103 protein-coding genes, 1 tRNA gene, 6 rRNA genes and 1 riboswitch (2 of these 111 cut by a window edge) are annotated in these 115343 nt (G+C 51.7%); of the genes, 32 read left to right on the forward strand and 78 right to left on the reverse strand.

The annotated features are described in order from the left end of the window. The 41 genes from guaB to pth form a co-directional block, all read right to left on the reverse strand. A protein-coding gene (gene guaB / locus MKX42_RS00595; RefSeq protein WP_076162086.1) for an IMP dehydrogenase crosses the window boundary here: on the reverse strand, nucleotides 1–1214 show its 5' portion. Its footprint begins 244 nt before the window's first position; the window shows 1214 of its 1458 coding nt (coding positions 1–1214); its start codon is at nucleotides 1212–1214; the stop codon falls past the left edge of the window. Between the two features lie 359 nt (nucleotides 1215–1573). Next, nucleotides 1574–1690: ribosomal RNA gene (gene rrf, locus MKX42_RS00600) — 5S ribosomal RNA — on the reverse strand. Nucleotides 1691–1766: 76 nt separating this feature from the next. Further along, nucleotides 1767–4693 (reverse strand): 23S ribosomal RNA (locus MKX42_RS00605). Between the two features lie 297 nt (nucleotides 4694–4990). Continuing rightward, nucleotides 4991–6551: ribosomal RNA gene (locus tag MKX42_RS00610) — 16S ribosomal RNA — on the reverse strand. Together the 16S, 23S and 5S rRNA genes form the textbook arrangement of a ribosomal RNA operon. A 379-nt stretch (nucleotides 6552–6930) precedes the next feature. Next, nucleotides 6931–8445 (reverse strand): lysine--tRNA ligase, encoded by a 1515-nt coding sequence (gene lysS / locus MKX42_RS00615; RefSeq protein WP_340750430.1) that lies wholly within the window; start codon nucleotides 8443–8445, stop codon nucleotides 6931–6933. Nucleotides 8446–8609: 164 nt separating this feature from the next. After that, nucleotides 8610–9089 carry a transcription elongation factor GreA gene (gene greA, locus MKX42_RS00620; RefSeq protein WP_036696487.1) on the reverse strand — a complete coding sequence of 160 codons (480 nt, stop codon included), beginning with the start codon at nucleotides 9087–9089 and terminating at the stop codon, nucleotides 8610–8612. A 224-nt stretch (nucleotides 9090–9313) separates the two neighbouring features. Next, on the reverse strand, nucleotides 9314–10330 hold the full coding sequence (dusB, locus tag MKX42_RS00625) for a tRNA dihydrouridine synthase DusB (protein ID WP_340750432.1): 1017 nt from the start codon (nucleotides 10328–10330) through the stop codon (nucleotides 9314–9316). Nucleotides 10331–10375: 45 nt separating this feature from the next. Continuing rightward, nucleotides 10376–10585, reverse strand: coding sequence for a helix-turn-helix domain-containing protein (locus tag MKX42_RS00630; protein WP_036696484.1), 210 nt, complete (start codon nucleotides 10583–10585; stop codon nucleotides 10376–10378). After that, entirely contained in the window at nucleotides 10537–11088 is a 552-nt protein-coding gene (gene folK, locus MKX42_RS00635; protein ID WP_340750434.1) for a 2-amino-4-hydroxy-6-hydroxymethyldihydropteridine diphosphokinase, read from the reverse strand. The genes MKX42_RS00630 and folK overlap by 49 nt, the downstream gene beginning before the upstream one ends. A gap of 9 nt (nucleotides 11089–11097) precedes the next feature. Further along, complete coding sequence (gene folB, locus MKX42_RS00640; protein ID WP_036696480.1) at nucleotides 11098–11460, reverse strand: dihydroneopterin aldolase; 363 nt, start codon at nucleotides 11458–11460, stop codon at nucleotides 11098–11100. 33 nt (nucleotides 11461–11493) lie between these two features. Further along, complete coding sequence (gene folP / locus MKX42_RS00645; protein ID WP_340750437.1) at nucleotides 11494–12351, reverse strand: dihydropteroate synthase; 858 nt, start codon at nucleotides 12349–12351, stop codon at nucleotides 11494–11496. After that, the gene (locus tag MKX42_RS00650) at nucleotides 12348–13226 is read right to left on the reverse strand and encodes an aminotransferase class IV (RefSeq protein WP_340750438.1); all 879 of its coding nucleotides are present in this window, start codon (nucleotides 13224–13226) and stop codon (nucleotides 12348–12350) included. The genes folP and MKX42_RS00650 overlap by 4 nt, the downstream gene beginning before the upstream one ends. Continuing rightward, a complete protein-coding gene (pabA, locus tag MKX42_RS00655; RefSeq protein ID WP_076082822.1) occupies nucleotides 13223–13804 on the reverse strand; it encodes an aminodeoxychorismate/anthranilate synthase component II in 582 nt (193 codons plus the stop codon). Before pabA ends, MKX42_RS00650 begins: the two co-directional genes overlap by 4 nt. After that, entirely contained in the window at nucleotides 13801–15423 is a 1623-nt protein-coding gene (locus MKX42_RS00660; RefSeq protein ID WP_340750440.1) for an anthranilate synthase component I family protein, read from the reverse strand. The genes pabA and MKX42_RS00660 overlap by 4 nt, the downstream gene beginning before the upstream one ends. 273 nt (nucleotides 15424–15696) lie before the next feature. Beyond that, entirely contained in the window at nucleotides 15697–16635 is a 939-nt protein-coding gene (gene cysK, locus MKX42_RS00665; protein ID WP_209879227.1) for a cysteine synthase A, read from the reverse strand. A 174-nt stretch (nucleotides 16636–16809) separates the two neighbouring features. Beyond that, nucleotides 16810–17754, reverse strand: a complete 945-nt coding sequence (locus MKX42_RS00670; protein ID WP_340750443.1) for a peptidylprolyl isomerase — start codon at nucleotides 17752–17754, stop codon at nucleotides 16810–16812. A gap of 9 nt (nucleotides 17755–17763) precedes the next feature. Continuing rightward, on the reverse strand, nucleotides 17764–18648 hold the full coding sequence (gene hslO, locus MKX42_RS00675) for an Hsp33 family molecular chaperone HslO (RefSeq protein WP_340750445.1): 885 nt from the start codon (nucleotides 18646–18648) through the stop codon (nucleotides 17764–17766). A gap of 51 nt (nucleotides 18649–18699) precedes the next feature. Continuing rightward, nucleotides 18700–19467 carry a type III pantothenate kinase gene (locus tag MKX42_RS00680; protein WP_036723925.1) on the reverse strand — a complete coding sequence of 256 codons (768 nt, stop codon included), beginning with the start codon at nucleotides 19465–19467 and terminating at the stop codon, nucleotides 18700–18702. After that, nucleotides 19467–20339 carry a carboxylating nicotinate-nucleotide diphosphorylase gene (gene nadC, locus MKX42_RS00685; RefSeq protein WP_340750447.1) on the reverse strand — a complete coding sequence of 291 codons (873 nt, stop codon included), beginning with the start codon at nucleotides 20337–20339 and terminating at the stop codon, nucleotides 19467–19469. The genes MKX42_RS00680 and nadC overlap by 1 nt, the downstream gene beginning before the upstream one ends. Next, on the reverse strand, nucleotides 20329–21945 hold the full coding sequence (gene nadB / locus MKX42_RS00690) for an L-aspartate oxidase (RefSeq protein ID WP_340750449.1): 1617 nt from the start codon (nucleotides 21943–21945) through the stop codon (nucleotides 20329–20331). The genes nadC and nadB overlap by 11 nt, the downstream gene beginning before the upstream one ends. 39 nt (nucleotides 21946–21984) lie before the next feature. Continuing rightward, entirely contained in the window at nucleotides 21985–22923 is a 939-nt protein-coding gene (gene nadA / locus MKX42_RS00695; RefSeq protein ID WP_340750451.1) for a quinolinate synthase NadA, read from the reverse strand. A gap of 245 nt (nucleotides 22924–23168) precedes the next feature. Continuing rightward, entirely contained in the window at nucleotides 23169–25214 is a 2046-nt protein-coding gene (gene ftsH / locus MKX42_RS00700) for an ATP-dependent zinc metalloprotease FtsH (RefSeq protein WP_340750454.1), read from the reverse strand. A gap of 111 nt (nucleotides 25215–25325) precedes the next feature. Next, nucleotides 25326–25865: a hypoxanthine phosphoribosyltransferase gene (hpt, locus tag MKX42_RS00705; protein ID WP_036696450.1), complete on the reverse strand. Its 540-nt coding sequence runs from the start codon at nucleotides 25863–25865 to the stop codon at nucleotides 25326–25328. Nucleotides 25866–25911: 46 nt separating this feature from the next. Then, entirely contained in the window at nucleotides 25912–27375 is a 1464-nt protein-coding gene (tilS, locus tag MKX42_RS00710) for a tRNA lysidine(34) synthetase TilS (RefSeq protein WP_445669288.1), read from the reverse strand. Nucleotides 27376–27444: 69 nt separating this feature from the next. Further along, nucleotides 27445–28383: a serine/threonine protein kinase gene (locus MKX42_RS00715; protein WP_442792623.1), complete on the reverse strand. Its 939-nt coding sequence runs from the start codon at nucleotides 28381–28383 to the stop codon at nucleotides 27445–27447. Beyond that, entirely contained in the window at nucleotides 28373–29119 is a 747-nt protein-coding gene (locus MKX42_RS00720) for a hypothetical protein (protein ID WP_340750456.1), read from the reverse strand. Before MKX42_RS00720 ends, MKX42_RS00715 begins: the two co-directional genes overlap by 11 nt. A 588-nt stretch (nucleotides 29120–29707) precedes the next feature. Next, nucleotides 29708–32215 (reverse strand): stage II sporulation protein E, encoded by a 2508-nt coding sequence (gene spoIIE / locus MKX42_RS00725; protein ID WP_340750458.1) that lies wholly within the window; start codon nucleotides 32213–32215, stop codon nucleotides 29708–29710. A 510-nt stretch (nucleotides 32216–32725) separates the two neighbouring features. Further along, nucleotides 32726–33226, reverse strand: coding sequence for a S1 domain-containing RNA-binding protein (locus MKX42_RS00730; RefSeq protein WP_036696437.1), 501 nt, complete (start codon nucleotides 33224–33226; stop codon nucleotides 32726–32728). A 125-nt stretch (nucleotides 33227–33351) separates the two neighbouring features. Then, nucleotides 33352–33687: an FtsB family cell division protein gene (locus tag MKX42_RS00735; RefSeq protein ID WP_340750460.1), complete on the reverse strand. Its 336-nt coding sequence runs from the start codon at nucleotides 33685–33687 to the stop codon at nucleotides 33352–33354. 30 nt (nucleotides 33688–33717) lie between these two features. Further along, the gene (gene yabQ / locus MKX42_RS00740) at nucleotides 33718–34281 is read right to left on the reverse strand and encodes a spore cortex biosynthesis protein YabQ (protein ID WP_340750462.1); all 564 of its coding nucleotides are present in this window, start codon (nucleotides 34279–34281) and stop codon (nucleotides 33718–33720) included. Then, complete coding sequence (gene yabP, locus MKX42_RS00745) at nucleotides 34278–34562, reverse strand: sporulation protein YabP (RefSeq protein WP_036723950.1); 285 nt, start codon at nucleotides 34560–34562, stop codon at nucleotides 34278–34280. Before yabP ends, yabQ begins: the two co-directional genes overlap by 4 nt. Before the next feature lie 222 nt (nucleotides 34563–34784). Beyond that, on the reverse strand, nucleotides 34785–35063 hold the full coding sequence (locus MKX42_RS00750) for an RNA-binding S4 domain-containing protein (protein WP_036723951.1): 279 nt from the start codon (nucleotides 35061–35063) through the stop codon (nucleotides 34785–34787). Beyond that, complete coding sequence (locus tag MKX42_RS00755) at nucleotides 35063–35335, reverse strand: HU family DNA-binding protein (protein ID WP_036723954.1); 273 nt, start codon at nucleotides 35333–35335, stop codon at nucleotides 35063–35065. Before MKX42_RS00755 ends, MKX42_RS00750 begins: the two co-directional genes overlap by 1 nt. 286 nt (nucleotides 35336–35621) lie before the next feature. After that, nucleotides 35622–37121 carry a nucleoside triphosphate pyrophosphohydrolase gene (gene mazG, locus MKX42_RS00760; RefSeq protein ID WP_340750464.1) on the reverse strand — a complete coding sequence of 500 codons (1500 nt, stop codon included), beginning with the start codon at nucleotides 37119–37121 and terminating at the stop codon, nucleotides 35622–35624. Between the two features lie 77 nt (nucleotides 37122–37198). After that, on the reverse strand, nucleotides 37199–38851 hold the full coding sequence (locus tag MKX42_RS00765) for a putative polysaccharide biosynthesis protein (RefSeq protein WP_340750466.1): 1653 nt from the start codon (nucleotides 38849–38851) through the stop codon (nucleotides 37199–37201). Between the two features lie 212 nt (nucleotides 38852–39063). Next, the gene (spoVT, locus tag MKX42_RS00770) at nucleotides 39064–39606 is read right to left on the reverse strand and encodes a stage V sporulation protein T (protein ID WP_036723994.1); all 543 of its coding nucleotides are present in this window, start codon (nucleotides 39604–39606) and stop codon (nucleotides 39064–39066) included. A gap of 322 nt (nucleotides 39607–39928) precedes the next feature. Next, a protein-coding gene (locus tag MKX42_RS00775) for an IS3 family transposase (RefSeq protein WP_445669354.1) occupies nucleotides 39929–41262 on the reverse strand; the annotation gives its coding sequence in 2 pieces (ribosomal slippage) (nucleotides 39929–40881 and nucleotides 40881–41262; 1335 coding nt in all). A 217-nt stretch (nucleotides 41263–41479) separates the two neighbouring features. Beyond that, the gene (locus tag MKX42_RS00785) at nucleotides 41480–42529 is read right to left on the reverse strand and encodes a peptidylprolyl isomerase (RefSeq protein ID WP_340750467.1); all 1050 of its coding nucleotides are present in this window, start codon (nucleotides 42527–42529) and stop codon (nucleotides 41480–41482) included. Further along, nucleotides 42516–46043: a transcription-repair coupling factor gene (mfd, locus tag MKX42_RS00790; protein WP_340750469.1), complete on the reverse strand. Its 3528-nt coding sequence runs from the start codon at nucleotides 46041–46043 to the stop codon at nucleotides 42516–42518. Before mfd ends, MKX42_RS00785 begins: the two co-directional genes overlap by 14 nt. A gap of 132 nt (nucleotides 46044–46175) precedes the next feature. After that, nucleotides 46176–46406, reverse strand: coding sequence for an anti-sigma-F factor Fin family protein (locus MKX42_RS00795; protein ID WP_340750471.1), 231 nt, complete (start codon nucleotides 46404–46406; stop codon nucleotides 46176–46178). A 90-nt stretch (nucleotides 46407–46496) separates the two neighbouring features. Continuing rightward, nucleotides 46497–47057, reverse strand: a complete 561-nt coding sequence (pth, locus tag MKX42_RS00800) for an aminoacyl-tRNA hydrolase (RefSeq protein ID WP_340750472.1) — start codon at nucleotides 47055–47057, stop codon at nucleotides 46497–46499. Nucleotides 47058–47142: 85 nt separating this feature from the next. Between pth and MKX42_RS00805 the strand changes: the two genes are divergently transcribed. Then, nucleotides 47143–47349: a hypothetical protein gene (locus tag MKX42_RS00805; protein WP_379254216.1), complete on the forward strand. Its 207-nt coding sequence runs from the start codon at nucleotides 47143–47145 to the stop codon at nucleotides 47347–47349. Between the two features lie 105 nt (nucleotides 47350–47454). Here MKX42_RS00805 and MKX42_RS00810 read toward each other — a convergent pair whose 3' ends face one another. The 13 genes from MKX42_RS00810 to MKX42_RS00870 all read right to left on the reverse strand — a co-directional run bounded on the left by MKX42_RS00810 (nucleotide 47455) and on the right by MKX42_RS00870 (nucleotide 60277). Further along, nucleotides 47455–48408 carry a ribose-phosphate diphosphokinase gene (locus tag MKX42_RS00810; RefSeq protein WP_019914487.1) on the reverse strand — a complete coding sequence of 318 codons (954 nt, stop codon included), beginning with the start codon at nucleotides 48406–48408 and terminating at the stop codon, nucleotides 47455–47457. A 108-nt stretch (nucleotides 48409–48516) separates the two neighbouring features. Next, complete coding sequence (gene glmU, locus MKX42_RS00815; protein ID WP_340750474.1) at nucleotides 48517–49917, reverse strand: bifunctional UDP-N-acetylglucosamine diphosphorylase/glucosamine-1-phosphate N-acetyltransferase GlmU; 1401 nt, start codon at nucleotides 49915–49917, stop codon at nucleotides 48517–48519. A gap of 244 nt (nucleotides 49918–50161) precedes the next feature. Beyond that, the gene (gene spoVG / locus MKX42_RS00820) at nucleotides 50162–50449 is read right to left on the reverse strand and encodes a septation regulator SpoVG (protein WP_036696395.1); all 288 of its coding nucleotides are present in this window, start codon (nucleotides 50447–50449) and stop codon (nucleotides 50162–50164) included. Nucleotides 50450–50658: 209 nt separating this feature from the next. After that, entirely contained in the window at nucleotides 50659–51486 is an 828-nt protein-coding gene (gene purR / locus MKX42_RS00825) for a pur operon repressor (RefSeq protein WP_036723965.1), read from the reverse strand. 165 nt (nucleotides 51487–51651) lie between these two features. Further along, complete coding sequence (gene ispE, locus MKX42_RS00830) at nucleotides 51652–52506, reverse strand: 4-(cytidine 5'-diphospho)-2-C-methyl-D-erythritol kinase (protein ID WP_340750476.1); 855 nt, start codon at nucleotides 52504–52506, stop codon at nucleotides 51652–51654. Nucleotides 52507–52663: 157 nt separating this feature from the next. Further along, nucleotides 52664–52843, reverse strand: coding sequence for a small, acid-soluble spore protein, alpha/beta type (locus MKX42_RS00835; protein ID WP_036696389.1), 180 nt, complete (start codon nucleotides 52841–52843; stop codon nucleotides 52664–52666). 325 nt (nucleotides 52844–53168) lie between these two features. After that, nucleotides 53169–53444, reverse strand: a complete 276-nt coding sequence (veg, locus tag MKX42_RS00840; RefSeq protein ID WP_036696386.1) for a biofilm formation stimulator Veg — start codon at nucleotides 53442–53444, stop codon at nucleotides 53169–53171. A gap of 270 nt (nucleotides 53445–53714) precedes the next feature. Then, nucleotides 53715–54623, reverse strand: coding sequence for a sporulation peptidase YabG (yabG, locus tag MKX42_RS00845; RefSeq protein ID WP_340757588.1), 909 nt, complete (start codon nucleotides 54621–54623; stop codon nucleotides 53715–53717). Between the two features lie 74 nt (nucleotides 54624–54697). Further along, entirely contained in the window at nucleotides 54698–55582 is an 885-nt protein-coding gene (rsmA, locus tag MKX42_RS00850) for a 16S rRNA (adenine(1518)-N(6)/adenine(1519)-N(6))-dimethyltransferase RsmA (protein WP_340750478.1), read from the reverse strand. Beyond that, nucleotides 55579–56130 (reverse strand): ribonuclease M5, encoded by a 552-nt coding sequence (rnmV, locus tag MKX42_RS00855; RefSeq protein WP_340750480.1) that lies wholly within the window; start codon nucleotides 56128–56130, stop codon nucleotides 55579–55581. The genes rsmA and rnmV overlap by 4 nt, the downstream gene beginning before the upstream one ends. A 161-nt stretch (nucleotides 56131–56291) precedes the next feature. Further along, the gene (locus tag MKX42_RS00860; RefSeq protein WP_340750482.1) at nucleotides 56292–57452 is read right to left on the reverse strand and encodes a 3D domain-containing protein; all 1161 of its coding nucleotides are present in this window, start codon (nucleotides 57450–57452) and stop codon (nucleotides 56292–56294) included. Between the two features lie 288 nt (nucleotides 57453–57740). Next, nucleotides 57741–57970: riboswitch (cyclic di-AMP (ydaO/yuaA leader) on the reverse strand. Between the two features lie 199 nt (nucleotides 57971–58169). Further along, nucleotides 58170–58940 (reverse strand): TatD family hydrolase, encoded by a 771-nt coding sequence (locus MKX42_RS00865; protein WP_340750484.1) that lies wholly within the window; start codon nucleotides 58938–58940, stop codon nucleotides 58170–58172. A gap of 53 nt (nucleotides 58941–58993) precedes the next feature. After that, nucleotides 58994–60277, reverse strand: coding sequence for an HD domain-containing protein (locus tag MKX42_RS00870; RefSeq protein ID WP_340750486.1), 1284 nt, complete (start codon nucleotides 60275–60277; stop codon nucleotides 58994–58996). Nucleotides 60278–60552: 275 nt separating this feature from the next. Between MKX42_RS00870 and MKX42_RS00875 the strand changes: the two genes are divergently transcribed. Next, nucleotides 60553–60807 (forward strand): AbrB/MazE/SpoVT family DNA-binding domain-containing protein, encoded by a 255-nt coding sequence (locus tag MKX42_RS00875; protein ID WP_019914502.1) that lies wholly within the window; start codon nucleotides 60553–60555, stop codon nucleotides 60805–60807. 935 nt (nucleotides 60808–61742) lie between these two features. On the opposite strand, the gene rsmI is transcribed toward MKX42_RS00875, so the two are convergent. The 10 genes from rsmI to MKX42_RS00925 all read right to left on the reverse strand — a co-directional run bounded on the left by rsmI (nucleotide 61743) and on the right by MKX42_RS00925 (nucleotide 69704). Then, nucleotides 61743–62648 (reverse strand): 16S rRNA (cytidine(1402)-2'-O)-methyltransferase, encoded by a 906-nt coding sequence (rsmI, locus tag MKX42_RS00880; RefSeq protein WP_340750488.1) that lies wholly within the window; start codon nucleotides 62646–62648, stop codon nucleotides 61743–61745. Then, a complete protein-coding gene (locus MKX42_RS00885) occupies nucleotides 62645–63421 on the reverse strand; it encodes a tRNA1(Val) (adenine(37)-N6)-methyltransferase (RefSeq protein ID WP_340750490.1) in 777 nt (258 codons plus the stop codon). Before MKX42_RS00885 ends, rsmI begins: the two co-directional genes overlap by 4 nt. A gap of 135 nt (nucleotides 63422–63556) precedes the next feature. Further along, complete coding sequence (gene yabA, locus MKX42_RS00890) at nucleotides 63557–63919, reverse strand: DNA replication initiation control protein YabA (protein ID WP_036723981.1); 363 nt, start codon at nucleotides 63917–63919, stop codon at nucleotides 63557–63559. 31 nt (nucleotides 63920–63950) lie between these two features. Beyond that, complete coding sequence (locus tag MKX42_RS00895) at nucleotides 63951–64751, reverse strand: PSP1 domain-containing protein (protein WP_036696365.1); 801 nt, start codon at nucleotides 64749–64751, stop codon at nucleotides 63951–63953. 150 nt (nucleotides 64752–64901) lie between these two features. Then, the gene (gene holB / locus MKX42_RS00900) at nucleotides 64902–65876 is read right to left on the reverse strand and encodes a DNA polymerase III subunit delta' (RefSeq protein WP_340750492.1); all 975 of its coding nucleotides are present in this window, start codon (nucleotides 65874–65876) and stop codon (nucleotides 64902–64904) included. 16 nt (nucleotides 65877–65892) lie between these two features. Continuing rightward, nucleotides 65893–66336, reverse strand: a complete 444-nt coding sequence (locus MKX42_RS00905) for a YaaR family protein (protein WP_036723982.1) — start codon at nucleotides 66334–66336, stop codon at nucleotides 65893–65895. A gap of 5 nt (nucleotides 66337–66341) precedes the next feature. After that, entirely contained in the window at nucleotides 66342–66671 is a 330-nt protein-coding gene (locus tag MKX42_RS00910; RefSeq protein ID WP_036723983.1) for a cyclic-di-AMP receptor, read from the reverse strand. Nucleotides 66672–66784: 113 nt separating this feature from the next. Then, nucleotides 66785–67426 carry a dTMP kinase gene (gene tmk / locus MKX42_RS00915; RefSeq protein ID WP_340750494.1) on the reverse strand — a complete coding sequence of 214 codons (642 nt, stop codon included), beginning with the start codon at nucleotides 67424–67426 and terminating at the stop codon, nucleotides 66785–66787. Then, on the reverse strand, nucleotides 67427–69301 hold the full coding sequence (locus MKX42_RS00920) for an aminotransferase class I/II-fold pyridoxal phosphate-dependent enzyme (RefSeq protein WP_340750496.1): 1875 nt from the start codon (nucleotides 69299–69301) through the stop codon (nucleotides 67427–67429). A 217-nt stretch (nucleotides 69302–69518) separates the two neighbouring features. Further along, a complete protein-coding gene (locus MKX42_RS00925) occupies nucleotides 69519–69704 on the reverse strand; it encodes a sigma factor G inhibitor Gin (RefSeq protein WP_036696352.1) in 186 nt (61 codons plus the stop codon). A 210-nt stretch (nucleotides 69705–69914) separates the two neighbouring features. Here MKX42_RS00925 and MKX42_RS00930 point away from each other — a divergent pair, with 210 nt between their 5' ends. Then, complete coding sequence (locus tag MKX42_RS00930; protein ID WP_340750498.1) at nucleotides 69915–70439, forward strand: hypothetical protein; 525 nt, start codon at nucleotides 69915–69917, stop codon at nucleotides 70437–70439. A 172-nt stretch (nucleotides 70440–70611) separates the two neighbouring features. On the opposite strand, the gene MKX42_RS00935 is transcribed toward MKX42_RS00930, so the two are convergent. The 6 genes from MKX42_RS00935 to gyrA form a co-directional block, all read right to left on the reverse strand. Beyond that, nucleotides 70612–71031, reverse strand: a complete 420-nt coding sequence (locus MKX42_RS00935) for a hypothetical protein (protein WP_340750500.1) — start codon at nucleotides 71029–71031, stop codon at nucleotides 70612–70614. A 263-nt stretch (nucleotides 71032–71294) separates the two neighbouring features. After that, nucleotides 71295–71411: ribosomal RNA gene (rrf, locus tag MKX42_RS00940) — 5S ribosomal RNA — on the reverse strand. Between the two features lie 76 nt (nucleotides 71412–71487). Continuing rightward, nucleotides 71488–74414, reverse strand: a 23S ribosomal RNA gene (locus MKX42_RS00945). Nucleotides 74415–74711: 297 nt separating this feature from the next. Beyond that, nucleotides 74712–76272, reverse strand: a 16S ribosomal RNA gene (locus MKX42_RS00950). Between the two features lie 445 nt (nucleotides 76273–76717). Beyond that, nucleotides 76718–77818: an HD-GYP domain-containing protein gene (locus tag MKX42_RS00955; protein WP_340750502.1), complete on the reverse strand. Its 1101-nt coding sequence runs from the start codon at nucleotides 77816–77818 to the stop codon at nucleotides 76718–76720. Between the two features lie 158 nt (nucleotides 77819–77976). After that, nucleotides 77977–80523: a DNA gyrase subunit A gene (gyrA, locus tag MKX42_RS00960; RefSeq protein WP_340750504.1), complete on the reverse strand. Its 2547-nt coding sequence runs from the start codon at nucleotides 80521–80523 to the stop codon at nucleotides 77977–77979. A gap of 295 nt (nucleotides 80524–80818) precedes the next feature. Here gyrA and MKX42_RS00965 point away from each other — a divergent pair, with 295 nt between their 5' ends. Continuing rightward, nucleotides 80819–81706, forward strand: a complete 888-nt coding sequence (locus MKX42_RS00965) for a YheC/YheD family protein (RefSeq protein WP_340750506.1) — start codon at nucleotides 80819–80821, stop codon at nucleotides 81704–81706. A gap of 98 nt (nucleotides 81707–81804) precedes the next feature. Here MKX42_RS00965 and gyrB read toward each other — a convergent pair whose 3' ends face one another. The 6 genes from gyrB to dnaA form a co-directional block, all read right to left on the reverse strand. Then, complete coding sequence (gene gyrB / locus MKX42_RS00970; protein WP_209879303.1) at nucleotides 81805–83715, reverse strand: DNA topoisomerase (ATP-hydrolyzing) subunit B; 1911 nt, start codon at nucleotides 83713–83715, stop codon at nucleotides 81805–81807. Between the two features lie 45 nt (nucleotides 83716–83760). Continuing rightward, the gene (gene remB, locus MKX42_RS00975) at nucleotides 83761–84009 is read right to left on the reverse strand and encodes an extracellular matrix regulator RemB (protein WP_036728071.1); all 249 of its coding nucleotides are present in this window, start codon (nucleotides 84007–84009) and stop codon (nucleotides 83761–83763) included. A gap of 16 nt (nucleotides 84010–84025) precedes the next feature. Further along, a complete protein-coding gene (gene recF / locus MKX42_RS00980) occupies nucleotides 84026–85144 on the reverse strand; it encodes a DNA replication/repair protein RecF (RefSeq protein WP_036728069.1) in 1119 nt (372 codons plus the stop codon). A gap of 20 nt (nucleotides 85145–85164) precedes the next feature. After that, nucleotides 85165–85395 (reverse strand): S4 domain-containing protein YaaA, encoded by a 231-nt coding sequence (gene yaaA, locus MKX42_RS00985; protein ID WP_036699885.1) that lies wholly within the window; start codon nucleotides 85393–85395, stop codon nucleotides 85165–85167. A 48-nt stretch (nucleotides 85396–85443) separates the two neighbouring features. Continuing rightward, a complete protein-coding gene (gene dnaN, locus MKX42_RS00990; RefSeq protein ID WP_036728067.1) occupies nucleotides 85444–86586 on the reverse strand; it encodes a DNA polymerase III subunit beta in 1143 nt (380 codons plus the stop codon). Nucleotides 86587–86782: 196 nt separating this feature from the next. After that, nucleotides 86783–88129 (reverse strand): chromosomal replication initiator protein DnaA, encoded by a 1347-nt coding sequence (dnaA, locus tag MKX42_RS00995; RefSeq protein WP_340750508.1) that lies wholly within the window; start codon nucleotides 88127–88129, stop codon nucleotides 86783–86785. A 750-nt stretch (nucleotides 88130–88879) separates the two neighbouring features. Between dnaA and rpmH the strand changes: the two genes are divergently transcribed. The 12 genes from rpmH (at nucleotide 88880) to MKX42_RS01055 (ending at nucleotide 100573) form a co-directional block, all read left to right on the forward strand. Continuing rightward, a complete protein-coding gene (rpmH, locus tag MKX42_RS01000; protein ID WP_039295761.1) occupies nucleotides 88880–89014 on the forward strand; it encodes a 50S ribosomal protein L34 in 135 nt (44 codons plus the stop codon). 382 nt (nucleotides 89015–89396) lie between these two features. Next, nucleotides 89397–89747 (forward strand): ribonuclease P protein component, encoded by a 351-nt coding sequence (gene rnpA / locus MKX42_RS01005; RefSeq protein ID WP_036699878.1) that lies wholly within the window; start codon nucleotides 89397–89399, stop codon nucleotides 89745–89747. An 87-nt stretch (nucleotides 89748–89834) separates the two neighbouring features. Next, nucleotides 89835–90773 (forward strand): YidC/Oxa1 family membrane protein insertase, encoded by a 939-nt coding sequence (locus tag MKX42_RS01010; protein ID WP_340750510.1) that lies wholly within the window; start codon nucleotides 89835–89837, stop codon nucleotides 90771–90773. Next, entirely contained in the window at nucleotides 90770–91504 is a 735-nt protein-coding gene (gene jag / locus MKX42_RS01015; RefSeq protein WP_036699874.1) for an RNA-binding cell elongation regulator Jag/EloR, read from the forward strand. Before MKX42_RS01010 ends, jag begins: the two co-directional genes overlap by 4 nt. Nucleotides 91505–91584: 80 nt before the next feature. After that, nucleotides 91585–92961, forward strand: a complete 1377-nt coding sequence (gene mnmE, locus MKX42_RS01020) for a tRNA uridine-5-carboxymethylaminomethyl(34) synthesis GTPase MnmE (RefSeq protein WP_340757589.1) — start codon at nucleotides 91585–91587, stop codon at nucleotides 92959–92961. Nucleotides 92962–92976: 15 nt separating this feature from the next. After that, nucleotides 92977–94863: a tRNA uridine-5-carboxymethylaminomethyl(34) synthesis enzyme MnmG gene (mnmG, locus tag MKX42_RS01025; protein WP_340750512.1), complete on the forward strand. Its 1887-nt coding sequence runs from the start codon at nucleotides 92977–92979 to the stop codon at nucleotides 94861–94863. 3 nt (nucleotides 94864–94866) lie between these two features. Continuing rightward, the gene (gene rsmG / locus MKX42_RS01030) at nucleotides 94867–95589 is read left to right on the forward strand and encodes a 16S rRNA (guanine(527)-N(7))-methyltransferase RsmG (RefSeq protein ID WP_340750514.1); all 723 of its coding nucleotides are present in this window, start codon (nucleotides 94867–94869) and stop codon (nucleotides 95587–95589) included. A 420-nt stretch (nucleotides 95590–96009) separates the two neighbouring features. Further along, nucleotides 96010–96825: a nucleoid occlusion protein gene (gene noc, locus MKX42_RS01035; protein ID WP_340750516.1), complete on the forward strand. Its 816-nt coding sequence runs from the start codon at nucleotides 96010–96012 to the stop codon at nucleotides 96823–96825. Nucleotides 96826–97132: 307 nt separating this feature from the next. Beyond that, entirely contained in the window at nucleotides 97133–97894 is a 762-nt protein-coding gene (locus tag MKX42_RS01040) for a ParA family protein (RefSeq protein WP_340750518.1), read from the forward strand. After that, the gene (locus MKX42_RS01045) at nucleotides 97887–98729 is read left to right on the forward strand and encodes a ParB/RepB/Spo0J family partition protein (RefSeq protein WP_036699863.1); all 843 of its coding nucleotides are present in this window, start codon (nucleotides 97887–97889) and stop codon (nucleotides 98727–98729) included. The genes MKX42_RS01040 and MKX42_RS01045 overlap by 8 nt, the downstream gene beginning before the upstream one ends. Nucleotides 98730–98822: 93 nt before the next feature. Further along, entirely contained in the window at nucleotides 98823–99980 is a 1158-nt protein-coding gene (locus tag MKX42_RS01050) for an aminotransferase class V-fold PLP-dependent enzyme (RefSeq protein ID WP_340750520.1), read from the forward strand. 92 nt (nucleotides 99981–100072) lie between these two features. Then, nucleotides 100073–100573, forward strand: coding sequence for a DUF4446 family protein (locus tag MKX42_RS01055; protein ID WP_340750522.1), 501 nt, complete (start codon nucleotides 100073–100075; stop codon nucleotides 100571–100573). Here the strand turns inward: MKX42_RS01055 and yyaC are convergent. Next, nucleotides 100545–101153: a spore protease YyaC gene (gene yyaC, locus MKX42_RS01060; protein WP_340750524.1), complete on the reverse strand. Its 609-nt coding sequence runs from the start codon at nucleotides 101151–101153 to the stop codon at nucleotides 100545–100547. The two genes, MKX42_RS01055 and yyaC, sit on opposite strands and share 29 nt — an antisense overlap. Nucleotides 101154–101341: 188 nt before the next feature. Here yyaC and MKX42_RS01065 point away from each other — a divergent pair, with 188 nt between their 5' ends. The 4 genes from MKX42_RS01065 (at nucleotide 101342) to MKX42_RS01080 (ending at nucleotide 103024) form a co-directional block, all read left to right on the forward strand. Continuing rightward, complete coding sequence (locus MKX42_RS01065; RefSeq protein ID WP_340750526.1) at nucleotides 101342–101614, forward strand: DUF3343 domain-containing protein; 273 nt, start codon at nucleotides 101342–101344, stop codon at nucleotides 101612–101614. Further along, on the forward strand, nucleotides 101611–102645 hold the full coding sequence (locus tag MKX42_RS01070) for a mechanosensitive ion channel family protein (protein ID WP_340750528.1): 1035 nt from the start codon (nucleotides 101611–101613) through the stop codon (nucleotides 102643–102645). The genes MKX42_RS01065 and MKX42_RS01070 overlap by 4 nt, the downstream gene beginning before the upstream one ends. Next, nucleotides 102645–102857 carry a DUF951 domain-containing protein gene (locus MKX42_RS01075; RefSeq protein WP_340750530.1) on the forward strand — a complete coding sequence of 71 codons (213 nt, stop codon included), beginning with the start codon at nucleotides 102645–102647 and terminating at the stop codon, nucleotides 102855–102857. The genes MKX42_RS01070 and MKX42_RS01075 overlap by 1 nt, the downstream gene beginning before the upstream one ends. Nucleotides 102858–102933: 76 nt before the next feature. Continuing rightward, a tRNA-Ser gene (locus tag MKX42_RS01080) sits at nucleotides 102934–103024 on the forward strand. A 374-nt stretch (nucleotides 103025–103398) separates the two neighbouring features. On the opposite strand, the gene MKX42_RS01085 is transcribed toward MKX42_RS01080, so the two are convergent. Next, nucleotides 103399–103596, reverse strand: a complete 198-nt coding sequence (locus tag MKX42_RS01085; protein ID WP_036728044.1) for a YjzC family protein — start codon at nucleotides 103594–103596, stop codon at nucleotides 103399–103401. Between the two features lie 247 nt (nucleotides 103597–103843). Between MKX42_RS01085 and rpsF the strand changes: the two genes are divergently transcribed. From rpsF to rplI, 12 genes are all read left to right on the forward strand, one after another. Beyond that, the gene (rpsF, locus tag MKX42_RS01090; RefSeq protein ID WP_036699842.1) at nucleotides 103844–104128 is read left to right on the forward strand and encodes a 30S ribosomal protein S6; all 285 of its coding nucleotides are present in this window, start codon (nucleotides 103844–103846) and stop codon (nucleotides 104126–104128) included. A gap of 49 nt (nucleotides 104129–104177) precedes the next feature. Next, nucleotides 104178–104693, forward strand: a complete 516-nt coding sequence (gene ssb / locus MKX42_RS01095) for a single-stranded DNA-binding protein (protein ID WP_036699840.1) — start codon at nucleotides 104178–104180, stop codon at nucleotides 104691–104693. 21 nt (nucleotides 104694–104714) lie between these two features. Further along, on the forward strand, nucleotides 104715–104987 hold the full coding sequence (rpsR, locus tag MKX42_RS01100; RefSeq protein WP_036699837.1) for a 30S ribosomal protein S18: 273 nt from the start codon (nucleotides 104715–104717) through the stop codon (nucleotides 104985–104987). A gap of 109 nt (nucleotides 104988–105096) precedes the next feature. Then, on the forward strand, nucleotides 105097–105342 hold the full coding sequence (locus MKX42_RS01105) for a VOC family protein (RefSeq protein ID WP_340750532.1): 246 nt from the start codon (nucleotides 105097–105099) through the stop codon (nucleotides 105340–105342). Between the two features lie 448 nt (nucleotides 105343–105790). After that, nucleotides 105791–107752: an endonuclease MutS2 gene (locus tag MKX42_RS01110; protein WP_340750534.1), complete on the forward strand. Its 1962-nt coding sequence runs from the start codon at nucleotides 105791–105793 to the stop codon at nucleotides 107750–107752. Between the two features lie 230 nt (nucleotides 107753–107982). Beyond that, entirely contained in the window at nucleotides 107983–109704 is a 1722-nt protein-coding gene (gene opp4A / locus MKX42_RS01115) for an oligopeptide ABC transporter substrate-binding protein (protein ID WP_340750536.1), read from the forward strand. 397 nt (nucleotides 109705–110101) lie between these two features. Next, the gene (locus tag MKX42_RS01120; RefSeq protein ID WP_340750538.1) at nucleotides 110102–111154 is read left to right on the forward strand and encodes an LCP family protein; all 1053 of its coding nucleotides are present in this window, start codon (nucleotides 110102–110104) and stop codon (nucleotides 111152–111154) included. A 193-nt stretch (nucleotides 111155–111347) separates the two neighbouring features. Further along, nucleotides 111348–111773, forward strand: a complete 426-nt coding sequence (locus tag MKX42_RS01125) for a CBS domain-containing protein (protein WP_036728036.1) — start codon at nucleotides 111348–111350, stop codon at nucleotides 111771–111773. Between the two features lie 158 nt (nucleotides 111774–111931). Then, nucleotides 111932–112234 (forward strand): MazG-like family protein, encoded by a 303-nt coding sequence (locus tag MKX42_RS01130; protein ID WP_179090524.1) that lies wholly within the window; start codon nucleotides 111932–111934, stop codon nucleotides 112232–112234. Nucleotides 112235–112240: 6 nt separating this feature from the next. Beyond that, nucleotides 112241–113158 (forward strand): DUF2232 domain-containing protein, encoded by a 918-nt coding sequence (locus MKX42_RS01135; RefSeq protein ID WP_340750540.1) that lies wholly within the window; start codon nucleotides 112241–112243, stop codon nucleotides 113156–113158. Between the two features lie 11 nt (nucleotides 113159–113169). Then, nucleotides 113170–115173, forward strand: a complete 2004-nt coding sequence (locus MKX42_RS01140; protein ID WP_340750542.1) for a DHH family phosphoesterase — start codon at nucleotides 113170–113172, stop codon at nucleotides 115171–115173. After that, a protein-coding gene (gene rplI, locus MKX42_RS01145; protein ID WP_340750544.1) for a 50S ribosomal protein L9 crosses the window boundary here: on the forward strand, nucleotides 115170–115343 show its start. 273 nt of this gene lie beyond the right edge of the window; only the first 174 of its 447 coding nucleotides appear in the window; it begins with the start codon at nucleotides 115170–115172; its stop codon lies off the right edge, out of view. The genes MKX42_RS01140 and rplI overlap by 4 nt, the downstream gene beginning before the upstream one ends.

A 115343-nucleotide genomic window follows, 5' to 3' on the forward strand; every position in this document is an offset into this window, starting at 1 on the left:
TGGAAGTAACGGTCTTTACTGCCTTGCTTCATAGCGCTCATGCTGCCCATGCCGCGGTATACCTTGTATTTACGTCCCTGATAGATTTCCGACTCTCCGGGGCTTTCTTCCGTACCAGCGAACAGGCTTCCCATCATGACTGCAGCAGCACCAGCGGCGATGGCCTTGGTAATCTCACCGGAGTACTTAATTCCTCCATCTGCAATCACCGGAATGCCATATTCACGGGCAACGGTTGCACAATCGTAGATCGCGGTAACCTGCGGAACGCCGATCCCGGCAATAACGCGGGTAGTACAGATAGATCCCGGGCCAATACCCACCTTGATTACGGAGGCTCCTGCTTCAATCAATTCGCGGGTAGCTTCGCCTGTAGCTACATTACCTGCTACAATGGTTAGATCAGGATAAGTCTCGCGCAGTTTGCGCACTGCATCGATAATGTTAATGTGATGGCCATGTGCGGAATCCACGGTAATCAGATCCACACCGGCTTTTACTAATGCTTCTGTCCGTTCAAACGTGTCCTTGGAGATCCCGATTGCCGCTCCAACCAGCAGACGTCCGTGGGCATCCTTGGCACCGTTAGGGAACTGGATAGCTTTCTCTATATCTTTAATAGTAATGAGACCTTTGAGTATATTATGTTCGTCTACCAGCGGCAGCTTCTCAATCTTGTGACGCTGCAGAATGCCCTTCGCCTCCTGAAGAGTGGTTCCTACAGCAGCTGTAACGAGATTCTCATGAGTCATCACTTCTTTGATCTGAATATTGAAATCATGGATGAAACGCAGGTCGCGGTTCGTCAGAATACCGACAAGCTTGCCCTCTTCATCTACGATAGGCACACCCGAGATACGGTATTTCCCCATCAGGACTTCAGCATCGGATACCCAGTGGTCCGGCGTAAGTGAGAATGGATTGGTAATAACCCCGCTCTCCGAGCGCTTCACACGGTCTACCTCTTCTGCCTGCTGCTCCACGGACATATTCTTATGAATGATGCCGATCCCGCCCTCACGGGCGATAGCAATCGCCATAGCGGCTTCTGTGACTGTGTCCATACCTGCACTCATCAAAGGGATATTCAGCTTCACATTCTTGCTGAGTACAGTGGTTAAGTCCACTTCCTTAGGCAATACCTCGGATTTACGCGGAACCAGCAGCACATCATCGAAAGTGAATCCCTCTTTACCAAACTTATCTTCCCACACCTGGGTCATTCCTCCTCTAAATTCTTTTCTCTACCCGCCCGCCAACTTATGAATAAAGAAACTCCTGCGTCAAGTCCATACCCGATAGACAGCAGTAGAGACCTGGGAGTTATACATAATTGTGTCTTCTGTTAAGGTTTGAGAGGCTTGTCCAAAAATATATTATTGTCCATCTTAGCAAAGGGCATTTGGCCTGTCAAGAATATTACACCGCTCTGTGAAGGGATTAGGCAATCCGCCCTCCGGTAAGCGAATTCTTGGACTAAAGTCCGTCTCCAGTGGACAGTAGAACAAATTTCGGCGGCATCACCGGATATACAAAAAAGCCATTGTCGATGATTCGACAATGGCTCATGTGTGCTTGGCAACGTCCTACTCTCCCAGGACCCTTCGGTCCAAGTACCATCGGCGCTGGAGGGCTTAACGGTCGTGTTCGGGATGGGTACGTGTGGAACCCCTCCGCTATCGCCACCAAACGGGCATTTACAGCGTAAATGCTTCAGGAAATTGATTCCTGAAAACTGAATCCGAAACGAATCTGCGTTGTAGATTTTGGATAAGCCCTCGACCGATTAGTATTGGTCAGCTCCATGCATTGCTGCACTTCCACCTCCAACCTATCTACCTCGTCGTCTTCAAGGGGTCTTACATACTGGGAAATCTCATCTTGAGGGGGGCTTCACGCTTAGATGCTTTCAGCGCTTATCCCGTCCGTACGTAGCTACTCAGCCATGCTCCTGGCGGAACAACTGATGCACCAGCGGTACGTCCATCCCGGTCCTCTCGTACTAAGGACAGCTCCTCTCAAATTTCCTGCGCCCACGACAGATAGGGACCGAACTGTCTCACGACGTTCTGAACCCAGCTCGCGTACCGCTTTAATGGGCGAACAGCCCAACCCTTGGGACCTACTTCAGCCCCAGGATGCGATGAGCCGACATCGAGGTGCCAAACCTCCCCGTCGATGTGGACTCTTGGGGGAGATAAGCCTGTTATCCCCAGGGTAGCTTTTATCCGTTGAGCGATGGCCCTTCCATGCGGTACCACCGGATCACTAAGTCCGACTTTCGTCCCTGCTCGACTTGTAGGTCTCGCAGTCAAGCTCCCTTATGCCTTTGCACTCTGCGAATGATTTCCAACCATTCTGAGGGAACCTTTGAACGCCTCCGTTACTCTTTAGGAGGCGACCGCCCCAGTCAAACTGCCCGCCTGACACGGTCCCCGTACCCGATGAGGGCACTAGGTTAGAACCTAGATACGATCAGGGTGGTATCCCAACGGCGCCTCCGCAGAAGCTTGCGCTCCTGCCTCTACGGCTCCCACCTATCCTGTACAGATCGTACCCAAATTCAATATCAAGCTGCAGTAAAGCTCCATGGGGTCTTTCCGTCTTGTCGCGGGTAACCTGCATCTTCACAGGTATTAAAATTTCACCGGATCTCTCGTTGAGACAGCGCCCAAGTCGTTACGCCATTCGTGCGGGTCAGAATTTACCTGACAAGGAATTTCGCTACCTTAGGACCGTTATAGTTACGGCCGCCGTTTACTGGGGCTTCGGTTCACAGCTTCGGATTGCTCCTAACCGCTCCCCTTAACCTTCCAGCACCGGGCAGGCGTCAGCCCGTATACTTCGCCTTGCGGCTTCGCACAGACCTGTGTTTTTGCTAAACAGTCGCTTGGGCCTTTTCACTGCGGCCCCCTCGGGCTATTCACCCTACCGAGGCACCCCTTCTCCCGAAGTTACGGGGTCATTTTGCCGAGTTCCTTAACGAGAGTTCTTCCGCGCGCCTTAGAATTCTCTTCTCGCCTACCTGTGTCGGTTTGCGGTACGGGCACCTTCTCCTGACTAGAGGCTTTTCTTGGCAGTGTGAGATCATGACCTTCGCTACTATAATTTTCGCTCCCCATCACAGCCCAGCCTGTGCGGTGTGCGGATTTGCCTACACACCAGCCTCACTGCTTAGACGGACATCCATCAGTCCGCGTCACTACCCTCCTGCGTCACCCCATCGCTCATAGCGGATTACGGTGGTACAGTAATTTCAAACTGTTGTCCTTCGACTACGCCTTTCGGCCTCGCCTTAGGTCCCGACTTACCCTGAGCGGACGAGCCTTCCTCAGGAAACCTTGGGCTTTCGGCGGATCAGATTCTCACTGATCTTTTCGTTACTCATACCGGCATTCTCACTTGTATACTCTCCAGCGCTCCTTACGGTACACCTTCAACGTATATACAACGCTCCCCTACCCCAGATGCAACGCATCTAGCCATAGCTTCGGTGGTGTGTTTAGCCCCGTTACATTTTCGGCGCAGAGTCACTCGACCAGTGAGCTATTACGCACTCTTTCAATGGTGGCTGCTTCTAAGCCAACATCCTGGTTGTCTGTGCAACTCCACATCCTTTCCCACTTAACACACACTTGGGGACCTTAGCTGATGGTCTGGGCTGTTTCCCTTTTGACAATGGATCTTAGCACTCACTGTCTGACTCCCGGCAAGAAGTTAATGGCATTCGGAGTTTGACTGAGCTTGGTAACCCTTGCGGGCCCCGCACCCAATCAGTGCTCTACCTCCACCACTCCATTCACCGAGGCTAGCCCTAAAGCTATTTCGGGGAGAACCAGCTATCTCCGAGTTCGATTGGAATTTCTCCGCTACCCCCACCTCATCCCCGCATTTTTCAACATGCGTGGGTTCGGGCCTCCAGTGCGTGTTACCGCACCTTCACCCTGGACAGGGGTAGATCACACGGTTTCGGGTCTACGTCCACATACTTAGTCGCCCTATTCAGACTCGCTTTCGCTGCGGCTCCGGCTTCTCACCTTAACCTTGCATGTTAAACGTAACTCGCCGGTTCATTCTACAAAAGGCACGCCATCACCCATAGAAAGGGCTCTGACTTTTTGTAAGCACACGGTTTCAGGTTCTATTTCACTCCCCTTCCGGGGTGCTTTTCACCTTTCCCTCACGGTACTGTTTCACTATCGGTCGCCAGGTAGTATTTAGCCTTAGCAGATGGTCCTGCTGGATTCATACGGGGTTTCACGTGCCCCGCACTACTCGGGATCCGTCTCGGAGAGAACACAGTTTAGGCTACAGGGCTTTTACCTCTATCGCGGGCCTTTCCAGACCTCTTCGCCTACCATATTCCTTTGTAACTCCATGTGAGACGTCCCACAACCCCAAGAGGCAAGCCCCTTGGTTTAGGCTGTTCCGCGTTCGCTCGCCGCTACTGACGGAATCACTATTGTTTTCTCTTCCTCAGGGTACTTAGATGTTTCAGTTCCCCTGGTCTGCCTCTGCGTATCCTATGTATTCAGATACGAGTAACTGCGAATTACCACAGCTGGGTTTCCCCATTCGGACACCCCCGGATCAAAGCTTGCTTACAGCTCCCCGAGGCAGTTTCGTTGTTCGCCACGTCCTTCGTCGGCTCCTGGCGCCTAGGCATCCTCCGTGTGCTCTTAATAGCTTAACCAACGTTCCGGTGTTTTGCTTGTTTGCACAATCAAAAACCTTCACTTAGCATCACTAAAATATTGAAACTTGTTTACACAAGTTCAGCTTAAAGGAATGTTCTAAAACGCAAATTCGTTTCGGTATCCAGTTTTCAAGGATCAAGTTGCTGTAAGTTCGGGTCGATCACAACAGTGACGATCGAAGTTACAGCCGGTTGAGAGTTTGAGCTCTCAAAACTGACCAACGAGTGAGTAACTAGCCGACCGGCTAGATTTAAGATTTGAATGTCTTCATTGCAGAAGACGATTCTCCATAGAAAGGAGGTGATCCAGCCGCACCTTCCGATACGGCTACCTTGTTACGACTTCACCCCAATCATCTACCCCACCTTCGGCGGCTGGCTCCCTTGCGGGTTACCCCACCGACTTCGGGTGTTGTAAACTCTCGTGGTGTGACGGGCGGTGTGTACAAGACCCGGGAACGTATTCACCGCGGCATGCTGATCCGCGATTACTAGCAATTCCGACTTCATGCAGGCGAGTTGCAGCCTGCAATCCGAACTGAGACCGGCTTTGCTGGGATTGGCTCCACCTCGCGGCTTCGCTTCCCGTTGTACCGGCCATTGTAGTACGTGTGTAGCCCAGGTCATAAGGGGCATGATGATTTGACGTCATCCCCACCTTCCTCCGGTTTGTCACCGGCAGTCACTCTAGAGTGCCCAGCTTCACCTGCTGGCAACTAAAGTCAAGGGTTGCGCTCGTTGCGGGACTTAACCCAACATCTCACGACACGAGCTGACGACAACCATGCACCACCTGTCTCAACTTTCCCCGAAGGGCACCTGATGCATCTCTGCTTCGTTAGTTGGATGTCAAGACCTGGTAAGGTTCTTCGCGTTGCTTCGAATTAAACCACATACTCCACTGCTTGTGCGGGTCCCCGTCAATTCCTTTGAGTTTCAGTCTTGCGACCGTACTCCCCAGGCGGAGTGCTTACTGTGTTAACTTCGGCACCAAGGGTATCGAAACCCCTAACACCTAGCACTCATCGTTTACGGCGTGGACTACCAGGGTATCTAATCCTGTTTGCTCCCCACGCTTTCGCGCCTCAGCGTCAGTTACAGCCCAGAAAGTCGCCTTCGCCACTGGTGTTCCTCCACATATCTACGCATTTCACCGCTACACGTGGAATTCCACTTTCCTCTTCTGTACTCAAGTCACCCAGTTTCCAGTGCGACCTCAGGTTGAGCCCAAGGTTTAAACACCAGACTTAAATAACCGCCTGCGCGCGCTTTACGCCCAATAATTCCGGACAACGCTTGCCCCCTACGTATTACCGCGGCTGCTGGCACGTAGTTAGCCGGGGCTTTCTTCTCAGGTACCGTCACTCCGGCAGCAGTTACTCTACCGGACGTTCTTCCCTGGCAACAGAGCTTTACGATCCGAAAACCTTCATCACTCACGCGGCATTGCTCCGTCAGGCTTGCGCCCATTGCGGAAGATTCCCTACTGCTGCCTCCCGTAGGAGTCTGGGCCGTGTCTCAGTCCCAGTGTGGCCGTTCACCCTCTCAGGTCGGCTACGCATCGTCGCCTTGGTGGGCCGTTACCCCACCAACTAGCTAATGCGCCGCAGGCCCATCCCCAAGCAGCAGATTGCTCCGCCTTTCATTCTCTCCTCAGGAGAAAAAAGAAATTATCCGGTATTAGCTACCGTTTCCGGTAGTTATCCCAGGCTTGAGGGCAGGTTGCCTACGTGTTACTCACCCGTCCGCCGCTAAATCTGAAAGGAAGCAAGCTTCCTCTCAGACTCCGCTCGACTTGCATGTATTAGGCATGCCGCCAGCGTTCGTCCTGAGCCAGGATCAAACTCTCCAAATTGGTATTTAGAAAGAGCGATTGCTCATTTTGAAACATCTGACGAGAATTGTTATATTCTCTAATTTGGATCTCACCGAAGTGATTTCCCACTCACTCGTTGTTCAGTTTTCAAAGATCAAGCTCGTCGTCAGCGCCGCTCACCGCGTCACCAGCAACTCTTATAATATAACACATCCAACCGATCAATGCAAGCTCTTTTTTCAACTTCTTTTTCGAGCCAGCCGTTGATGTTTCGCGGCCAGAAATAGAATATATCACGGATAGAGATTCATTGCAAGCATTATTTCCAAATCATTTGACTAGAGCATTCAATCCCTTATCCCAAGAGAACTCCCAGAGCAGCTCCCTTGGTTATCCGGGTGTGGACTATGAGAAATCCTCAGTCTTTATTACGCATATGCGGGAACAGCAGTACGTCACGGATAGACGCTGAATTGGTCAGCAGCATGATCAGACGGTCTACACCGATACCCAGTCCGCCTGTTGGCGGCATGCCGTATTCCAGAGCACGGATGAAATCATCATCCATCTCATGGGCTTCATCATTACCCTGCTCTTTCTCGTGAATCTGTGCTTCGAAGCGCTGGCGCTGGTCAATCGGATCATTTAGCTCGCTGAACGCATTGGCATGCTCGCGGGCTACAATGAACAGCTCGAACCGGTCGGTGAAGCGCGGATCTTCATCGTTCTTTTTGGCGAGCGGTGAGATCTCTACAGGATGTCCCATTACGAATGTCGGCTGAATCAGCGTCTCTTCCACAAACTGCTCGAAGAATGCGTTCAGGATATGACCAAAGGTCATATGCTTCTCCACCGGTACACGGTGTTCCTTAGCCAGAGCCTGTGCTTCTTCATCCGTCATCTGAACACCGAAGTCCACTCCGGTTACTTCCTTAACGGCATCCACCATAGTAACGCGGCGCCAGCCTGGAGACAGATCCACTTCCTGTCCTTGATAATTAATTACCTGGGAGCCCAGCACCTCGCTGGCAATATGAGCAATCAGGCTCTCTGTCAGATGCATAATGTCCTTGTAATCCGCATACGCTTCATACAACTCGATCATTGTGAATTCCGGATTATGGCGTGTTGAAATACCTTCATTACGGTATACACGGCCAATCTCATAGACTTTCTCCAGACCGCCGACGATTAGACGCTTCAGGTGCAGTTCAATGGCAATCCGCATATACAGCTGCATATCCAGCGTATTGTGGTGGGTAATAAACGGACGGGCCGCTGCTCCGCCAGCGATGGCATGCAGAGTCGGAGTCTCCACCTCTAAATAGCCCAGCGAGTCCAGATAACGGCGCATCGACTGGATAATCCGTGAACGCATGATGAAGGTCTGCTGTACCTCAGGGTTAATGATCAGATCCACATAACGCTGACGGTAGCGCAGTTCTACATCCTTCAGGCCGTGATACTTCTCAGGAAGCGGAAGCAGGGACTTGGACAGCACCTCAAGGTTATCCACTTTAATAGAGGTTTCGCCGGTCTTTGTCTTGAACAGGGTTCCCCGGATACCGATGATATCGCCCAGATCAAGAATAGTGAAGGCTGCGTATTGTGACTCAGGGATACTGTCCTGGCGCACATAGATCTGGATTTTGCCGCTAAGATCCTGGATGTGAGAAAAGCTTGCCTTGCCCATGACCCGTTTCGCCATGATGCGCCCGGCCACACTAACCTCCAGTGCCAGCTCGTCCAGCTCTTCCTTGGTTAGCCCGTCGTATTTGGCCAGAAGATCGCCAGCAGCAGCGGTACGCTCATATTTCTTGCCAAACGGATCGATCCCGAGTGCGCGGAGCTCGTCCAGCTTGCCCCGGCGGATCTGCAGCAATTCACTTAATTCATTCTCTGTAGCTTCGACGTTGTTGATTTCTTCCGTCATGTTCTTCATCCTCTCTTACTCACTATACAAAAGAAGAAACGGCTCCGCCCCGATCTTGCGGACAGTCCGTTCCGTTACAAAATATAAGCTGTATGTGTTCACCCATATTTTACGGCTGGCTGTAACTTTGAAAAAAGCTTCCCTAAGGAAGCTTCGGAACCGTCTTACTTCATTTTGATATCAAGAATTTTATATTGAATGACGCCTGCAGGGACACTAACATCTACAATCGTACCAATCTTCTTGCCGATGATCGCTCTGCCTACAGGGCTCTCATTAGAAATTTTGTTGTTCAGCGGATCGGATTCGGCAGTACCCACGATGGTGTACTCCATAATGTCACCATACTCCATATCCTCAACGTTCACCGTTACCCCGATGCTTACCACATCTGTCACGATCTCATCGCTATTAATGATACGGGCATTGCGGAGCATCTTCTCCAAAGTAAGAACCCGTCCTTCAATAAAAGCCTGTTCATTCTTCGCGTCTTCATACTCCGAGTTCTCACTGATATCTCCGTAGCCGATGGCCACTTTGATACGTTCCGCTACCTCGCGGCGTTTCACGGATTTGAGGAACTCCAGTTCTTCTTCCAGACGCTTAAGTCCGTCCGGTGTAAGGATGACTTCTTTATCGCTCATCTCAACCGATTCTCCTGTCGTATACATTTATTGAAAACACCATACTATATGCGAATCCGGAGGGATCAGAACCCTCCTTCACCATTGCTCCTGCTGTAACGGCGATTTTATACTGTGAAATTATATTGGAACCGCTACAAAATGTCAATGACACCCCATATAATGTTTAGCAATACTCAATAAAGCACACAGGAACGGGGCTTAGTCCCAGGATTATATGAGGCTCATACGGCGAAAAGCGCACTATCCGCGTTACTCTGCTCCTCATCCTGTTTAAGCTGACCGACAAAATCATTCAAAATCCGCACCATCTCGTCACGTTTCGTTTCTTCCATAATAACGTCCTTCACGCGGGCCGCCGCCTTAAAGCCCTTCAAATACCAGGCCAGGTGCTTGCGCATCTCGCGGACAGCCACCGCTTCACCCTTAAGAGCAATCAGGCGGTCCATATGAAGAATGGCCACCTTAATCTTCTCTTCTGCGCCAGGCTCCGGCATCAGCACACCGCTATCCAAATATTGAATCGTCCGGTACAGCATCCACGGATTGCCCAGTGCGCCACGCCCGATCATTACACCGTCACAGCCGGTCTGATCCAGCATCGCCCGCGCATCCTCCGGCGTATTCACATCGCCATTGCCGATCACCGGAATCGATACTGCCTCTTTGGCCATACGGATATAATTCCAGTCGGCACGTCCGGTATAGAGCTGCTCGCGGGTACGCCCGTGTACACTGACTGCTGCTCCGCCAGCCCGTTCCACCGCACGCGCATTCTCTTCTACGAAGATATGCTCGCTGTCCCAGCCAATCCGCATCTTCACGGTGACCGGTTTGTCCACGGCCTCGACTACTGCGGATACCATCTCATAGATTTTGTCCGGATTCAGCAGCCAGCGTGCTCCGGCATCGCATTTGGTCACCTTCGGCACCGGGCAGCCCATATTAATGTCAATGATATCGGCATTGGTTTCTTTGTCGACAATTCTCGCCGCATCCACCAGTGATTCCCGGTCCCCGCCAAAAATCTGCAGACTCAGCGGCTTCTCGCGCTCATCGACAAACAGCATCTCACGCGTACGCTGGTTGCCATGTACGATCGCCTTGCCGCTGACCATCTCCGCACAGACCAGGCCAGTCCCGAATTCCTTGGCAATCAGACGAAATGCCGGGTTACATACGCCAGCCATAGGCGCCAGCACGACCTGATTCTTCAATTCAATATCACCAATCTTCAGCATGGCCCAATCACTTCCCTACTTCAATTTATAACGTTCAGCCCGGTCTTATGGTGCCGGATGGGCCAATTCCTCTACTGTCACTTCCAGAAAATCCGCAATTTTATTTAAAATTTGATCTTCCAAACGTCTGTTGCCCCGCTCCACTGCGCCAAGCACAGCAAGTGATATTCCGACAGAATCCGCCAGTTCCTGCTGCGTGTAGCCCTTCAGCTTCCGGAACGCTCTGACCCGCATTCCCATACGTTTGTTGTCCACAGGCGAATTCCTGCCTTTCCGTCTATGTCTTGCAGCGCTGTTGTAATTAATCTGTGGAATCCGGAAGTCTCTTCGTTCTGCGAAAGAATATCGCTTAGCGGCAAAAGGACAAACGCCCGCTCCAGCATCCTCGGATGAGGCAGCGTCAGATCCGGCGTGTCCAGAGTCAGCCCCTCTACCCACAACAAATCTAAATCTACCGTTCTCGGTCCATACCGCACATCCCGGACCCGGCCTAACTGGTTCTCCGTGTCCAGCATCACATGAAGCAGATCCTCCGGCGCCAGTGTAGTGCGCAGAACAGCTGCCATGTTAAGAAACTGAGGCTGATCCAGATAACCGACAGGCTCCGTCTCATAGACCCGGGAGGTGCGTACAACTTCAATCTTGTCGTGATGCTCCAGCCGGTGCAGGGCTTCTCTCAAGGTGCCTTGACGGTCACCCAGGTTAGCCCCTAAAGCAATATAAGCCTCTGATGCCTCAGAGGTGGAAGGTATGTTCATCAGTCTGTCTCACTTTCTCGTCCGGCGCAATTCTACAGTGACTCCCTGGAAATGAATATCAAAAGGAGGGTGCGGCTTGGTCACCTGAACCGTTACTGCATTGATAACAGTATAAGTGTCCAGTAACCCGGATGCAATATGTTCCGCCAAAGCTTCAATCAGCTTGAAGGACTGGGTTTCGACAATTTTTTTGACTACAACATGAACTTCAGCATAATTCACGGTCTGCTCCAGATCATCGCTGAGCCCTGCTCCCTGCAAATCAAGCTCCAGCTCAAGGTCGATATAATAACGCTGGCCGAGCTTCCGTTCCTCTTCAAACACTCCGTGATATCCGTAGTACTCCATGCGGTGCAGCTTCATTTTATCCATTAAGGGTACCTGCCTTCTCTTGAAGAATATTATCTATACGCTGAGCTCAGGTGACCCTGCATATAACATGGCGTCACACATCTCTACGGTACGTTTCATCGCCGCAATATCGTGAACCCGCACAAGCTGACAGCCCTGGGCAATCCCGAAGGCGACAGTAGCCGCAGTCCCCTCCAGGATATCATCTGCGGGCAGACCGAGGGCGGTGCGGATGAATTTTTTGCGCGAAGTGGCCAGCAGCACCGGATATCCCAGCTTCGTCAGTGCGTCTAGTCCCGTCATGACCTGAAGATTCTCTGTATAGTCCTTGGCGAAGCCGATTCCCGGGTCCAAAATAATATTCTCCGGCTTCACTCCGGCTGCCAGCGCTAGTTCAATACTCTCGCTCAGGTCATCCGTCATATCGCTGATCAAGTTCTTATAATCACGGTCATGGCGGTTATGCATTAGAATGATTGGACAGTCTGCCTGCGCAGCAACCGCCGCCATCTGCGGATCGGCCTTGGCTCCCCATACATCATTGATGATATGCGCACCGGCCTGAATTGCCTGGCGGGCGACGTCCGCCTTGTAGGTATCAATAGATAGTGGGAGATGCGGGGCGGCATGATGGATACGCTCAATGACAGGAAGTACACGGGCCAATTCCTCTTCAGCACTCACCGGCTGGTGACCCGGACGCGTGGATTCTCCACCTATATCGATAATATCGGCACCCTCTGCCGCCATTTGCAGCGCATGCTCTACCGCTCTATCAAGCTCTGTCCACAAACCCCCATCCGAAAAGGAGTCCGGCGTCACATTGAGTATCCCCATAATCAGCGTACGCTTGCCCAATTTCAGCTCGCTGCTCCCGCAGCGGTAAGTCCGTTCATAGATGATCGGCTTCATATCAGCATATCCGTCCTTTCTCTGTACAGCCTCATAAGTGCAGCCGTCTGCTCCCCACAGAGCCCTCTGCCTACGGTTACCCGCCGGTCTCCATGCCATAATGTGCTTACCGGAACGATCTCCTGCACGGAATTGGTGAGGAAGATTTCATCCGCAGCCTCAAGCTGTTCCCAGCGGTAAAATCCCTGTTCAGGCTGAAGGCTGGCTGCTGCCAGCTCAAGCACCATTTCCCGGGTAATTCCCGGAAGAATGCCAGTGGCGATATCGGGGGTATAGAGCTGCTTATTGGAGATGAAAAAAATGTTGCTCACAATGCCTTCGGCGAGCTCTCCCTGCGCGGTCAGCATAAGTCCCTCGGCCCCTCGCTCTGCGGACGGATATCCGGCCAATTCACGTTTTGCCAGAATGTTGTTCATATAGTGCAGCGATTTGAGTCTTACCGCACCCTCCGGGGTATTACGCCGGTGGTTCAGCAGCTGAAGTTCTTTGCCTTCCGTGTATAAGCCGGTTGGTGTGACCGGCAGGGCTTTGATATAGAGCAGATGATTAGGCTGCTTATAGGCTGCGGATGGCAGACCCAGAATATCCTCACCGGCTGTAACGGTGTAGCGGATATACGCCTCACTAAGCTCATTCTTGTCCATTACAAGCCGAATCCATTCCCGCAGCTCCTGTACGTCCGGCTCAAAGGGAATGCCCAGCTGGCGGCAGCCCTCTGCCATTCTGCTCAGATGACGTTCCAGCAGGAAGGGCTGTCCCCCATACGTACGGAAGGTCTCGAACAGGCCCATGCCGTACAAAAAGCCGTGATCCAGTGCGGAGACCACGGCGTCTTTGGCGTCGACTGCTTTGTTGTTAAGTCCTATATATTTCATGCCGGTTCTCCGGCTCTCCGTTTCAGGAAATTACGCAGCATGGTATGCCCGTGATTCGTAATGATCGACTCGGGATGGAACTGTACCCCTTCAATCGGGTATTCCTTATGCCGCAAGGCCATGATCTCGCCCTCAGCGGTCTCGGCGGTAATCTCCAGACAATCCGGCAGACTCTCACGCTCCACGATCAGTGAGTGATAGCGTGTCGCTGTGAAAGGAGATTCCAGCCCTTCAAATACGGAGGTGCCGTTATGGTGGATGGGCGAGGTTTTGCCATGCATAAGGCGTTCTGCACGGATGACATTACCACCAAAAGCCTGTCCGATCGCCTGGTGTCCAAGACATACGCCGAATATGGGGATGATGCCCTTGAAATGCTGCAGCAGCGCAAGGCTGATGCCTGCCTCATTCGGTGTACAGGGACCCGGGGAGATTAGAATATGATCGGGGGCTAATGCTTCTATCTCCTCAATGCTGATCTCATCGTTGCGCGCTACCTTAACTTCTTCCCCCAGCTCACCCAGATACTGCACCAGGTTATAGGTAAAGGAATCATAATTATCGATGACCAAGATCATATTGTGCTTCCTCCTTCGGCGCCGAGGGCAGCCCGCTCTTCCTGCTCGCGTTCACTGCAGAGAATGGCTTTTACTACCGCTTTGGCTTTGTTGTGGCATTCCCGGTACTCACGGTAAGGGTCTGAATCGATCACAATTCCCGCACCTGTCTGAATGTAGCCGATTCCGTCCTTCACTGCGAGCGTACGTATGATTATATTTAATTCCATATTGCCGTTATAGTCAATCCAGCCCATAGATCCAGTATATGGTCCCCGGCGGACCGGCTCCAGCTCTTCGATGATCTCCATGGTGCGCACCTTAGGCGCGCCCGTGATGGTGCCGCCGGGGAACAAGGCGGCAATGACATCATACGCATCCCTGCCGGGTGCGATGATCCCCTCAACCTGCGAGACGAGATGCATGACATGCGAGTATCGCTCTACGGTCAGCAGCTCCGGCACGCTGACCGTTCCGTAGGCGGCGACACGGCCGATGTCGCTGCGCTCCAGATCGACAAGCATAATATGCTCGGCGATCTCCTTCTCGCTCCCGCGCAGCTCCGCCTCCATGGCGGCGTCCTCCGCGGGAGTATGGCCCCGCCGCCGGGTGCCGGCAATGGGGCGGGCGCTGACCTTGTCCCCGTGCAGCTTGACGAGCAGCTCCGGCGATGCGCTGGAGAGCGCGAAGCCGGGCGTGCGGAGCAGCCCCATGTACGGGGACGGGTTGAGTCTACGGAGCCATTCGTAGACGTTCTCGGGTGTGGATTTGAGCTGCGCCTGCTGGCGCAGCGAGAGGTTCACTTGGAAGACATCTCCGGCACGGATGTATTCCTGGACCTTCAGCACAGCCTGCTGAAAGTATGCCGCAGAGAAATCCGAGCTCATGCCGGGCCATTCGCCGGTGATCTCGGCCTCGCTCTCCACCCTGCGGGTAAGCCCGGCGAACCTTGCAGCGGCGGCTTCTTCCGGCTCTGCCGGTGCGTAGAGAAGGCTCCACTGCTCCAGCATGCGCTCCGCACGGTGCACAGCAGCATCATACAGACTCCTTAGCCCGTCCAGGTTACCGGGTTCAGTATCCGGCAGAGAGATATGAACTGCACAGTAGAGCTGCTGCTCCTGCTCATCGTAGATCCACACTTCTTCCAGTCTCATGAACAGATAATCCGGAAACTCAGGGTTGTTCCTGGCAAGCGACGGCAGCTTCTCCAGGGAACGGGCCACATCATAGCCAAGAAATCCGATACAGCCGCCGGTGAACGGCGGCAGATCGTCAAGCGGCAGGCGGGGAGACGTATATTCCCTCATCCATGCCTGCAGCACTTGCAGCGGCTGGCCTTCCGTTACGGCAGACTCTATATGCCCCGAAGCCTTGGCTCCGGGAGTATAGCTCTGTGCAACAGCTCCCCGGCCTTCGATGATCGAGACAGGGCTCAGGCCCAGATAGGTGTAGCGCCCGCCCTTGCCGCTCTCCAGGACAACCGAATAGGGGGAAGCCTGTTCCCAGGCCTGCTTCCAGCTGCGGGGTAAGCCCTGATTGTCCTGCCGTTTCCTCAGGATCAGGGGCAAGATGCTCCAGGCTTCATCTGCCTCTGCCCACTGCTCCCAGTCCTGCCAAGCCGTTAAGATCTCCACAACCATTCTCCCGTCTCATCGATAGTTTATTGCCTGTCAGTATACTGTACATAGGGATACTTTGAAAAGCCCAAACGCCGCATGAAACATATACATTCTTATATTTTCAAGTGGAAACGGCTTTACCGTCCTTTAAAAGGACGGTACCGTTTCAGCGAGAAATAGAAGGACAATTAATCGTGTGCAACATATAAATTCTTATATTTCACAAAAAGAGCCTGCGGTATCCCTGTAAAAGCGGATAGGGCAGGCTCTTCTAAAGAGCTGAATTCTCAGCAATTATACTTCAAAGTTATAAAGCGGAGTGCTCAGGTAACGTTCGCCGTTGCTTGGGATGATGACAACAATCTTCTTGCCTGCGCCAAGTTCCTTCGCTACCTTCAGTGCAGCAAATACAGCCGCACCGGAGGAAATACCGGACAGCACGCCTTCTTCCTTGGCTACGCGGCGGGCAGTTTCGAACGCTTCATCATTCTCAACATGAATAATCTCATCATAGATATCCTGGTTCAGAATTTCTGGCACGAAGTTAGCGCCGATACCCTGAATCTTGTGCGGGCCCGGTTTGCCTCCAGCCAGAATCGGTGAAGCTGCAGGTTCTACCGCATAGATCTTCACGCCCGGATATTGACTCTTCAGCACTTCACCCGCACCGCTGATCGTTCCGCCTGTGCCGACACCGGCAATGAATGCATCCAGCGGGCCGCCTACAGATTCGATCGCTTCAACGATCTCCGGTCCTGTAGTCTCGCGGTGGATCTTCACGTTAGCCTTGTTCTTGAACTGCTCCGCAAGGAAATAATCCGGATTCTCGCTCAGAATCTGCTCAGCCTTCTTAACCGCACCGTTCATTCCTTCCGAACCCGGAGTCAATACCAGCTCAGCACCGTAGGCGCGCAGCAGGTTACGGCGTTCAAGGCTCATTGTTTCCGGCATAACAATAATGGCCTTGTAGCCTTTGGCAGCTGCCACAAGTGCCAAGCCGATTCCTGTATTACCGCTGGTCGCTTCTACAATCGTGCCACCCGGCTTCAGCAGGCCCTCTTTCTCAGCCTCTTCTACAATGCTGATGGCAATACGGTCTTTCACACTGGAGCCTGGATTCTGGTATTCCAGCTTCAGGAAGATCTCTGCCGAACCTTCCGGAACAATCCGGTTCAGGCGGACGAGCGGTGTGCCACCGATCAAATCTGTTACACTGTTGACGACTTTAGCCATGAGTAAAAACCTCCTTGGAATGATAAATGAATTAGGGTGCGGAACTTATGACAGATGCTATCAGCATATATTACCGTAGCTCCCGGTTCAAAATGCCTGGGTAACTAACAGTTGTAATTGTACCGCTTAATATTTCCGACTAAATCAGTAGGTTTTATATTTAATTTCATATTATCAATCTTGCAGGCTGTTGTCAATATATATTGCTGTATCATATTTGGCCCGTAATTCACGCTCTACCTGCTGCAAGGGCGCTGCCTGCTCCAGTCTCAGCTGCTGGCCAATCATCCGGCGCAGCTCCCCCTGCTCCGGCTTCACAGGATCAATCAGCTTCTCCAGACGGATCACAGCATACCCCCCGTCAACCTGCAGCGGTCCTGCGATATTCCCATTCTCAAGCCCGGCTGCTGTCTCCAGCAGCTCCTCAGGCCAGAACGGGTCCTTCTCCTCGACCGTTCCGATACTGCCGCCGTGCTGGCGGCTCTCCTCATCAATCGAGACCTCCCGGGCCAACTCTGCAAAATCCTCGCCTCGCTCCAGGCGGTCCATCACTGTACTGGCCTCGTTATAGGTGGAGGTCTGAATGATAGAGAGCTGCATTTGCTTGCGGGGCATGAATCTCTCGCTATTTTGCTTCAGATAATCATCAATTTCCGCTTCACTGACCGTAATCCCGGCCGTAGCTATTTCCTGGAGCGTCAACCGGTATGCCGTCTCCTCACGCAGCTCCTGGCGGGATAGTCCAAGCTCGGACTCCATCTGCTGATAATACTGCTCTTCTGAGCTATAACCGGAGATACCTCGCAGCAGCTCCTGCTCAATCTCTTCATCAGTGACCGTAATTCCCAACGCTGCGGCTTCCTTGCCCACCACGATGTGATTCAGCATGCTCAGCAGCACTTCTTCCCCATGCTTCTTCTGAAGCTCCTCTATCCATTCCTGTTCCGTGACCGGCTGACCTCCGGCAGCAGCGACATCCGAGGCTTCTCCTTCAGCCATCTCTGCCTTCAGCAATGCCATGGCACGCAGGCTCCAGAATAATAGCCCTCCCAGCACCACGGTTGCCACGGCAAGTAATATAACGGTATTGCGCAGCGCGCGCTCCTGTCTTGTCACCATCTCATAGCCCTAAGACTTCGCTTGATCGAGGATTACCTGCAGTTCATCCTTGTTAAATACATAGCTCTCATTGCAATAATGGCAGATGACTTCTGCCGTATCATCTTCTTCAATCATCCGTTCCAGCTCGTGCTCACCCAGACTGACCAGAGTCTGCTCAATACGTTCCCGTGAACATTGACATACAAAGCGGATCTCCAGCTCATCCAGGATCACAGCATCCGGCAGCAGCAGCCGCAGCATTTCCTCAGGCTCAAGCCCCTGATCCAGCACGGACGTAACCGAAGGCATGGCGCCAACCGCTTGCTCAACCTCGGTAATTTGCTCATCGGTCAGGCCGGGCAGCAGCTGAATAATAAAACCTCCGGCAACTCTGACTGAATTATCGGTCTCCACCAACACTCCAAGTCCTACAGCAGCAGGCGTTTGCTCCGAGAGGGCAAAATAATAGGTGAAATCCTCACCCAGCTCTCCTGAAACGATAGGCACACTGCCGCGGTATGGCTCCTTCATCCCCAGATCCTTGCTGACATCAATGAAGCCTTCCGTTCCTACCGCCCCTGCGACATCCAGCTTGCCCATGCTGTTGCTTGGCAGATGAACATGCGGATTGTGTACATAGCCGCGCACTTCTCCCAGGGCATTGGATTCAGCCGTAATCTGCCCGAGTGGACCGTTTCCTTTGACCATAATTGCGAGTTTCTCCTGCCCCTTGAGCATGGCCCCCATTATAGCTGCGGCCGTAACCGTACGTCCAAGCGCTGCCGTAGCCGTCGGATACGTATCATGTCTGCGCCGCAATTCATCGACAAGCTCTGTGGTACGGACAGCGAACGCTCTGACTCTTCCGTTCATCGCCGTCCCCCGGACCAGCCGGTCCTTCTTATTATCCATTGGGTGCATACTCCTCCTATCTATCTGTTCTGTATAGGTTCATCTTTAAGATTATTTGTTACGGTTGTAAATAATGCGTAATCCTTCAAGCGTCAGCATCGGATTAACCTCGTCGATACATTCTGTCTCACTGGCAATCAGTGAGGCCAGCCCCCCGGTAGCAATAACCTTGAGAACAGGAGCGTTCATCTCCTGCTTAATGCGTCTGACGATACCCTCAACCTGACCGGCATAGCCAAAAATTATCCCTGCCTGCATCGCATGTACGGTATTGCGCCCAATTACCTTCTTGGGCTTCTCCAGCTCGATCCGGGGCAGCTTGGATGCCCGGAGATAGAGGGCCTCCGTGGAAATGCCCAGACCCGGCACGATAGCACCGCCCAGATAGTTGGCCCCGGCATCAATGCAGTCGAAAGTGGTTGCCGTACCGAAATCAACAACGACAAGCGGACATTTATATTGCTCAATCGCCGCAACCGCGTTCACAATCCGGTCCGCCCCCACTTCGCGCGGGTTCTCATAACGCAGATTAAGCCCGGTTTTGATACCGGGTCCCACAAGGAGCGGGTCCTTGCCGATGAATTTCACACACATCTCCACGATGACCTGCACGAGCGGCGGAACCACCGAGGAGATGATGACCCCCTCGACATCCCTGAACGACAGATTGGACATGCTGAACAGATTATGAATCATCACACCATATTCATCGACAGTGGACCCGCGGGCAGTGCTCAGCCGGAAATGGTGCAGCAGCTCACTGCCCCGGTAGACGCCCAGCACGATGTTCGTATTGCCGATATCGACGACAAGTATCATCAGAGGGTTCCCTCCTTCTTGGCGTTCAGATCCAGACTGATATCGAGACTCGCGAAGGAATACGTCAGCCGACCTACCGAAATGACATCCACACCCGATTCAGCAATGCCCCGGACCGTCTCCAGAGATACGTTGCCCGATGCCTCAATGGTGACATGCTTCGCCTTGGTCCGGATTCTTCTCACGGCTTCAGCCATCAGCTCAGGAGACATGTTATCGAGCATAATAATATCCGCTCCGGCCGCCAGCGCTTCCTCTACCTGCTCCAGACTCTCCGTCTCTACTTCAATGGTCATGGTGTGCGGGATGTTAGCACGGGCACGTCCTACTGCCTGACGGATGCCGCCGGCCCCCTTGATATGATTATCCTTTATCATTACCGCATCATAGAGACCATAGCGGTGGTTGGCTCCGCCGCCTATGCGGACTGCATATTTCTCCAGCATCCGGTGGCCCGGCGTGGTCTTGCGGGTATCCACCAGGCGGGTCGGCAGCCCTTGAAGCTTCTCTACAAAAGAAGCCGTGCGCGAGGCCACACCGGATAACCGCTGCATCAAGTTGAGAGCGAGCCGTTCACCAGTCAAAATGGCATGGGTACTGCCTTCTACCTCGGCAATCACAGTGCCCTTGGAGACAGCTTGTCCTTCCTGGACCAGCGCAGTGAATACGAGCCCAGGATCAACGACCTCGAACACCAGCTCGGCCACGGGGATTCCACAAATAATCCCGTCCTCCTTAGCATGGATAATTCCCTTAGATTCATGCCCTGCGGGTATGGTTGTACGGGTAGTAATATCCCCAGAGCCGACATCTTCCTGCAGCCAGCCCTTAATAGCCTTAAGCAGGTCTTCATTATATCCGTTAAACATCATCACTTAATTCCTCCACTATTCCAAGTTCGCGAATCTGGAGCAGATGCTTCTGCCACTGTACGTCACTGCGCAGCGGATAATCCTCACGATAATGCGCACCGCGGCTCTCCTCCCGTGCCAGGGCAGATTCGGTGATCAGCAGACAGCATGTAAGCATATTGGCGAACTCGTATTCTTCCCGTGTTGTCAGTTTGGTCTTAAAAATCGGCAGCTGGCGCTTTATCTCATCCAAGCCTTTATTCAGCATTTCCCGGTTTCGCCGCAGTCCGGCATACCGCACCATAGCCTTTTGCAGCTTGAGCCGCCGTTCTACAATCGCCTGTGTCGGAGCTTCCACCCTTGCCTGATGATAGGCTGAGGGTAGGTTATCCCGGTCAAGCGGCGGAAGCTGGCGGATGCGTTCAATGATCCGGCGGCCGAACACAACGGCTTCCGACAAGGAGTTGCTGGCCAGCCGATTGGCTCCCTGCACACCAGTAGATGATACCTCACCACAGGCAAACAGGCGGGTAACCGTGCTCTCTCCGCTCAGGTCGGTCTTCACGCCCCCCATCATATAATGCGCAGCAGGAGCCACCGGAATCCAGTCACTTGTAATATCCAGCCCGTAGCTCATGCAGGTCGCATAAATGGTCGGGAAGCGGTGTTTAACCATATCCGCCGGTTCATGCGTAATATCCAGATAGACAAAGGTTGATTTGGTCAATTCCATCTCGCTTACAATGGCACGGGCAACAATATCCCGCGGGGCCAGCTCCTGCAGCTCATGATAACGTTCCATGAACCGCTCACCGTTGATATTGCGCAGTACCGCCCCTTCGCCCCGCACTGCCTCCGAGATCAGGAAGCGCGGAGCGCCAGGATAGCTGAGTGCTGTCGGATGAAACTGAATGAACTCCATATCCCGGATATGGGCACCGGCACGGTAGGCAATTGCTACTCCATCTCCGGTAGCCACCTCAGGATTGGTCGTGTAACGGTATAGCTGTCCTGCTCCGCCGGAGCATAGGATTGTTGCATCTGCCTGCAGGAATAACCGTCCTCCATCAGGCCGCTGTACAAGTGCTCCCAGACACTCTCCGCCCTCCGTAATCAGGTCAATGACATAATGGTCATCCCAGGTCTCAATATTCTCATGCCGGGCAGCCTGTTCAGCGAGTGCGCGGACAATCTCATATCCTGTAGCATCCCCATTTGCATGTAAAATACGGCGGTGGCTATGTGCCCCCTCCTGGGTTAAGGCCAATACACCATTCTCTTTATCGAAAATAGTGCCAAGCCGGATCAGCTCGCGGACACCTTCGGGTCCTTCATTGACCAGCACATCCACAGCCGCAGAGGAGTTCAGTCCAGCGCCGGCCATCAGGGTATCCTGACGGTGATACGCCGGCGAATCATCCTCCGAAATGACGGCCGCAATTCCGCCCTGGGCATACCGTGTGTTGCTCTCCATTACAGTCTTCTTCGTAATCATAATAACCTTCCGGTCTTCGCTGGCCTTAATCGCTGTGAATAACCCGGCAATACCGGAACCAATAACCAGGCAGTCTGTCTTAACTACAGGAAGTCCCTGAAGATCAAAATCAACCAAATATTGTGGAATCATGACCGCTTTTCACCTGTTTCAACGAAAGAGTAGCGCATGCTACCGGACTTGTAGCATGCGCTCTAGGGATGTTCTGGCTTTGTCGGCGACTGCAGGCGGTACATAGATCTGCGGCTTCATTGTCTCCAGGCATTTGACCAGCTTCTTCAGATTGTTAACCTTCATATTAGGACACACCAGGAATTTGGTGGCAAAATGAAACTCCTTATCCGGGCTGTCCAGCCGCAGCTGATACCCGGTTCCATCCTCAGTACCTACAATAAACTGCCGGCGGTCCGATTTCCGGCAATATTCCAGAATTGAGGTAGTGCTGCCTACATAATCCCCCATTGCCACGACTTCCGGGCGGCATTCGGGATGTACAACAAATTCAGCTTCCGGGTATTTGGCTCTCATCTCCATCACATCTTTGACGGTAAGCATGTCATGAGTATTGCAATAGCCCTCCCAGATAATCAGCTTCTTGCCAGTCTGATCCTGCACATATTGACCCAGATTCTTATCGGGCACCCAGATAATTTCTTCGGCATCAAGCGATTCGATCACCTTCACCGCATTCGCCGAGGTGCAGCAAATATCTGTCTCCGCCTTGATCTCTGCCGAGGAATTGATATAGGTTACTACCTTCGCACCCGGATGCTGCGCCTTCAGTTTCCGCAGCCCATCCACATTGACCATGTCAGCCATCGGGCAGCCTGAACGTTCGTCAGGAATCAGGACCGTCTTGTTCGGCGCCAGAATCTTGGCACTTTCCCCCATGAAATGAACGCCGCAGAATACGATTACATCTGCTTCTGTCTCCGCTGCCTTCTGGGCCAGCAAAAAAGAGTCTCCCCGGAAATCGGCAACTTCCTGAATTTCATCACGCTGATAATAATGAGCCAGAATAATAGCATTCCGTTCCTTCTTAAGCTGTTCGAGGCGCACACGAAGTTCACGATTCTGTTCCTGCTTGCGCTCAAGCGCCAGAGCTTCCACGGTCAGTCTCCCCCTTATGTCTTCATGGCTTGCCGCCAGTACATTTCTTATAAATGATAAATTTAATATTTATTCACTAATGTACACAACGTTCCACCCCCTGTCAATCTAAGCGGGTGCTCTGTTTCAGAGCGAAACCGGAGGACAAGTTACCGGGTGAAACCTCTATATGCTTATATATAAAAGAAAAGCCCGGAGAACCAGTGGTTCTCCGGGCTAGATTACACTATTTGCTGCGATACAGCTTAGACCAGGCTTCCGCCGCCCTTATTCCCGTCATCCGGTCCGTTGCCCTCTTCAGGGTCCGGCTTGTTCGGAATATCCTTAGACAGGTCTAATGGGGATTCCTCGCCATTCTTACCTTGAATCCGGACACGTACATCACCGATGGAATCAATAATCGGCTCGCCCGCTTCATTGGTAATAGCATCGCCTTCTTCTGGCTTGCCATCCTCACTCAGGTAGCCTTGCTCAATCAATTCTGCGATCTGATCAAGTTCCAGCGTTTCCTTCTCAAGCAGGGTGTTGGCAATCAGATGCATTTCTTTGGAGTGCTTGGTCAGCAGATCTCTACAGCGCTCATAGCTGCTGCGGATGAGGTTCTGCATTTCCTGATCAATCTCATAAGCAATGGAGTCGCTGTAATTCTGTTCATGTCCGATATCCCGGCCCAGGAAGACTTGGCCTTGGGTTGCTCCGAACTGCAAGGGCCCGAGCTTATCACTCATCCCATATTCCATAATCATCGCACGCACAATGCGCGTAGCCTGCTGGAAGTCACTATAAGCGCCTGTGCCGATTTCACCAATGAATAATTCTTCAGCAACACGTCCTCCAAGCAATCCGGTAACCTTATCCAAGAGTTCCTGCTTGGTAACGATCATCCGGTCTTCCTTAGGAAGCATAATGACATATCCGCCGGCACGGCCGCGCGGGATAATAGTAACCTTGTGAACCACATCAGCATGCTCAAGGAAGTAGCCGGCAATGGTATGGCCTGCTTCGTGATATGCGACAATCCGTTTCTCGCGGTCACTGATGACGCGGCTGCGCTTCTCGGTACCGACGATGACACGGTCAATCGCTTCATCCACTTCACGCATCGTAATGTCCTTGCGGTTACGGCGTGCAGCAAGCAATGCCGCTTCGTTGAGCAGGTTCTCCAGATCCGCACCAGTGAAGCCGGTAGTACGCTTGGCGATAACGTCAAGTCTTACATCCTTGGTCAGCGGTTTGTTGCGGGAGTGAACCTTCAATACAGCTTCACGGCCCTTCACATCTGGACGGTCAACCGTAATCTGCCGGTCGAAACGGCCCGGACGAAGCAGCGCCGGGTCAAGTATATCTGCGCGGTTGGTAGCTGCGACGATGATAATGCCTTCGTTGCCGCCAAAGCCGTCCATTTCAACGAGCAATTGGTTAAGGGTCTGTTCACGTTCGTCATGTCCGCCGCCAAGTCCTGCGCCGCGCTGACGTCCCACAGCATCGATCTCATCGATAAAGATAATACAAGGTGCGTTCTTCTTCGCGTTCTCGAACAAGTCACGTACGCGGGATGCGCCGACACCGACGAACATTTCCACGAAGTCGGAACCGGAGATGCTGAAGAACGGAACGCCTGCTTCCCCTGCAACTGCACGGGCCAGCAAGGTTTTACCTGTTCCCGGAGGACCTACAAGGAGTACCCCCTTCGGAATCCGGGCACCCACCGCTGCGAATTTGCGCGGGTCCTTAAGGAATTCAACAACCTCGACAAGCTCTTGCTTCTCCTCGTCAGCCCCTGCGACATCCTCGAAGCTGATCTTCTTCTTCTCTTCATTATATAACCGGGCCTTGCTCTTGCCGAAATTCATCACCTTGCCGCCGCCGCCCTGTGCATTATTGAACAGGAAGAAGAACAGGATGAACATGATAACCAGTGGGATCATGGAAGAGAGGAATGTCAGCCAAATGCTGTCACCTTCCATTTTCTTCTGGCTAAGTTCTATGCCGTTCTTATCGCTGGCATCCACAAGCTCGTTAAGGGCCTCGTCTGTAGGAGGAACATAAGTGGAGAAATTCTTCGATTTAGCCTCGGGTGGCAGCTCTTTATATTCGCCAGTAACCAGAAATGCATTCCCCTCAAACTGAACCGTCATGCTCTTCACATTATTGTTCGAGATCTCCTGCCGCAACTCATCATATCTAGGGAGATCGGCGGATTCATTTCCATTGCTTACAAACTGGACTATGCCCACCACGACTAAAAATAAAATCAAATAAAAACCAGAATTCCGGATGAACCGATTCATCCCCTACCTCCTCTCGCAACGCTCAAGTTATTGTACCATAGCCTGGCCGGACTCCTCAAATTGTCAGGAAATCCAGAAAAGTGATCCGTAGATCTAAGGCTGGCGGGTAGTTCATTTGGTATAAATCTCAGGCTTCAGTACACCGACATAAGGGAGGTTCCGGTACAGCTCGGCATAGTCCAGTCCATAGCCTACGAGGAATGCATCAGGAATCACAAAGCCGGTATACTGGGCTTCAAGATTCACTGCGCGGCCTGACGGCTTGTCGAACAGAGTGACTACATTGACAGAAGCGGCATTGCGCCCCTGCAGCATGTCAATCAGATAGCTGAGTGTAAGGCCACTGTCGATAATATCCTCGACAATCAGAACATCACGGCCTTCAACCGATGTGTCCAAATCCTTGATGATTTTGACTACGCCGGATGATTTGGTTGTACCGCCATAGCTGGATACCGCCATGAAGTCCATTTCAACGGGTACTGTAATCACTTTAACCAGATCCGCCATAAAAATAAACGCACCTTTGAGTACACAAATCACTAAAGGTGTGCGGTCTGCATATTCCTTGCTCAGCTGGGCGCCAAGCTCCCTGATTCTTTGTTGAATTTCTTCTTCGCTGATCAAGATTTCCTGAATATCATTCTGCAACTTGCGAACCTCCTAAGATATACTTATGAAAGACTTACTTCGGCCATTACGATTCTTCGCCCTGTTCCAGGTCTTCCAGGGTCAGGAGCAGAACCGTGGCCGTGTGCCGCCCAACTGCGGCATGCACCGAGCGCCTTACGCCCGGAATCCAGACGATATTGCCGAGTGCATCACATACGAGAGGAATTGCAGGCCGTTCGGAAGAAGGTATTTTATCATCAATGTAAATATCTTTTACCTTTTTGCTTCCGTTTAATCCCATAACCCTTATGGTATCTCCAGGCAACCGGGAACGAATGGTGAGCGGCAGGACAAGATCATCCCCGTCAAACCAAGCCGAGTTCTTCCCGTAATCCTCCTCCTGTGCACAAAAAACTTCCCCCGCAAGCCCCCTCATCGTCATAACCTTTCCTATCTCCGTCAGCTTAATCCGGGGATGAGTCAAAGACAGCCGGTATGTATAGCTTACCTGCCGGGTCAAGGGCTTGGACGAGAACACAATGGTATCATATTGCCGCACGCAGACATAACCGCCACCCATATCCAGCGTCCAGACGGTAGGGTATTCCTGCAGCGTTCCCCGGCGTACTGCTTCAATCTTGGAGAAATCCATGAATGATGAATCCGCCGACAGATAATTTAATATTAGTTTAATCAAACGCCGTTGTAAAGCGGAGGGTATGGCCGCAAAGGCAGCCCTTTTCAAGGTGTATTTTCCATGCCCGGTGAAAACCAGCTCATCAAAGCATTTTGCCGCATTCGCCTCCATATATTCATCTTCTGCCGAGACAATTTCAGCCAGCTGCAGAAGCGATTGTCTCACTCTCGGATTATGCTGCTCCAGCATAGGCAGCAGCTCCAGCCTGACTGCATTCCGCTTGTACTGCGTCAGGAGGTTAGTCGCATCCTCCGCATAAGCCAGGCCCTCCTCCCGGCAAAAGCCGACAAGAGCCGTTTTGTTAATACGCAGGAAGGGGCGGATGAGTTCCACCTTTTTTTCGGTCCGTTTCCAGCGCATGCCGGCAAGGCCCGAGGGCCCGCTCCCCCGCAAAAGCCGCATAAGCACCGTCTCGGCCTGATCATCTGCATGATGGGCCAGCGCCACCGAGCGTGCCTGATAACGGTGTGCGGTAGCGATCAGGAACTGGTAACGCTTCTCCCGCGCAGCCCCTTCCGGGCCAAGCCCGCTCTCCTTGATGATGGACGGAATATCGAATTCGCCCAGTTCGAAGGGAATGCCCAATTCTGCCGCGAGGGCCCGCACCAGCTCTGCTTCCTCAGCCGATTCGGCTCTGAATCCGTGATTGACATGGGCGCATATCAGCGTCAGCGGCATCCGGGTCAGGGAGATCTCATGCAGAATACGCAAAAGAGCCACAGAGTCCGGCCCTCCGGAAACTGCGACTACAATGGTGTCATGAGGTGCCCACAGCTCATATTCAGCCGCAGCCTCCATTACGGATTCCACCAGTTCCTTCCTGTGCTCCATAGGGGCTTCCTTTCCTGCCATCCCTTACACGGCCTGCTCCGGCGGTCAGCATCTTGGTGATTATGTACGATTACAGCATTCAATTAATTATCAGAAACGGAAAACCCAGTATAGCGTGAATGCCAGCAGAAATAAAGACAGCGCGAACGCATTTTTCAGCCAGCGCGGGGTCGCCATCGTCTCATGTCCGGTCTTCCGTCCTCTGTAGATGTGGCTTCTCCAGATCTCCGCTGCCTGCGCGGAACCGGGGAAGCCGCCTTTGAGCGCGAGGCACAGCCAGGAGGACAGCTTCTTATCCGGCAGCTCCCGGGCCAGCTTCATCAGCTCCTCTACGCTCCTTGTCTGCGGAAGCTGCTGGGCGGCAGACTTCAGCCCTTCTTCATTAAGCAGACGCAGGCATAGGACGGCAAAAGCAAACAGGTCATAGCTCTGGTCGCCTGTCCGGCTGCCGGCATTCCAGAATCCGCGGTCATGCCATTCGGTGAACTGCTTCACACTGCGTCCGATGGGGCTTGCTCCCCCGTAATCAATCAGCTCGGCTTCCCCGTAGCTGGATACCATGACATTCTCCGGCTTCAGGTCTCCGAATACGAAGCCGCACTCATGCAGCGTCTGCAGCTTCTCCAGAATCGTCATTCCGACAAGCCCCAGCCAGGAGGCACCGTTCCTGGACAGGAAATGATGCAGCGGCCTTCCTTCCACATAACGCATCACATAAAAGGGTGTATGGTCCCGGTCCTTGAAATCATCCGATTCCAGCAGATAGGAGGATAGCGGCGACTCCTTGCGGGCCCGGTGCTCGCTGCGCTTGCGGCAGGACTGCAGAGAGGTCAGCACGTTAATCTCAGACTGCAGCTCCAGCGTATCGTATCCGATCTTGAGCGCATACCGCTCCCGTCTGCCTTCCCGCTGCACCAGATATACGGTTCCGTTTGCCCCCTTCCCCAGCACACGCTCCACAACATAACGGTTCCCCCGCCATTTGCCGGTAATCACTGTGCCTGCCGGATAGGATGGATTAGACGACATACCCATCAATCATCCCTTCTCTTGCCCCGTCATCTTCCCCTGGAAGATAATTGTGATATTTCTCCAGTTTATCATAACGATAATGTTCCAGCACCTTGAAAATAGCCGGTCCTGTCGGCGTAGCCCCCCGCATCTTCAGTCTGGAAAAGAGGGAGCGGACCTCAGACACATTCCGGGTCCAGTCGATATCCAGCATCGCATCCTCACTGCCGGAGCGTCCGGGAAAATGGAACACGGCAATCTCGCTGCGCCCTTCCCGGGCCTCCAGACTGAGCGCCAGATCACGGATGGCGTCCTCCACCGCGCCGAGCTTCGGCTTCATACTGGCACTGGCGTCAATTAAAAGCGCTATGCGCAGCGGCGAGGTCTCGGTCAGCTCATCGACCACGGTAACCACCTGCGAACGCTGCTGCGGAGGCAGCTCCGCCAGCGAGCCGTCGCCGAGAATTTTTTGCACCTCTTTATTAACTGCCTGCTGAATGGTCTGAACTACCGTCTTGCGTGTCATCATCTGAATGGTCTGGGCCAGCTGCGGAGTTCCCACGATCCGGCTGATCCCGCCCCCTGCCTTGGCAATATCGGCAATCTCCCGGCTGCCCAGCTCACCGATGGTTCCATAATCCACGACCCCTACAACATTGACCGTGATGCCCTCCTGACGGGCGTGTGCAGCCGCCAGCACCGGACTCTCCCCCACATTCGAACAACCGTCCGTGATCAGCAGAATTTGCTTCATGACCGTTCCTCCCTTCCTTGTCTAGTTACTAGCATTGCCAAGGTAGAGAGATTTCAAACGCCGCCTATAGCTGAAAAACTTCAGAATGAAGTCAAGGTGAGGTAAGGGTCACTGCAAGATTTGTAGACTTACGATCGCTGTTGTCTTCCAATTTCCTGATTTGAGACCGCGGTTTGCAGTTGAAATCGAAAGACAAAGGCGAACGCTGACGCTTCTACAGTTCCACAATTCTTTCCGTTCCTTTAACCTCACGATAAGATCACAATCCGAAGGCAATCGCCGCTGAGCCGGCGGCGATTGAAACGGAGCGGAGCAGGAGCTGGCGAGTGACCTGGAATGCACTCGCCGAATCTAATAATCCTGCCTAAAATGCAACATTCCTCTCATTAATTCCTCCTGGTATAGAAAATGTTGCACAAAAGGCAGGATTCCTACTCCCGTAAGTCAATTAGCGGAAAGAATAATGCAATTTATGCAACAATCCACTAAAATACCGGGGTATCTTCAGCGTCAAACTGCATTATGTGCAACATTTCCAGCTTACTCATCCAATAGACTAATTAGTTGTCAGCTGAATGGCTTACTGCGTTAGCTAACCGTACGCGGGCGCTCCATCCGGCCGACGCCAGGCATATGCAGGCTTGACCATTCCGGGTGGTAATGATCGACACGGCTGACCACGATGGTCATATCATCATGGACCTCATTCCCCTGATAGCGGATTACCTTATCCAGCAACTCGTCCGCCATATCCTGCGGATCATCGCCCTCCAGCTCCTGAATCAGACGTTTCATCCATATCTCCTTATTAACGGCATATCCGGGCGCATCATAAATACCATCGGTCATCATGATGAGGATATCACCGGGACGCAGCTGCATGGTGACCAGATCCACCTCGATATCTTTGATGATCCCGATCGGCAGATTGCTGGCCGTCACGGGAATCACCTCGCTGCCCCGCCGGATGAAGCTCGGAGCGGAAGCAATCTTCATGAAGATGGTCTGCGCCGAATACTGGTCGATCAGCGCCATATCTACTGTCGCATAGAATTCATCCGGGGAGCGCAGCAGCAGAATGGAGTTAACGGATTTAACCGCCAGCTTCTCATCCATTCCCGATTGCAGCAGCTTCTCCAGCATGGATAACGCAGCGCTGCTCTCCATCCGGGCCCGCTCCCCGTTGCCCATTCCGTCACTGATGGAGACGGCAAAGGTGCCGTTGCCCAGCTCCACTGTACTGAAGCTGTCTCCCGACAGCATATCGCCTCCCATGGCGGCGGCAGCTACGCCGGAGCTTATCTCGTAAGCCTTAGCCGAGCCAAAGGTCACCATTGACAAGCCCTCGCGGGGATGGACGGCGGTCTCACTGACCACTGCGATATTCTCCTCCAGAATATCCGAGAGCAGCGGGGCGATCATTTTGCGGCATTCATCGAAGCCCCGGGTGTAGGCATGCACAACCTCAATCTCCACCCGGCCGGGATCGAGACTAAGAATCTCAATGCTGTGAATGGAGAGGCCCAGCTTCTCCAGCGCCTCCCGGATCTGGCTCTCCTGACGGTACATCGCCTGCCCTTCCCGCTTAATCTCCTTCGCCAGGTCCTCCATGACCTGCGAGACACCGGATAATTGCTCGGCCACAAATTGGCGGCTGTCGTATATTTGCCGCTTCCAGCGCATATCATGCTGGTATAGCTCATATTGGCCCTTCATCACCTCAAGCACCTCCCCCGTCCTGCCGCAGATCCGGCTCCACTCCGGCGGCAGCTGGGCAGCGGTAATGTCCGGGCACTCCTCAACCGTAGTCATCATGTCTGTCATATACCTGTAGGTCTGATAGAACTTGGTATCCCAGCAGTGGGTCCGCCGGATACACCCGGCGCAGGCTCCTTCTGTTACCGTATTCATAAAGTCCTCCATCTCACGGTCGCTTTTGCCCGCCTCTGCGGCCCGGGGAATCTGCCCGAAGCTGCTGGAGAGCTGCTGGAATACCTGTGAGAACTGGGTCACCCGGTCTGCTGTAATATCCCGGACCCTCCGGGCATATTCATGTTGGGAACGGCTGTGATCGGCCGTGCCTGGTACATATTTGGCAATAGCAGTAATCATCCCCTTAGGTGTTAGAAGAAACAGCACTACGGCTGCACAGGTCTCCCAGGTAGAATTCATGACATCGCCCGGTCCCATGAAATAGACGGATAGAATCGTTGATCCCAGCAGCATCCCGATGGAGACCGCCCCTTTGCGTCCGGACTGCATCATGCCTGCCAGCATCCCGGAAAAGGCCAACAGGCTCATTTGATAGATGGCTCCGATATCGGCCAGACTGAGAATCAGCCCGGTCACTACGCCAACCGCAGCACCAAGCGGCGCTCCTCCGGCCAGGGCAAAGATCAGAATCAGAAACCGCGATAAGACGTGCTCCAGTGATAGACCATTAATGGTCCAGCCGACAAGGCCGGTCATGACGGAAGCCAGCAGGATGATCAGACAGAGTACCTCTTCATTGCGGAGTGCCCTGCTTTTCTGCTTATAGGTGAATAAAGGAAGCGCCTGCAGGAATACAAGCGTCAGCACGAATCCGAGTATGGCATCAATGGCCGCCATCATCAGCGGATACCACGTGAGTGAAGGACCGATAACGACCTGGAACAGTCCAACCATAAAGGAAGCCACGAACACCATCAGAGGGGCATAGGACAGATCCACCCGCTGGAAGTTCTCCAGCCCTTTGTAGATCAGATAAAAAATAATCAGCTCTGCGGCAACCACGATAGCACCCGGAAACGGTGTGAAGAGACTGCCGAGCACGATGGCTGCGGCCACAGGCAGCATGGAATCCCTGCGCATAAATACAATGACGGCGAAATAAGCAGCAGCAAACGGGGTAAGCTCATCCAGGATCATAGCCCGTCCCAGCAAAAAGCCCATTAGGCTAAGGAGCAGCACCCACTTCTTGACCGCGATGAACTGGACAACCGGCAGCTTGGTGCCCCACGCCTTCAAGCGCGTACCTAAGGCTTCTTTCTGATTTTTGTCTTTGCTTCCTGCTCTTGTCCACTCCGGCAAATTCACCACATTGCTTTTACTCATTCCTTGCACCACCCGTTTATGAATTTTATGGTTCTCATTATATAGCGGGGGTCCTAAGAAAGTTTGTCAGAAACGGAGACTAATCTGTAAAAAATTTCCGACAAAAAAGCCTGTCCCGACATTCTGTGGAAAAGCCCACCAATCCCATGCGGGGTAAAAGGTTGGCTGCAGACTGCCGCAGTCAGACTGCCGGTTGCAGGTAGTGCCCGCGCGGACATTCGTCAGCGATTGCCCTAGACTTATGTGAGAATGGCATAGATGCTGTCGGCAATTTGTTCAAAGCCCGACAAAAATAGCCTGCTGCCGTAAGCCTGCTTCATGCGAACCGCTCCCGGATTGATCAAAATCAGCTAACCTGGCAGCAAATCAGTCAACAAAGTCATATGACGCAGTACCAGCTGATTGCACACCTTGTCCACAACAGGAGGAAACTATAGTTTCCTATACAACAAAAAAACCGCGAAGGGCGCAAACGCCCCAGCGGTTTATTTATGATGTGCAAGACTCAGATTATACGCGCTTGGCTCCACGGCCGCCGCGCTTTCCTTCTGTGTTCTTCTTGATCGAAGATATCCGTTCTTCGCTGTCTTTCAGGAAGCGTGACATTTTATCCTCGAATGAAGGTTTACCGGCTGCAGGCTTGAATGGACGCCCACCCCGTTCACGATTGAATCCACCGCCGCCTCCGCCACTGCCGCCACCACCGCCGAAACGGTCTCCACCGCTTGGACGTTCAGGTCTTGGAGCTCTGGGGGGACGTACTTCCGATGCCGGCTTATCAACGGCTTGCTTAATGGAAAGTCCGATCTTGCCGTCCTTGTCAACATTGATCACCTTAACGGTTACTACATCCGCAATCTTCAAATGATCGTTAACATCCTTGACGTAGTTATCGGCGATCTCCGAGATGTGAACGAGACCTGTGACACCTCCTGACAGATCCACAAATGCTCCGAAATGCGTGATGCCTGTCACCTTGCCCTCTAACTTGGTGCCCACTTCAATTGCCATAGAATAAAATGATCCTCCCTTAAAAATATACAGACGAATATAATGTCCATCCTGTCTGCGGTGATTTGATTATACAGTAAAGAGCAAAGCAAGGCAACACAGCATAAGCCTCTTTTCGCCTGCTTTTATTGCCCGGATTGCTCGGTACGGATAGGTGATTCCCCTGCAGGATACATATTGTACCATTTACGCGCTAATTGTCCGATATACTCATCGTCATTCAGCCGCGAGACCTCATATTTCAATTGATTCAGCGTGGCTGTTACACTCTCACTGTTCTCTTTCTTACGGGCGAGCTGTTCGCTCTTGTCGGCGATTACTGCGCTCTGGGCAAAGAAAGTGAATCCGGCCCAGCCGAAGAAAACAGCCATCACAAGAATCCATATAAACTTTCTTCTCTTCGCGCCTGCGGCCGAAGCACTCTGGTTCGTATTCTTCTCTTCCGCAGAGAATCTGTTCATTCAGCTTACCTCCAGTTCCAGGGTTCAAGGTCAGCGCTTCCGCCACCCTGATATCCACTCGGTGATCCTCACGATCCGGGCGCTATGAACGAACCGGGATGCATACGGAGAGGCCCACCTTACAGGAAGTACCCAGATTGGCTTGGTTAGACGCAGCAGCAGCTTAAAAATATAAAGAAGGACCCGGCCGAGCAGCAGTACTGTTCCCTTAACCAGGCGCCACAGCCAGAGAATCGGACCTCCGATGACTATGGTAATGAACCGCCATAGCATCCTGCATACATACTGAACTGACTGAATTAACCTTACCACAAAACGCTGCACCGTAATACTGAAGATCAAAAAATAGATCCATACACCTAGAAAGAGGCCAAGAACGACATAAAACCTCAATTGTCCCTGGTTTCCGGCATAAAGCATGCGAAAGACCAGCAGGGCCGCCCCTATCCAATACAGCAAATCCAGCAGCGCATTCAGCCAATTGGGAAATCTCAGCTTCTGCGACAGCACCCGGTAGCTGTCATAGGCCAGTCCCATGGCAATGCCGGACAGAATCATATAGAGCAGGGTGATCCATTGAACGGAGGGATTCATTTAAACAGCTTGCGGAGAATCCCTTTATTTTTGCCCTGCGCCCCGGGGTCCAGATAAATCAGGGAATGAACATTGCCTTCAAGGGACAGCATTCCATTCTCCAGACTTAAATTCTTGATATGTAAATGAGTCCCCCGAATGGTCAGCTCACCAAGTTCTGTACTCAGCAGAAACTCTTCACTGTCAAAACTCTCCACATTCTGCACACCGGTAAGCTCAATCTGCTTGCGGCTGCGCATGTGCAGATCATGCTGTTTGTTGACTTTGGCTGGCTCGATCATAGCATGTACCCCTCCTTCTTGGTTCTAATCTATGAAGGAAGGACAGGGTATAGAACAGGTGAAAACAAAAAAATAACCCCACAAAGTGGGGCTTTAGCTTCGATGATGACTCAGGTACTTTGCGGGGACCCCAAAACATAAAAATTCTATAAAAAAGAGGTATCCCGCTCCGCCGTCTTCCGGCTTCAGGAATACCTCTTAACCTTGTACAGCGATGATCTGCTACCAGTCGAGTCCCGTGCTTTTGGCAACCGGCTCTTCACGGAGCAGGGTATACATTCCGGCGGCCTCATCCTTGCGGGTCGTTTCCACCAGCTTTTCCACTTTGACCGTCACAAGCTTTTGGCCGAACTGCACGGTAATCTCGTCACCGATCTTCACCGTGCTGCTCGGTTTGGACTCCCGTCCATTGATCAACACCCGGCCCTGTTCGGACACATCCTTGGCCACGGTGCGGCGCTTGATCAGACGGGAGACCTTCAGGAACTTGTCCAGACGCATTAGTTAACGGCTTCTTTGAGTTTGTTGCCTGCCTTGAAGGCCGGCACTGTGGATTCAGGAATTTCGATAGGTGTGCCCGATTGCGGGTTACGTCCGGTGCGGCCGGAACGTTTGCGCGTTTCAAAAGTACCGAAGCCGATCAGCTGTACTTTATCTCCGCTTGCGAGAGCTTCCGTAATTTCACCCAGCATTCCGTTAAGTACGGTTTCTACGTCTTTTTTGGCCAATCCGCTTTTCTCGGAAATGTTGTTTACCAGATCTGTTTTGTTCATAATTTGAAGTTCCTCCTAGGATACAAAAAATAAATGAAAATCAGGTTTACCGGAAAATCACGGCAAATCGTCATTTCGTCTTTATGATATTCTGGATTCCGCCCTCAATTCCTGCCGCGATCCGCCGTTTTTTTTGAAAAAGTAACATCTTGCGTAGGATATGGGGCTTATAGCACTATAACATTATAAACCTCTCATTGCATTTTAAATCAGAGATTTGCGCCAATAATCACAGCATTGCCGTGAAACGCGCGGGATATACCGCAGAAGACTATAATTCTAAAATCTATTGCTTCCGCTCTTCCGCCTTGGCTTCCTGCCAGAGGGCTTCCATCTCTTCGAGCGAGCTGTCCTCCAGCCGGACCCCCTGATCGCGCAGACGCTGCTCAATATACTCGAACCGGGCTACGAACTTGCGGTTGGTACGGGTCAGCGCTTCTTCCGGATCGGCTCCGATGAAGCGGGCCGCATTGGTGGCTGCGAACAGCAGATCGCCCAGCTCCAGCATCTGCTCCTCGGCGGACTGTCCCGTCTCAATCGCCTCCTGAAGCTCGTCTATCTCCTCGCGGATCTTTGCCAGTACATCGCTTGTATTATCCCAGTCGAATCCGACCTTGGATGCCTTCTTCTGCAGCTTGTACGCCTTCATCAGTGCCGGCAGATCCCTCGGAACCCCGCTGAGTGCGGACAAAGCTTCGGGCTTCACGCCTTTGCGCCGCTTCTCCTCGGCCTTCATCCCTTCCCAGTTCTGCAGCGCCTCCTCGGCATCGCCGGCCGCCTGGTCGCCGAAGACATGCGGGTGGCGGAACAACAGCTTCTCATTCAGCCCCTCAATGACATCGTAGACACTGAAGGTCCCCAGTTCCTCTTCCATCTGGGAGTGAAGCATAATCTGGAGCAGCAGGTCGCCCAGCTCTTCCTTCATATGGTCCGGGTCATCCTCGTCAATCGTCTCCAGCACCTCATAGGTCTCTTCGATCAGATTTTTGCGCAAGGATTCATGTGTCTGCTCACGGTCCCAGGGACAGCCCTCGGGACTCCGCAGAATATCGACAATTTCATGCAGCCGGGCAAAGGTGCGGTTACGCGCTTCATCCGCATGGCTCGCCGGAACATATACCAGCGACAGGTTACCATAGCCGTCCAGCCGGTCCAGCTCGTACAGCGGCACCCGGAGAATCTGCTCCTCGCCCTCCACACCAAGCGCATGTGCGGCAATCACCTCATACTCGGGCGGGTACAGCTCCATCAGGCAGAGCTTGGTCTCAGACGCGGTGAAGCTGTCATAGACCTGCCCGATCAGAGTATGCAGCTCCGGGTGAAGCTGGGAGCTGCGGATACCGGAGGCATCCAACAGCTGGAAGCCTTCAATCGGATCAAAGCCCAGACGGACGAACGCTTCATCCAGGAAGCTTTCGCCGCCGAGGATATTCAGCTCAATGCCCGCCTCCGGGCAGCGCCCGCGCAGCAGGGAGACGGCGGATTCGGCCACCATGGGATGCCCCGGCACGGCATAGACGATCTCCGTGCCCTGCGGAGCGGACGCAGCCTTCTCGATCAGCGTTGCCGTAATGGCTTCATAGACCTCGGGGAAGGACGACAGCGACTCATACAGCCCGTCGAAGGACTCCCAGGCGATCTCCATCTCCGCCAATGCAGCCATGACAGGATGCTCTGCGGTTCGCACGTACACGGCCGAGGCCGTCTTCAGCTTCTTGATAATGCCCAATGTCAGCCGGTCCGGGTTCCCGGAGCCCAGGCCGACGATCGTTAATGTTGCGCTCATGCCAGTCTACTCCTTCCAGGCAGCCGCCTGCTGCTATTCGCGAAGGCGGCTGCAATATGTATCTATTGATCTGCGCCTTATGGGAACAGGCGCAGCTTCTTCAGCTTGTCCGCTAAGCGGGGGCCGAAGCCCGGAAGCTGGCGCAGCTCGCTCTCGCTGAGCAGCCGCAGCGCCACTGCGCCGAGTGCGAAGACGGCGCAGCCTGCGAGCACGCCGAGCAGGCTCTGCGCCAGGGCCGCGGTCCGCCCGCCGCCGAAGCCGGCGGCGTCTGCCGCCCAGGCTGCGCCGTGGCTCACGGCTGCGGCGGCCAGCCCCAGGCCCGCGAGCAGCGCCGCGGGCTTCAGCAGGACATCTGCGGCGCGCAGCCGCAGATGTCCCTGCCGGTAGAGCAGCAGCACGTTCAGCGCTGCTGCGAAGAGATGTGCGGCCACGCCAGCGATGGCCGCACCGGTAATGCCCTGCTGCGGGATCAGCAGCAGGTTGAGGGCCGCCTTCAGCGCAGCGGCGGCCAAGAGATGCAGCGCCGGCGCGCGCACGGCGCCCAGGCCTTGCAGCAGCGCGGCGGAGATGATGCTGACCGTGCCGCCCGCGGCGGTGAAGGCCAGCCAGGTCATCGCGCCGCTGCCGGCGGCGTCCCCGTACAGAGCCGTATTCACCGGCTCTGCAAGCACGGCCAGGCCTACGGAGGCGGCCAGCCCGAGGAGCCAGAACCAGCGCAGCGACAGCGTGATTCGCGTGCGGATCAAGGCCTCATCCCGCTGGTACTTCGCTTCGGCCAGCGCCGGGATGAAGACGACCGAGAGCGAGGTCGCCAGCATCGTTACGATCTGCACGAGCGGCAGCCCGCGGTTATAGATGCCGAACTGAGCCATCGCCCCCGTCTCGCTGCTCCCGCTCCCCGCCAGCAGACGGGGAACTGTGAAGACATCGACCAGTCCGATTAACGGAACAGCCAGCGCACCAAGCATCACCGGGAGGCCATAGGCTAACAGCTCGCGGGCAGGAATGCCCTGCTTAGCACTTCGTACGGCCGATGCCGTTCTGTTCTGAAGCGGAGCTTGAGGCAGCCTGTCCTGCAAGCCCCGGCGGTGGCTGCGCCAATACAGCAGCATCACGCCGAGACCGGCGATCCCGCCCCCGGCTGGACCCAGCATCGCACCGGCAGCGATTCCTGCTGCATCTGCGCCAGCGCCCGTCAGATACAGAAGAAGCGCGATCATGACCGCCACGCGTACCGACTGCTCGACCACCTGCGACACGGCAGTCGGCATCATATTATGCAGTCCCTGGAAGTAGCCGCGCAGCGCAGCCATCAGCGGCACCACCGCCAGTCCCCAGGCGCTGCTGCGCAGAGCGGGGACAATATGGGAGCTGCCGACCCATACCGCAATGAGCGGAGCCCCGGCGTAGACCAGAATCCCGAGCAGAAGGCCGCTGGCCGCCGTAATTCCGGCTGATAGCAGCAGCACCCTCCGCCCCTTCTGCAGGTCCTGTTCCACCGAAGCCTCGGCCACGAACCGCGAGATAGCGGCAGGCAGTCCGAGCATCGCCACCGTGACCAGGATCGTATACAACGGATAGACCGTATTATAGATGCCGAACGCGGCGTCGCCGCCCAGATTCTGCAGCGGTATCTTCTGCAGCGTACCGATCAGTTTCGAGAAAATAGCTGCCGCACTAAGAATAAAAGCGCCTTGCAGCAGCTTCGAGCCTTGAGTATTGGATGTCATAATTTACCTGCTTCTACAGCCATAACTGCCATAATATAGAGCTTGCTTGCTTTAACCTAAGCAAATGAATTTCTATATTATAACTTATCTACGGGTAGAAGTGTAAATGCTCCTGCTTCCATTCGTCAGCGGGCTGATTCCACAGCAAAAACCCGCCATTCCCTACGGTTATCATAACCAAAGGAAAAGCGGGGCCCTCCAGCACCAGCTGATTACTGCTCCATTTGCTTGCCCAGGAAGGCTGCGGCTGTCTCTGCCATTTTCACTTCCATTTGGGCCATCTTGACCGAATCGTCCTTATTCAGCAGCACTACGCAGCCGATGGGGTCTCCTCCGGAGATAATAGGCGCTGCCACATACGTGGATAACAGCTCCGTGTGGTCCTTGCTGATGTCATAGCTGCCTGCATTGGTCTCAAGCATCGTTTTACGGCTTTCCATTACCTTTTCCAGCAGCACGCCCACTTGCTTCTCCAGATAATCCTTCTTGGAGCCGCCGGCGAGCGCGATGAACGTGTCCCGGTCCGTAATCATGGTAATATGCCCTGTTCCTTCATACAGCGACTCTGCATATTCCTTGGCGAAATCGCCCAATTCACCAATCGGCGAATATTTCTTCAGTATAACCTCACCATCGCGGTCAACAAAAATTTCCAGAGGATCTCCCTCACGAATCCGCAAGGTGCGTCTGATCTCTTTGGGGATAACAACTCGTCCGAGGTCATCAATACGTCTTACAATACCAGTAGCTTTCATTTCACATGTTGCCCCGCTTTCTTAAGAAGTATGGTCCAACTACTGTCCATTATGGGAATGGTTAATCCCGGTGATTTATCGTAATATCTGACCATAGTATTCATCTCTTCCCAGTTCCTTATACATCCGTCAGCCCGCATATAATTGTTCATGGAGAATGAGAACGCCCCGGCCCGGCATCATTCCAGTTATGGTCACTAACGGGGATTTCTATACCACCACACCATTCTCCGCATTTTCTTCCTTTTGTATCGAAAAAAAGCCGCCCGGATGCATGAACTGTGACCCAATTTGAGGACGGTTTAAAAGAAATACCCTAGAGCTAGCTCGCAAGGAGATGACTTCTGAATTCGTCAGGAGTCATCTTTTTTAATGTCCATTGGTATCGCTCGGAGTTATAGTAGGCAATATATTCCGAAACACGAGCCCTGACTTCCGTAAGATTCTGACAATCTCGAACGCTCATTTCATCTTTCATGTGCCCAAAGAATGACTCCATTGATGCATTGTCCCAACAGTTCCCTTTACGGGACATGGACTGTTGAAAACCTGCCTGCTCCATTTGGAGACGAGTTTTAGGATGCGTGTAGTGCATGCCCTGATCGGAGTGGAAAATGGCTTCTGGATGAAGGTTTTCATCCAGCCGTTCCAGCAGGCGCCGAATGGTCTTTTCAACGAGTGGTAACTCTAGTGTCCCTGCTACACAGTCGGCAAGAATTTGTCTTGTTGCTCCATCTTTTACGCACGATAGATAAGCCCACTGTCCGTTTCCGTACCGCAGGTACGTGATATCGGTTAGAAAGACTTTCTCCGGCTCTTTCTGGTCAAATTGGCGTTTCAGTAAATTGGCACAGGTCTGATGCTCCTGCGTAGCCTTTGCCATCTTACGGTACGGGTTCGCTTGCCGTATGGCCGCGACAAGGTTAAACTTACGCATTAATCGGCGAATCTTCTTGTGGTTCATGGTGACCCCGCTGAGATGCTCCAAACGCATCTTAATCACCAAAGCGCCAGCTCTTCCTTGTAAGGCGTCGAAGTGTTGCTTAATGAGAACAAGGTCACGCTCGTCGTCGGCTGTACGAAGTTGGCGTCTTTGCTCGGAGCCCAGCCATCTGTAATAGCCACTGGTGCTCACGGCGGCGACTTCACAGAGATAACGCGTCATGCGGTTGAGTCCATGGGCTCTCAGGGTGTGATAAATGATCTCGTAGCGCTCCGAAGGGGTTAAGGTCTTCCTTTGTTCCGTTCGAGCGCTTCGAGCTTTTTTAGAAAGTCGACCTCAGCTTCTAGTAATTTGATCTTCGCCTTTGCGCGCTTCAGTTCTTCGTCAGCAGACAAGGGACTTGCAGGCTTTCGCCCAGCGCTGCCTTTGCCACGCCGTTCTTCCAGTAGTCCAAGTTCACCATATTTAGCAAAGCTATCTCTCCAGCGTTTCAAACTATGCTTTGGTTTTTTAGAACCGATGAGATCCAGGTCAAAGCCCGCCCTAAGAAATATTTCTGACGGGGGTGTCCCCTCGTTGTAGGCCTTCACTGCCGACAACTTAAACTCAGCAGTATACGAAATATTCGTCTCGGATACTCGCTGAACATTTGGATTCTTCTCTAATCTTCTGATGCTATCTTCCGTAAATAGGGTTCGATTTAAGTTTCCCACAGCCTTATCCCGCTCCTTTTCCAATATTCTGATTAAAACACAAAAGACCCACAAGAAGGTCACTTTTTTCAAAGTGTCTTTCTTGTGGGTCACAGTTCAGCATGGCGCATCAGGCGGCTTGTCCAACTATATAAATTGAACTAATGGTTTTTATGTTTTGGGATTGCTGTGACTCCAGAGAAGTTTTGGACTTCCGGCCCGCTGTTGTATTTGAATTTTATTTAGCAGCTTCCGTAGCAGCCGGTGCATCTGTAGCGGCTGGCGTGTCACTACCCGCAGCCGGAGCCGGCGTAGCTGTGGCTCCCGCGCTGCCTGCAGCAGCAGAGCTCTTCGGCAGGTTGATTTTAATCTCCAGACTATCCAGGTCCTTCTCCAGGAAGGTCTCCAGGCTGGCAGAAGCCGCAGCGTTCTTCACGGCTTTGAGCTGGTCGGCAGTCAGCGTATCGAAGGCAGCGTCCTTGCGGGCTTCCACCTTGATAATGTGATATCCGAAGGTGGTCTTGACCGGCTCACTGATCGTATTCAGCGGAAGACTGTGGGCCGCAGCCTTGAACTCTGCTACATATTCCCCCAGAGCCTTGTCCTTATATTCACCGCCGGTTTCCTTCGTTTGGGTATCATCCGAGTATTCCTTGGCGACGGCTGCAAAGTCCGCACCGCCATCCAGCTTCGCCTTCACTTCCTGGGCGCGCTTCAGCGCATCGGCATCCGTCCGCTCCTTGCCGGCGCTATCCGTCATGCCAACCAGAACATGGCGCAAAGTAGCCACACTATAATCAACCTTGGTGGCTTCATAATGGGTCTTGACCTGCTCGTCTGTTAATTTCAGCAGCATGTCCTGATATACGGTAAGTACGCGCTGCATATAGGAACGCAGGTCCGACTCGCTTAGATCCTGTTCCTTCAGCGTGCTTTTGTATTTGTCGCCCAGCGCAGTCTTGATAGAGCCGATCTGTGTATCAACTTCTTTCTCCGCAGCCTTCTTCGCTTCATCCGTGGCCTTGTCCGCCAAATATTCAAACGCGACCTCCTGCTTCAGGATGGACTCCTTGAACATATCAATCTCCAGATACTGCGCCTGCTCTGGGGACAGGAATTTCATTACGCGGGTATCCAGATTGAATTCCTTCTGGGTAATGGTGCCGCCCTTATACGTTGCCACCGCAGTATCATCACTTTTATTGCTGCAGGCAGCAAGCATGGAGAAGGACAGGGCTGCGGTCAGCGAGACCACCAGTACCTTCCAGGATTTTTTATTTAACGACATTGTGTAATTCTCCCTTCGATTTTAAAGACTGTTTGGCTGCCGCCAGGAATTGCTCCAGCACATCCAGCAGCTCCTTGTCACCTAAATCTTTCGCTTTGATCCGGATCGTTGCCTTCGCATCCTTATCAAATTGTACACGCCTTTCAAAGCTATTACCAACTTTGGCGAGCTTCGCCGTATCAAAGACCCCGAGGCTGCCCTCGTGGAAATTAAGCATGACCTCATCCCCGCGCCGGACCATGGATTCCATGCCGTACAGCTTACCGTACACCTTCAGCCGGGCCACAGAGAGCAGATTAATAACGGACTCCGGCAATTCGCCGAACCGGTCCAGCAGCTCATCCTCAAGCTCCGAGGCATCCTCGAAGGAGGCTACTGCAGCCACTTTTTTATAGATTTCTATTTTTTGGATACTGTCGTAAATATACTCGGAAGGAAGATAGGCGTCAATCGACAAATCAATGACCGTATTCCCCTGCTTCAGCGAAGTATCCTCCTCGCCCAGCACGCTCACCTTGCGTTTGCGGATTTCCTCAGCCAGCATCTGCGAATACAGGTCGAAGCCGACCGAGGCGATGAAGCCATGCTGCTCCGCACCGAGCAGATTGCCTGCTCCCCGGATGGAAAGATCGCGCATAGCAATTTTGAAGCCGGACCCGAGCTCGGTGAATTCCTTGATGGACTGCAGGCGCTTTTCAGCCACCTCTGTCAGCACTTTGTCGCGCTGGTAGGTGAAGTAGGCATATGCAATCCGGTTGGAACGGCCGACGCGGCCGCGCAGCTGATAGAGCTGGGACAGGCCCATTTTGTCAGCATCATGAACAATAAGGGTATTAACATTAGGAATATCGACACCCGTCTCTATAATACTGGTGCTGACCAGCACATCATACTCTCCGTCCAGGAAGTCGAGAATCGTCTTCTCCAGCTCGGATTCCGACATCTGTCCATGCCCGATACCCACTCTTGCCTCTGGCACCAGCATGGAGATCTGCGCCGCCATTTCCTGAATGCCCTGTACACGGTTGTATAGATAGTAGACCTGACCGCCACGGGCCAGCTCGCGTTCCACAGCTTCCCGGGTCAGCGTCTGGCTATGCTCCACCACATACGTCTGTACGGGAAAGCGGTTCTCGGGTGGTGTCTCAATAACTGACAAGTCACGTACCCCAAGCATCGACATATGCAGCGTGCGGGGAATCGGTGTGGCCGTCAGAGTCAATACATCAACATTGGTCTTCAGCCGCTTCAGCTTCTCCTTGTGGGTCACGCCGAAACGCTGCTCTTCATCGACAATCAGAAGGCCGAGGTCCTTGAAGACCAGATCCTGAGACAGCAGCCGGTGTGTGCCGATAATGACATCCACTGTCCCCTGGCGTACTCCCTTGATCGTATCATTCTGCTCCTTGCGGCTGCGGAACCGGCTCAGCACCTGAATATTGAGCGGATAATTGGCGAAGCGCTCGCGGAAGGTCTCGTAGTGCTGCTGCGCCAGAATCGTCGTCGGCACGAGCACCGCCACCTGCTTGCCCTCTATCGCAGATTTAAAAGCAGCCCGGATCGCCACCTCTGTCTTGCCATAGCCTACATCGCCGCAGAGCAGCCGGTCCATCGGACGGTTCTGCTCCATATCCTTCTTGATCTCTTCAATCGCCCGCAGCTGGTCACGGGTCTCCTCATACGGGAACATCTCTTCGAATTCGCGCTGCTCCTGCGTATCCTTCTCGAAGCCATAGCCAAGCGCGCTCTGGCGCTCTGCGTACAGCTTGATCAGATCATCGGCGATATCCTGAACCGAGCTCCGCACCTTGCTGGTAACCCGGGTCCACTCATTGCCGCCCAGCTTATATACCTTCGGCTCCTTGTCTTCAGAGCCGACATATTTCTGAATCAGGTCAATCTGTTCAATCGGAACAGAGAGCTTGTCGCCTCCGGCATAGAGGATATGCATATAGTCGCGGTGAATGCCGCTGACCTCAAGCGTCCCGATGCCCATATATTTACCGATCCCGTGATTCTGGTGAACCACATAATCCCCGATCTTCAGTTCGGTATAGCTCTTAATCCGTTCGGCATTATCAATGCCCTTGGAGACCTTCCGCGCCTTGCGCTGCTTCTGCGAGAACATCTCACCTTCAGTGATCACTGCGAGATGAATCGAAGGAAGCTCGAAGCCGGAGCCCAGGTTGCCCTGCAGGATCGTCGGCTCCTCGATGCCATAGTCATCCAGTACCCGGCGGATACGCTCCATCCGCTCCTCGCCGTTCGCCAGCATGATAACCTTCACGCCGGACTTGTGCCAACGCTCCATCTCGGATTTCAGCACATTCATCTGGCCATGGAAGTCCTGCATTCCACGGCTGATGAAGCCTAAGATATTCTGTGGCTGAATATGCGGAACCTGACGCAGAAATATCGACATAAACAGGCTCTGGAACGGACGCTGGTACATAATAACATCGCTGTCGACAGAGAGCTGCAGCTCAGGCAGCGTTTTGCCGTTCTGCAGCAAGTGCATATTCCATTCTGACTCATCCCGCTCCAGCTGCTTGGCGGTCTCCAGAAGTCTGGCCGGCTCATCCAGGACAAGCAAAGTATCCTGAGCCATGTAATCATACAGATGAATACGTTCAGGGTAGAGCAGACTGATATATTTATAGACTTCCGGGAAATAGGTACCCTGCCGCAGCATCTCCAGCTCCCGGCCCATCTCCTCACGCAGGCGCAGCTTAGCCTGACGGTCACTCATCTTCTCAAGCTGCCGCTCCAGCATCGCAGACGCAGCGGTAGAAGCCGCATCCTGGCGGAGCTGATCGAATATAATCTCCTTGGCCGGTGTAATCTTCACACTGCGGACCTTATCGATGGAGCGCTGATCCATAGGGTCGAAGGTACGGATGGAATCAACTTCATCATCAAACAGCTCCACCCGGTAAGCCAATGGAGAGGTCATGGGATAGAAGTCGATAATACCTCCGCGCACACTAAGCTCACCGCGGTTCTCTACACGCTCCACCCGCTCATAGCCCATCTCAATCATGGACATGAGGAAGTCATCCAGTGGCAAGGTTCCGTCCTGTGAAACCGTAAGCTGGGCTTCAGCCATGACATGCGGAGCGGGGAGCAGCCTCCGAACGCCGGAGTATGGAACAACTACAATTCCCCGGAAGCCCTGGGCGCAGCGCGTCAGCACATCAATCCGCTGGGCCAGCGTCTCCGGGCTTGAGACAGCGGCCTCAGCCGCCACCAGCTCATTCGCCGGGTAGAGCAGCACCTGCTCCGGGGAAAGCGCTTCCTGTAAATCATCAGCCATCTTCTGGGCTGAGAACATATTATGGGTCACAACCAGCAGCGGACGCTGCGTCTCCTCATGCAGAGCAGCCAGCATGATTTGTCTGGCCGAGCCGGACAGACCGGAGATAAGCTGTTCCTTCATACCTGCTGCGATGCCACGGGTGACAGACTGGAAATCAATATCCTTGGAAAAATCTTCTATAAGACCTTGTAATAACAACAGGTGCACCTCTCTTACTAAACAGGCTGACAGCGGCAGCGCCGCTGTCACCTATTATAATTGGAATCGAAAACAAGCCTCAGCGGATAAGGCCAAGGCTTGCGGATGACGATAGAGACAGGCGCTTCCACCTTACTGAAGCGGACTGGCCAGCAGGCTGAGCTCAGGGTTGTTATCCAGCGCCTGCTTGCAGTAATCGCAGGTCACCTTCACCGTAATCTCGCCTTCTGAATCATACGCTATTATATCTCTGCGCTCCGCAGGGGTCAAGGATTGCAGCCCCAGCTGCATCTCTGTCATATCGCTTCTGCCAATGCTTCCCAAGAACGTCCGGCAGTGCCTGCATACATAGTGTATTGCCATCTATATGCCTCCTGAAGGTAGTATATACCTCCAGTATGCCCCGCCCGGGAGGGCTTTAGCCGTAGGGTCCTGAACCCTATGCCTTGTATTTCATCCGTTGAATTTGGCCATGGTCTGTTCAAAGGTATGCTGCAGGCTGAATTCCACAGCATCGCAAGTATCACTTATCATGCTCTCAAGCCTTGCTCCATCCTTTTTGGCGAAGGTAGATAGTACGTAGTCAACTATAGCAAAGCCCGGCTCCGGACGGGATATGCCCATCCGCACCCGGTTGAAGCTCTGGGTGCCCGTATGCTGAATGATGGACTTGATGCCATTGTGTCCGCCGGCACTGCCCTGATAACGCAGCCTGATCTTTCCCAGTTCCGTATCCAGGTCATCATAGACCACAATCATATCTTCCAGCTGTACCTTATAATAATCCATATAAGCCCGTACCGCTTCCCCGGACAGGTTCATGAAGGTCATCGGCTTGATCAGCACCGTCTTCACACCACCGATTATCCCTTCACCGATTACCGATTTGCACTTATTCTGGTTAAAGGCAATTCCGTGTCTGGACGCAAGCTCATCGAGGGCCATGAAGCCGACATTATGTTTGGTCTTCGCGTATTGCGTTCCGGGATTCCCGAGTCCAACAATCCATTTCATATTTAAGGTTTTTCCTTTCCGCCCGGTACTCTCAGCAGAAGAGTTCCGTTTTTGGTACAATAAGTTTATACTCCGGAGACAGGTGATGAACATGCCACATCAGGGCGATATCTTAACACTGCAGCGCCATTTCCAGTACCATATTCAATATGCTGTGCCTGTTGAAGTCTATAGGGGGAACGCGCACGTAGACATCGGTGTGATTACAGCGGTGGACGAAGGCTTCGTAGAGCTACAGGGTACGCTGTACAACCGCAGTCTCTTCACTTTTATCTCCCGTCCGGGATATTGAAGCTTATAAGATCCTCGGTCCCGGCCGCTGTGCATCACGCCGATAAGGGTTACATCTTCCGCTTGACGAAAGGTGTAACCCTTTTTCTGCTGATCTGCCTGCGGCCTATTCGATTTCGAACAGCTTGCTGATCGAAAGCTCTTCATGCACGCGAATGATAGCTTCGCCCATAAGCGGTGCTACGGACAGCACCTTGAGCTTCGAGGTCGGGTTGCTGCTGCGAATTGGAATGGTATCCGTCACGATAATTTCTTTGATCGGAGAGTTTTCCAGACGTTCATGCGCCGGACCGGACAATACAGGATGCGTACAGCAGGCGTAGACTTCTTTCACGCCGCCTTCCATCAGAGCATTGGCTCCCAGAACGATTGTTCCTGCTGTGTCGATGATATCATCGATCAGGATCGCCGTTTTGCCTTCAATATTACCGATAATGTTCATGACCTCACTGACGTTCGGTTCAGGACGGCGCTTGTCGATAATCGCCAGCGGAGCGTTAAGGAAGTCGGCCAGTTTTCTGGCACGCACCACACCGCCATGGTCAGGAGAGACGACCACCGGATTCTGAATTTGCTTCGAACGGAAGTATTGAGCCAGAATCGGAACACCCAGCAGATGATCCACAGGAATGTCGAAGAAGCCTTGAATCTGCATCGCATGAAGGTCCATAGTAATGACGCGGTGTGCACCCGCCTTCTCAATCAGGTTCGCTACCAGCTTGGCCGTAATCGGATCACGGGAACGGGCCTTACGGTCTTGACGGGCATACCCGTAGTAAGGAATCACGACATTGATGCTCTTTGCGGAGGCACGCTTAAGCGCATCTACCATCACCAGGAGCTCCATCAGATTGTCGTTCACCGGTCCGCAAGTGGACTGTACGATATAGACATGACAGCCCCGGACACTCTCCGACAGCTTAACCTGAATCTCTCCGTCACTGAAGCTGGTCGTATGGGACTCGCCCATAGGAATGCCGATATAATCAGCAATCTGGCTGGCCAGCTTAGGATTGGAGTTGCAGGTGAAAATCTTGAGTTTGGAATCACAATAAGTCATAAAATATAAACCCTCCGTGACGGAATTTAACTGGCCAAAGCACCGGCGCGGATGTGCAAAAAGTCCGTCCGGCGCTCTAAGCCTACAGCTGCTTTCTGCTTATACGCTTTACGATGGACTATGCTGGTCTTTCTTCGCCTTGGCCCGGGAGCGGATCTTCTCTGCATAACCCGGCTTATTCTCTTGCCTTGCTCTGGCAATCGCCAGATCGTTCTCCGAAACCGCACGCGTAATAGTAGAACCGGCGACAATGAATGCGCCCTTGCCCACTGTAACCGGAGCAACAAGGTTCACGTTGCTGCCGATAAAGGCATCATCGCCAATCTCAGTTCTGAACTTATTATAGCCGTCATAATTAACGGTGATCGCACCGCAGCCGATATTGACATTCTTGCCGACCTCAGCATCACCGACATAGCTTAAATGAGATACCTTGGAGCCGTCGCCGATTGTAGCATTCTTGATCTCTACGAAGTCGCCGACCTTAACACCCTCACCCAGAACGGTGCCGGGACGTAAATAAGCAAAAGGCCCAACGGAAGCCCGTGTGCCGACCTGAGCCTGATTCAGCACGGAATGCTTCACAGCCGCTCCGTCCATAATCACGCAGTCTTCAATTTCACTTGCCGGACCGATCACACAATCTTCGCCGATCACTGTCTTGCCCTTGATTACCGTGCCTGGATACAGCACAGTATCTGCTCCAATCTCAACCTCTGCCCCAATGTAGGTTGAAGCCGGATCAATGATAGTGACTCCGCCGAGCATATGCCCCCGGTTGATGCGCTGACGCATATAGCCTTCGGCTTCAGACAATGCCAGCCGGTCATTCACACCAATGGACTCCGCTGCATCATGGGCCTGATAACCCAGAACGATATCGCCCTGCGCCCGGAGTATGCCGATAACATCCGTCAAATAATACTCCTGCTGGTTGTTGGTATTCGTAACCTTCTCCAGAGCGGCAAAGAGCTTGGCATTATCAAAACAATACGTCCCTGTATTGATCTCTTGAACCGCAGCTTCACTCTCTGTACAGTCCTTCTGTTCCACAATCTTCAACACTCCGCCGTCTTCGCCGCGGATAATCCGGCCATATCCGGCAGGCTGCTCCATAACAGCAGTAAGGACTGTTGCAGCAGCATTCTGCGTTTCATGCAGCGCCATCATGCCTTCAAGTGTCTCGCTCATGACAAGCGGCGTATCTCCGCAGATAACAATGGTGGTTCCTTCTTCACTGCCCAGAAGATCCTTGGCCTGCTTGACGGCATGGCCGGTTCCAAGCTGGACATCCTGCAGCACATATTCGGCATCTTCGCCTAAATATGCCTTAACCTTCTCGGCGCCGTGGCCTACAACAACTACATTACGCTGGCATCCGGTCGCCTTCACTGTATCAAGCACGTGCCCTACCATCGGTTTACCGCAGACAGGGTGCAGCACCTTGTATAATTTAGATTTCATGCGCTTGCCTTGACCTGCAGCAAGTACAACAGCCATTCTTTTCAAGAATGCCAACCTCCTACTTCTTGAACTCACTACTGAATATATCTCATTCCGGGCAAAAAGAAAAGAGAACCATGCAGGCATGGTTCCCTTTTCTTCGAACCCCAATAAAATCACCCCACAAAGTGAGGCTTAGGTTCCGAGGCTGACCCAGGTACTTTGCGGGGACCCCGAAACATATAAAGCGGTGTGGGCTGGTGCCGCCCTTGGGGAGGCAGCAACTCCCAGAGAGTCAGCGGTTCACCGCTTAAGCTCCCTCTTCAATAACTTCCTCTTCTTCCGTAGCGGCACGTTCGTACTCGGCCAGAACCGCAGATTGAATCTTTTCGCGCGTTCCCGAAGAAATCGGGTGTGCGATATCGCGGAATTCTCCGTCAGGTGTACGCTTGCTGGGCATTGCAACAAACATCCCGTTATTCCCGTCGATGACGCGAATGTCATGAACAACAAACTCGTTATCGATTGTAATGGATGCGATTGCTTTCATTCTCCCCTCAGAGTTGACGCGGCGGAGTCTGACATCCGTAATTTGCATGTGTGTGTTCACCACCTTTTTCCATCAGAGACTTGGTGTATAATTCCACACAGCAAAGCGAATTCCTTCTTTTTCATTCCAAATAATGCCTGATTAAGAAGATTATTTTCGCAGAACCGTCAATTTCGACAGATTTCGTGCAGTTATCTTAAGAATCCTCATAGTTTCGACATTATGCCCTATTTTTCAGAACCGGCCATATCACTCATTCAGGAGGAGAAATAGTTGCCCGGAAACGCCGAAATACGCCGCACCTTGGAGTCCACCTCTGTCAGCTTCACCAGAGACACGTAGTCATGCAGTAGACGTTCTTCATTCTCCACGTCGCCGGACTCTACGAGCACACCTACACCTGCGACCTCTGCATTGAACTCACCCAGCAGATCGACCATTCCGCGTACGGTGCCGCCCGCCTTCATGAAGTCATCGACAATCAGCACCCGGGATTTCTCACGCAGCGCCCGTCTGGACAGGGACATCGTATGGATGCTCTTATGGGAGCCTGATACATAGTTGATGCTTACAGCTGAGCCCTCCGTTACCTGATGGTCACGGCGTACCAGCACAACCGGCAGCCCCAGCTGAGCAGCCGTTGCGTACGCCAGCGGAATCCCTTTGGTCTCCACCGTCATGACGACGTCAATCTCCACGCCGTAGAAGGCTGTAGCAATGATCTTGCCTGCCTGCTCCATAAGGGATGGAAGGCCGAGCAAATCCGACATATACAGATAACCGCCGGGCAGAATCCGGTCACTCTGCTCAAGCTGCCCGCACAGACGGTTCACGAAGGCAAGCGCCATATCCATGGGCATGCGCGGAATATACCGCACTCCACCCGCTGCCCCGGCCAGTGTCTGCAGCTCGCCCATCCCTTCGCCTTCAAATACCTCTTTTATAATAGCCAGGTCCTCGCTGACCGATGACTTCGCCGCACCGTACCGCTCTGCAAAAGTGGACAGCGGCAGCAGATCATGCGGCTTCTCCAGTAAAAATTGGGTCATGTCAACTAACCGTTGGCTTCGTTTAAGTTTTTTCACGGAATGCTCCTCGCCTTATAAGCTGAATTTAAGAATAATGCATGCTCGATTCTTAAATTCACTTTATACAAAACCGAATATTACTATGAATAATATCATTATTGTACGGATTTACACAAGCGGAAACCGCTTTGCCGCCGTTATCAGAGCAGGGTCCCGTTCCGCTTAGCTAAGCGAACGCACTGCATAGACTTCCTTACAGAATCCGCGCAGCCCGTTATAAATTCTCGCCACCTTGGAGTGCTTGGAGACAAGGCCAAATACGGTCGGACCGCTCCCCGACATCAGCACGCCGTCCGCCCCCAGCTTCAGCATCGCTTCCTTGAGCTGCTGCACCTCAGGGTGCAGCTTCAGAGTCACATCCTCCAGCACGTTGCCGAGGCCCTCACAGACGGCTGAGAAGTCACCGGCCTCCAGAGCCTGCTGCATGCGGAGCGCGGACGGATGCACCGCTATGTTGCCGGCGCGCACGCGTCCGTATACCTCAGCTGTTGATACATTGATCGGCGGCTTCGCCAGGATGACCCACATTTGCGGCGGATTCGCGATTTGGGTTAGCTGTTCGCCCCTGCCCGTAGCCAGGGCAGTGCCTCCTGTGACGCAGAACGGGACGTCTGAGCCCAGCTCAGCGCCTAGCTCCTGCAGCTCTTGCACCGGGATGCCCAGGCGCCAGAGCCGGTTCAGGCCGCGCAGCGTAGCTGCGGCATCGCTGCTGCCGCCGGCGAGGCCGGCAGCGACCGGAATTCTTTTGTCCAAATGGATATGTACTCCGCTTCTGACGTTATACCGGTCCTTGATCAGCCTTGCCGCCTGGAAGGCCAGATTCTTCTCATCCAGCGGAATATATCCGGCCTGGCTTGAGATAATAATTGAATCCCGCTTCAGCTCCGATAGCTCCAGACGGTCCGCCAGATCGACCATTGTCATTATCATTTCCACTTCATGAAATCCGTCAGCCCGCTTATGCAGCACATCCAGCATCAAATTAATTTTTGCCGGTGCCTTCTCATACATTTTCAAGGCGTTCACCCACCCTCAGCTTTTCCCGTACAAAACAACTTAACATATTATATGAGAAACTGACAGTGAAGTCCATTAAATAAACATCCGTGTTTATAAAGCAGAAAAGGTACCGCCCGCAGGCGATACCCGGTGCGGCATGAACCGCTATAGCAACTTACGATTTCCTCGCAGCGGCCTGCTCTGCCAGCTGAATCGCCCGCTTCACCATATTCCCGGCGTCGACTGCCCGAATCCCGCCCCAGCCCTCCTGCTCTACCGTTTCGTAGAACCCAAGCTCCTTTGCCAGCTCCGTCTTCAATTCCTCCGACATCATGCTCCGTCTTCTGCGGCTCATTACGAATTCCTCCCTTGTATGCTGCTCTATGATGGACGTACTGCCTATGTAGTATGCAGCCAGGAGGCCAGTGTCATGCAGCATAATTCAGGAAGACCCCGTACATGCAAGTGGAAACGGCTTAACCGTCCTTTAATAGGACGGTACCGTTTCAGCGAGAAATAGAAGGATAATTTATCGTGTGCAACATATAAATTCTTATATTTCAAAATAACCCCACAAAGTGGGGCTTTAGCGTAGGTGATGACTCAGGTACTTTGCGGGGACCCCAACACATAAAAATTCTATCAAAAAACAGCCCCCCTGCAGGGAGACTGTCATGACGCTAAGCTTTGATATACATAATCCGCATCTGCCCATCGTCTTCGGTAACTGTGATTTCCACAGATTCAGTAAGTATATCGGCATAGCTATAGGAGACACGCTTGAATGTCTGCTGCTCCTGATCGAGTTTGACAATAAATACAGAAGGGTACGTTTCTTCCAGGACACCGGTGCGTTCAACGGTCTTCCGACGGCCACCGTTAGCCCGCAACGTGATCTTATGACCGACGTGAGCTTCAAGACTGCGTTTAATTTCCAACAGCGCGTTATTAGCCATTGCCTGACGACCACCTCTTTCCTTGTCCATTATACAACTTCTATAACCACTTGTCAAATTAAATAAATAATTATAGATGATGAGAAAAAAGTTGTCAACGGATTTTTTTTAGACGGGGAAAGTCCTGACCTAAGCACCTTGTTATCCGTAATGGTGACTGGCTGCTCTCTGGCCCATCTTGTGTCGTAAGCGGCTTCCGTGGCAGCAAAAATAGGATAAGCACGAATGCTTACCCTATTCCATCGACCTGTTCAGTTATCCCTTGCCCGGTTACAGCACCGAAGGCGCTACCTTCAGCGTAGCCAGGTTCTGCAGCTGAGGCATTCCGATCCGGAAGCTGCCCCGCGTCTCTATTCCGCCCATCCCCTGATTGCCGCTGATCGTATGGCTCAGTACATCGCTTAGGTTCACCGTATCCCGGATGGAGGTAAAAGAGGCCTTGGCCGCGATATACACCGGGTCCAGGGCATGAATGAGTATTCTGCCCGGGGAGCTGGCGAAGTTGGCACCATTGCCCAGGAGAGCCTCAAAGTGCGACTGGCAGGCTCCGGCTACGATCGTCAAGGCATCGAAATTCCGTTCGTACTCCCGGGCCACCCGGATGGCTGCCACAAAATTCTGTGAATTCTTATAGCTGCTCAGACTGTACAAATCATAATTCTGCTGTTGCTTAAGTACTCCATCATGGCCGGTAATCACTACGATATCCGGACGCACACGGGGCAGCAGACGGTACAGCGTCTCTGCCATTTTGGATTCGTTGACATGATGTCCCTCCGCAGGTATGCGCAGCTGCTCGTAGAGGCTCAGGCTCTTCTTCAGATAGAGCGCATCCCCATCCAAATGCAGGACCTTGCCCGGCACTTCAAAGTAAGCCGCTTCCTTCGGAGACGGGCCCCAGGTTCCCGTGGACCCCGATACGCTTTCTCCGCTTCGCTGGCTCTGGATCTGCCGGTCTTTACGCAGCCAGGTTAAAGATTCTGTTGCCTTGATCTGCGCACGCGCTCCCCGCTCAGTAACCCGTGTAGGAGGCACCTGAACCAGATCCTCCAGCGGGGAATCCGCCAGCAGACGGAACTCCGTGCCTTTAATGACTGCTCTATTCTGCATTATATTGTCTACCCGAAAGGTCACATCGCCGCCATAGGATTTACGAATGACCAAGTCTCCTAGATTCATCATAACACCACCTCTACCCCATGTTATGGGCAAAGGCCCCGGTTGGTTCATCCGCCGGGAGGGTTTTCTGTATTCTATGCAATGCCTGCGGCCAGAAGAACCGCACTGAGACGGGCATACTCTTCAATGCTAAGCGTCTCGCCGCGCCGCGAGGGTTCAATGCCGGCTTCGGAGAGCAGCGCCTCCAGGCGCTCCCGCCCTTCTTCCGGGAAGAAGCGGGCCTTAAGATTATTGGCAATCGTCTTGCGCCGCTGGGTGAAGGAGGCTTGAACCACACCAAAGAAATGCTTCTCGTCCGCTACCTCCACCGGAGGGCGTTCTCTGACCTTCAGCCGGATCACAGCCGATTCCACGTTCGGCTGCGGGATGAACACCGTACGCGGCACCATACAGACCAGCTCAGGCTCGCTGTAATACTGGACGGCAATACTTAAGCTGCCGTACTCCTTGCCGCCTGGAGACGCCGCCATACGCTCAGCAACCTCCTTCTGGATCATGACTACGATATTATCCAGCGGCAGCTTCTCCTCCAGCAGCTTCATGAGGATGGGTGTAGTCACATAATAAGGCAGGTTCGCTACGACACTAACCCGGTCCCTGCCCGCGAAATCCTCAGCGAACAGCTCCTGCAGATTCACCTTCAGCACATCGTCATTACGGATCTTCACATGGGCATAAGGCGACAGGACATCCCTAAGAATCGGAATCAGCCTGCGGTCAATCTCTACCGCAGTGACAGCCCCGGCCGTCATCGCCAGCCGTTCCGTCAGTGCTCCAATCCCCGGCCCAATCTCAAGCGCACCGGCTGTGCTGTCCAGACCGGCGGCATCCACGATTTTATCCAGAATATTCTGATCAATCAGAAAGTTCTGGCCCAAGCTTTTTTTGAAGGAGAATCCGTAACGCTGTATTATCGCTTTGGTTCTTGTTGGGGACGAGATATTCTCGATACCGCTCATGAAGTAATGCCTCCCTGATCAATTTGGGCGAGGGCCTGCGCGAATTCTTCGCGGGTAATGCCGAACATCGCCAGACGTTTGTACAGCTGCTTGCCATTGCAATAACCGATACCGAGCAGATTACCAAGCTGCATTCTGCGCTCAGCCGCCCGGGGATGCACCATCAGCCCTGCGGCCATGAGTTCATCCAGTCCGATGATAGCCTGTGCCCCCTCGAAGGAGGTATGTACATGCTCCAGCGCATGGCGGATAGCCTCAGGCGAAGCATTCTCTATTCCGATATCGCCTTTACGGGTGGCATCCTTCTCCGGGATGAAGGCATGCTTGCAGCCCGGCACCTTGGCCGCGACGATTTTGCGGATTCGCTCTCCGGCATGATCCGGGTCGGTAAGAATGATTACACCCCGGCGCTCCATGGCCAGCTTGATCTTGGCAATGACCCTGCTATCCACTGCCGAACCCCCGGTTTCAATCGTATCGGCCTCAACCGCCCGCTTAACGGCAACGGTATCACTTTTCCCTTCAACCACAATTAGCTCTTTAATCATAAATAATTTTACTCCTTACTCCAGAACGCAAAAAGAAGAGGATTCGCTCCCCTTCTTTTTGGCTAAAGAATGTATAAGTGATGAGCGGCAGCTCTCTAAAATTCCGTAAGTGCTTCCCTCACTATATCGTATTAACCGCTAATTTGCAAAAGACTTTACGTTTAGTTCAGCTCCGGCTTCACAGGTCCGATCACATAGAGTGTGCGCGACTTGCGGCCGAAATTACGGGCATGGCTCAGTGAATCGTAATAGACATCCACCTTGTTGCCTTTAATGGCACCGCCGGTATCCTCTGCTCGGCGAAACCCTAATCCTTCAATGTACACCCACCAGCCAATTGGTATAATACTAGGATCTACAGCTATAGTACGGCCTTCCGTTACGCGTGTGCCGGAGGCAGTACGTGTTCCAATACCCGGTTCCTGCGACGAATACGCGGTCATGGATACGTTTTTGATCATTCTTTTGTACTCGAAATCCACACCAGCCTTACTGGTAATATTGCTGGCCTTTGCGCTGGCTTTAGATGACTTGGAGGTTGTTACAGGTTTGGAGACTTTGGCAGTAACTACGACGGGCTTAGGAAGCGGCTTGGTTCCAATGGCAATGACTTTGTCCTTGGTAACCGTCTGTACTTCCTTGCCGATCATGCGCATGGATGCCAGCTCGCCATCTTGATAGATCTTCTCGATGTGCTGGATCATTACGCCCGGCTTACCTGCCTGTGCCACTCTTACGGTTCCCTTGGTCAATGAGGGGTCTGCTGTCTTAATGACCCGGAAAGGCAAATTAGTTGTCCGTTGAACCACATGCTTGTTAATCCGGACAATTTTGATTTCCATGTCTGCAGATACTGCGGTGTCTAGCGAAGGGTAAATCTTGTCTAAGCCTTCCAGGCTGTAGCCCAGCTTGCTGATGGCCTGACCAATGGTATCCTCGGTCGTAAATAACGTCTCGGTCTTTCCGTCTACGGTAAGAGCGAGCTTTTGCGCAGTGTTAATCACGATACGGTCGCCGTCTTTTATTTCATCACTAAGGCCAATAGATAATTCATCATGCGCCTGCAGCGAAATCTGTTCCTTAGCCAGCACATCACTGAACAGCGTTTCCCGCGTCTCCAGTTTCTGTACCTGTCCGTCTATTACTAGGGTAATTTCTTTTTTGCTCTGACCGTGTACGTACAGCAGTATTAACAGTGCGATAACAATCGATGCCACACCGGCAAGTAAAACTACGCGGGGATTCACTTGCTTCAACCGTAATGCGAAAGACCTGCTGGATGATTGCGAATCATGGGATACCTCTGGTTGGAATACGCCCACTCTTTCCATCCTCCTTACATAGCCCCGTCGTCCAAGTTATATCAAGGTAGACTGTATCACTTCTGACGAAACTAGGTTTGAGTTTGCAACAGGATACGCCCGCACTTGCTTCAGCGTTTCCTGCTCATGGATCGCCTGCTCGGCATAGTTACTCCGGAGATCTGTTATATAACAGTATGCCGGGAGCATTCTCATTATTCAAAACAAAAGAAGCCTAAAAAAGAGTTCATAGAGGACTCTTTCGTGGCTTCCCGGTGTCGAATACGTCGGAATGCTTATGCACGAGGTTTCCTCTCTTACTTGCGCTTACGGGGTTAGCTGTCGGGTTCGGACATAAGAGAGACGCCCTATCTCAGGTCACCCGCTCACGGCGGTTGCCCTCAAATTCACCCCAAGACCACGTAAAGAAATCAAATAATGCCTGCGGCAATTCTGCGGTTGCACTCTTGTACGTTCATGCGGCAGAGCATTATTGGTTCCCCCATTCTCCGCTTCCGGAGACTCAGCGAGACGATCCATGAAATTAGTGACTGTCACAGTTACAACAGCTCACTGCACTGAAAAGATGATATCCTGTTTTGATACATGTTGTAAAGGACGATTCAACCACGTTTACGTAAAAAAATGATTAAAATATTGTAATAATCGGCCATTTTCCCATTATAAAAGTTTAATATATCCGCTATACTTCATTTTTCACCGCTTTTACTCCCGTTTTCAGAGTATCCCAAATCGTTCCAGTGCGTTCGCATACGTAATTTCCGCCAATTCCTGTAATTCAATCCCTTTTATTGCCGCGGCCGCCTCCGCTACCAGCCTCACATGAGCGGTCTCATTTCGCTTGCCCCGGAAGGGGTGCGGAGTCAGATATGGGGAGTCGGTTTCGATCAGCAGCCGGTCCAGCGGCGTCTGGGCAAGCACCTCTTTAGGCACCCGTGCATTCTTGAACGTAATCGGTCCTCCAAAAGAAAGATGGAAGCCCAAATCAAGACACATCTTGGCACTTTCCCAGCTACCGGAGAAGGAGTGCATTACGCCGCCAACCTCGCCTGCCTTCTCCTCACGGAGGATGCGGATCACATCTTCATGAGCATCGCGGTTATGAATACAGATTGGCATCTTCAGCTCACGGGCCAGCCCGATCTGCTTGCGGAATACTTCATGCTGCACATCCTTGGGGGAGGTGTCCCAGTAGTAATCCAGCCCGATCTCACCAATGGCAACCACCTTGGGATGAGAGCACAAGGAAGCGATCCATTCCAAATCTCCGTCCTCCATCGTGATGGCATCCTGGGGATGCCAGCCAACGGCTGCATAAATATAATCATACTTCTCGGCAAGCTGCATAGTCGTCGGTATCGTGTCCCGGTTAAAGCCGATGTTGATCATCTTACTGACGCCGGCTTCCAGTGCCCTGGCAATGACCTCTTCGCGGTCTTCGTCGAATTGTGGAGCGTCCAGATGGGTATGGGTGTCGAATAACTGCATTACATTACATCCTTTCGGCCTGTTATTGTATCTATAATTTCAAGCTTGATCTGTTATTTGGCAAAAATCTCTGCGATGGATGGCGGCAGCTGTGGAAGGGCTTTCTGCAGCCTGTCCTGCGGAAAATACAGATGGTGTCTGCCGCGGTGAATACCGCTGATCGAGCGTACAATATCCGAGACCTCGGAGATTTCCCTCAGCCGCTCATGCTTGTCCAGAAGCAGGATCTGCTTGCTGTCAAAGCCGTCTCCCGGACGGAATACATCATAGGGAAGATCGGTGGGATAATCAATTTCCAGGTCATAATCGGGCCGGAGTCCTGCACCGGCAAAGCTGCGGCGAATTTCGTCAATCATGTCAGAATCCAAATGCTCCATCTCCACATATTTATACAGTTTACGATGGATAAAGCGGCTGCACAAGTCGCTCAGGATATCATCCTCCTCCAGCGTCCACTGCATGAAAGCAGTCTGCATCAAGGCTTCATCCAGCAGCAGATACTGCCTTACCGTTACCTCTCCGCTGAACAGATCACTTAAAGGCTCGATCATGAAGCGGAAGGCATGCTGCTGCTGCATCAGCTCCTTGGCCCGGCGGAGAATCTGTCTGAGAATAATCTCTGAGCTGCGGGTTACCGGATGGAAATAGACCTGCCAGTACATCTGATACCGCGACATCAGGTAATCCTCAATCGCATGCATCCCCGATTCCTTCACAACCACCCGGCCGTCATAAGGACGCAGCATCCGCAGAATCCGGTCGATGTCGATGGTTCCGTAATTCACTCCTGTATAATATGCATCCCGGAGCAGATAATCCATCCGGTCAGCATCCAGCGGTCCCGACACCAAATTGACAACAATTTCATGCTCATAGGTTTTGGAGATGACCGAGGCTACTTTACCGGGGAAATCTTCAGCCACATCACGCAGAATAGCAGTGACCTCTGTATCTTCCAGAATGATACGGCAGGTCCAGTCTTCATGATCCATTTCGAAAGCTTCTTCTATAGAATGGGAAAAGGGGCCATGCCCCAAATCATGCAGCAGTGCCGCACACAGGGTAAGCAACCTCTCCTCCGGCATCCAGTCCTTGTAGCCGCTCCGTTCAAACTGGGAGATAATCCTCCGCGTAATCTCATATACCCCCAGAGAATGGGAGAACCGGCTGTGTTCCGCTCCGTGAAAGGTCAAATAGGAGGTGCCCAACTGCCGGATGCGCCGCAGACGCTGGAACTCCATAGTATTGATCAATCTCCAGATAATAGTGTCCTGTACATGGATGTAGTTGTGAACCGGGTCCTTAAATACCTTCTCTTCTGACAGCGGTTGCTTCATGAAATCATCTCCTTTTCTTGTTTTATATAATATATTGTCGCTCTTTGTCGAATATTAGCGATTCATACACTGCCAAATCGACAAACATCTTAATAAGCTATTTCAGAGTGATTTGCCCGATCAAACGCGAAATAAATGTGGTCTCAAAAGATTCCTTAAAATTAGCCTGAAAAAAGGTTGACTGTTTTGGGAATGGTTGGTATTATAAATATCATAAAACAGTGAAGAATGTCGAATAATGACGCTTTTGAACATTGAGAGGAGCAACGATTGTAATGATGAAATCAACAGGAATTGTACGTAAGGTAGATGAGCTTGGACGGGTCGTTATTCCAATTGAATTGCGTCGCACCCTGGGCATTGGAGAAAAAGATGCGCTCGAAATTTACGTGGACGGTGAGCGGATCATGCTTAAGAAATACGAGCCTGCTTGCATTTTCTGCGGCAATGCTGAGAATGTAACTTACTTCAAAGGTAAAATTGTTTGTCATGAATGCATTTCGGCTATCCCTACCCCTGTGACAAACTAAAATAAATAGGGTATAATAGGAACTAATCCAATTGTTAATTCTAACCTTTTTATATCTCCTTGGCCTCCCGTTCGCGCGGGAGGTATTTTTTATGTGTTGTTTTCGGGGACTTTCCCCGGAACCCCTTTTTATTTTTTTAAAATCTACTTCCCAAACCCCACATCTACTTATTAAATCTCTGGTTCTTACCCTCCCAAACCCTCCCTACAGGGAGGGCCCCAAGGGCCCCGGCCCTCTGGACACCCGGAAGCTTGGCGGATCTCTGCAGCTGGCGCGGAAGGAAGCAGGGATTGACGGTGGACCGGCCCTTCTCGGCCTCCCTACGGTGATCCCTCAGACCTTGCCATGCGAAGGGTTTCGCCATTGTCAGGTTGCCTATGGCAGCTGCGCCGGGTGGTCTCGTGCCACTGATCTGCGTAGACCCGCTCTCCCTGCGGGAATCGCTTTACTTTAGAGCGACTAGCGGCTTGGGTGCTTGATGGTTACTGGCTGCTGACTTTCTTTTGTGCCAGGACGCGCTCTCCCTGCGGGAATCGCTTTACTATGGAGCAGCTAGCGGCTTAGGAGATTTGGATAACTGTATTCCGTACAGCTATTTATTGCTAAATCATCCATCTGATCATTATAAGTGTACTTTGTACACTTACATCCATATAAATCCTCTACATTATTCATTTTCCTATACATTTAAATGTATAAACTACAACTATAACAAATAAAAGGAATGATTTGGCCCATATAATTGTATAGAATACATTTATTTCATTGGGTGATCAGATGAATAAACCCATTTTTAGGTTTTTACTGGAATTATACCTTACCGCTTAAAACTGTTCGGAATTGGAATAATTACGACTGGCGAATTTGCTCTAACGGACCGGAGATAACGGACCGCAGGGGGCCGTTACGCCGAACCTTTCCGGCACAGCAGTGTTCTAACTCCGCTCCAGGAGTTCATTATAAATATCGCGCTTGGACAAGCCGCGGTCAGACGCTGCCTTTTTCATCGCATCCTTACGCGTTAAACCTGAAGCCTCATAGTGGGCTACATGCTCCCCAGTACTAAGCTGACGCCACCACGAAGACTCGGCCAGCTCGGCCTCCTCTTTACTCTCTCCCTCAAGGACAATTACGTACTCTCCAAGCGGGGGATGCTCCTCCAGCCAGGCCAGACATTCCTCAATGCTTCCTCGCAGGAACTCCTCATACCGCTTAGTCAGCTCACGCGCTAGTGTGATCCGGCGGTTGCCGAAGGCCTCCTGCAAATGAACAAGGGTCTTGGCAACGCGGTGCGGGGACTCATAGAAGAGGAGTGTCCCTTGGGCAGAGCGCAGAGGTGCCAGAACGGCACGGATATCTTTTCGCTCCCTAGGCAGGAAGCCAATGAATGTGAAGCTGGCCGTAGGCAGTCCTGAGGCAATCAATGCCGACAATGCGGCATTTGCCCCAGGCACCGGAATCACCGGAATCTGATGGCTGACAGCCAGAGCCACCAGATCGGCACCAGGGTCGGAAATCGCTGGCAGACCGGCATCGCTGACGAGTGCCAAATTTTTACCTTCTATTATATAACGTATCAGCTCCGGTCCACTGGCAGCCTTGTTATGCTCATGATAACTGAACAGCATGGACGGTGTAATTTCAAAATGGCTCAGCAACTTACGCGTCTGCCTCGTATCCTCAGCGGCGATAATATCGCATTCCTTCAGCATGCGCACTGCCCTGTAAGTCATATCCTCCAGATTGCCGATCGGTGTAGCCACCAGATACAGGCACCCGCATCCTTCGAGCTTCGCTCCGTCATGGTTGTTTTGAAAGCTGCTTTGGCATTGTATGGTCATTGGCTCGTATCCTCTTTGTTCCCGTAATAAATATCCATAATCTCAGGGCAATATTGATTGTCCTCATTATATACGATTAAAGGCGGTTGTAAACGCACCTCCGGCTTCCCGTCTCGTGCAGCCTCGATCAGAACCATATTCGCTTCCAGATGGGCGCGGGGATGCACAAAGCGGATCAGCTTCGGCTCCAGCCGGTGCTTCCGCATCAGACTGATAATATCCACGAGGCGCTGCGGCTTATGCACCATGCTGACTTTGCCTCCGGTACGGACCAGCCGGACACAGGCCTGAATGACCTCCTCCAGGGTACAACCGATTTCATGGCGGGCCATTGCCTGATGGGAATTCAGCTTCAAATCACTCCCGTTCAGCGGCATATAAGGGGGATTCACCGTGATCGCATCATATACACCATAGCCGGCTGTAAGATGAAGCTCCCGCAAATCGCCCTCATGAATCTGCACCCGCTCCTCCAGACCGTTAAGCGATACACTACGCCGGGCCATGTCTGCCAGACGGGGCTGAAGTTCGATTCCTTCAATAGAAGCCTTCGTCCGTGTAGTCAGTAGCATAGGAATTACTCCGTTACCCGTACACAGGTCAAGCACCCGTCCGCGCGGCGGTACACTGGCGAACCGTGCCAGCAGCACGGCATCCATCGAGAAGCTGAATACTTCGTCACTCTGGATAATTCTCAGATCATGGGTGAGCAGGTCATCGACCCGTTCTGCTTCATGCAAGGGTACAGGTGTATTGTTCATTGAATGGGTCATTGTAATGTAATCTCCTAAAAGTTTTTGTTGAGCATATGCTTCAATCTGTATATTCTTCGAAACAAAACTTGCTTCGGAAGCATAGCCTTACATTCAAAAAAACCGTAGGCGACAATCTCCTACGGCTGGATATCCTCATTTATTAAGAAAAGAAAGGCAGAACAGACAATCGCCTTCCGTCCGCAAATGCCCAAAGTAGACATTGCAGATGTGGAAGCCTTCGTGATACAGCCGGGCCAGGTTATCGTAGCCTTCCCCGACAACCTCCTCTTTCCCTTCGGCAGCAAGTATAGCCTCCGCCTCCGCAGACAGCGCGGCCTTATCTACAGGCGCTTCCCTTTTCAATATGATACGAAGTTGCTCGTTCTCCAGACTCAGCTTCTGATTCGCTTCCATCAGCTCTTTGACCGTCTGCTTCCAATCGCCCAGAGTGGTGCGCATTTCATCCATCTGCGCTTCCATCTCCTGCATGTGTGCAAATATATTTTTCTTCTCCAAGTTTCCACCCCGAAAGTAACCTTATAATGGTTTACTTGACGACAACATCATCCATTGGAAGTTCTTTAACTTTGCCCACTTCAAACAGCTGCACATGAACCGTGCGGCTGCCGGCATTGATACCGACCACCTTGCCGTCACCCAGTGAAGTAACGACCATTTTGCCTACAGCCGGCATTTCTTCCTTCGTGCTCTCATAATTATCATGCTCAAACTTCAGACAACACATCAGCCGTCCGCATAATCCCGAGATCTTGGTCGGGTTAAGCGACAGATTCTGATCCTTCGCCATCTTGATGGACACCGGCTCGAAATCACCAAGCCAGGAGGAGCAGCAGAGCACCCGTCCGCATGGGCCTAATCCGCCCAGCATCTTGGCTTCATCACGCACACCAATCTGCCGGAGCTCAATGCGGGTACGGAAAATACTGGCCAGGTCCTTCACCAGCTCGCGGAAATCCACACGGCCCTCGGCCGTGAAATAAAAAATAATCTTGTTGCGGTCAAACGTAAACTCCACATCCACCAGCTTCATTTTGAGGCCATGATCGCGGATTTTATTTAAACAGGTGGTAAAAGCATCCTTCGCTGCACCCTTGTTCTCTTCCACCACGCGCGCGTCGGTCTCGCCGGCAATACGCATGACTTTCTTGAGCGGCAGTACAACGTCAGCTTCCTGCACCTCTTTTTTGCCAACGACAACCTTACCGTATTCGACCCCTCTTGCAGTCTCAACAATTACGCATTGATCGCGTTCAATCGGGAAATCAAGCGGATCGAAATAATATATTTTACCCGCTTTTTTGAAGCGGACACCTACTACGCTGTACAAAAATTAACCCCCTTGTTTGACGGTAAAGGAACCCTTAAGCAAGACTGCTTCCCTGATGATCCATGCTTGTCCTTCCTTGTCCGCTATACCCGATCTTTCCAGGTGCTGAGGATTATATCCCGGAGGATCTATGATAAATAACCCGAACCTTTAGCTTTCCAGCCGGATTAAAAACTGCTCCAGACACAGCTGGGCATTGGCATTGGAACGAAGCTTCCGCTTGCTCTCCGCCGCATATTCCATATAAGCCACCCACTGCTGCGTACTCCTCTGACGGGCAGCCCTCGAAATAAAGTCTAACTGATCTATGAAAACGATACTTTCGTGCTTTCGGTACAGGAAGTAGAGCATATCTTTGAACCATAAGTGGAACATGCTGAATAGAGTATCCAAATGTTCACCAAGTCCGGTCTTGAACAGCTTCGAACCTGCGGTTGCCACCGCAGTGCTGCCCTTGCCCAGAGACTCCTTCGCTAATTGTAACACTAGATTTCTCATTTCTGCAAACCAATTCTGTGCCAAAAGTTCCCTGCAGCCGTCAAGACCGGCCGTCAGCGATACTGCGCATCGCGCCAGCGGCACCGGAACCCCTTCGCCGGACAACGCTTGCAGCATAATATCCGGATGCAGGGGGCTAAACGGAATGCGCTGGGTTCTGGACTGGATCGTCGGAAGCAGGGAACTGCTGTTATCCGAGATCAGAATGCCAACCGCCGGGGCAGGCGGCTCCTCCAGAAATTTCAGCAGACTATTGGCGGCTTGCACCGTCATTTTGTCCGCTCCTTCTATAATATAAACCTTCGGATTAATCCCTTCCGAGCGGTAGGAAAAGACACGCTGAAGCTCACGAATCTGATCGATCTTAATACTGGCCCCGTCGGGACGCAGCAGGGTTAGATCAGGATGATTGCCATGCTCCACCTTGCGGCATTCCAGACACTCTCCGCAGGCATCATCCTTGCTGGCAGTACAGAATATCGCCTGGGCGAACGTCAGTGCCATCTTCACCTGCCCACTGCCTGCCGGGCCCGTGAACAGATAGGCATGGCTGACAGTATCCTTGCGCAAGGCATTCTGAAGCAGCCGCTTGGCGTCCTCCTGGCCTAATAGTTCATGAAAAGACATAGGTACCTCCAAGTTGTCAGAAAGAAAGGTTAATCAGCAGCCCGCGGATCTCTCCAACCCGTCCCAGGAGGTCGATCCGGCCCTGCTCGCTATCCAGCAGATCATCTGCCATATTCAGCAGGGCGGCATCAACCTCCTCAAGCAGCTTGTAGCGTTTGCCGCGGCCCCGCCGGTCCCAGCCTTTGGTGTCCTTCAGGATCACTCCGCGGCGGGCCGTCTCCTCCAGAAACCGTTTGATCAGGTTCCGGTAGATCGACAGCTCACGTACAGTCATGGATTTGGAGAGCCGGTCTCCTTGCAACTGGATATCTTTAATCTGACGGTTCAACTCATCTATAGTTTTCTGCTGGCTTTGCTGTTGAAATACATCGTTGAAGTTTTTTTGCTGGACCGGCCGTCTCTCAGCCTCCGTGGTCAGCATTTCGCTTTTTAAGGGCCTGTAGCCCGGGTTGATCTTCATTATGCTCAATAATGCTCGAAACGATCGACGGGAAGTACGAATACGGTAGCTCCGCCTACCTGCACTTCGACAGGAAGCGGCAAATAAGAATCTGTCGTGCCGCTCATCGGCGTGACCGGAGTGACCAGTTGCTCGCGCACTTTGCAGCTGTTACGGATTACACTGAGTACGGCGTCTACCTGAATATCATCTACCCCAATTAAAAAGGTAGTGTTACCCGCACGGAGAAATCCGCCTGTACTGGCCAGCTTGGTGGCACGGAAGTTCGCCTTCACCAGTTCACTGGATAGCCGGTTGCTGTCTTTATCCTGGATAATTGCAATGATCAAATTCATCTTCGTATCCCCTCCTGTTAGTTATGTTCACAGTCTTTTCGCACAGCATTCATCAATCTGCAGCGAAGCCCTGTTCAATCATTATACCTCTATTGTTTATTTGACAAAACACCTTAGAAATCCTTTAATATCCTCTCCTTCAGTACACGTACAATATCCTGCTCCACCATATGGATAGGGCGATTCGCATCAAGCACCACAATCCGCTGCGGATCGGAACTTGTAACCAGCTCATAGCCAGCTTTCACCTTCTGATGAAACTCAAGGCTCTCCAGATCCAGCCGGTTCACTTCCCGGTTCTGATTGGCGGCAATCCGGGACAGGCCCACCTCAGGATCTACATCCAGGTAAAAGGTAAGATCGGGCATTCTCCCGCCAGTCGCAAACCGGTTAATCCCCCACACCTCTTCGATGCCCAGCCCTCTGGCGTACCCTTGATAGACCAGGCTGCTGTCTACAAAACGGTCGCAGAGCACGGTAATTCCCTCCTGCAGAGCAGGCTCGACTACCTCCGCCAGATGCTGGCTTCTTGCTGCCGCATACAGGAGTGCCTCTGTCCGGGCATCCATAGCCGTATGCGCCGGATCGAGGATAATAGAGCGGATCTTCTCGGCAATCTCAATCCCTCCCGGTTCACGGGTGATTAAATAGGGCATGGAATGGTTCTGCAGATAAGCTGCCACCCTGCCTAGTACAGTTGTTTTGCCGGAGCCGTCGCCTCCCTCCAGAGTAATGAAGAATCCTTCTCGCTTCACTTATACTTCTCCGCCCTTCTGAATGTTGTATACCTTAATATGCTGTAAGGCCGGATCAGCACAGGCCTGGAATTTCGCCCCGCCTGTTCGCAGGCGGATAAGCCTGTCACAGACGGACGCTGTAATGCTCTCTCCGGCATATAGGAGCGGAATGCCTGGCGGATAGGGAATAACCATCTCTGCCGCAATCCTGCCCGCACTTGCCTCAAGCTCTATGCTCTCTGTCTCACCGGCAACCACCGGCCGGGTAGAGAACGCGACCGGAGCCGATACTGCTGGAATATCGAAATTGTTCCACGTGGAAATGTTACCAGAGAAGGCTGAGTCCCCTTCTCTGCTATTATATGACGCTGCCTGGGCTGCGGTCCATGTACTGGAGAAGGATTCTCCGCCTTGGGGAGCAGGAGCTGCGGTGTCCATGTAAGTAGACCGGCCAGGTCCAGCGGTAAGATCTAGACCAGAGACAGGGTCAAGATCAGAGATATGATCATATCCGGCGCTAGGTTCAGAACCAGCGCCAGGTTCACGGGCAGTCACAGGATCAGCACCAGCGCTAGGTTCAAGACCAGTGACAGGATCAGCGCCAGCAGTAAGATTAAGGTCTGAGGAGGCTGCGGTTCCGCCTGTCTGCGGTGCTGCCAAGGTAGTCTGCGCTGCAATGTCATGCAGCGCTGTCAGCAGCTCCGCTGCCTCTTCAGCCTTCGAGCCGAGGCTGAAGGCCAGAACCACGTGCCGGTCATCGCTCATCTCCGGCACGATTCCCCTCTCTTCGAGCCTGCGCTGCAGCTCGAAGCCCCCCAGGACCCCTGCGGCGTCATAAATGACCGCCTTAAAGGGGTCCTGGGTCACGTACGCCGCCCCGCGCAGCGGCGGCGTATTCACTCCTGCGGCGCCCGCCTCGCCGCAGACAGGCTGCTGCAGCGAGGCCGGCTGCAGCAGCCCGAAGCGCGGCAGCGCCGCCAGGCCGCGCCGCAGGACATCCACGGCGGCGAGCCCCGCCGTGAAGGCACCGGCGCCCTGGCTGTGCAGCAGGCGCCGGGCCAGATCGAGCGAAGCCATCACGGGGTATGATGGGCTGGAGCTCTGCACCATGGCCAGGCGCTGCCGCAGCAGCACGCGGTCAAGCCATGGCCCCTGCACATGCAGCATGGCGCCCATCGTCAGCGCCGTCAGCATCTTATGCGTGGATTGCACCACGCCGTCCGCGCCCCCCGCAAGCGCCCCGTCCGGAAGCGCCGGGTGCTGCCCGTAATGCGCCCCGTGCGCCTCATCCACCAGCAGCGGCACGCCGCTGGTGTGACAGGCCTGCGCGAGGGGCGCAAGGTCAATGCCCATGCCATAGTAGTTCGGCATAGTGACCAGGACGCCTACTGCCTCCGGATAGGCATTCAGCCCCGCCTGCACCGTCTCAGCAGACGGAGCCACGGCGAGTCCACTGCCCGGATCAATCTCCGGCTCCAGGAAGACTGCACGCGCTCCTGCCAGCATCAGTCCATGGATTACAGACTTGTGGACGTTGCGCTGCAAAAGAAGCAAGCTTCCGGGCTCAGAACAGACCGTCAGGATCAGAGCCAGATTACCCGCGGTGCTGCCGCCCACCAGCATATAGCTCTCCTCCGCTCCAAAACAGTCTGCGGCCAGCTCCTGCGCTTCTCTTATTACCCCTTCCGGATGATGAAGGTCATCCGTTCCGTTAATTTCCGTCACATCGTAACGCATCACTTCCGCGAGATACCCCGCACTCTCTGCACTGACAGTACTCCGGTAAGCCTCCCCGTTCTTGTGACCCGGTACATGATAAGATATATTACCCTTAAGTCTATATTGTTCCAGCATTTCGTATACAGGTGCCCTGCCAGGCTGTAGCTTGTCCATAGAATCTTCCTTCCCTGGGGGTTACCATCTATTTTAACGCAAATATACCCAAACGCCTATCAATTCCGCAAAGGGCCCCACAAGCAATAAAACGGCTCCCCTCACCCGGTCAGGGCGGAGAAGCCGTTAAGAAGAACTTTGTATTTGCAGCCAACGCGACACAGATTCACCGCCCGCTCTTTATATGTTGCTTGTTACAGGTATTGCAATTCGTGCATTAAGCATGCATACGCAGATTGATCTTCTTCATCCGGCTAATGAAAAAGTTGTACTTCACATCCTCAGCCTCCGTACGCACCATCTCACTCTCACAGTCCTCACAGATGAAATGCGAGACAATCACAATGCCTTCTTCCTTTTCCTGCCCGCAGATAATGCAGGCCTGCCCGGTTTGCTGTTCCATTTTCATCCCACCTTGACTCTTTTAAGAACAGTATGGTACACCTTCTATCATTTTAAACCTTTTCATAGTTTTTTCCTAATCCTTCATAGCCTAAAATATATATATTCGCCTGCTACCCATTCGGTGAATCTGAGTCCATTGTTTAATAAAACACAGGAACAGGCCGATAATAATAACAAGATAACTTGCGAGGAGGTCCGAATTCCAGGTATGGAACCAAACACCAAAGGTGCCGCTACATTCTATCAATACAAGCTTATCAAAAAAATTACTATTACAGACTTCCTGCTGCGGGTCTATATCACCCTCCCCTTTATATGCCTTGTGCTCGAAAGTGTCTTTCTATCCTGGCTGAGTATCCTGTTCATGATTATAGCCGGACCTGTCATGCTGTGGATTCAGTATGTCATCTCACGCTCTGTGCTGCTGATTAGCGGACACCCTATCGCCAAACGCTGGAGATTGTCCCTGCGTCTGCCCTGGCCCGGTTACATGCCTGATCAATATATCAACTACGGCATCTTCCGCACCGTACAGCTGCATAACCTCTGGATCGGTCTTTGTATAGCCGCACTCTTCATCGTCTGGGCTCCGCCCGCCTTCACGGCTTCGCTGGCGGTATGCCACCTGTGGCTGCTGCTCCCCCGTTTGTATGCGCTGCTGCGGTTAAAAAGTGTAGCCAAAGACGGGATGCTCAAGTTTAATGCGGCAGATGCCTCCTATTACGCCCAGTAATCCCAACCAGATATACATAGCGCTGTATTTAAGCGGCCAAGCATGCACACAAAATAACCCCACAAAGTGGGGCTTTAGCGTAGGTGATGACTCAGGTACTTTGCGGGGACCCCAAAACATATAAATTCTTATCTTTCAAAAAAATCGCCATCCATAACCGGACGGCGATTTTTTATCTGTTTTTCAAGCTTTTGGTTGTGACCTTCTTTTCCTTCGGAATCATCACGATGAAATAGTCATCATGCACGGTCAGATGTACAATAAGTCCTTCTTTCTGAAAAACACGGGAGCTCCCGGAATCGTCTGCTTTCTGTTTCTGCTCTTCCCAGCCCCACGCTTTAATTGCTGCAAGATAAGGCTCCGGCACGCCATTCTTCTCCTTCAACCCAGGCAGAGAGTACCGTACATAGTCCATGGCTACGTTTGTAGTTGTTCTGTCGGGTGAGCTTGCCTCTTTGGGAACGGGGAAGTCTTCCTCATTAAGTGCACCGTTAAAAGTCTCCCATGCCGGCTCCTTCGTTCCGCAACCCGCCAGCATTACTCCGACTATACAAAGAATAACTAATATCCACAAAGGTTGAGTTCGCTTCATACCTTAAATCCTCCTTACCTCTACCATGCATCTAAAGACGCAAGAAAATTCCAAGATAGAATTTATACGTAGTTCATTCGTATTAAGGCTTTTGCTTATTTATTGCACTTTTCCATTATACTTGGAACCATCGCCTCGTCGGTAACAAAAATGTCACTCGTTTGTAAGCGTTTTTATACTAAAACACCCTATCCCTTCCCGCTTTTTATATACGCGGATATACAAAAAAGCCATTGTCGATGATTCGACAATGGCTCATGTGTGCTTGGCAACGTCCTACTCTCCCAGGACCCTTCGGTCCAAGTACCATCGGCGCTGGAGGGCTTAACGGTCGTGTTCGGGATGGGTACGTGTGGAACCCCTCCGCTATCGCCACCAAACGGGCATTTACAGCGTAAATGCTTCAGGAAATTGATTCCTGAAAACTGAATCCGAAACGAATCTGCGTTGTAGATTTTGGATAAGCCCTCGACCGATTAGTATTGGTCAGCTCCATGCATTGCTGCACTTCCACCTCCAACCTATCTACCTCGTCGTCTTCAAGGGGTCTTACATACTGGGAAATCTCATCTTGAGGGGGGCTTCACGCTTAGATGCTTTCAGCGCTTATCCCGTCCGTACGTAGCTACTCAGCCATGCTCCTGGCGGAACAACTGATGCACCAGCGGTACGTCCATCCCGGTCCTCTCGTACTAAGGACAGCTCCTCTCAAATTTCCTGCGCCCACGACAGATAGGGACCGAACTGTCTCACGACGTTCTGAACCCAGCTCGCGTACCGCTTTAATGGGCGAACAGCCCAACCCTTGGGACCTACTTCAGCCCCAGGATGCGATGAGCCGACATCGAGGTGCCAAACCTCCCCGTCGATGTGGACTCTTGGGGGAGATAAGCCTGTTATCCCCAGGGTAGCTTTTATCCGTTGAGCGATGGCCCTTCCATGCGGTACCACCGGATCACTAAGTCCGACTTTCGTCCCTGCTCGACTTGTAGGTCTCGCAGTCAAGCTCCCTTATGCCTTTGCACTCTGCGAATGATTTCCAACCATTCTGAGGGAACCTTTGAACGCCTCCGTTACTCTTTAGGAGGCGACCGCCCCAGTCAAACTGCCCGCCTGACACGGTCCCCGTACCCGATGAGGGCACTAGGTTAGAACCTAGATACGATCAGGGTGGTATCCCAACGGCGCCTCCGCAGAAGCTTGCGCTCCTGCCTCTACGGCTCCCACCTATCCTGTACAGATCGTACCCAAATTCAATATCAAGCTGCAGTAAAGCTCCATGGGGTCTTTCCGTCTTGTCGCGGGTAACCTGCATCTTCACAGGTATTAAAATTTCACCGGATCTCTCGTTGAGACAGCGCCCAAGTCGTTACGCCATTCGTGCGGGTCAGAATTTACCTGACAAGGAATTTCGCTACCTTAGGACCGTTATAGTTACGGCCGCCGTTTACTGGGGCTTCGGTTCACAGCTTCGGATTGCTCCTAACCGCTCCCCTTAACCTTCCAGCACCGGGCAGGCGTCAGCCCGTATACTTCGCCTTGCGGCTTCGCACAGACCTGTGTTTTTGCTAAACAGTCGCTTGGGCCTTTTCACTGCGGCCCCCTCGGGCTATTCACCCTACCGAGGCACCCCTTCTCCCGAAGTTACGGGGTCATTTTGCCGAGTTCCTTAACGAGAGTTCTTCCGCGCGCCTTAGAATTCTCTTCTCGCCTACCTGTGTCGGTTTGCGGTACGGGCACCTTCTCCTGACTAGAGGCTTTTCTTGGCAGTGTGAGATCATGACCTTCGCTACTGTAATTTTCGCTCCCCATCACAGCCCAGCCTGTGCGGTGTGCGGATTTGCCTACACACCAGCCTCACTGCTTAGACGGACATCCATCAGTCCGCGTCACTACCCTCCTGCGTCACCCCATCGCTCATAGCGGATTACGGTGGTACAGTAATTTCAAACTGTTGTCCTTCGACTACGCCTTTCGGCCTCGCCTTAGGTCCCGACTTACCCTGAGCGGACGAGCCTTCCTCAGGAAACCTTGGGCTTTCGGCGGATCAGATTCTCACTGATCTTTTCGTTACTCATACCGGCATTCTCACTTGTATGCTGTCCAGCGCTCCTTACGGTACACCTTCAACCCACATACAACGCTCCCCTACCCCAGATGCAAAGCATCTAGCCATAGCTTCGGTGGTGTGTTTAGCCCCGTTACATTTTCGGCGCAGAGTCACTCGACCAGTGAGCTATTACGCACTCTTTCAATGGTGGCTGCTTCTAAGCCAACATCCTGGTTGTCTGTGCAACTCCACATCCTTTCCCACTTAACACACACTTGGGGACCTTAGCTGATGGTCTGGGCTGTTTCCCTTTTGACAATGGATCTTAGCACTCACTGTCTGACTCCCGGCAAGAAGTTAATGGCATTCGGAGTTTGACTGAGCTTGGTAACCCTTGCGGGCCCCGCACCCAATCAGTGCTCTACCTCCACCACTCCATTCACCGAGGCTAGCCCTAAAGCTATTTCGGGGAGAACCAGCTATCTCCGAGTTCGATTGGAATTTCTCCGCTACCCCCACCTCATCCCCGCATTTTTCAACATGCGTGGGTTCGGGCCTCCAGTGCGTGTTACCGCACCTTCACCCTGGACAGGGGTAGATCACACGGTTTCGGGTCTACGTCCACATACTTAGTCGCCCTATTCAGACTCGCTTTCGCTGCGGCTCCGGCTTCTCACCTTAACCTTGCATGTTAAACGTAACTCGCCGGTTCATTCTACAAAAGGCACGCCATCACCCATAAAGAGGGCTCTGACTTTTTGTAAGCACACGGTTTCAGGTTCTATTTCACTCCCCTTCCGGGGTGCTTTTCACCTTTCCCTCACGGTACTGTTTCACTATCGGTCGCCAGGTAGTATTTAGCCTTAGCAGATGGTCCTGCTGGATTCATACGGGGTTTCACGTGCCCCGCACTACTCGGGATCCGTCTCGGAGAGAACACAGTTTAGGCTACAGGGCTTTTACCTCTATCGCGGGCCTTTCCAGACCTCTTCGCCTACCATATTCCTTTGTAACTCCATGTGAGACGTCCCACAACCCCAAGAGGCAAGCCCCTTGGTTTAGGCTGTTCCGCGTTCGCTCGCCGCTACTGACGGAATCACTATTGTTTTCTCTTCCTCAGGGTACTTAGATGTTTCAGTTCCCCTGGTCTGCCTCTGCGTATCCTATGTATTCAGATACGAGTAACTGCGAATTACCACAGCTGGGTTTCCCCATTCGGACACCCCCGGATCAAAGCTTGCTTACAGCTCCCCGAGGCAGTTTCGTTGTTCGCCACGTCCTTCGTCGGCTCCTGGCGCCTAGGCATCCTCCGTGTGCTCTTAATAGCTTAACCAACGTTCCGGTGTTTTGCTTGTTTGCACAATCAAAAACCTTCACTTAGCATCACTAAAATATTGAAACTTGTTTACACAAGTTCAGCTTAAAGGAATGTTCTAAAACGCAAATTCGTTTCGGTATCCAGTTTTCAAGGATCAAGTTGCTGTAAGTTCGGGTCGATCACAACAGTGACGATCGAAGTTACAGCCGGTTGAGAGTTTGAGCTCTCAAAACTGACCAACGAGTGAGTAACTAGCCGACAGGCTAGATTTAAGATTTGAATGTCTTCATTGCAGAAGACGATTCTCCATAGAAAGGAGGTGATCCAGCCGCACCTTCCGATACGGCTACCTTGTTACGACTTCACCCCAATCATCTACCCCACCTTCGGCGGCTGGCTCCCTTGCGGGTTACCCCACCGACTTCGGGTGTTGTAAACTCTCGTGGTGTGACGGGCGGTGTGTACAAGACCCGGGAACGTATTCACCGCGGCATGCTGATCCGCGATTACTAGCAATTCCGACTTCATGCAGGCGAGTTGCAGCCTGCAATCCGAACTGAGACCGGCTTTGCTGGGATTGGCTCCACCTCGCGGCTTCGCTTCCCGTTGTACCGGCCATTGTAGTACGTGTGTAGCCCAGGTCATAAGGGGCATGATGATTTGACGTCATCCCCACCTTCCTCCGGTTTGTCACCGGCAGTCACTCTAGAGTGCCCAGCTTCACCTGCTGGCAACTAAAGTCAAGGGTTGCGCTCGTTGCGGGACTTAACCCAACATCTCACGACACGAGCTGACGACAACCATGCACCACCTGTCTCAACTTTCCCCGAAGGGCACCTGATGCATCTCTGCTTCGTTAGTTGGATGTCAAGACCTGGTAAGGTTCTTCGCGTTGCTTCGAATTAAACCACATACTCCACTGCTTGTGCGGGTCCCCGTCAATTCCTTTGAGTTTCAGTCTTGCGACCGTACTCCCCAGGCGGAGTGCTTACTGTGTTAACTTCGGCACCAAGGGTATCGAAACCCCTAACACCTAGCACTCATCGTTTACGGCGTGGACTACCAGGGTATCTAATCCTGTTTGCTCCCCACGCTTTCGCGCCTCAGCGTCAGTTACAGCCCAGAAAGTCGCCTTCGCCACTGGTGTTCCTCCACATATCTACGCATTTCACCGCTACACGTGGAATTCCACTTTCCTCTTCTGTACTCAAGTCACCCAGTTTCCAGTGCGACCTCAGGTTGAGCCCAAGGTTTAAACACCAGACTTAAATAACCGCCTGCGCGCGCTTTACGCCCAATAATTCCGGACAACGCTTGCCCCCTACGTATTACCGCGGCTGCTGGCACGTAGTTAGCCGGGGCTTTCTTCTCAGGTACCGTCACTCCGGCAGCAGTTACTCTACCGGACGTTCTTCCCTGGCAACAGAGCTTTACGATCCGAAAACCTTCATCACTCACGCGGCATTGCTCCGTCAGGCTTGCGCCCATTGCGGAAGATTCCCTACTGCTGCCTCCCGTAGGAGTCTGGGCCGTGTCTCAGTCCCAGTGTGGCCGTTCACCCTCTCAGGTCGGCTACGCATCGTCGCCTTGGTGGGCCGTTACCCCACCAACTAGCTAATGCGCCGCAGGCCCATCCCCAAGCAGCAGATTGCTCCGCCTTTCATTCTCTCCTCAGGAGAAAAAAGAAATTATCCGGTATTAGCTACCGTTTCCGGTAGTTATCCCAGGCTTGAGGGCAGGTTGCCTACGTGTTACTCACCCGTCCGCCGCTAAATCTGAAAGGAAGCAAGCTTCCTCTCAGACTCCGCTCGACTTGCATGTATTAGGCATGCCGCCAGCGTTCGTCCTGAGCCAGGATCAAACTCTCCAATTAGGACGCTTACGAAGTAAGCGTCACCTGCAATCTCTTCGGTCCAGCTCAGCTGAGCGGACGAAGAGATTGCAGTATAGAAAGAGCGATTGCTCATTTTGAAACATCTGACGAGAATTGTTACATTCTCTAATTTGGATCTCACCGAAGTGATTTCCAGGTACTCACTCGTTGTTCAGTTTTCAAAGATCAAGCTCGTCGTCAACGCCGCTCACCGCGTCACCAGCAACTCTTATAATATAACACATCCAACCGATCAATGCAAGCTCTTTTTTCAACTTCTTTTTCGAGCCAGCCGTTGATGTTTCGCGGCCAGAAATAGAATATATCATGGATAGACAATCATTGCAAGCTTTTATTTCAAATTTATTATCTAAAGCTACGCTTTCCCTAACCAGTCATACTCCGGCAAGCAAGTTAGCATAGCTCTACTCCTCTGTCCGCATGCTTAAGCAATAATCTCCTGAATATGTAACTCCCGTTCATTGATCAGATTAACGATGTTTCCTTCAACCTGAACCATGGGTCTTGTCGGGTTGTTACGGTCGGTAAAGATGATTTCCCCGTGGCGCCCATCGCTGAGCCGTATCCTTGTACCGTTATACAAGTCCGTCGTCTTTTGAATGAAGGTCTGTACGATCACCGGGTCGAGCTTTCCGAAGCTCTCCTTCTGCAGTTGCTCCAGTACCAGATAAGGCGACTGTGCCTTTCTATAGGCTTTTCCCAGCGTCATGGCATGGAAGATATCGGCGACTGCCACAATCTTGGCGTAGAAATGAATCTGGCTGCCATCCAGCCTAAGCGGATACCCGGAACCGTCTATCTTCTCATGGTGCTGCAACGCTGCTAGTCTAACCCCTTCGTTAATGGCTGTAACATTGCGGAGCAGCTGATAACCGTATGTAGTGTGTCTGCGTACCTCGTCAATCTCTGCACCGCTTAGAGGGGTTGGCTTCTGCAGCAGCGCTTCGTCAACCTTAATGTTACCTATATCGTGCAGCAAGCCGGCAAAAGCAGCCTGCATCCAGTCCTTCTGCGGATATCCGCACCACTGGGCAATTCGATAGGAGGTCAGGGCAGACAAAACAGCATTATGATAGTTATATTCCTGGTCAAATAGCACACGCGGCGCAAACTTTAAGACATGGTAATCCTTCAAATGGGTAATCAGCAGCTCCAGCTGACTCCGCAGTTCGAAGATCGGAAGGGCCGCTGCGGCCGCTGCACGGTAGCTTTGCTTGATGAGCACCAGCATTTTCTCATACTCATCGTGAAGCGGAGAATTACTCTTGGCCAGCACCGACTCATTAATCAGAGCACCCGTCTTGGCCGCTTGCTGCTTCACTGCTGGTTTAGCGCTCTCTGCCGGTTTGTCTTCCCCATGAGCCCCTTCAATCTCGACCTGTCCGATCAAAAAAGCCTGCAAAATCTCAATATCCCGGGGGAGAATAATCTTCCCCTTCCCGAACAATACTCCTCCTAAAGGAGTAATTACATCCTTTATAATCTTTGAACCCGCTTTAATCTCTCCAACGGATATGTTTGGCATTAGCCTAAGCCCCTTTATGTCGGTGACACCTGTAATTCTCTAATTATAGTATGGAACACGGGAAGCGGCTAGATAGAGAATTCCCCGTTCATCAGTTGATAGGGTATAAAAAAAGCATGGATTTCTATTCATCAGAAATCCATGCTCTCCTGCAATCCTTATTCTAGGCTGTCGTCTTCGTCCACCGCATCCGCTTCAGGCTGGCTAGCTTCAATCTCGCCATCGCCTTCTACCAGAGCTCCTTGAATGTCTTCGCCGTCCTCATGCTCAGACAGCTCTTCATCCTCTTTGTCCGCTCTGCACAGTGTAGCTACAGCATCATCCTCTCGGATGTTTATCAGCTTAACGCCCTGCGCATAACGGCCCATGGTGGATATTCCGTCCATACTGGTACGGATCAGGGTACCGCTGGTCGTAATAATCATAAGGTCCTCGTCCTGCTTGACGACCTTCAGCCCGACAACCGGTCCGTTCTTATCCGTAAGGTTAATGGTCTTGATACCTTTACCGCCGCGGGTCTGGGACCGGTAGTCAGCAGCAGGTGTCCGCTTACCATAGCCCTTGGTGGTTACGATCAGCACCTCAAGCTCCTGATCTACGCAGTCCATGCCAATAACATGGTCATTGGAATCAAGCGTGATCCCCTTAACCCCGGTAGCGCTGCGGCCCATGGAACGCACATCGTTCTCCGAGAAGGTAATCGACATTCCGCGGGCAGTACCGATAATCAGATTCTGCTCACCGTCCGTCAGCTTCACCTCAATCAGTGAATCCTCCTCACGGAGATTGATTGCAATCAAACCACCCTTACGGATGTTGTTGTAATCTTCCAGAGGCGTCTTCTTCACAATTCCCTCGCGGGTAGCGAAGAACAGATATTTGTCACTGTCCGCTTCCTCCACCTGGATGACCGCACTGATCTTCTCGCCCTGCTCGATTTGAATCAGGTTGATGATCGGCGTTCCCCGGGCAGTCCGTCCAAGCTCAGGAATCTCATAGGCCTTAATCCGGTACACCTTACCCTTATCAGTGAAGAACATCAGGTAGTTATGGGAGTTACTCACGAAGAGATGCTCCACAAAGTCCTGGTCCTTGGTGTCCATCCCGATGACACCGCGTCCGCCGCGCTTCTGGCTGCGGTAGGTGTTGACCGGAAGACGTTTGATGTAACCGGTGTGGGTAATCGTGATAACAACCTCTTCACGCGGAATCAGATCCTCGTCAAGGATGCTTTCTTCCCCAACGGTAATTTCTGTACGGCGGTCATCGGAGTACTTATCCCGGATCTCCTGCAGTTCATTGCTGATAATATCCAGCACGAGATGCTCATTGGCCAGAATCTCACGGTATTCGGCAATTTTGGCCAAAAGCTCGTTATATTCGTTCTCGATCTTCTCGCGTTCCAGACCGGTCAGGCGCTGCATCCGCATATCGAGGATCGCCTGGGCTTGCTCTACGCTCAGACTGAAGGTCTCCATCAGACCTTCCCGGGCAATGTCGGTTGTGCGTGAAGCGCGGATCAGAGCAATGACCTCATCCAGATGATCCAGGGCAATACGCAAACCTTCCAGAATATGCGCCCGTGCTTCCGCCTTCTTAAGGTCGAAGATCGTCCGGCGGCGGATAACTTCGATCTGATGCTGCAGATAGTGATACAGCACATCGCGCAGATTCAGAATCTTCGGTTCATTGTTGACAATAGCCAGCATGTTGATCCCGAAGGTGGACTGCATGGAAGTATGCTTGTAGAGATTGTTAAGTACAACGCTAGGATTTACATCCCTTCTCATTTCAACCACTACGCGCATTCCGTTACGGTCAGACTCATCACGCAGATCCGTAATACCCTCGATGCGCTTCTCGCGAACCAGCTCCGCGATCTTCTCCACGAGCCGGGCCTTGTTGACCTGGTAAGGAAGCTCATGCACAATAATCCGGGCCTTGCCGTTATTCTCTTCAATGACCGCTTTCGCGCGCATGGTAACCGATCCGCGTCCAGTGCGGTAGGCCTGACGGATACCTTCACGGCCCAAAATATATCCAGCCGTCGGGAAATCCGGGCCTTGAATATATTCCATAAGCTCCATAGGCGTAATATCAGGATTCTTGATCATCGCCTGCACACCGTCAATAACCTCACCGAGATTATGCGGAGGAATGTTGGTTGCCATCCCCACCGCAATCCCGCCTACACCATTGACCAGCAGATTGGGATAACGCGCAGGCAAGACTACAGGCTCGTTCTCTTCACCGTCATAGTTGGGCGCGAAGTCAACGGTCTCCTTGTTCAGGTCACGGAGCATTTCTCCAGCGATTTTGGACAAACGTGCTTCTGTATAACGCATTGCAGCCGCCATATCTCCGTCTATGGAACCGAAGTTACCATGACCGTCTACAAGCATATAGCGCATGGAGAAGTCCTGTGCCATACGTACCATTGTTTCATAGACTGCTGAGTCACCGTGAGGGTGATACTTACCGATAACCTCACCGACGATTCTAGCTGACTTCTTATGTGGCTTATCCGAGGACATACCAAGTTCCGACATCGCAAACAAAATGCGTCGGTGAACAGGCTTAAGTCCATCCCGCACATCCGGCAAAGCCCGGCTTACAATGATGCTCATTGCGTAATCCATAAAGGATTCGCGCATTTCAACGCCAATGTCCCGATCTTTGACTTGCGGGTTATTTTGTTCAGCCATGAGTTGGTGGACCTCCTTCAGTTAAAAACCGCTACCCTATATTATATTACTTTCACAAAACCAGCACAATTAAACATGATAGCCTGTTATCGTCTATATTGATTTTCTTTTAGTACGGATAAGGGTATACGCCCTCTCCGCTGCTGTCTTCAGTACATAGACTGTAGAGACAAGAGAATTGGCTTTATGTCCCTGTTTTCGTCCCAAATAGCATAATCTCATATCCTTATATTATAACATTTTTTTGTTGGCTTGTCCTGAAAATTCGCTATGCGTAAAGAAACGGAGGCAGAACATGAAGATTCAACGCGTGTCCAGCAAATGGGCAAAAACGAAAGTCATTCTGCAAAACCGTCAGCTCTCGGTCTATATTCCGGAAACGCGCAAATACGGCCTGGAGGATCTGAAAGAAATGCTGCATCTGCACGGCATGGTATATATAAAGCCCGACCGCGGCACCTATGGCAGCGGGGTAATGAGAGCCGAGCAGAGGATGGTACACTTAAGTCCCAGCGGGCAGCAGCCGGAGAGCCGTGAACCGGAGACAGCAGCTGCGGACAGTGAAGCAGAAGTGCCGGCAGAGCCGAAGCTGATGTATGTTCTCAGGTATACGAAGGACGCCGAGGTCTTTAATAGCCCCGAAGAGCTTCATGCCGCACTGGTACCACGGATTAAAGACCGCAGCTATCTGGTCCAGCAGGGCATTGATCTGCTGCAGCATCAGGACCGTCCCTTCGACCTGCGGGTGCTTACCCAGAAGAATCCCCAGGGCAGTTGGGAGACTACTGGCATGCTTGGCCGGGTCGCCGCACCGCAGAAGGTAATCACGAATTATCACAGCGGCGGCAGTGTTTTTCCGGTAGATACCCTGTTCAAGGAGCATATGAACTCTGACGAAATGTCTGCGACGACCCGGCAGCTCAAATCTCTGGGCGTCCGAATCGGCGCGCAGCTCGAAACGGCTTATCCAGGCCTTAAGGAGCTGGGGCTTGATGTAGCGATGGACCGGCATCATGATCTGTGGCTGCTTGAAGTAAATACCTTACCCTCCATCATTGTCTTCAAATTGTTCCCGAACAAAGCAATTTACCGCAAAATCCACCGTTATGCTGTGGCCTATGGACGGTTGAAGCCTAACCGGAAGTCCGTAAACAGCCGCCGCAAGCGAATATCGAACAACTAGCTCTATGTATTCAAGTGGCAGGCTATATACCCTTTGTATTACTAAAAAACCTCCGGCTTCATCCGCAAGGGATAATCCGGAGGTTCGCTATGTGCTGCTTAAATATCCAGGTTCTTAACCGATTGGGCATGCTCCTGAATAAATTCGCGGCGCGGTTCGACATTGTCACCCATCAGGGTATCAAAGATGCTGTCCGCCAGCATGGCGTCCTCAATGGTCACCTGCAGCATGGTGCGGCTCTCAGGGTCCATCGTCGTGTCCCACAGCTGAGCGGCGTTCATCTCACCCAGACCTTTGTAGCGCTGAACATTAACCTTCACGTTCTCACCGAAAGCAGCAATGATCTCATCGCGCTCCTTCTCGGTCTGTGCATAGCGCACAACTTTGTTGCGCTCGATCTTGAAGAGCGGCGGCTGGGCGATATAGATATACCCTGCGTCAACAATCTTCCGCATGTAGCGGTAGAAGAAGGTCAGCAGCAGTGTTCGGATATGTGCGCCGTCGACGTCCGCATCCGTCATAATAACAACCTTGTGATAACGCGCCTTCGAGAGGTCGAAATCATCGCTAATCCCGGTTCCGAGTGCGGTGATAATCGCCCGGATTTCCGCATTGGACAAGATCCGGTCCAGCCGGGCCTTCTCGACGTTCAGAATCTTACCGCGCAGCGGCAGGATCGCCTGAAAATGACGGTCCCGGCCTTGCTTGGCTGATCCACCCGCCGAGTCACCTTCGACGATGTACAGCTCACTGATCGACGCATCCTTGGAGGAGCAGTCCGCCAGCTTACCCGGCAGGGCGCTGACTTCAAGCGCACTTTTGCGGCGGGTCAGCTCACGGGCCTTTTTGGCCGCTTCACGGGCACGGGAAGCCTGCAATGACTTCTCCAGCACCTTGCGTGAGACGGCAGGATTCTCTTCCAGGAACTCCTGCAGCTTCTCGCCGAACAGCGATTCTACAATCCCGCGGACTTCACTGTTGCCGAGCTTGGTCTTGGTTTGGCCTTCGAACTGCGGCTCAGGGATTTTGACGGAAATAATCGCCGTCAGACCTTCGCGGACATCATCACCGGTCAGATTCTGGCTGCTATCCTTGATCACACCGGCCTTGCGTGCGTAATCATTAATGATCCGCGTCAAAGCGCTCTTGAAGCCGGATTCATGCGTTCCGCCCTCGTGGGTATTGATATTGTTGGCGAATGAATAGATATTCTCTGTATATGAATCGTTATATTGGAGAGCTACTTCAACCGCGATCATATCCCGTGAGCCTTCCACGTAGATCGGATCCTCATGAAGAGCTTCTTTTTTCTCGTTAAGGTATTTCACATACTCCACAATACCGCCTTCATACTTGAACGTATTGTTGACTCCGGTCCGTTCATCCAGCAGTGACAGCTCAATGCCCTTGTTCAGGAAGGCCAGCTCTCGGATACGGGTAAGGAGCGTGGAGTATTCAAAAGTAGTGGTTTCGGTAAAAATATCCGGGTCCGGGTGGAAGGTGGTGGTGGTCCCCGTCTCCTCTGTATCCCCGATCACTCTGATGTCATATTGCGGCACGCCGCGGTTGTACTCCTGCTGGTAGACATGCCCGTCACGCTTGACGGTCACTACTACCTTCTCGGACAAAGCGTTAACCACAGAGATCCCCACGCCGTGAAGACCGCCGGACACCTTGTAGCCCCCGCCGCCGAACTTACCGCCTGCATGCAGGACAGTCATGACCACTTCAAGCGTGGACTTCTTCAGCTTGACGTTCTCACCGACAGGAATTCCCCGCCCGTTGTCAATAACAGTCACACTGTTATTCTCAGTAATTATGACTTGAATCCGGTCGCAAAAACCTGCCAGCGCCTCATCGATACTATTATCGACAACTTCCCAGACCAAATGATGCAGACCTTTGGAGCTGGTGGAGCCAATGTACATGCCGGGACGTTTCCGAACTGCTTCCAGCCCTTCCAGTACCTGAATCTGGCTCTCATCATATGTCGGTTGATTCATTGACATGCCTTCACCTACTTCTTTCAGATTATCTCTTGTAACTTACGAAACCTATATTTCTAACAAGATCTTGGCTCTTTTTTTGAGAGTGGAGGAGGAGATCGGGGAGTAGTAGACAGTATTCCTGGTCACGACAATAGACTTCGCTTCCTCTTCACCAATGCGTTCCAGCTTCTTATCCTGCTGGGAATGAGTCATAAACTGCTTCGATACCTTGGAGGACTTCTCAATCGATATATCAAATATAGCAATCAGCTCTGAGGATCGAATAATTTTTTCTCCGCCCAAATGAATATACATGGTCTTCCTCCGCTCTTTATAACCCCACTTTGCCGCCATGAACATGATACAGGATTGCACCCTTTAGTTTATCAGCGTTCAGTCCCTCAACACCGGTGGCAGTGATGAAGGTCTGCACCTTGCTCTGAAAGGTTTCGATAAGCTGGGTCTGACGATAGGGATCAAGTTCGGACAAAACATCATCAAGAAGCAGCACAGGATATTCTCCGATCTCCTCATGGATCAGTTCAATTTCCGCCAGCTTGAGCGATAAAGCTGCCGTACGTTGCTGCCCTTGGGAACCGTAGACCTGAGCTTCTCTTCCGTTGATAAAAAAGGACAGGTCATCCCGATGGGGACCCGTCAGCGTCATGCCGCGTCTGATTTCCTGATCTCTTGTTTGTGATAACTTTAACATAAATTTGTCCAATAAGACAGCTTCATCTTCCTCTTCACGCTCACCAAAGGAGGGGACATAGAGCAGCTTGAGCTCTTCTCCGCCGTTTGTGATGCCCCGGTGGATGCTTTCTGCCCATATCTGCAGCTTCTTTATGAATTGTTTCCTTTTTTTGACGATTTTAACACCATGTTCTACAAGTTGGGCATCCCAGATGTCCAGAAGCTCCCGGCCGCCAGCCTCCTTGCCCCATAACTGCTTCAGCAGATTGCCCCGCTGGAGGAGGATTTTCTGATACTGCTGCAGATGAAACAGGTAGCTCGGCTGAACCTGGCCAATCTCCATGTCAAGGAACCGGCGCCGGATGCCCGGGGTGCCTTTAACAATCTCCAGATCCTCCGGGGCAAACATCACCACGTTCAGCGAGCCTACGAATTCACTGAGCCGCCGCTGCTCCAGTCCGTTAATTCTAGCCTTCTTGCCCTGCGGGGACAGGGTCAGCTCCAGCTTAAGATCCCCGTATTTGCGCTCTACTTCAGCAACAATCTGCGCGGAGCCCGCCGGAGCATCGAAGGAGATCAGCTCCTTGTCCTTGGAGGTCCGGTGGCTTTTGGTCATCGCGAGGACAAACAAAGCCTCCATGAGATTGGTTTTGCCCTGGGCGTTCTGTCCGAGAATGAGATTCACATCGCCCAGATGCTCAAGACGCAGCAGCCCATAGTTGCGGTAATCCTGCAGTCCGATATTTTTGACAAACAAAAGCCTGTTCCTCCTTAGGGTTACTCCTCCTTGACTCCGCCGCCCTCAACTTCAAAGACGCCGTTATCCTGTACCTCGATTGTATCACCCGGGTAGAGCTTCCGGCCACGCCGTTCTTCTACCTCACCGTTCACCTGCACATGCCCTTCCTGCAGCAGTGCCTTAGCCATCCCCCCTGTGGATACACAATCGGAGAGCTTCAGGAATTGGTCGAGCTTAATATATCCACTGTGGATAACTATTTTTTTCATGATTTTTTATCCTTTCAGCCACTTATCCACATGTTGATGAACAGGGCGTTAATTAGTTGTCCGGTATGGCAAAATCACATACAGGCTGCGGCTCTCGTCGAGCGGTCTGAGAATAATCGGGCTCATCATACCGGTGAAGGCGATCACGAGCTGCTCACTCTCCACCACCTTCAGTACATCGAGCATATATTTGGAGTTGAACGAGATGCGCAGCGGCTCGCCTTTGAAATCGATGACTTCCAGCTCTTCACGGACCTTCCCTAGCTCGGAGGAGCTGGAGGAGATCTCCACATCGCCGTTTTCCAGGGTCTGCATCCGGACGATGTTTGTTTTTTCTTCACGGGACAGCAAATAAGCGCGGTCAATCGATTCGCTTAATTTTTTTGTGTCCAAGGTTAGTTCTGTTTTGTAGGTGGTTGGAATAATTCTAGAAGTATCCGGATAAATGCCATCCAGAATCCGCGAATAGAATAACACTTTGTCGATTTTGAACAGCACCTGGTTATCGGCGACGACAATATCCACCAGCATATTCTGATCAGGGATAATTTTGCTCAGCTCGTTCAGCGTTTTGCCGGCAATGACAATATTCGCGAACTGGATATTCTCTGTACCTTCCAGGTGTGCAGCTCTGGTTGCAAGCCGGTGGCGGTCGGTAGCCGTGAACTTGAATTCATTGTCGGCCAGATTCCACAGAATGCCTGTCAGGATTGGTGTGGTCTCTTGGGTGGAGATGGAGAAAGCGGTCTGCTTAATCATATTCTTCAGCAAATCACCGGGCATGGAGATGGTTTCATTCTCTTCAATGCTTGGCAGAACAGGGAATTCTTCAGGATCGAGGCCCACAATCTGAATCTCCGTAGAGCCGGAGGAGATGTAGGTCTGGAAGCCTTCCTTGACTTCCATGTGAATTTCTTTGGAGGGAAGCTTCTTGATAATCTCAACGAAAAATTTGGCGGGAAGCACCACGCTACCCGGCTGCTCTACCTTGACGATCGTCTGGCTGTCATTCTCGGCGGGGATAAAGGACTGAATGGAAATATCCGTATCGCTTGCAGTCAGCGTAACGCCCTGATGGCTAACCTCAAACTTAATACCGGTCAGAATAGGGATAGTTGTTCTGCTGGAGATTGCCTTGGAGACATGGCCGATAGATTCGTTAAGTTCATTTTTGAGAATGCTGATTTTCATGATTTCACTCCTAGCTGAAAAATTGGGAAATGTGTGTACGTAAATGCTCTTTGAAACCTGCTCTTAGAAGATGAATTATTATAGTTATTTAATAGTATTAGTAGTAGGGGCTCCGTTTATGTGGATAAGTCGCTAAACAGCATAAAATTAAGCCTACCCACATGTGTATAGATTGTGTATAGGCTCTTTGTTCCTCTTAGGAAGGATTTTTAATTTTCTCCGCAAGATTATTTACCACTTTATAGAGCTCCTGGTCTACCTTTAATTGCTGCGTAATCTTCTCATGGGCATGGATAACGGTCGTATGGTCGCGTCCTCCGAAGGCCTCGCCGATCTTAGGAAGCGAATAATCCGTCAGCTCACGGGAGAGATACATGGCAATCTGCCTTGGAAAAGCCACAGCCTTCGTGCGTTTCCGCGCTTTGAAGTCCTCCATGCGTAAATTGTAGTATTCACCGACTTTTTGCTGAATATCATTAATAGTGATCATCTTCGGACGGCTCGAAGGGATGATATCCTTCAGCGCTTCGGCTGCCAGATGTGTCGTCACATCCTGGTTCGTCAGGGAAGAATAAGCCACTACACGGATCAGCGCGCCTTCAAGCTCCCGGATATTCGTGTCGATCTGGTTGGCGATGTACATCATGGCTTCGTTCGGGATATCCAGGTTCTCCGCCTTTGCCTTCTTGCGTAGAATGGCAATCCGCGTCTCAAGATCAGGGGGCTGGATATCTGTAATCAGTCCCCATTCGAACCGGGAACGCAGCCGTTCCTCCAGAGTAGGAATTTCCTTGGGAGGGCGGTCGCTGGAGATGATAATTTGCTTGCGTTCTTCATGAAGAGCATTGAACGTATGGAAAAATTCCTCCTGCGTTGACTCCTTGCCGGCCAGGAATTGGATGTCGTCAATCAGCAAAATGTCAACATTGCGGTACTTGTTGCGGAAGCTTTCGCCGCGGTTATCACGGATGGAGTTGATGAATTCATTCGTGAACTTCTCAGAGGAGATGTAAATCACCTTGTTGTTGGGGTTATGCTCCAGCACATAATGGCCGATCGCATGCATCAGGTGAGTCTTTCCGAGACCAACGCCTCCATACAGAAACAGAGGGTTATAAGCTTTGGCCGGCGCTTCGGCTACAGCAAGAGAGGCTGCATGCGCAAAACGGTTGCCTGAACCGATCACGAACGTGTCGAAGGTGTATTTGGGATTGAGCAAATGTGTCTGAGCCTCTTCGCGCGAAACAACGGGAGTAGGCGCACTTTGCTGAACCATAGGCTCAGAGGGCTTGTTCTCCTCAATGACAAATTTGACTTCCACCTGCTGTCCGGTAACTTCATATACCGTTGCTCCTACCAGTTTGGTATAGCGACTTTCCAGCCATTCAACGGCAAAAGTTGTAGGCGCCGAGATGATAAGAGCCTGGGAATTGAACGTCATGGCCTTGGTGGCCTTGAACCAGGTATCAAAGCTCGGCTTGCTTAGTTTGCTTTGAATAATCGATAATATTTGCTGCCATAATTCGGAAGTATGGCTGTCCACAGACTGTCACTCCTTTAAATCTTCCAAATGTGGCATCAGCCATGAAGTGGAAATGTCGAAGAAAATGGGTTGGTGCTGAATCTTATCCCCAGTATGCAACTTCAAGAGACAAAAAAATATGGATAAATTTGAATTGTTCACAACTTTATCCACAGCTTGTTGATAATTTATTGAACAAACAAATCTATTCACATTCAAAAGTAATACCATCATAGCAAAACGCCCCTTGTTTTTCAATGAGCGAAGCTATTTTATCCACAAATTCAATCACTTGTGTATAATTTTTAGGCACACCACTACATATTGTTGATAATTTGTTTACCGTTCGACAGTTTCCGCGACTGCGCCAATTTTTTTATACACAGGTTGTGCTCACCTGTGAGCAAAATACGCCCGGAATTAATCACAGGTGGATAACTGGACAAGCCTGTGGATTATTATTTTGAATGTGTTCCTTTGTGGATAAGCGGTTAGAGTTAGAATCAGAGAAGAGGCGGGGAACGCTGGGGATAAGATTCCGGCTTCCGGCCTGATTCAAGGAAACGAGGGCTTCCCTTAAAAAGAGGGAGAAAGGGACAAGGTTGACTTTTGGCGCATTTATGTGTTTAAATATATAAAGGTGTTTTCTGTGAGGATATGTCTCCAAATTAAATTGATAATACTTGTAGATACTGTCCCTACTTTAAGGACGGCTTAGTCCGTTTCTGCTTATATGACAGTAATTATGTTCCTGTAAGGGAGGTGCAATACATGAGACCGACGTTCAGACCAAATGTGAGCAAACGCAAAAAGGTGCATGGTTTCCGCAAAAGAATGAGCACGAAAAACGGCCGCAAAGTGCTGGCAGCCCGCCGCTTGAAAGGCAGAAAAGTTTTGAGTGCGTAAGATAGGCCACTTTGGGACCACTGCTGTGGTCCTTTTTTACGCTTTATTTGCAGAATGCATCAGCTGTTTTTATTTCTCTTCTATATATAGCGCAGAATATGGGATGACGCTCAGCGAGCGGATAATCAGGTATTACTTCTGCTGCGGCAACAATAAATGATAGGCTCTGCAGGGGATGTTAACGCTACTGCGGGGCTTTTTTTAAAGATATAAGAATTCAAAATCATTTGAGTGTAGCTTCCACAAGCTGTCTATGTTTGTCGGCAGGGGATCTCCAGGGCCGCCGCGGTAACTGTTTATGGTCTCCCTTGAATGACAATACTAATTAGAAGATGAAATTCCGGAGCCTGGAGCAATTCCGGTATTTGAATAGGAGATTTCCGTGCACAAAAGTTTACGATTACGAAACCGTGCCGACTTCAGCCGCGTATACCGCCATGGGAAGTCATTTGCGAATCATCAGTATGTGGTGTATTGGTTCCCCAGAAGAGAAGTGGAACGATTCCGGGTGGGCATATCCGTCAGCAAGAAGGTCGGTAATGCCGTTGTCCGCAACCGGATGAGAAGACTGGTCAAGGAGATTGTCCGTCACCACGAGGCGGAAATTGCCGGCAATCTGGATATCGTTTTCATTGTCAGAAAAGGAGCGCTCTCCAAGGATTACGCCGAGCTGGAGAAAAGCGTGCTGCATGTGCTGCGCAAAGCCAAGCTGCTCAAGGCTTTACGCAAGTAAAAGAGCCTGAAGAGGGCTTGTTTATTTGTATCCATAATTATGTTATGATTTACGGTGCAAAGGAATGTTTATGAGAGGGGTTTTGAAGTGTCTCTAATGAAGACTAAGCGAGGAAAAATGTTTCTTCTCCTCGGGTTAATGGTTCTAATGATCGCTGTTCTGTCGGGATGCTCTCCGTCTGCGACAACAGTGACGCACACTACGGAGGATTTGAAAAATGGAGGCTTCTGGCAGAGTAATGTTGTGTATTATTTCGCCATTGCCCTGGATACTTTCGCGAAATGGTTCAACGGCCAGTATGGCCTAGCCGTTCTTGTAATGGTTATCATTGTTCGCACACTGATTCTTCCGCTTACGATTAAGCAGGTGAAGAGCTCACGTGCCATGCAGGCAATTCAACCGGAACTTGAGAAGATTAAGAAAAAATATAAAGATGAGCCTGAAAAGGTACAGCAGGAAACGATGCGCCTGTTCCAGGAGAATAAGGTCAATCCGATGGCGGGCTGTCTGCCGCTGATTGTGCAAATGCCAATCTTCATCGCCCTATACAACTCGATCTACTACAATCCGGATCTTAGATTACATGACTTCCTGTGGCTGCAGCTCGGCAAACCCGATCACCTGTTCATCCTGCCGGTTCTTGCTGCCGCAACTACCTTCATTCAGACCCGCATGATGACCAAGATGAACCCGGTCCAACAGCAGGGTCCAATGCAGTTCATGATGATGGTATATCCGGTTCTGATCTTCATCATGTCCTACAACTTCCCGGCTGCTCTGCCTCTGTACTGGGTATACAGCAATATTTACACCATTGTTCAGAACTACTTCCTGTACCGCAACAATGATAAGCACAAAGCTGCACTTGCCGCTGCCAGCGCTACGGCTGGTGCAGGCAACAGCAAGACTAAGGATGTCAACTTGACGAAGAGCAAGAACAGCAACTCTAACGCCCGCAAAGATGTAACTCCTACTGCTAAAGGAAACGGAAGCAATGGGAAGAAGGGGGTCAAAAAGTCAAAATGAGCAAAGTCGTCGCGACAGGGAAAACCATTGAAGAAGCTGTAGAACGGGGACTTAATCAGCTTGGAGTTCACAAGGACCGGGTAACGGTCAACGTACTTGAACAGCCGTCAAAAGGATTCCTTGGATTGATCGGTGCGAAGGGTGCCAAGGTGGAATTGACCTTGATCCCGGAAGCCGCACCGGCATCAGCGGCGAGTGCTCCGCTACTGTCTCAGCAGACAACAAGAGAGAGCAATACAGAGGCGATCAGCGGTGTACCGCGCCAGGATTCCGGACACCCGGTAGAAGAAGCATACGGTCAGGCCGTTCATTTCATTGTAGATGTCGCCAAGAGCATGGGGCTTGAGGTGGAAGTTGAAATCGTTCATGCCAAGGAATCAACTGTTCTGCAAATTTCCGGTCCGGAGCTTGGGCTGCTGATTGGCAGAAGAGGACAAACTCTCGATGCTTTGCAGTATTTGGCTAATATTGTTGCCAACCGGTATTCTGACAGCTTCATCCGGCTCGTGCTGGATGCGGAGAACTTCCGGGAGCGCCGCAAGAAGACACTGGAGGAGCTGGCTGACCGTCTGGCCGGGCGTGTGGTGAGGACCCGCAAAGAGGTGGTCCTTGAACCCATGTCCCCGCAGGAACGCAAGATCATCCATTCCAGATTACAGGATCACAAGCAGGTGAACACCCTCAGCAAGGGTGAAGAGCCGAACCGCCGCGTCGTTATAACTTTGAAGTAGAACCATATGCCGCAATGACTCCTTGACCTATGCGAGGAGTCATTGTTTTTTTGATACCATACCCAGAGGTGAATTACAACATGCTTAGCGACACTATTGCCGCTGTATCGACAGCCTTGGGCGAAGGCGGTATTGCCATCATCCGGGTTAGCGGACCGCAGGCAATTCCCCAAGTAGCCCCCTTGTTCAAAAGCCGTATCCCCCTTACGGAAGCTGATTCTCATACCGTGCATTATGGACATATCGTGAGTCCGCAGGACGGGGAACAGCTGGAAGAGGTACTGGTAACCGTCATGAAGGGACCGCGCTCTTTTACCACGGAGGATGTGGTGGAGATTAGCGCCCATGGCGGTGTAATCTCTGTAAGAAGAGTAATGGATGTCCTGCTGCAGCAGGACATCCGGCTAGCAGAGCCGGGAGAGTTCACAAAGCGTGCCTTTTTGGGCGGACGGATTGATCTGTCGCAGGCCGAGGCCGTGATTGATCTGATTCGGTCCAAGTCGGACCGTGCTTTCTCGGTTGCGCTCAAGCAGGTTAGCGGCTCGTTATCCGCACGTATTCATGAGCTTCGGCACACCCTTATTGAGACACTGGCCCATATTGAAGTAAATATTGATTACCCTGAGCATGATGTGGAATCCTTAACTGCCGATTTCATCAAGGATAAGAGTCAAGAGGTTATGCAAGGCATAGATAAGCTGCTTCGAACCGCCAATGAAGGAAAGATTCTGCGCGAAGGGATTACCACAGCTATTGTGGGCAGGCCCAATGTTGGGAAGTCCTCACTGCTGAACGCGCTTGCCCGTGACAACAAGGCGATTGTTACCGATATTCCGGGAACAACGCGTGATGTGATAGAAGAGTATGTAACTATTAATAATATCCCCCTGAAGCTGCTGGATACTGCCGGTATCCGTGAGACAATGGATGTGGTGGAGAAAATCGGGGTGGAGCGCTCGAAGGCGGCTTTCGGCGAAGCGGATCTGATTCTGCTGGTGCTGAATGCTAATGAGGAGCTCCATGAGGATGAACTGGCGCTGATGGAACAAATCCACGGTAGACAAGCGCTGGTCATCATGAATAAAATGGACTTACCGTCCCGTCTGGACACGGGGAAGCTGCGCTCCTTTTTCGATGAAGCGAGTATTGTACCGATGTCCGTGCTGGAAGAGGAAGGACTCGACACACTGGAAGAGGCGATCTCCGCACTGTTCTTCGGGGGCAAGCTGGAATCGGGCGATCTGACCTATGTAAGCAATGTAAGGCATATAGCCTTGCTGAAGAAGGCATACAAATCGCTACAGGATGCTTATGAAGCAGCGGAGATGCTGATTCCTATAGATATGATACAGATTGATGTACGTCTGGCCTGGGAGCAGCTCGGGGAGATTATTGGAGATACGGCGGCTGATTCGCTGCTGGACCAAATCTTCTCGCAATTCTGTCTGGGTAAATAAGAAGGAGGAACCGTTATGAATTATGATGGAGGCAGCTATGATGTTATCGTCATCGGTGCCGGTCATGCCGGCTGCGAAGCAGCCCTGGCTGCTGCACGGATGGGCTGCCGCACACTGATGATCACAATTAACCTGGATATGGTGGCTTTCATGCCATGTAATCCATCGATTGGCGGACCCGCCAAGGGCCATGTGGTGCGTGAAATTGATGCACTGGGCGGGGAAATGGGCCGCAATATTGATAAGACGTTCATTCAGCTGCGAATGCTTAATACGGGCAAGGGACCTGCTGTTCACGCTTTGCGTGCACAAGCAGACAAGTTCCTTTATCAGCACGCGATGAAAGAAACGATGGAGAAGACTCCTAACCTGACTCTGCGCCAGGGGATGGTGGAGGAGCTGATCGCCCAAGACGGACGCTGCGCCGGAGTGGTGACGAAGACAGGGACGGTATATCACAGCAAGACCGTTATTCTGACAACCGGAACCTACCTGCGCGGAAAAGTGATCATGGGTGAGCTGACATATGAGAGCGGACCCAATAATCAGCAGCCGTCCGTACGCCTGTCCGAGAATCTGCGCGAACTGGGGTTCGATTTGGTCCGCTTCAAGACTGGAACGCCGCCGCGTGTCCACAAGGATTCGATTGATTTCTCCAAGACCGAAATCCAGCCGGGGGATGAGAAGCTGAAATTCTTCTCTTTTGAAACCAAATCCTCGGATAATGAGCAGTTGCCTTGCTGGCTGACCTACACCTCCCCGGTTACTCACCAGATCATTAATGACAATCTGCACCGGGCGCCGATGTTTACGGGTATTATTGAAGGAACGGGTCCGCGTTATTGCCCTTCCATTGAAGATAAGGTTGTCCGGTTCAGTGATAAATCACAGCATCAGATCTTCCTGGAGCCGGAAGGTAAAAATACATCGGAATACTATGTACAAGGTCTGTCGACAAGCCTTCCTGAGGATGTACAGCTGGCGGTCCTGCGGTCTATTCCCGGTATGGAGAAGGTAGAGATGATGCGCAACGGCTATGCCATTGAATATGATGCTATGGTTCCGACGCAGCTCTGGCCGTCTCTGGAAACCAAACGTCTGCCGGGACTATTCACTGCAGGACAAATCAACGGCACCTCCGGCTATGAGGAAGCGGCAGGGCAAGGTGTAATTGCCGGAATTAATGCAGCACGTAAAGTACAGGAGAAAGAGCCAGTGGTGCTGGACCGTTCCCAGGGTTATATTGGCGTTCTGATCGATGATCTGGTCACTAAGGGAACGAATGAGCCTTATCGCCTGCTGACTTCCCGTGCGGAATACCGGCTGCTGCTCCGTCATGATAATGCGGATCTCCGGCTCACACCAATAGGCTATGATATTGGGCTGATTACAGAGCAGCGCTATGAAGCCTTCCTTGATAAGAAGGGCCGGGTCGACCGTGAGATTATTCGTCTGCAGGAGACCAAGGTTAAACCGATTCAAGTGAATGAAGCTCTAGCCAGTTATGAATCTGCACCAATTGTTGACGGAAGCAACCTGCTGACCTTAATGCGCCGCCCTGAGATCGCCTACAGCTTCGTGGATATCATCTCTCCTTCTCCAGAGGAGCTGGATGAAGAGATGAAGGAGCAGGTTGAGATCCAGATTAAATATGCCGGCTATATTGAGAAACAGCTCCTGCATGTGGAAAAGCTGCAGAAGATGGAGCAGAAAAAGATCCCTGACAATATTAACTATAATGAGATTCATGGACTGGCGATGGAGGCGCGGCAAAAGCTGACCAAAATCGCTCCAATCTCCATTGGGCAGGCTTCGCGTATCGGAGGCGTTACCCCGGCGGATATCTCAATCCTGCTGGTCTATCTGGAGCACTACAACCGTGTAACAGCGGCGAAAGGATAATCTATGGATACAACGGTAGCCGAGTTCACCTCCCTGCTCAAGGAGCATGGGCTGGAACTCTCAATGAAGCAGCTTGAACAATTTGAACTCTATTATCAGGAACTGGTCTCCTGGAATGAGAAGATGAATCTAACCGGGATCACAGAGCGGAGCCAGGTATATACCAAGCACTTCTATGATTCTTTATCTTTAGCCTTCTACTTAAATATGCAGGAGACGAAGAGTCTTGCTGATATTGGCTCGGGGGCAGGGTTCCCTGGCATTCCGCTGAAAATATGCTTCCCTGATCTCAAGCTGACGATTGTGGATTCACTTAGCAAACGGATCACTTTCCTGCAGCATGTCTGTGATACTCTGGGGTTGAAGGATGTAAAGCTCATTCACGGCCGGGCAGAGGATGTCGCCAGACAGTTTGTTCACCGGGATGCTTATGATGTAGTCACTGCCCGTGCGGTGGCCCGTTTATCGCTTCTGAATGAATTCTGTCTGCCCTTCACCCGCAAGGACGGCATCTTCGCTGCCATGAAGGGGAGTGATCCGACGGAGGAATTGCAAGAAGCCAAGCGCAGCTTCAAGGAACTGCGTGCTGAACTGTATAAGGTAGAATCCTTCAGTCTGCCAGTGGAAGAATCTTCCCGTCATATCATTCTTGCACGTAAGACTGGGGCCACCCCCTCCAAGTATCCTCGCAAGCCGGGCGTACCTGCGAAATCGCCGCTCATCTAATTGTTTCACGTGAAACAACATTTGACAGTCTTCAGTTATACTAGATCAAGCTCATGAGAATGTGAGCTTGGTCTTTTTTTATAGATAAGAATTTATATGTTTTGGGGCCCCCGCAAAGTACCTGAGCTATCTTCGAAGCTAAAGCCCTACTTTGTGGGGTTATTTTGATGGAAAGCTGGGTCAGTTCAGGCTGGTTTGCAGGAAAAATAGGTCACTATGGAGAATAGGATTATTAGGGGAAAAGTGATAGAATAATATAGTAAGACTTTTAATAGATAAGATCAGAATGAATGCTAGGCCGTCTTTAAGAGAAGTGGCTAAGAATTACTTACGGATACTTTTCTTACGCTGTACGATAAGCTTTTCGCATGAAAGGTTAAGAAGATCGTACTATAACGAAATTAGGTGGTTATGAACGGAATGAAAGAACAATTCACCAAGCTTTTTGGATTTACTGAGCGGAGCAGCGGAGAAGAAGTCAAACAAATCCCGGTTCATGAGGTCATCAGCAGTCCTTATCAGCCACGGACTATTTTCGATGATGAGAAGATAGAAGAGTTGTGCCAGACTATCAAAACTCATGGAGTGATTCAGCCCATCGTTGTGCGTATGCGTGATTCCCAGTATGAGATTATTGCAGGTGAAAGACGCTGGCGGGCGGTTAAAAAGCTCGGCTTGGATACTATTCCGGCGCTTGTCCGCGAATTCAATGATTCACAGGCTGCGTCCATCGCACTGATAGAGAACTTGCAGCGTGAGGGCTTAACTTCTATTGAAGAGGCGATTGCGTATCAAAAGCTGATTGACTTGCATCAATTGACCCAGGAGAGTCTGGCTCAGCGGCTTGGCAAAAGCCAATCTACCATTGCCAACAAAATCCGCTTGCTGAATTTGCCTGAACAGGTCAAGACGGCATTAATGGAAAGAAAAATCACCGAGCGCCATGCACGCTCACTCTTGTCGCTGGACACGGAGGAGATGCAGCTTAAAGTTCTTGCAGAGATTATTTCCAAGGAATTAAATGTAAAACAAACGGAAGCGCGTATTGCCTTCTATAAGGCTGTTAGCCAGACTAAAAAATCAAAACGGACCTCCTACACCAAAGATGTCCGTCTCGCTCTTAATACAATTCGGCAATCTATAGACATGGTGACCGGTTCAGGAATGGAGATTAAGACCTCCGAGAATGACCGCGGAGATCATTATGAGATTGTGATCCAAATTCCAAAACGATAAATGGAAACAAAAGCTGAAGGCGGCCCTGAGGTGTTGGCCGCCTTTTCTATGACTAGCTCCGAACGTTATCACATATACACTCTAAGGATAAGTTGTTGTCTATTTGCAAATATAAGAATTTATATGTCGCTATAAATTATCCTTCTATTTCTCGCTGAAACGGTACCGTCCTTTAAAAGGACGGCAATGCCGTTTCCACTTGTTTGTCTACATCTCCGCAAAAGTGATGCCGTAGATCCAGATTATTATGCCGTTAACAGCTAAGAACTACAAGATGATTCTTTCTAAACAATTCGAGGTGAAATAAGTGTCCAAGATTATTGCCATAGCAAATCAAAAAGGCGGGGTAGGTAAAACAACAACCTCTGTGAACCTGGGTGCCAGCATGGCTACTCTGGGGAAGAAAGTGCTGCTTGTTGATATTGATCCGCAAGGCAACACTACGAGCGGCGTTGGCGTCAACAAAGCGGATGTAGAGAATTGCATTTACGATATTCTTATTAATGAAGTGGATCCGCAGGAAACGATCCAGGAGACCCGCATTGAGGGCCTTCATATTATTCCGGCAACCATTCAGCTTGCAGGAGCAGAGATCGAGCTGGTCTCTACGATATCGCGGGAACTGAAGCTGAAGAAGGCACTGAATGCAGTAAAGGCGAATTATGATTATATTATTATAGATTGCCCTCCATCATTAGGGATTCTTACCATTAACTCTCTAACGGCTGCAGACTCTGTGATCATCCCTATACAATGCGAATATTATGCGCTTGAAGGATTAAGCCAGCTGCTCAATACTGTAAGACTGGTTCAGAAGAATCTTAATCCGCATCTCAAAATAGAGGGAGTATTGCTCACGATGCTGGATGCCCGGACCAACCTGGGAATTCAGGTGATTGAAGAAGTAAAAAAATATTTCCAAGAAAAGGTATACAGAACGATTATCCCGCGTAATGTACGTTTAAGCGAAGCCCCTTCACATGGGCAGTCAATTATTACCTATGACTCCCGTTCCAAGGGAGCGGAAGTATATTTAGAGTTGGCAAAGGAAGTGATTTCTTATGAGTAAGCGCTTAGGGAAAGGCTTGGATGCATTAATACCTTCTCTTTCGATCAATGAAGACGATAAGGTGTTAGAGATTCCATTAACGCAACTCAGAGCCAATCCTTATCAGCCGCGCAAGGATTTCAATGAAGAGGCCATCCAGGAGCTTGCAGAATCCATACGGCAGCACGGAGTGATCCAGCCGATCATTGTTCGCAGTGTGTTGAAAGGGTATGAGATTATTGCCGGGGAACGCAGATTCCGGGCCTCGCAATACTGTGGTAAAGCTACGATTCCGGCAGTGGTCCGCAGCCTTAGTGATCAGCAGGTAATGGAGATTGCCCTGATTGAGAACCTGCAGCGTGAGAATCTTAACGCGATGGAAATAGCGGTTGCTTATCAAGGACTGATGGATCAATTCTCCCTGACCCAGGAAGAGCTTTCGCTTAAAGTCGGAAAGTCCAGATCACATATTGCCAACTTTTTGCGTCTGCTTAGTTTACCGGAAGAAGTGAAGGATTATGTTTCACGTGGAACAATTTCGATGGGACATGCCCGGGCAATTGTGGCTCTGAAAGATCCGGAGGTAATCAAGCAATTGGCTGCACAGTGTGTGGAGCTTCAGTGGAGTGTTCGAGAACTGGAAGAGGTAGTGAAGAATCTTGACCGCAAACCGGCTAACGGAATTAAAGCCAAGGTTGTGAAACGTGATCCTTATATTGATAATGTAGAGGAAGTATTACGGGAGCGTTTTAAGACAACAGTCAAAATCAAACAAGGCAAGGAAAAAGGGAAAATCGAATTAAACTATTACAGTGCCCAAGACCTGGAAAGATTGCTGGAGTTGCTGGGAAACTGATTTGGATATTTGTACCGAAGACATATCCTGAGATATCCTTAATACGGATATGGAAGGGTATGTTTTTTAAATCGAAAAGAGGGAGGGTGGAAGATGGAGAGGTTGGTATATCTCGATCACGCAGCTACTTCGTGGCCCAAGCCGCCGGAGGTGTCTTCAGCTATGGTGGAGGCATTGGAGCAGTCAGGGGCCAATGCCGGGCGGGGTAACCACTCACTGGCTATCGGGACGGGGCGGGTATTGGTTCGTGCACGGATGCTGCTGGCAGAGTTGTTTGGTGTAGCGAATGCCCAGGATATCGCATTCACTCATAACACAACTATGGGGCTAAATATGGCTATTAAGGGTACACTTCAACCAGGGGATCATGTCTTGTCAACGATGACGGAGCATAATTCTGTGCGCAGACCCTTGGAGTATTTGCGCCGGAGCATAGGGATTGAAGTGGATTATATACAGGCGGACCGCGAGGGCCAAATCAATCTTCAGGAGCTTCAGCGGTCTCTGCGTCCTAACACCCGGATGGTGATCTGCAATCACAGCTCCAATCTGCTGGGAAGTATTCTGCCGATTGGGGATATCGGCGACATAGTGAAATCGAATGGGGCTGTATTCCTGGTTGATGCTGCTCAAAGCGCTGGGGCGCTTAATATTGATGTGGCATCCATGAATATTGATCTGCTGGCATTTCCGGGACATAAAGGGCTGCTCGGTCCGCAAGGAACCGGGGGGCTGTATATCTCTCCCGGGCTGGATCTGGAGCCGCTGATGCATGGAGGCACTGGCAGTCAGTCGGAGAATAGCGAGCAGCCAAATGTTCGTCCGGACCGTTATGAGGCAGGGACACAGAATGCCGTCGGAATAGCCGGTCTGCTGGCTGGCGTGAAGACGGTTAAGGCGCTGGGAGTGGAACAGATTCATATGCAGGAATGGAAGCTGACACAGCTCTTGATGGAGGGCTTGGCTGCTATTCCGGGTATGCGGATTCTGGGCCCGGCACCGGGCGCGCCGCGAAGCGGAATTGTGGCTTTTGTCATAGAGGGCCAGGAGTCGGCGCATATTGCCCACCGGCTGGACCGCGAATACCAGATTGCTGTACGCGCAGGCATGCACTGTACACCGCTGGCTCATCAAGCAGCGGATACTCTGGATAGCGGAGCGGTAAGGGCGAGTGTGGGAGTAAGCTCCACGGAAGCCGATGTTCAGCGGCTGTTGCTGGCCATGGAGGAAATGTACGGCGTATCGCGTTAAAACTAATAAGTGGATGAGGATTCAGGTGGATTATACAGGTCGGTGTCGTTGCAGCGTAGGAATTCTTATTTTTGTATAAAGGATGATTCAACATGTCGGAGTTAAATGAAATCATAAACGAGTATTTATCGGCGTTCATCATGGGCTTTGCGGGGGTAATCATATTGATGGCCGTTCTGATGATCGTCCAGGGGTCCAAGCTTCGCAGAATACGCAGCCGGTATGAAGCCATGATGAGCGGGAATGGCATAGAAGATCTGGAGAATCTGCTGGTCAACCTGAAGAATCAGGGGGATATGCTGGAGGAGGCCCAGCAGGAGCAGAAGGCGCTGCTTGAGGCGGCACATACCAAAATGCGCGGCATGAAGTCGAAGGTGGCCATGAAGCGCTATAATGCTTTTGGAGAACGCGGTAATGACCTGAGCTTCTCGCTTGCCATTCTGGATGACAACCACAGCGGGATTGTGCTGAGCAGTCTGCACAACCGCGAGAACTCATATATCTATGCTAAACCAATTGAACATGGAGAATCAACGTATGCTCTGTCACCGGAGGAGAAGGAAGTTATTGCTCTCGCGTTGCAGCAGATCTAGCATGCAGGTTCCATTGCTTCAAGGCAGAGTAGAGGCTGGATGAAATAATATCCGACAAGCGCATCACCAGGCTTAATCTGGTGTTCTGCAATACAAAGTATTCCATGAATCCTCCCACATTAACGATGCCGGTCAAATGGATATCGCCAACAGGGGGAAGCTGCTTGTTGACACCTGCGCCGGGACGCAGCGGACCTTCAACCACCTGGATGCAGCCGACGCTGGTGGACTGGCCGAGGCAGGCGTCGATGGCGATGATGAACGGGTTGGCATGCTTTTGGTACACAAGGCCCACTGTCTCTTCCAGGTTAATGGCATGTACCGGTTCCTCCAGCGTTCCGTAGAGATGGAACAGTGGGCTGTGAAAGCGGGCCAGTGTCGTGCCGACCAGGGGGCCAAGGGAATCGCCGGTCGAGCGGTCCGTGCCCACGCAGATAATGACAATGGGCGTATCCGGACGTGTGCGCGAAAAATGGAACAGCAGACGGTGGGTAATGGCAGAATAGATATTGGGGTCGGCATGTGATATTTTTAAACAAGATGGTTCTTGCAGTGGTGGAGCTTTGGAAGAAGAATTCATATAATCGTCCTTTCTGAGGCGGCGACTGCAAATCACGGGAAAATCAGCGAATAAGCGGTCAGGCTGCTGATTATGCAAGGCTTACGTCCGCGGTAGCGTGTTCTGATGATCCTAGTATATGGATGGAAGTGGTTTTTTATACTATGGCGGCAATAGATAGGACCAATAGCCCAGGGGAGGCGTGGAGTGTGGAGGAGGAACTGCTGATAGCGTTTGATTCGACCCAGCAGGCGTTGCGCGCCGAGATGCTGCTTGAATATGCGGAGATTGAAATCGATATCTTCCCTACGCCCAAGGAGATCACCGCCGGCTGTGCGATGTCGATTCAATTCTCCCGGAGTGCACTGGAAGAGGTAAGGGTCATTGTAGCAGAGCAAAGTATAGAGATCCGCGGGATCTATGCCAAAGCAGCTCAGGGAGACGGGTATATAGAGGTAGGGGAAGAAGGAGGGGTTCGATGAATAATTGGCTGCTCGAGACAACAGGCGGAGAAGCCCTCAAGGATGCTGTGCGCTTCAAGGATAAGGTATGGGACTGGCTAAGCAATGCGGATATGTGGGCCACTGTGCTATTTTCCGGGATACGGATTCTGCTGATTTTCATTCTGACCCGGGTGATTATCAAAGTGGTATCCAATGTGATTGACCGGTCTCTTGAGCGGGAGACAAGGGGGAGGGCGTTAGTCAATAACCGGCGCTTCTCTACCGTCGGCGGACTGATGAAGAATGTGGTTACCTTCTTCTGTAACTTCACCATGATTCTGCTGGTTCTGTCGGAGTTCAACTTCGATTTGAAGCCGCTGCTCGCAGGAGCAGGGGTAGTCGGGCTGGCTATAGGGTTCGGCGCACAGAGTTTGGTCAAAGATGTGATTACGGGCTTCTTTATTATTTTTGAGGATCAATTCGCAGTTGGGGATGTCATCCAGAGCGGAACCTATAAGGGAACGGTAGAGATGATTGGCCTGAGAACGACCAGACTGTTAAGTACTACGGGCGAGGTCCACATCATTCCTAACGGCACGATTGTGAATGTGACGAATTATTCGCTGGCGAATGCACTGGCTGTAGTTGATGTTCCGGTCAAAATCGAACGCGGGCTCGAAGCCACTCTGGCACTGATCGGTGAGGCGCTTCAGGGCATTGAGGAACGCAGTTCCAGTGTCATTGCCTATCCTAATGTTCTGGGAATCCAGTCGATGAGCACCTCTGAGTATGTCATCCGCATAGCGGCGAATTGCCTGCCTAATGCCAGAGATGCTGCTGAGCGGCAGATTCAGAATGATATCAAGCACGCTCTGGAGAAGCAGAGTGCCCTGGAGGCTGCTAAGGCCGAGCAGGAGGCTCGTGAGCAGGCGGAGAGAGAGGCAAGAGAGGCAGAGGCGGCCCATGAGCGGGAACACGCAGAGACAGCCCGCAGAGCCCGTGAGGAACAGGAGACCAGCCCAAGAAGGCAGGTGGCAGCTGCGCAAGAGCCAGAGGAGGGGGAAGAGTAATGGAACGCAAGGTATTCGGGCTGGGTGATATTGTGCAGATGAAGAAGCAGCACCCGTGCGGAACGAACGAGATGGAGATCATCCGTATGGGAATGGATATCCGGATTAAGTGCACCGGTTGTCAGCATAGCGTCCTCATTCCCCGCGCCAAATTCGAGAAGAATCTGAAGAAGGTCCTGCATTCAGCGGATAGTGGAACGGAGAATAATTAAGCTGGTTCAGGAAGCGAAGCATAAATGAATAATACTTGCAATTATGAGCTTGGCATGATATGATAATTCTTGCTGCGGAGAGGTACCCAAGAGGCCCAAGGGGGCTGACTCGAAATCAGTTAGGCGTGTCACAGCGTGCGTGGGTTCGAATCCCACCCTCTCCGCCACTTCAGCAATTATATCCTTAAATGATGAGAGACCTCCGTTCTGAGACGGGGGCTTTTTTGTGTCTGCATACTTCAGCGTGCAGTTCAGGTGGAGAAAACGCAAAAAGAGAGACCTTCGCAGGTCTCTCTTCCAGAGGCAGTACATCAATGACGTTCGGAAATCTCTGTCTATAGCTACTACTGTGATTGGGTAATACTAAAGCTGTTACTCCTTTTTACAGAGCCAGCTTCACTCTCCCCGGGTACGATAGCTGCTGAATTCAGAATCCCTGTGATCGTGTTCGTCTGCGACGTTCAACGGAACCACACCTCTCTTTTGTACTGCCTGGGTCTAGTATGCGCAGCCTTCAAGGTTTTATACCTGGCTGCTGAAATTAATGGACACGGGCCTTCTCGACTTTTTTCCACTTGCGGTTCTGGTTGCTGGTCTCCGGGAAGGTGTCGCCTTTTTCCATTGTGATCCGTTTCGGATTCTGAATTTCCGTGTGGAAGCTCCGCGCTTCGCCTACCTCGGTGTAAACGCCCGGGTTGGGGGCTTTGTCGCCCTTTTCATACTCAGTCTGTTCGCCCATTGGTGGATAACCTCCTGTTATAGAATGATGAAGCTGTTATATTGTGGCCCTGAAGGTGGGGGATTACTCGGGCGTTTTTACGGAATCCGGCTACAGTTTTTTCTTGGGGACCAGCATCTGGTACGTATTAATAAAACTTGCAATCCTCTGCTGGGTTTGGTATATTGATTTGGTGCGAGTCTATGTTTGTGCTCGTTCCTTGCTCCTGACCAGATCAGGGGCCGCAGACCATAAGGAGGTGAAAATTATGCGCAAATATGAAGTCATGTACATTATTCGTCCTGACATTGAACAAGAAGCCGTTCAAGCAGCAGTCGAAAAATTCCAAGGCATCATCTCCAACGGCGGAGAAATTACAAAGCACGACGTGCAAGGTAAACGCCGTCTTGCGTATGAGATCAAGAAACATCGTGATGGCGTTTTTGTTTTGGTTAACTTCAGTGCAGAACCTGCAGTAGTTACTGAACTTGAGCGTATCATGAAGATTTCTGACGAAGTAATTCGTTATCTCATTACGAACGACGTTGCCTAAGATATTGACAAGCTTTGTAACGAATCGCGCTATTAAGGAGGGGACCTAATTGTTGAACCGTATCATTCTGATCGGTCGGTTGACCCGTGACCCGGAACTTCGTTATACTCCTGCTGGTGTTGCCGTAACACAGTTTACGCTTGCCGTAGACCGTAACTTTACGGGCCAGAACGGTGAACGCGAAGCGGACTTTATCCCGGTAGTAACCTGGAGACAGCTGGCTGAGACCTGTGCCAATTACTTGCGCAAAGGAAGACTGGCAGCCGTGGAAGGACGCATCCAAGTACGGAATTACGAGAATAACGAAGGCAAACGTGTATACGTTACTGAAGTTATTGCCGATAATGTCCGTTTCCTGGAATCCGCGCAGAGCCGTGAAGGCGGAAATGCATCAAGTGGTGGAAGTATGCCTGAAGAGCCAGCCTTTGGTGGCGGCGGTAACGGCGGGAACAGTGCTCGCGGAAATGGAAGTAACAATAATTTCTCGCGTAACAACAATACCCAAGATCCTTTTTCGGGCGATGGAAAACCGATCGATATATCGGACGATGATTTGCCATTTTAATAAGGAAGGACTGAACTGAACATGGCTTTCAAACCAAGAGAAGGTGCGGACAACGACAAAAGACCGGCACGTCGTGGTGGACGCAACAAGCGTAAAAAAGTGTGCTATTTCACTGTGAACAAGATTACTCACATTGATTATAAAGACACTGAGCTTCTTAAGAAGTTCATCAGCGAACGCGGAAAGATTTTGCCGCGTCGTGTAACTGGTACAAGTGCAAAATACCAACGCGCTCTGACTATTGCTGTAAAGCGCTCGCGTCAAATCGCGCTGCTGCCTTACACAACAGAATAGGACGTTTTATGAAGCAGCCGGCTAAGCCGGCTGCTTTTTTTCTTTTAAATAGAATTTATATGTTCACACTTTAAATTATCTACATTGCAAAAAAAGGGAGGAATGAACAATGATCAGCGCAAGTCCGTACGGTAAAGGCCGTCAGACAGCGCAGGTAAGTATCCTTCTAACGCTGGACCACGAAGATGAACTGCGAACGATCTACGATAAATTGGCTGCGGATGGCGGCCAGGTCATGGTAGAGCTGCAAAAAACCTTCTTCGGTGCGCTTCATGGACAAGTGTCTGACGGTAAAAACGGGATTACTTGGGTGATGAACTGCTTCACCCAATTGACAAACGGATTCCAGATGTAGTAAATTACAGGTATCCTATAACTAAAGGGGAAATTTTGATGTTGGTGAGCGTTCTTAACTAAGCAATTTCATATCGTTCCGGCTGTTAGCCGCCGCATGTTCTGATTTTATCAAGGGCATGTCTTGTTAGAGTCTGTCCTGGCGACACCTCTGACTGAGTAGACCGCGGGCTGCTGGAATGAATGATTTAGTTAAGAACACACGCGAAGCGTCATGATGGCCTCTTGATCCGGCTATTGTTCTCTTTGTGATTAACCGTGCTCTTGCAGCACGGTTTTTTCTGTTTTCAGGGGTCTTCCCGTAAGGAGCAGTACCCTGAAGCCAAAGAGAAGCATCAGCAGCAAAAAGAGGGCGAAGACTGCCGTGGTGGCGGTTCTTTGCCCTCTTTTTGCGTTATACGCAGTTAATTGGGATAAGAAATATACTTGTATACAAGGAGGAACTTAAAGTGAATCTGCAGAGTCTGCACACATTGGAATATGAGACGATTAAGCAGGAATTGTTGAGTCATGCGGTATCTTATGAAGGAAGAAGGGTTGTCAGAGAGCTTCAGCCGATGATCTATCTGCCGGCGATACACCGGGCGCTTGAGGAGGCACAGGAGGCGAAGGAACTGCTGGAGCGCGGAGCCAGTGTGCCGATTCCCTCGCTGGAGGGCATTGAATGGGTGCTGTCACTGCTGGGGACCGGCTATATGTACAATGAGCAGGATTTCACCGCAGTCTCGCTGTTTCTGAACAGCTGCGGGCAGCTCAGGAAGTACATGGCCGCCAAGGAGCAGATAGCGCCGCGTATCGCTGCATACGGAGCATCGCTTCAGCAGCTTAACGGGGTCCGGGACGAGATTGAAAGGTGTATCCGGTTGGGCGTTATCGATGATCAGGCCAGCAAAGGGCTGGAACGGGTCCGCAAACGGCTGGCGGTCGCCAAGGAGCGTCTGCAACGGAAGCTGGAGAGCATCATGAACCGCCACAAGTCCATTTTGCAGGAGAGTCTGATCAGTATGCGCAGCGGGCGCTATGTCATTCCGGTGAAACGGGAGTATCAGAAGCAAATTAAGGGCTCGGTGCTGGACCAATCCACCAGCGGGCAGACAGTATTCGTGGAGCCGGATGAGGTGGCCTCATTACAGGGAGAGATTGAGCTGTTGACTGCTGACGAGGCCCGTGAGGAAGGAATAATCCTGAGTATGCTGACAGGGCTGTTAGAGCAGGAGCAGGCCGCTATCCGTCTGAATATTGAGGTAACGGGTATGTATGACTTTATTTTCGCCAAAGGGAAGGTTGCCCGGGTAATGGATGCGGGGCCAGTCGCGCTGAACGAACGTGGCTATGTGAGAATGAATGGAGGCCGTCACCCGCTGCTGAAGAATATGGTGCCGGTTAGTCTGGAGCTGGGCCAGGGATATAAATCGCTGATCGTAACCGGGCCGAATACTGGCGGCAAGACGGTTGTGCTCAAAACACTGGGTCTGCTCGTACTAATGGCACAGTCCGGCCTGCTGGTACCGGTTGATCCCGGCAGTGACTTCGCTGTCTTCACCAATGTAATAAGCGTTATCGGAGACGGACAGAGCCTGACACAGTCCCTGAGCACCTTCTCGGCGCAGATGAAGAGTATTGAAGGAATGCTCTATGATGCCGGCAGAGGTGTGCTGCTGCTGATTGATGAGCTGGCTGCCGGCACAGACCCCGGTGAAGGGTTCGCGCTGTCGATCGCGATTCTCGAGGAGCTGAACCGGAAGGGAGCTAATATCGTGGTAACGACCCACTTCAATGAGCTGAAGGCCTTCGCGGCGGCAACGGCGGGCTTCGAGAATGCTCGGATGGAGTTCGATAAGAACACGCTGCAGCCGCTGTATAAGCTAACGATTGGCGAAGCTGGCGAGAGCTACGCGCTGCAGATCGCCGAGAAGCTGGGTATTCTACATTCCGTCATTGAGCGGGCCAAACAGCTTGTGACAGAGCAGCAGGGGCACAGAGGCGGCCAAAGCCCGTGGAAGGACGCTGTCAGAGCTGCACAGCGGGCTAAAGCAGCCGAAGCTGACATAATGGCAAGAGCGGATAGAACGGCTGACGCAGATCAGGGAGATGGTGCATCACAGGAGGCGCATATTCCGGTACCTGAATTTGCGATAGGCGACGCTGTCTATGTCAGCTCTCTGGGACGTACGGGGATTGTCTATGAGAAGAAGGACAGCCGGGGAAGGGTCGGAGTGATGATTCAGAAGCAGAAGCTGAGCATTAACCATAAGCGGCTGAAGCCTTATCTGTCCAAGGAGGAGCTGTATCCCGAGGATTATGATTTTGATATTATTTTTGAGAGCAAGGAGACCCGGAAGAAGCGTAAGCTGATGCGGAAAAAGCATGTGGAGGGCCTTAGCATCATCCATCCGGGAGAGGAAAATTAAGGCGCTGCTATAGCTGAAGTCTGCCCGTCAGGGCAGGCTTTTTTCAACATCGGAACGATTCTTGGCTAGCCCGAAATAAATTAAATACTTCACTTTACAGTGAATATTGTATATCCTCTATAATGTGGAATAATTATTTGTCCATAATCTGCATAATAGGCATTACAGTAAAATCTAGTGTAGAAACCGCTTACATTACTGTGTGATCCAACCCGGGAGGGAAGAAATATATGTCAAACCGACTCATCGGCAGACTGATGCTACCGCTTGCGCTCTTGGTGGCATTGTCGGCATGCAATGGGCCAGGCCCGGCCGTCGAGAATGTTGTGGCGCGCCTAAGCCAAACAGCCGATGAACCCATTAGAGGCGGGACTGTAACCTTCGGCTACCCGTCCGCTTTTCAAGGTATCCTTGAACCGGCATTCTTTGAAGGAGAAGATGATTCCAATGTGCTGGAGTTCACCACTGAGGCTATGTTCACCGTGAAAGATGATTTGTCCACCGCCCCTAATATTGCCAGCTGGCAGGAGTCCGAGGATCATACGGTGTTCACATTCACCATTAAGCCCGGGGTCCGCTGGCATAACGGGGATGAGCTGACGGTTGAGGATTGGAAATTTGCCCTGGAGACTATCGCCAGCCCGGAGTATACGGGTTCCAGATACTATAGCGTTGAGATGATCAAGGGAGCAGAAGCTTACCACCAGGGCCAGGCGAAGGAAATCACAGGGCTTAAGGTGATGGACCCGTATACGCTGCGCATTACAATGAATTCAGCACGGGTGAACGTGATTGATAATCTGTGGGCCTACCCGATGAACAAGCGGTACTTCGAGGGAGTGGCAGTTAAGGACATGATGGACAGCGATCAGGTGCGCAAGCAGCCAATTGGCACGGGTCCGTTCATGGTAACCAGTATTGTGCCGGGCCAGACGGTGGAAATGAAACGGTTCGATAATTATTACAAGGGCGGCGCGCTTCTGGATGGGATTACTTATAAGGTGATCGACAGCAAGGATATTACCGCTCTGCTTGAAGCAGGAACTGTCGATATGGCGGCATTGCCGCGTGATGCCTATGAGGCTGCTGAACAATTAGATAATGTAGAAATTAGGGTCACACCGGGAATGACGTTTGAATATATCGGGTTCAAGTTTGGACACTGGGATGAGGCAGACGGTCAGGTGGTGATGGATAATCCCAAGTTTCAGGATAAAAGCCTGCGTAAGGCAATGTATTATGCACTTGACCGGCAAGGGATTCTAGATAAATATTCCTATGGCCTGGGGACGCTTATCGAGACGCCTATTCCAAGTTCCAGCTGGGCCAAGATCCCGGATGAGGAGATAGACACCTACCCCTATTCTCCTGAAAAGGCCGGGCAGCTGCTGGATGAGGCCGGGTATTTGGATATGGACGGGGATGGACTCCGCGAAGATCCGGGCGGCAAGAAGCTCGTCGTTCACTATGATGCGATGAGCGGCAGCAAAACGGCTGAGGCACGGACGGCAGCCATTCTCCAGAATTGGCGTGATGTCGGGCTGGATGTGCGGCTCAGCGGAGGAAGCCTGAAGGAGCTGAATACCTTTTATGAAGCGGTGGAGTCGGATGATCCGGCAGTGGAGCTGTTCAACGGCGTGTGGGGACTGGCCAGCGACCCTGATCCTTCGGGCTTATGGCGGGCTACGGATTCGTGGAATTATCCCCGGTGGACGTCGAAGCGCAGTGAGGACCTGATCCGGGAAGGAGTCAGCCTGAAGGCGTACGATAAGGATTTCCGCAAGGAGATTTATTATGAATGGCAGAAGCTGATCAATGATGAGGTTCCGATGATCTTTTTCGCTGAACGCTCGGACATTACTGCGGTGAATAAGCGCCTGCAAGGGGTAACAATGAACGCTTTAAGCAATATCATTGATCCGCAGAGCTGGTGGATTAAGGATACTGAATAAACTGTGGAGGACGGTCTGGATTGCTACGTTAAGTGGCTGAACAGACTGTCTTTTTTTATTTTTTTCCCCTGAAAAAGAATCAAAACGCCGTTTGCTGCGTCATATACTTTATGGAATATAAACGGCCTAAGTGTCAAAGTTGTCGTTATTTGTTGTTTCTTTTTAGTGGTGAAGTGATTACAATAGAAATATTGTTTATGTGTCAAAGCCGTTTTCCAGGTTTATTCTACAATTAGAACGACCCGAATCCCGGAAAGGGGGGAATAATACCATCTGAAGCAGGGCGGCGTACAGCAGCAAGAACAGCCCACCCATGACTGCCCTGGAAGCCCAGGCGGCCATTGTAAATAGATTACGTTCATAATATGTACATTCCACCATAAAGAAGGAATCAAAAATGATGAATAAGCTTAAAAAAATAAAGAAAAGATACATTGCGCTCATTCTGGTACTGGTGATTGTTGCAGGAGGGTTTCTCTTCCAGAAGCCGCTTGCCGTGCTGGCCTTTGACCTCTTTTTGTCCGATCAGGTAGAGAAGACGCTGACGGATAAATCCTTTGTGCCTCTGGAGAATAACACCACCAAGACACCGAATTCCGTTAAGGCTGAACCTGTGGCACTCAAAAGCGATCCGTTCTCTCTGATGCTGCTGGGTACAGATCAGCGGAAGAATGAAACCGCACGCTCAGATACCATGATGTATGCGGTGATCCGGCCGGAGGATTATAAGATTCTGCTAATCTCCGTTCCCCGGGATACCTACACGGAAATTATCGGATACAAGGATAATAAGAAAGATAAAATTACACATGCTTATGCGTTCGGCGGGCAGCAAATGTCCAAGGACACACTTGAAGCGCTCCTCGGCCATGATATTCAATATTATGCCACCATTAACTTTCAGGGGCTGAAGGATGCTGTTGATGCCATTGGCGGTGTGCCGCTTCCGATCAAGAAGGATATTGTCAACAAAGGCAAAGACCATGAGAAATTCACCATTAAAGCCAACAAGTCGAACTACAGCGGCGAAGAGGCGCTTAACTATACCCGCTACCGTGAGGATAGCGACTTCAACCGTACCAAACGTCAACAGGTCTTTATTGATGTCGTAGCGAATAAAATGTTATCGATCAGCCAGATCGGCAATATCCCTGAGCTGCTGGATATCATGGGCGACAATTTCAAAACGGATATTCAGCCCTCAATGATCATCAGTCTGGCTAAGAAGTTTATGGGCGGCAAGGATATGGATATCTCCAGCTTCACGGTGATGGGGGAAGGCAAACGGATGGACGGGATCTATTACGATATAGTGAACGAAGAGGATCTCACTAAAGCCAAGGCCCTGATCGACAACTGGATGAATCCCAGCACACCGGTTGACCAGCTGATTGAACCAGGCAAGGCCGGCAATGCGCTTGAGCCTTCGGCCACACCCGCAGTACAGTAAGGATCAGACCGGATATTGTTGACCCGTCATAAAAACAGCAGCCATTCCCGCAAGGTTAATGGCTGCTGTTTACTGTCTTCATGCTATAATGGAATGGAACTAATTGCTGAGGGCAGACGTATAACTACGGTGGGCTTTAATGCAAGGAAGGTAAAGTAGCATTCCTTCGGAATTCTTTGAGGAGGATCAAGAGATGAATATTGCGTTTTTTTTACTTCCGAAGCAGGAGGTCGCATGTGTTACTATGGATTCGACGCTGCGGCAGACGCTGGAACGGATGGAGTTTCACCGCTATACAGCAGTGCCGATCCTGAACCGCAACGGGGAATATGCCGGAACGGTTACAGAAGGGGATTTACTCTGGTATATGAAGGAGTCGGGCGGCGCGGTCACTTTTGAGAATGCTTCCAAATTTCTGCTTAAGGATGTCCCGCTGCGGATGAACAATCTGGCGGTCTCGATTGATGCGGATATGGAAGATCTGATTAATTTGGCCAAGGTCCAAAACTTTGTACCGGTGGTCGACGATATGAAGCGGTTCATCGGCATTGTACGCCGGAGCCAGATTATTGAATACTGCGAGAAATTTGTCTCACGGCAATCGCTCGAATCGTTATAAGGAACCAAGGCCTGTATCTCCGGCGAAGCGGAATGCGGGCCTTTTTTGAAAGATGGAAGGCGATATTCAGGGGCGGCAGGCGTCCGTGTGGCTCGGATATTTTTATGCTATAATGGAGAATAATGCTTTTTGCCGGAGGTAGAGAGACAGTGCCCAATGTGCCGAAGGATCTGGATGTGGCCAAACGTGCCAAGGTAATTGAGTGGTTAAAGACGGAAGTAATTGATCAAGTCTCAAGGTTATTCAAGGCGCTGTGGGAAGGCAGTACCACGCGTGTCGGCGACAGTCTGGCCAGCCTGATTATGAGCTCGTACATCTTGGGGCGCAGACTCGGTATCCCTTACCGCGAGCTGGATGATTTACTGCTGGAGAAGCTGCGAAAGCACAGGCAGGAGGGCCATCAGCTCGAAGAATGGTACCAGGATATATCTGCATTAGAAGAACATATGCGTAAGAGGTGAATACTGTTGAAATTTCGCTGGACATCTGTGGCTTGGAGTGTAGCTTATCTGTTGCTGCTGTTATCCCTATCAACCCCGCTTTTGCTTATTACAACATTCTTTATGATTATTCCGGCCATAGTGCTCTTTACGACCCTTAGCACCAAGCAGTTCATTCTGCATCTGTTACCGGTTCTGCTGATTGTGGGCCTGATTACCCCGATGTATATCCTGATTGCGGCCTATTTCCTGATCCCGGCACTTGTGATGGGACGATGGTACAAGAAGCGTGCTTCAGCGATTTCTACTCTGATTGCCGGTATGGTCGCTATACTAGCTGAATTCCTGCTGATCCTGCTCATCAGTACGACGTTCCTTAAGTTCAACTTGTACGACTATGTCTATGATGTTCTGAAGACCTATGCGGACTGGCTGGCAAGTATGGGGGCAAGCAATCCGCTGCTGTCCGAGATATCCATCTCCTCTGATCAGATTGGCCAGATGAGCTGGCTGACGATCCAGGCGATTCCGATGACGCTGATCCTCAGTGCGTTCGTGATTGCAGTCATTACCCATTCCATTGTCCGCCCTATTCTGAACAGTATGGAATATGCGGTGCCTAAGCTGAAGCCGGCGCGGGAATGGAGACTGGCCAGATCGTTTATCTGGTATTATCTGCTTGGCGTGGTCATCAGCCTGCTGTTCGGCGGTGCCGACAGCGGCTTCATGCTAATGGTCTCGGCCAATCTGCTGCCGTTGCTGCAGATTGCGTTCAAGATCCAGACCGTCGGCTTCCTCTTCTTCCTGGTGCATGAACGGAAGTGGAGCAAGATCATCGCTCTTCTGCTGGCAATCCCTGTTATTGCTCTGCCGGGATTCTGGATTATTGGTGTGGTGGACCTGGCGTTTCCGCTGCGGGAGCTTGTGAAGAAATCGAAACGATAGGGTGAGGGCTCATGCCAAAATTTCTGCAAAGACGCTGGCACGGCTATCATACCGTGTGGGCGTTCTTACTGCTGCTGGTCCTGATTATAGTAGTCAGTATCTATAACTGGGTCCTCGGTGTTGCCAGTCTCTTCCTGGCCGGCACATTGTGTTTCACCATGCTGCAGGCCGAGCTGTCGTTCCGCCGCAACCTTGTAGATTATATCAACGGCCTGTCCTTCCGCATCAAGCGGGTGGAGGGGGAGGCTGTAAGCATGCTTCCGCTCGGGATTATCCTGTACAGTGAGGGCCGGGCGGTGGAATGGCATAACCGGAATGCCGGCCAGATCTTCTCCCGCAAGTCGCTTGTTGGTGAAGATATGCAGGAGCTGATGCCAGAGGTTATGGCTTCTCTGCAGAACCTGCCTTCCAAGCGGGAAACGGTTAAGGACGGGGCACTGAAGGAGCACCGCCATGAGCTTACGGTTGATGACCGTTATTATGAGGTCGTGGTGATTCCAAGCGAGCGGCTGCTGTATTTATTCGATATTACCGAGCTTGTTGTGCTGCGTGAGCGGTATGAGGAAGAGAAGCTGGCGATTGGAATTGTCATGATGGATAATCTGGATGAAGCCGCCCAGGGGATGGATGATCAGCAGCGTACTTCACTGATTGCCAAGGTAGCCAGTGAGATTACCGAGTGGAGCAAGCAATTCGAGGTATATCTGCGCCGGTTGTCTTCCGAGCGGTACCTGATGCTGCTGAATCACCGCAGCCTTCAGGCCCTGGAGGAGAGCAGGTTCGTGGTGTTGGATGAGGTCCGCGAGATGACGGCAGACCTCAAGGTGCCGATGACGCTGAGCATAGGCCTTGCCTACGGCTCGGAATCGGCCAGTGAGCTGGGAGCGCTTGCCCAGTCCAGTCTGGACATGGCGCTTGGCAGGGGCGGGGACCAGGCCGCTGTGAAGGCGGGCCAGCGGCTCTCTTTCTACGGCGGCAAGACCAATGCCGCCGAGAAACGCACCCGCGTCCGGGCGCGGGTGATCGCCCACGCCCTGCGGGATCTTATGCAGGAGAGCGACCGGGTGCTGATTATGGGGCACCGGATACCGGATATTGATGCTGTGGGAGCGGCGATTGGCCTGCTTAAGGCGGCACAGATGTACAATGTGGAAGCCAGCATTGTGATGGAGACGCCGAACCCTTCGATTACCCGGATGATGGAGGAGATCCGCAAGGATGAGGCGCTCTACAAGACCTTCATCACGCCAGAACAGGCCCTCCAGATGATGACGGAGCATACGCTGCTCATTGTTGTGGATACACACAAGGCTTCCATGACTATGGAGCCGAGGCTGGTGCAATACGCCAGCCGGATTGTGGTAGTGGACCATCACCGCCGGGGTGAGGAGTTCATCAATGACGCTGTGCTCGTGTATCTGGAGCCGTATGCGTCATCGACTTGTGAGCTGGTGACGGAGCTGCTGCAGTACATTCATGACAAGATTAAGCTCAGCCCGCTGGAGGCCACGATGCTGCTGGCCGGGATTACGGTCGACACGAAGCATTTCGCACTGCATACAGGGTCGCGGACCTTCGAGGCTGCCGGCTTCCTGCGCCGGGTCGGGGCGGATACGATTCTCATTCAGCGTATGCTTAAGGAGGATCTGCAGGAGTACATCTCGAAGGCGGAGATCATCAAGCATGCGCGCATGGTGTATGACCAGATCGCGCTGGTGGTCACACAGCCCGGGATGAAGATCCCGCAGCTGCTGATCGCCCAGACAGCGGATACGCTGCTGGGAATGACGAATGTGGTTGCCTCCTTCGTCATCAGCGAGCGTCCTGACGGCCTGATCGGCATCAGCGCCCGTTCTCTGGGACGGATGAATGTGCAGGTAGTCATGGAGAAGCTGGGCGGCGGCGGACATCTGTCCAACGCGGCTGTACAGCTTGAAGGAACAACAAAAGAAGCGGAAGCCAGACTGCTCGCAGTGCTGGCCGAAATTGAAGCGAAAGAGGGGTTATTTGAATGAAGGTCATATTCTTGAAGGATGTTAAGGGTCAAGGCAAGAAGGGACAGGTTAAAGAGGTGTCGGAGGGCTATGCAGCCAATTTCCTGCTGCCGCGCGGGCTGGTTCGTCCGGCTACAGACGGCAATGTGAAGACACTGGAGAACCAGGCAGCAGCCGAACAGCGCCGCAAG

It is taken from the genome of Paenibacillus sp. FSL R7-0204 (genome assembly GCF_038002225.1).
Lineage (GTDB): Bacteria > Bacillota > Bacilli > Paenibacillales > Paenibacillaceae > Paenibacillus_AQ.

Bases quoted from the DNA above. Each gene is read 5' to 3' on its own strand.
- MKX42_RS00730 (WP_036696437.1), bottom strand. From the start codon at position 33,226: ATGGCAATTGAAGTGGGCACCAAGTTAGAGGGCAAGGTGACAGGCATC.
- MKX42_RS01105 (WP_340750532.1), top strand. From the start codon at position 105,097: ATGATCAGCGCAAGTCCGTACGGTAAAGGCCGTCAGACAGCGCAGGTA.
- MKX42_RS00715 (WP_442792623.1), bottom strand. From the start codon at position 28,383: ATGTCGTCTAATCCATCCTATCCGGCAGGCACAGTGATTACCGGCAAA.
- spoIIE (WP_340750458.1), bottom strand. From the start codon at position 32,215: ATGAGTAAAAGCAATGTGGTGAATTTGCCGGAGTGGACAAGAGCAGGA.
- MKX42_RS00925 (WP_036696352.1), bottom strand. From the start codon at position 69,704: ATGGAACAGCAAACCGGGCAGGCCTGCATTATCTGCGGGCAGGAAAAG.
- MKX42_RS00955 (WP_340750502.1), bottom strand. From the start codon at position 77,818: ATGCCAAACATATCCGTTGGAGAGATTAAAGCGGGTTCAAAGATTATA.
- gyrA (WP_340750504.1), bottom strand. From the start codon at position 80,523: ATGGCTGAACAAAATAACCCGCAAGTCAAAGATCGGGACATTGGCGTT.
- rsmA (WP_340750478.1), bottom strand. From the start codon at position 55,582: ATGAGCGGTATCGAGAATATCTCGTCCCCAACAAGAACCAAAGCGATA.
- cysK (WP_209879227.1), bottom strand. From the start codon at position 16,635: ATGGCTAAAGTCGTCAACAGTGTAACAGATTTGATCGGTGGCACACCG.
- pabA (WP_076082822.1), bottom strand. From the start codon at position 13,804: ATGATCTTGGTCATCGATAATTATGATTCCTTTACCTATAACCTGGTG.
- rsmI (WP_340750488.1), bottom strand. From the start codon at position 62,648: ATGACCATACAATGCCAAAGCAGCTTTCAAAACAACCATGACGGAGCG.
- MKX42_RS00720 (WP_340750456.1), bottom strand. From the start codon at position 29,119: ATGAAGCAAATTCTGCTGATCACGGACGGTTGTTCGAATGTGGGGGAG.
- MKX42_RS00660 (WP_340750440.1), bottom strand. From the start codon at position 15,423: ATGGTTGTGGAGATCTTAACGGCTTGGCAGGACTGGGAGCAGTGGGCA.
- MKX42_RS01075 (WP_340750530.1), top strand. From the start codon at position 102,645: ATGGAACGCAAGGTATTCGGGCTGGGTGATATTGTGCAGATGAAGAAG.
- MKX42_RS00870 (WP_340750486.1), bottom strand. From the start codon at position 60,277: ATGAAGCAACCGCTGTCAGAAGAGAAGGTATTTAAGGACCCGGTTCAC.
- mazG (WP_340750464.1), bottom strand. From the start codon at position 37,121: ATGAGCGCAACATTAACGATCGTCGGCCTGGGCTCCGGGAACCCGGAC.
- lysS (WP_340750430.1), bottom strand. From the start codon at position 8,445: ATGACGGAAGAAATCAACAACGTCGAAGCTACAGAGAATGAATTAAGT.
- MKX42_RS00785 (WP_340750467.1), bottom strand. From the start codon at position 42,529: ATGTCGTTAAATAAAAAATCCTGGAAGGTACTGGTGGTCTCGCTGACC.
- remB (WP_036728071.1), bottom strand. From the start codon at position 84,009: ATGTATATTCATTTGGGCGGAGAAAAAATTATTCGATCCTCAGAGCTG.
- hslO (WP_340750445.1), bottom strand. From the start codon at position 18,648: ATGGATAATAAGAAGGACCGGCTGGTCCGGGGGACGGCGATGAACGGA.
- MKX42_RS00910 (WP_036723983.1), bottom strand. From the start codon at position 66,671: ATGAATTTGATCATTGCAATTATCCAGGATAAAGACAGCAACCGGCTA.
- spoVG (WP_036696395.1), bottom strand. From the start codon at position 50,449: ATGCAAATTACGGATGTCAGACTCCGCCGCGTCAACTCTGAGGGGAGA.
- MKX42_RS01120 (WP_340750538.1), top strand. From the start codon at position 110,102: ATGATGAATAAGCTTAAAAAAATAAAGAAAAGATACATTGCGCTCATT.
- MKX42_RS00905 (WP_036723982.1), bottom strand. From the start codon at position 66,336: ATGAAGATCAACCCGGGCTACAGGCCCTTAAAAAGCGAAATGCTGACC.
- tilS (WP_445669288.1), bottom strand. From the start codon at position 27,375: ATGGCAGGAAAGGAAGCCCCTATGGAGCACAGGAAGGAACTGGTGGAA.
- yabG (WP_340757588.1), bottom strand. From the start codon at position 54,623: ATGAATCTAGGAGACTTGGTCATTCGTAAATCCTATGGCGGCGATGTG.
- opp4A (WP_340750536.1), top strand. From the start codon at position 107,983: ATGTCAAACCGACTCATCGGCAGACTGATGCTACCGCTTGCGCTCTTG.
- MKX42_RS00805 (WP_379254216.1), top strand. From the start codon at position 47,143: ATGAACATGCCACATCAGGGCGATATCTTAACACTGCAGCGCCATTTC.
- yabP (WP_036723950.1), bottom strand. From the start codon at position 34,562: ATGATCGAGCCAGCCAAAGTCAACAAACAGCATGATCTGCACATGCGC.
- MKX42_RS00755 (WP_036723954.1), bottom strand. From the start codon at position 35,335: ATGAACAAAACAGATCTGGTAAACAACATTTCCGAGAAAAGCGGATTG.
- jag (WP_036699874.1), top strand. From the start codon at position 90,770: ATGAGCAAAGTCGTCGCGACAGGGAAAACCATTGAAGAAGCTGTAGAA.
- rsmG (WP_340750514.1), top strand. From the start codon at position 94,867: ATGGATACAACGGTAGCCGAGTTCACCTCCCTGCTCAAGGAGCATGGG.
- MKX42_RS01140 (WP_340750542.1), top strand. From the start codon at position 113,170: ATGCCAAAATTTCTGCAAAGACGCTGGCACGGCTATCATACCGTGTGG.
- MKX42_RS01045 (WP_036699863.1), top strand. From the start codon at position 97,887: ATGAGTAAGCGCTTAGGGAAAGGCTTGGATGCATTAATACCTTCTCTT.
- yabQ (WP_340750462.1), bottom strand. From the start codon at position 34,281: ATGAATCCCTCCGTTCAATGGATCACCCTGCTCTATATGATTCTGTCC.
- dusB (WP_340750432.1), bottom strand. From the start codon at position 10,330: ATGCTGAAGATTGGTGATATTGAATTGAAGAATCAGGTCGTGCTGGCG.
- MKX42_RS00875 (WP_019914502.1), top strand. From the start codon at position 60,553: ATGATGAAATCAACAGGAATTGTACGTAAGGTAGATGAGCTTGGACGG.
- nadB (WP_340750449.1), bottom strand. From the start codon at position 21,945: ATGATTCCACAATATTTGGTTGATTTTGATCTTCAGGGACTTCCTGTA.
- noc (WP_340750516.1), top strand. From the start codon at position 96,010: ATGAAAGAACAATTCACCAAGCTTTTTGGATTTACTGAGCGGAGCAGC.
- MKX42_RS01070 (WP_340750528.1), top strand. From the start codon at position 101,611: ATGAATAATTGGCTGCTCGAGACAACAGGCGGAGAAGCCCTCAAGGAT.
- MKX42_RS01125 (WP_036728036.1), top strand. From the start codon at position 111,348: ATGAATATTGCGTTTTTTTTACTTCCGAAGCAGGAGGTCGCATGTGTT.
- MKX42_RS00920 (WP_340750496.1), bottom strand. From the start codon at position 69,301: ATGGACAAGCTACAGCCTGGCAGGGCACCTGTATACGAAATGCTGGAA.
- MKX42_RS00930 (WP_340750498.1), top strand. From the start codon at position 69,915: ATGGAACCAAACACCAAAGGTGCCGCTACATTCTATCAATACAAGCTT.
- veg (WP_036696386.1), bottom strand. From the start codon at position 53,444: ATGGCTAATAACGCGCTGTTGGAAATTAAACGCAGTCTTGAAGCTCAC.
- folP (WP_340750437.1), bottom strand. From the start codon at position 12,351: ATGAAGCCGATCATCTATGAACGGACTTACCGCTGCGGGAGCAGCGAG.
- MKX42_RS00670 (WP_340750443.1), bottom strand. From the start codon at position 17,754: ATGGTGACAAGACAGGAGCGCGCGCTGCGCAATACCGTTATATTACTT.
- MKX42_RS00735 (WP_340750460.1), bottom strand. From the start codon at position 33,687: ATGAACAGATTCTCTGCGGAAGAGAAGAATACGAACCAGAGTGCTTCG.
- pth (WP_340750472.1), bottom strand. From the start codon at position 47,057: ATGAAATGGATTGTTGGACTCGGGAATCCCGGAACGCAATACGCGAAG.
- MKX42_RS00795 (WP_340750471.1), bottom strand. From the start codon at position 46,406: ATGGCAATACACTATGTATGCAGGCACTGCCGGACGTTCTTGGGAAGC.
- greA (WP_036696487.1), bottom strand. From the start codon at position 9,089: ATGAGCGATAAAGAAGTCATCCTTACACCGGACGGACTTAAGCGTCTG.
- MKX42_RS00680 (WP_036723925.1), bottom strand. From the start codon at position 19,467: ATGATACTTGTCGTCGATATCGGCAATACGAACATCGTGCTGGGCGTC.
- MKX42_RS00885 (WP_340750490.1), bottom strand. From the start codon at position 63,421: ATGACCCATTCAATGAACAATACACCTGTACCCTTGCATGAAGCAGAA.
- mnmE (WP_340757589.1), top strand. From the start codon at position 91,585: ATGCTTAGCGACACTATTGCCGCTGTATCGACAGCCTTGGGCGAAGGC.
- rpsF (WP_036699842.1), top strand. From the start codon at position 103,844: ATGCGCAAATATGAAGTCATGTACATTATTCGTCCTGACATTGAACAA.
- rpsR (WP_036699837.1), top strand. From the start codon at position 104,715: ATGGCTTTCAAACCAAGAGAAGGTGCGGACAACGACAAAAGACCGGCA.
- MKX42_RS00865 (WP_340750484.1), bottom strand. From the start codon at position 58,940: ATGCAGTTATTCGACACCCATACCCATCTGGACGCTCCACAATTCGAC.
- MKX42_RS00835 (WP_036696389.1), bottom strand. From the start codon at position 52,843: ATGAGCCGCAGAAGACGGAGCATGATGTCGGAGGAATTGAAGACGGAG.
- yyaC (WP_340750524.1), bottom strand. From the start codon at position 101,153: ATGAATTCTTCTTCCAAAGCTCCACCACTGCAAGAACCATCTTGTTTA.
- gyrB (WP_209879303.1), bottom strand. From the start codon at position 83,715: ATGTCAATGAATCAACCGACATATGATGAGAGCCAGATTCAGGTACTG.
- MKX42_RS00935 (WP_340750500.1), bottom strand. From the start codon at position 71,031: ATGAAGCGAACTCAACCTTTGTGGATATTAGTTATTCTTTGTATAGTC.
- rnmV (WP_340750480.1), bottom strand. From the start codon at position 56,130: ATGATTAAAGAGCTAATTGTGGTTGAAGGGAAAAGTGATACCGTTGCC.
- MKX42_RS01055 (WP_340750522.1), top strand. From the start codon at position 100,073: ATGTCGGAGTTAAATGAAATCATAAACGAGTATTTATCGGCGTTCATC.
- ftsH (WP_340750454.1), bottom strand. From the start codon at position 25,214: ATGAATCGGTTCATCCGGAATTCTGGTTTTTATTTGATTTTATTTTTA.
- folB (WP_036696480.1), bottom strand. From the start codon at position 11,460: ATGGATAAAATGAAGCTGCACCGCATGGAGTACTACGGATATCACGGA.
- MKX42_RS00765 (WP_340750466.1), bottom strand. From the start codon at position 38,851: ATGACATCCAATACTCAAGGCTCGAAGCTGCTGCAAGGCGCTTTTATT.
- mnmG (WP_340750512.1), top strand. From the start codon at position 92,977: ATGAATTATGATGGAGGCAGCTATGATGTTATCGTCATCGGTGCCGGT.
- MKX42_RS00810 (WP_019914487.1), bottom strand. From the start codon at position 48,408: ATGACTTATTGTGATTCCAAACTCAAGATTTTCACCTGCAACTCCAAT.
- holB (WP_340750492.1), bottom strand. From the start codon at position 65,876: ATGTCTTTTCATGAACTATTAGGCCAGGAGGACGCCAAGCGGCTGCTT.
- spoVT (WP_036723994.1), bottom strand. From the start codon at position 39,606: ATGAAAGCTACTGGTATTGTAAGACGTATTGATGACCTCGGACGAGTT.
- MKX42_RS00650 (WP_340750438.1), bottom strand. From the start codon at position 13,226: ATGAAATATATAGGACTTAACAACAAAGCAGTCGACGCCAAAGACGCC.
- folK (WP_340750434.1), bottom strand. From the start codon at position 11,088: ATGAACATACCTTCCACCTCTGAGGCATCAGAGGCTTATATTGCTTTA.
- MKX42_RS01085 (WP_036728044.1), bottom strand. From the start codon at position 103,596: ATGGGCGAACAGACTGAGTATGAAAAGGGCGACAAAGCCCCCAACCCG.
- MKX42_RS01050 (WP_340750520.1), top strand. From the start codon at position 98,823: ATGGAGAGGTTGGTATATCTCGATCACGCAGCTACTTCGTGGCCCAAG.
- dnaN (WP_036728067.1), bottom strand. From the start codon at position 86,586: ATGAAAATCAGCATTCTCAAAAATGAACTTAACGAATCTATCGGCCAT.
- yaaA (WP_036699885.1), bottom strand. From the start codon at position 85,395: ATGAAAAAAATAGTTATCCACAGTGGATATATTAAGCTCGACCAATTC.
- rpmH (WP_039295761.1), top strand. From the start codon at position 88,880: ATGAGACCGACGTTCAGACCAAATGTGAGCAAACGCAAAAAGGTGCAT.
- nadC (WP_340750447.1), bottom strand. From the start codon at position 20,339: ATGATGTTTAACGGATATAATGAAGACCTGCTTAAGGCTATTAAGGGC.
- MKX42_RS00750 (WP_036723951.1), bottom strand. From the start codon at position 35,063: ATGCGTCTGGACAAGTTCCTGAAGGTCTCCCGTCTGATCAAGCGCCGC.
- MKX42_RS00965 (WP_340750506.1), top strand. From the start codon at position 80,819: ATGAAGATTCAACGCGTGTCCAGCAAATGGGCAAAAACGAAAGTCATT.